This window comes from Flammeovirgaceae bacterium SG7u.111, from assembly GCA_034044135.1.
GTDB lineage: Bacteria > Bacteroidota > Bacteroidia > Cytophagales > Flammeovirgaceae.
On record CP139021.1, the window covers coordinates 5169091 to 5284433 of the forward strand.

General features: G+C 40.3%; 97 protein-coding genes (2 of these 97 only partly in view). 37 read left to right on the forward strand and 60 right to left on the reverse strand.

Going from position 1 to position 115343, the window contains the following annotated elements; translation table 11 throughout:
* The 3 genes from R9C00_20020 to R9C00_20030 all read left to right on the forward strand — a co-directional run.
* On the forward strand, positions 1 to 281 hold the 3' portion of the coding sequence (locus R9C00_20020) for a type IX secretion system membrane protein PorP/SprF (GenBank protein WPO33988.1). It extends 658 nt beyond the left edge of the window; the window shows 281 of its 939 coding nt (coding positions 659-939); the start codon falls outside the window, past its left edge; the stop codon is at positions 279 to 281.
* A gap of 95 nt (positions 282 to 376) precedes the next feature.
* Entirely contained in the window at positions 377 to 3514 is a 3138-nt protein-coding gene (locus R9C00_20025; GenBank protein ID WPO33989.1) for a hypothetical protein, read from the forward strand.
* Positions 3515 to 3656: 142 nt separating this feature from the next.
* On the forward strand, positions 3657 to 4148 hold the full coding sequence (locus R9C00_20030; GenBank protein ID WPO33990.1) for a dihydrofolate reductase: 492 nt from the start codon (positions 3657 to 3659) through the stop codon (positions 4146 to 4148).
* 26 nt (positions 4149 to 4174) lie between these two features.
* Here the strand turns inward: R9C00_20030 and R9C00_20035 are convergent, their stop codons facing one another.
* The 4 genes from R9C00_20035 to R9C00_20050 form a co-directional block, all read right to left on the reverse strand.
* On the reverse strand, positions 4175 to 5038 hold the full coding sequence (locus R9C00_20035) for a sigma-70 family RNA polymerase sigma factor (GenBank protein WPO33991.1): 864 nt from the start codon (positions 5036 to 5038) through the stop codon (positions 4175 to 4177).
* 292 nt (positions 5039 to 5330) lie between these two features.
* The gene (gene pnp, locus R9C00_20040) at positions 5331 to 7496 is read right to left on the reverse strand and encodes a polyribonucleotide nucleotidyltransferase (GenBank protein WPO33992.1); all 2166 of its coding nucleotides are present in this window, start codon (positions 7494 to 7496) and stop codon (positions 5331 to 5333) included.
* A gap of 806 nt (positions 7497 to 8302) precedes the next feature.
* Positions 8303 to 8578, reverse strand: a complete 276-nt coding sequence (gene rpsO / locus R9C00_20045) for a 30S ribosomal protein S15 (GenBank protein WPO33993.1) — start codon at positions 8576 to 8578, stop codon at positions 8303 to 8305.
* A 168-nt stretch (positions 8579 to 8746) separates the two neighbouring features.
* Entirely contained in the window at positions 8747 to 9331 is a 585-nt protein-coding gene (locus R9C00_20050; GenBank protein ID WPO33994.1) for a uracil-DNA glycosylase family protein, read from the reverse strand.
* Positions 9332 to 9552: 221 nt separating this feature from the next.
* Between R9C00_20050 and lysA the strand changes: the two genes are divergently transcribed.
* Together lysA and R9C00_20060 are read left to right on the forward strand one after the other, a co-directional pair.
* Positions 9553 to 10830 carry a diaminopimelate decarboxylase gene (gene lysA / locus R9C00_20055; GenBank protein WPO33995.1) on the forward strand — a complete coding sequence of 426 codons (1278 nt, stop codon included), beginning with the start codon at positions 9553 to 9555 and terminating at the stop codon, positions 10828 to 10830.
* 144 nt (positions 10831 to 10974) lie between these two features.
* Entirely contained in the window at positions 10975 to 11904 is a 930-nt protein-coding gene (locus tag R9C00_20060; protein ID WPO33996.1) for a universal stress protein, read from the forward strand.
* A gap of 84 nt (positions 11905 to 11988) precedes the next feature.
* Here R9C00_20060 and secG read toward each other — a convergent pair whose 3' ends face one another.
* From secG to R9C00_20100, 8 genes are all read right to left on the reverse strand, one after another.
* On the reverse strand, positions 11989 to 12417 hold the full coding sequence (gene secG, locus R9C00_20065; protein WPO33997.1) for a preprotein translocase subunit SecG: 429 nt from the start codon (positions 12415 to 12417) through the stop codon (positions 11989 to 11991).
* A gap of 6 nt (positions 12418 to 12423) precedes the next feature.
* A complete protein-coding gene (locus tag R9C00_20070; protein ID WPO33998.1) occupies positions 12424 to 12714 on the reverse strand; it encodes a tetratricopeptide repeat protein in 291 nt (96 codons plus the stop codon).
* On the reverse strand, positions 12711 to 13748 hold the full coding sequence (locus tag R9C00_20075; GenBank protein ID WPO33999.1) for a hypothetical protein: 1038 nt from the start codon (positions 13746 to 13748) through the stop codon (positions 12711 to 12713). Before R9C00_20075 ends, R9C00_20070 begins: the two co-directional genes overlap by 4 nt.
* A 141-nt stretch (positions 13749 to 13889) precedes the next feature.
* Positions 13890 to 14420: an LptE family protein gene (locus R9C00_20080; GenBank protein WPO34000.1), complete on the reverse strand. Its 531-nt coding sequence runs from the start codon at positions 14418 to 14420 to the stop codon at positions 13890 to 13892.
* Positions 14413 to 15708, reverse strand: coding sequence for a sigma-54 dependent transcriptional regulator (locus R9C00_20085; protein ID WPO34001.1), 1296 nt, complete (start codon positions 15706 to 15708; stop codon positions 14413 to 14415). The genes R9C00_20080 and R9C00_20085 overlap by 8 nt, the downstream gene beginning before the upstream one ends.
* Before the next feature lie 202 nt (positions 15709 to 15910).
* On the reverse strand, positions 15911 to 17971 hold the full coding sequence (locus R9C00_20090; GenBank protein WPO34002.1) for a tetratricopeptide repeat protein: 2061 nt from the start codon (positions 17969 to 17971) through the stop codon (positions 15911 to 15913).
* A gap of 309 nt (positions 17972 to 18280) precedes the next feature.
* Complete coding sequence (locus tag R9C00_20095) at positions 18281 to 18676, reverse strand: response regulator (protein ID WPO34003.1); 396 nt, start codon at positions 18674 to 18676, stop codon at positions 18281 to 18283.
* A gap of 342 nt (positions 18677 to 19018) precedes the next feature.
* A complete protein-coding gene (locus R9C00_20100) occupies positions 19019 to 20668 on the reverse strand; it encodes a glycerol-3-phosphate dehydrogenase/oxidase (GenBank protein WPO34004.1) in 1650 nt (549 codons plus the stop codon).
* A 169-nt stretch (positions 20669 to 20837) separates the two neighbouring features.
* Here R9C00_20100 and R9C00_20105 point away from each other — a divergent pair, with 169 nt between their 5' ends.
* Together R9C00_20105 and R9C00_20110 are read left to right on the forward strand one after the other, a co-directional pair.
* A complete protein-coding gene (locus tag R9C00_20105) occupies positions 20838 to 21341 on the forward strand; it encodes a sigma-70 family RNA polymerase sigma factor (GenBank protein WPO34005.1) in 504 nt (167 codons plus the stop codon).
* Complete coding sequence (locus R9C00_20110) at positions 21332 to 21931, forward strand: hypothetical protein (protein ID WPO34006.1); 600 nt, start codon at positions 21332 to 21334, stop codon at positions 21929 to 21931. The genes R9C00_20105 and R9C00_20110 overlap by 10 nt, the downstream gene beginning before the upstream one ends.
* Positions 21932 to 21998: 67 nt before the next feature.
* Here the strand turns inward: R9C00_20110 and R9C00_20115 are convergent, their stop codons facing one another.
* A complete protein-coding gene (locus tag R9C00_20115; GenBank protein ID WPO34007.1) occupies positions 21999 to 23297 on the reverse strand; it encodes an aminotransferase class V-fold PLP-dependent enzyme in 1299 nt (432 codons plus the stop codon).
* Positions 23298 to 23909: 612 nt separating this feature from the next.
* On the opposite strand from R9C00_20115, the gene R9C00_20120 reads away from it, so the two are divergent.
* A complete protein-coding gene (locus tag R9C00_20120; GenBank protein WPO34008.1) occupies positions 23910 to 24365 on the forward strand; it encodes a hypothetical protein in 456 nt (151 codons plus the stop codon).
* A gap of 32 nt (positions 24366 to 24397) precedes the next feature.
* On the opposite strand, the gene R9C00_20125 is transcribed toward R9C00_20120, so the two are convergent.
* Both R9C00_20125 and R9C00_20130 read right to left on the reverse strand, forming a co-directional pair.
* Complete coding sequence (locus R9C00_20125; protein ID WPO34009.1) at positions 24398 to 25372, reverse strand: transporter substrate-binding domain-containing protein; 975 nt, start codon at positions 25370 to 25372, stop codon at positions 24398 to 24400.
* 108 nt (positions 25373 to 25480) lie between these two features.
* Positions 25481 to 28066 (reverse strand): tetratricopeptide repeat protein, encoded by a 2586-nt coding sequence (locus R9C00_20130; GenBank protein ID WPO34010.1) that lies wholly within the window; start codon positions 28064 to 28066, stop codon positions 25481 to 25483.
* A 236-nt stretch (positions 28067 to 28302) separates the two neighbouring features.
* On the opposite strand from R9C00_20130, the gene R9C00_20135 reads away from it, so the two are divergent.
* On the forward strand, positions 28303 to 29085 hold the full coding sequence (locus R9C00_20135; GenBank protein ID WPO34011.1) for an IS5 family transposase: 783 nt from the start codon (positions 28303 to 28305) through the stop codon (positions 29083 to 29085).
* On the opposite strand, the gene R9C00_20140 is transcribed toward R9C00_20135, so the two are convergent.
* Both R9C00_20140 and R9C00_20145 read right to left on the reverse strand, forming a co-directional pair.
* Positions 29032 to 31104 (reverse strand): TonB-dependent receptor plug domain-containing protein, encoded by a 2073-nt coding sequence (locus tag R9C00_20140; GenBank protein WPO34012.1) that lies wholly within the window; start codon positions 31102 to 31104, stop codon positions 29032 to 29034. The genes R9C00_20135 and R9C00_20140 overlap by 54 nt on opposite strands.
* Before the next feature lie 78 nt (positions 31105 to 31182).
* A complete protein-coding gene (locus R9C00_20145; GenBank protein ID WPO34013.1) occupies positions 31183 to 33879 on the reverse strand; it encodes a LamG-like jellyroll fold domain-containing protein in 2697 nt (898 codons plus the stop codon).
* An 889-nt stretch (positions 33880 to 34768) separates the two neighbouring features.
* Between R9C00_20145 and R9C00_20150 the strand changes: the two genes are divergently transcribed.
* From R9C00_20150 to R9C00_20165, 4 genes are all read left to right on the forward strand, one after another.
* Positions 34769 to 35386 carry an ABC transporter permease gene (locus R9C00_20150; GenBank protein ID WPO34014.1) on the forward strand — a complete coding sequence of 206 codons (618 nt, stop codon included), beginning with the start codon at positions 34769 to 34771 and terminating at the stop codon, positions 35384 to 35386.
* A gap of 36 nt (positions 35387 to 35422) precedes the next feature.
* Positions 35423 to 36280: an FtsX-like permease family protein gene (locus R9C00_20155; protein WPO34015.1), complete on the forward strand. Its 858-nt coding sequence runs from the start codon at positions 35423 to 35425 to the stop codon at positions 36278 to 36280.
* 87 nt (positions 36281 to 36367) lie between these two features.
* Positions 36368 to 37141: an FtsX-like permease family protein gene (locus tag R9C00_20160; protein ID WPO34016.1), complete on the forward strand. Its 774-nt coding sequence runs from the start codon at positions 36368 to 36370 to the stop codon at positions 37139 to 37141.
* Positions 37142 to 37272: 131 nt separating this feature from the next.
* Complete coding sequence (locus R9C00_20165; GenBank protein WPO34017.1) at positions 37273 to 38160, forward strand: phosphatase; 888 nt, start codon at positions 37273 to 37275, stop codon at positions 38158 to 38160.
* Positions 38161 to 38243: 83 nt separating this feature from the next.
* Here R9C00_20165 and R9C00_20170 read toward each other — a convergent pair whose 3' ends face one another.
* Complete coding sequence (locus R9C00_20170) at positions 38244 to 40796, reverse strand: YfhO family protein (protein ID WPO34018.1); 2553 nt, start codon at positions 40794 to 40796, stop codon at positions 38244 to 38246.
* A gap of 255 nt (positions 40797 to 41051) precedes the next feature.
* On the opposite strand from R9C00_20170, the gene R9C00_20175 reads away from it, so the two are divergent.
* Positions 41052 to 42500: an MBOAT family O-acyltransferase gene (locus R9C00_20175; GenBank protein ID WPO34019.1), complete on the forward strand. Its 1449-nt coding sequence runs from the start codon at positions 41052 to 41054 to the stop codon at positions 42498 to 42500.
* An 8-nt stretch (positions 42501 to 42508) separates the two neighbouring features.
* Positions 42509 to 43336, forward strand: a complete 828-nt coding sequence (locus R9C00_20180) for a hypothetical protein (protein WPO34020.1) — start codon at positions 42509 to 42511, stop codon at positions 43334 to 43336.
* A gap of 63 nt (positions 43337 to 43399) precedes the next feature.
* Here R9C00_20180 and R9C00_20185 read toward each other — a convergent pair whose 3' ends face one another.
* From R9C00_20185 to R9C00_20205, 5 genes are all read right to left on the reverse strand, one after another.
* Positions 43400 to 44476 (reverse strand): VWA domain-containing protein, encoded by a 1077-nt coding sequence (locus tag R9C00_20185; GenBank protein ID WPO34021.1) that lies wholly within the window; start codon positions 44474 to 44476, stop codon positions 43400 to 43402.
* A 327-nt stretch (positions 44477 to 44803) separates the two neighbouring features.
* Positions 44804 to 46717 carry an OmpA family protein gene (locus R9C00_20190; GenBank protein WPO34022.1) on the reverse strand — a complete coding sequence of 638 codons (1914 nt, stop codon included), beginning with the start codon at positions 46715 to 46717 and terminating at the stop codon, positions 44804 to 44806.
* A gap of 251 nt (positions 46718 to 46968) precedes the next feature.
* Positions 46969 to 47496 (reverse strand): hypothetical protein, encoded by a 528-nt coding sequence (locus tag R9C00_20195; protein ID WPO34023.1) that lies wholly within the window; start codon positions 47494 to 47496, stop codon positions 46969 to 46971.
* Positions 47497 to 47580: 84 nt separating this feature from the next.
* Positions 47581 to 48561 carry an SDR family oxidoreductase gene (locus R9C00_20200; GenBank protein ID WPO34024.1) on the reverse strand — a complete coding sequence of 327 codons (981 nt, stop codon included), beginning with the start codon at positions 48559 to 48561 and terminating at the stop codon, positions 47581 to 47583.
* A gap of 217 nt (positions 48562 to 48778) precedes the next feature.
* Positions 48779 to 48943, reverse strand: a complete 165-nt coding sequence (locus tag R9C00_20205; protein WPO34025.1) for a YqaE/Pmp3 family membrane protein — start codon at positions 48941 to 48943, stop codon at positions 48779 to 48781.
* 263 nt (positions 48944 to 49206) lie between these two features.
* Here R9C00_20205 and R9C00_20210 point away from each other — a divergent pair, with 263 nt between their 5' ends.
* From R9C00_20210 to R9C00_20220, 3 genes are all read left to right on the forward strand, one after another.
* A complete protein-coding gene (locus tag R9C00_20210; protein ID WPO34026.1) occupies positions 49207 to 49869 on the forward strand; it encodes a YceI family protein in 663 nt (220 codons plus the stop codon).
* A 291-nt stretch (positions 49870 to 50160) separates the two neighbouring features.
* Complete coding sequence (locus tag R9C00_20215) at positions 50161 to 50778, forward strand: porin family protein (GenBank protein WPO34027.1); 618 nt, start codon at positions 50161 to 50163, stop codon at positions 50776 to 50778.
* 106 nt (positions 50779 to 50884) lie between these two features.
* Entirely contained in the window at positions 50885 to 51562 is a 678-nt protein-coding gene (locus R9C00_20220) for an OmpA family protein (protein WPO34028.1), read from the forward strand.
* Positions 51563 to 51636: 74 nt separating this feature from the next.
* Here R9C00_20220 and R9C00_20225 read toward each other — a convergent pair whose 3' ends face one another.
* The 11 genes from R9C00_20225 to R9C00_20275 all read right to left on the reverse strand — a co-directional run bounded on the left by R9C00_20225 (position 51637) and on the right by R9C00_20275 (position 63861).
* On the reverse strand, positions 51637 to 52065 hold the full coding sequence (locus R9C00_20225; GenBank protein WPO34029.1) for a VanZ family protein: 429 nt from the start codon (positions 52063 to 52065) through the stop codon (positions 51637 to 51639).
* A gap of 175 nt (positions 52066 to 52240) precedes the next feature.
* Positions 52241 to 52978, reverse strand: coding sequence for a WecB/TagA/CpsF family glycosyltransferase (locus tag R9C00_20230; GenBank protein ID WPO34030.1), 738 nt, complete (start codon positions 52976 to 52978; stop codon positions 52241 to 52243).
* Between the two features lie 85 nt (positions 52979 to 53063).
* The gene (locus R9C00_20235) at positions 53064 to 54107 is read right to left on the reverse strand and encodes a glycosyltransferase family 2 protein (GenBank protein WPO34031.1); all 1044 of its coding nucleotides are present in this window, start codon (positions 54105 to 54107) and stop codon (positions 53064 to 53066) included.
* Between the two features lie 119 nt (positions 54108 to 54226).
* Positions 54227 to 55483 (reverse strand): hypothetical protein, encoded by a 1257-nt coding sequence (locus R9C00_20240; GenBank protein ID WPO34032.1) that lies wholly within the window; start codon positions 55481 to 55483, stop codon positions 54227 to 54229.
* A gap of 49 nt (positions 55484 to 55532) precedes the next feature.
* On the reverse strand, positions 55533 to 56117 hold the full coding sequence (locus R9C00_20245; protein ID WPO34033.1) for a hypothetical protein: 585 nt from the start codon (positions 56115 to 56117) through the stop codon (positions 55533 to 55535).
* An 18-nt stretch (positions 56118 to 56135) separates the two neighbouring features.
* Positions 56136 to 57479: a flippase gene (locus R9C00_20250; GenBank protein ID WPO34034.1), complete on the reverse strand. Its 1344-nt coding sequence runs from the start codon at positions 57477 to 57479 to the stop codon at positions 56136 to 56138.
* A 3-nt stretch (positions 57480 to 57482) separates the two neighbouring features.
* A complete protein-coding gene (gene rfbB / locus R9C00_20255; protein WPO34035.1) occupies positions 57483 to 58520 on the reverse strand; it encodes a dTDP-glucose 4,6-dehydratase in 1038 nt (345 codons plus the stop codon).
* A 34-nt stretch (positions 58521 to 58554) separates the two neighbouring features.
* On the reverse strand, positions 58555 to 59427 hold the full coding sequence (gene rfbD, locus R9C00_20260; protein WPO34036.1) for a dTDP-4-dehydrorhamnose reductase: 873 nt from the start codon (positions 59425 to 59427) through the stop codon (positions 58555 to 58557).
* Positions 59428 to 59433: 6 nt separating this feature from the next.
* Positions 59434 to 60003 (reverse strand): dTDP-4-dehydrorhamnose 3,5-epimerase, encoded by a 570-nt coding sequence (gene rfbC / locus R9C00_20265; protein ID WPO34037.1) that lies wholly within the window; start codon positions 60001 to 60003, stop codon positions 59434 to 59436.
* A gap of 488 nt (positions 60004 to 60491) precedes the next feature.
* Positions 60492 to 63062: a polysaccharide biosynthesis tyrosine autokinase gene (locus R9C00_20270; protein ID WPO34038.1), complete on the reverse strand. Its 2571-nt coding sequence runs from the start codon at positions 63060 to 63062 to the stop codon at positions 60492 to 60494.
* A gap of 34 nt (positions 63063 to 63096) precedes the next feature.
* Positions 63097 to 63861, reverse strand: coding sequence for a polysaccharide biosynthesis/export family protein (locus R9C00_20275; GenBank protein ID WPO34039.1), 765 nt, complete (start codon positions 63859 to 63861; stop codon positions 63097 to 63099).
* Between the two features lie 435 nt (positions 63862 to 64296).
* Here R9C00_20275 and R9C00_20280 point away from each other — a divergent pair, with 435 nt between their 5' ends.
* From R9C00_20280 to R9C00_20295, 4 genes are all read left to right on the forward strand, one after another.
* Entirely contained in the window at positions 64297 to 64725 is a 429-nt protein-coding gene (locus R9C00_20280; GenBank protein WPO34040.1) for a nuclear transport factor 2 family protein, read from the forward strand.
* Between the two features lie 153 nt (positions 64726 to 64878).
* Positions 64879 to 65277 carry a hypothetical protein gene (locus R9C00_20285; GenBank protein WPO34041.1) on the forward strand — a complete coding sequence of 133 codons (399 nt, stop codon included), beginning with the start codon at positions 64879 to 64881 and terminating at the stop codon, positions 65275 to 65277.
* Positions 65278 to 65430: 153 nt separating this feature from the next.
* Positions 65431 to 66285, forward strand: coding sequence for a hypothetical protein (locus tag R9C00_20290; GenBank protein WPO34042.1), 855 nt, complete (start codon positions 65431 to 65433; stop codon positions 66283 to 66285).
* Positions 66282 to 66824 carry a hypothetical protein gene (locus R9C00_20295; protein WPO34043.1) on the forward strand — a complete coding sequence of 181 codons (543 nt, stop codon included), beginning with the start codon at positions 66282 to 66284 and terminating at the stop codon, positions 66822 to 66824. Before R9C00_20290 ends, R9C00_20295 begins: the two co-directional genes overlap by 4 nt.
* Positions 66825 to 66827: 3 nt before the next feature.
* Here the strand turns inward: R9C00_20295 and R9C00_20300 are convergent, their stop codons facing one another.
* On the reverse strand, positions 66828 to 67664 hold the full coding sequence (locus R9C00_20300) for a DUF4249 domain-containing protein (protein WPO34044.1): 837 nt from the start codon (positions 67662 to 67664) through the stop codon (positions 66828 to 66830).
* 70 nt (positions 67665 to 67734) lie between these two features.
* Positions 67735 to 69012, reverse strand: a complete 1278-nt coding sequence (locus R9C00_20305) for an FtsX-like permease family protein (GenBank protein ID WPO34045.1) — start codon at positions 69010 to 69012, stop codon at positions 67735 to 67737.
* A gap of 154 nt (positions 69013 to 69166) precedes the next feature.
* On the opposite strand from R9C00_20305, the gene R9C00_20310 reads away from it, so the two are divergent.
* On the forward strand, positions 69167 to 70153 hold the full coding sequence (locus R9C00_20310) for a 2-hydroxyacid dehydrogenase (GenBank protein WPO34046.1): 987 nt from the start codon (positions 69167 to 69169) through the stop codon (positions 70151 to 70153).
* A gap of 292 nt (positions 70154 to 70445) precedes the next feature.
* On the opposite strand, the gene R9C00_20315 is transcribed toward R9C00_20310, so the two are convergent.
* The gene (locus R9C00_20315; protein WPO34047.1) at positions 70446 to 70604 is read right to left on the reverse strand and encodes a hypothetical protein; all 159 of its coding nucleotides are present in this window, start codon (positions 70602 to 70604) and stop codon (positions 70446 to 70448) included.
* Positions 70605 to 70692: 88 nt separating this feature from the next.
* Between R9C00_20315 and R9C00_20320 the strand changes: the two genes are divergently transcribed.
* Positions 70693 to 71385 (forward strand): ABC transporter ATP-binding protein, encoded by a 693-nt coding sequence (locus R9C00_20320; GenBank protein WPO34048.1) that lies wholly within the window; start codon positions 70693 to 70695, stop codon positions 71383 to 71385.
* A 53-nt stretch (positions 71386 to 71438) separates the two neighbouring features.
* Complete coding sequence (locus R9C00_20325; protein WPO34049.1) at positions 71439 to 73982, forward strand: FtsX-like permease family protein; 2544 nt, start codon at positions 71439 to 71441, stop codon at positions 73980 to 73982.
* Positions 73983 to 74186: 204 nt separating this feature from the next.
* Here R9C00_20325 and R9C00_20330 read toward each other — a convergent pair whose 3' ends face one another.
* The 4 genes from R9C00_20330 to R9C00_20345 form a co-directional block, all read right to left on the reverse strand.
* Positions 74187 to 75365 carry a redoxin domain-containing protein gene (locus R9C00_20330; protein WPO34050.1) on the reverse strand — a complete coding sequence of 393 codons (1179 nt, stop codon included), beginning with the start codon at positions 75363 to 75365 and terminating at the stop codon, positions 74187 to 74189.
* Positions 75366 to 75474: 109 nt separating this feature from the next.
* The gene (locus tag R9C00_20335) at positions 75475 to 76338 is read right to left on the reverse strand and encodes an alpha/beta hydrolase (GenBank protein ID WPO34051.1); all 864 of its coding nucleotides are present in this window, start codon (positions 76336 to 76338) and stop codon (positions 75475 to 75477) included.
* A gap of 3 nt (positions 76339 to 76341) precedes the next feature.
* Entirely contained in the window at positions 76342 to 76743 is a 402-nt protein-coding gene (locus tag R9C00_20340) for a hypothetical protein (protein WPO34052.1), read from the reverse strand.
* A gap of 111 nt (positions 76744 to 76854) precedes the next feature.
* Positions 76855 to 77013 (reverse strand): hypothetical protein, encoded by a 159-nt coding sequence (locus tag R9C00_20345; GenBank protein WPO34053.1) that lies wholly within the window; start codon positions 77011 to 77013, stop codon positions 76855 to 76857.
* Between the two features lie 352 nt (positions 77014 to 77365).
* Between R9C00_20345 and R9C00_20350 the strand changes: the two genes are divergently transcribed.
* The 3 genes from R9C00_20350 (at position 77366) to R9C00_20360 (ending at position 80523) form a co-directional block, all read left to right on the forward strand.
* Positions 77366 to 78469, forward strand: coding sequence for a cytochrome c peroxidase (locus R9C00_20350; protein ID WPO34054.1), 1104 nt, complete (start codon positions 77366 to 77368; stop codon positions 78467 to 78469).
* Positions 78466 to 79260: an MbnP family protein gene (locus R9C00_20355; protein WPO34055.1), complete on the forward strand. Its 795-nt coding sequence runs from the start codon at positions 78466 to 78468 to the stop codon at positions 79258 to 79260. Before R9C00_20350 ends, R9C00_20355 begins: the two co-directional genes overlap by 4 nt.
* 75 nt (positions 79261 to 79335) lie before the next feature.
* On the forward strand, positions 79336 to 80523 hold the full coding sequence (locus R9C00_20360) for a DKNYY domain-containing protein (GenBank protein ID WPO34056.1): 1188 nt from the start codon (positions 79336 to 79338) through the stop codon (positions 80521 to 80523).
* Positions 80524 to 80738: 215 nt separating this feature from the next.
* Here R9C00_20360 and R9C00_20365 read toward each other — a convergent pair whose 3' ends face one another.
* From R9C00_20365 to R9C00_20375, 3 genes are all read right to left on the reverse strand, one after another.
* Entirely contained in the window at positions 80739 to 81836 is a 1098-nt protein-coding gene (locus R9C00_20365; GenBank protein ID WPO34057.1) for a Fic family protein, read from the reverse strand.
* A gap of 289 nt (positions 81837 to 82125) precedes the next feature.
* Positions 82126 to 83520: a hypothetical protein gene (locus tag R9C00_20370; protein WPO34058.1), complete on the reverse strand. Its 1395-nt coding sequence runs from the start codon at positions 83518 to 83520 to the stop codon at positions 82126 to 82128.
* Between the two features lie 213 nt (positions 83521 to 83733).
* The gene (locus tag R9C00_20375; protein WPO34059.1) at positions 83734 to 84237 is read right to left on the reverse strand and encodes a hypothetical protein; all 504 of its coding nucleotides are present in this window, start codon (positions 84235 to 84237) and stop codon (positions 83734 to 83736) included.
* Between the two features lie 101 nt (positions 84238 to 84338).
* On the opposite strand from R9C00_20375, the gene R9C00_20380 reads away from it, so the two are divergent.
* Positions 84339 to 85526 (forward strand): aspartate aminotransferase family protein, encoded by a 1188-nt coding sequence (locus R9C00_20380; GenBank protein ID WPO34060.1) that lies wholly within the window; start codon positions 84339 to 84341, stop codon positions 85524 to 85526.
* 32 nt (positions 85527 to 85558) lie between these two features.
* On the opposite strand, the gene R9C00_20385 is transcribed toward R9C00_20380, so the two are convergent.
* Entirely contained in the window at positions 85559 to 86497 is a 939-nt protein-coding gene (locus tag R9C00_20385; protein WPO34061.1) for a hypothetical protein, read from the reverse strand.
* Positions 86498 to 86841: 344 nt separating this feature from the next.
* Here R9C00_20385 and R9C00_20390 point away from each other — a divergent pair, with 344 nt between their 5' ends.
* A complete protein-coding gene (locus tag R9C00_20390; GenBank protein ID WPO34062.1) occupies positions 86842 to 88305 on the forward strand; it encodes a S41 family peptidase in 1464 nt (487 codons plus the stop codon).
* Positions 88306 to 88444: 139 nt separating this feature from the next.
* Here the strand turns inward: R9C00_20390 and R9C00_20395 are convergent, their stop codons facing one another.
* Positions 88445 to 89824 (reverse strand): SusD/RagB family nutrient-binding outer membrane lipoprotein, encoded by a 1380-nt coding sequence (locus R9C00_20395; protein WPO34063.1) that lies wholly within the window; start codon positions 89822 to 89824, stop codon positions 88445 to 88447.
* 11 nt (positions 89825 to 89835) lie between these two features.
* A complete protein-coding gene (locus R9C00_20400) occupies positions 89836 to 93243 on the reverse strand; it encodes a SusC/RagA family TonB-linked outer membrane protein (GenBank protein WPO34064.1) in 3408 nt (1135 codons plus the stop codon).
* 941 nt (positions 93244 to 94184) lie between these two features.
* On the opposite strand from R9C00_20400, the gene R9C00_20405 reads away from it, so the two are divergent.
* Complete coding sequence (locus R9C00_20405) at positions 94185 to 94874, forward strand: Lipl32 family lipoprotein (GenBank protein ID WPO34065.1); 690 nt, start codon at positions 94185 to 94187, stop codon at positions 94872 to 94874.
* A gap of 136 nt (positions 94875 to 95010) precedes the next feature.
* Here R9C00_20405 and R9C00_20410 read toward each other — a convergent pair whose 3' ends face one another.
* A complete protein-coding gene (locus R9C00_20410) occupies positions 95011 to 97425 on the reverse strand; it encodes an ABC transporter permease (GenBank protein WPO34066.1) in 2415 nt (804 codons plus the stop codon).
* A 307-nt stretch (positions 97426 to 97732) separates the two neighbouring features.
* Complete coding sequence (locus R9C00_20415; protein ID WPO34067.1) at positions 97733 to 98941, reverse strand: DUF6161 domain-containing protein; 1209 nt, start codon at positions 98939 to 98941, stop codon at positions 97733 to 97735.
* A 182-nt stretch (positions 98942 to 99123) separates the two neighbouring features.
* Between R9C00_20415 and R9C00_20420 the strand changes: the two genes are divergently transcribed.
* Positions 99124 to 99438, forward strand: a complete 315-nt coding sequence (locus R9C00_20420; protein ID WPO34068.1) for a metalloregulator ArsR/SmtB family transcription factor — start codon at positions 99124 to 99126, stop codon at positions 99436 to 99438.
* Between the two features lie 49 nt (positions 99439 to 99487).
* Positions 99488 to 99901, forward strand: coding sequence for a rhodanese-like domain-containing protein (locus R9C00_20425; GenBank protein ID WPO34069.1), 414 nt, complete (start codon positions 99488 to 99490; stop codon positions 99899 to 99901).
* A 109-nt stretch (positions 99902 to 100010) separates the two neighbouring features.
* Here R9C00_20425 and R9C00_20430 read toward each other — a convergent pair whose 3' ends face one another.
* From R9C00_20430 to R9C00_20440, 3 genes are all read right to left on the reverse strand, one after another.
* Positions 100011 to 100802, reverse strand: coding sequence for a class I SAM-dependent methyltransferase (locus R9C00_20430; GenBank protein WPO34070.1), 792 nt, complete (start codon positions 100800 to 100802; stop codon positions 100011 to 100013).
* Between the two features lie 335 nt (positions 100803 to 101137).
* Positions 101138 to 101812 (reverse strand): DUF2461 domain-containing protein, encoded by a 675-nt coding sequence (locus R9C00_20435; GenBank protein ID WPO34071.1) that lies wholly within the window; start codon positions 101810 to 101812, stop codon positions 101138 to 101140.
* 674 nt (positions 101813 to 102486) lie between these two features.
* On the reverse strand, positions 102487 to 102978 hold the full coding sequence (locus R9C00_20440) for a VOC family protein (GenBank protein ID WPO34072.1): 492 nt from the start codon (positions 102976 to 102978) through the stop codon (positions 102487 to 102489).
* Between the two features lie 150 nt (positions 102979 to 103128).
* Between R9C00_20440 and R9C00_20445 the strand changes: the two genes are divergently transcribed.
* Positions 103129 to 104568 (forward strand): hypothetical protein, encoded by a 1440-nt coding sequence (locus R9C00_20445; GenBank protein WPO34073.1) that lies wholly within the window; start codon positions 103129 to 103131, stop codon positions 104566 to 104568.
* Between the two features lie 66 nt (positions 104569 to 104634).
* On the opposite strand, the gene R9C00_20450 is transcribed toward R9C00_20445, so the two are convergent.
* Positions 104635 to 107415, reverse strand: a complete 2781-nt coding sequence (locus tag R9C00_20450; GenBank protein WPO34074.1) for a family 14 glycosylhydrolase — start codon at positions 107413 to 107415, stop codon at positions 104635 to 104637.
* Between the two features lie 163 nt (positions 107416 to 107578).
* On the opposite strand from R9C00_20450, the gene R9C00_20455 reads away from it, so the two are divergent.
* On the forward strand, positions 107579 to 108190 hold the full coding sequence (locus R9C00_20455; protein WPO34075.1) for a fumarylacetoacetate hydrolase family protein: 612 nt from the start codon (positions 107579 to 107581) through the stop codon (positions 108188 to 108190).
* 65 nt (positions 108191 to 108255) lie between these two features.
* Here R9C00_20455 and R9C00_20460 read toward each other — a convergent pair whose 3' ends face one another.
* The gene (locus R9C00_20460; protein ID WPO34076.1) at positions 108256 to 110163 is read right to left on the reverse strand and encodes a hypothetical protein; all 1908 of its coding nucleotides are present in this window, start codon (positions 110161 to 110163) and stop codon (positions 108256 to 108258) included.
* A gap of 340 nt (positions 110164 to 110503) precedes the next feature.
* Between R9C00_20460 and R9C00_20465 the strand changes: the two genes are divergently transcribed.
* A complete protein-coding gene (locus R9C00_20465) occupies positions 110504 to 111559 on the forward strand; it encodes a cytochrome c peroxidase (protein ID WPO34077.1) in 1056 nt (351 codons plus the stop codon).
* Between the two features lie 4 nt (positions 111560 to 111563).
* On the opposite strand, the gene R9C00_20470 is transcribed toward R9C00_20465, so the two are convergent.
* Genes R9C00_20470 through R9C00_20490 form a run of 5 tightly spaced genes read right to left on the reverse strand, consistent with a single transcriptional unit; the run spans position 111564 to position 113803 of the window.
* Positions 111564 to 111767, reverse strand: coding sequence for a HepT-like ribonuclease domain-containing protein (locus R9C00_20470; GenBank protein ID WPO38782.1), 204 nt, complete (start codon positions 111765 to 111767; stop codon positions 111564 to 111566).
* The gene (locus R9C00_20475) at positions 111761 to 111913 is read right to left on the reverse strand and encodes a hypothetical protein (protein ID WPO34078.1); all 153 of its coding nucleotides are present in this window, start codon (positions 111911 to 111913) and stop codon (positions 111761 to 111763) included. Before R9C00_20475 ends, R9C00_20470 begins: the two co-directional genes overlap by 7 nt.
* Before the next feature lies 1 nt (position 111914).
* On the reverse strand, positions 111915 to 112205 hold the full coding sequence (locus tag R9C00_20480) for a nucleotidyltransferase family protein (GenBank protein WPO34079.1): 291 nt from the start codon (positions 112203 to 112205) through the stop codon (positions 111915 to 111917).
* Positions 112206 to 112247: 42 nt separating this feature from the next.
* Complete coding sequence (locus R9C00_20485) at positions 112248 to 113150, reverse strand: TIGR01777 family oxidoreductase (protein WPO34080.1); 903 nt, start codon at positions 113148 to 113150, stop codon at positions 112248 to 112250.
* 26 nt (positions 113151 to 113176) lie between these two features.
* Positions 113177 to 113803 carry a hypothetical protein gene (locus tag R9C00_20490; GenBank protein WPO34081.1) on the reverse strand — a complete coding sequence of 209 codons (627 nt, stop codon included), beginning with the start codon at positions 113801 to 113803 and terminating at the stop codon, positions 113177 to 113179.
* Positions 113804 to 114061: 258 nt separating this feature from the next.
* Here R9C00_20490 and R9C00_20495 point away from each other — a divergent pair, with 258 nt between their 5' ends.
* Positions 114062 to 114823 (forward strand): PRC-barrel domain-containing protein, encoded by a 762-nt coding sequence (locus R9C00_20495; protein ID WPO34082.1) that lies wholly within the window; start codon positions 114062 to 114064, stop codon positions 114821 to 114823.
* A gap of 100 nt (positions 114824 to 114923) precedes the next feature.
* Here R9C00_20495 and R9C00_20500 read toward each other — a convergent pair whose 3' ends face one another.
* On the reverse strand, positions 114924 to 115343 hold the end of the coding sequence (locus R9C00_20500; protein ID WPO34083.1) for a sodium:solute symporter family protein. The gene runs 1371 nt beyond the window's last position; 420 of the gene's 1791 nt are visible here — the last part of the coding sequence; its start codon lies off the right edge, out of view; it ends in the stop codon at positions 114924 to 114926.

Here is a 115343-nt window from a genome sequence, read left to right on the forward strand (position 1 = left end):
ATGTATTGGTGAAGGCTGTAGAAGGGGCACCTGTTCAGCTTGACCTGAATGCCAATATGTATTACAAAGATATTTTCGGTGTAGGGCTGTCGTACCGTTCACTCGATGCTCTGGCACTTATTATGCAATACAATATTTCACCGAAACTTAGCTTCGGCTATTCGTATGATTTTGTAACCACTACCGAGCTCAGCCAAGTTCAGTACGGTTCACATGAATTTGTACTCAATTACAGATTTAGTTTCGATAAAAATATATTGTTGACCCCAAGGTATTTCTAATACCAAAAGGGATAGAATTTGTTACCAAATAAAGAAGAAGATAAAATAGGGCATCCTTCAGAGGATAGCCTTCTCATCAGCAATTTTGAACTGAAATGAAGATATACTTTATACGCTTAATGGTTTGTGTTGGGTTAATAGGCTTCCTATTAAGCCCTGCTCTTGCTCAAGATGTAAACTTGCGCCAAGAAGCCGATAGTCTATTTGAAGCTAAAGCTTTTAAGCAAGCAGCAGACCTCTACAAAAAGCTTTTAAAACAGCCTTCTGAAAAAGATCACGCCTATGAACACCTAGTAGCGAGTTACGATAGAATGGCTGAGCAATTGCTGAGCAATGATGAAACTACCAAAGAACAGTTTCAGGCAGCAGCTGTTTATTTCGACAAAGGCATAAAAATCCAAAAGAAATACGGAGAAGGTATACCCGAGTCGGAAATACTAAGCGAACAAGCAAGAAACTATACTAGAATAGGCAGAGGCCTGATGGATATAAGAGAATTTCAACCAGCAGGTAGATTTCTCAAAAAGGCTATTGCAATTTGTGATAAAAACGACATAGTTTATCCAACTACTTTTATGAATGAAAGGCTTGCTGGGTGCTACATAGAATTGGGCAACTTCGCGGCAGCAAAAAAATATGTTTATAAAATATACGAGCCACAAAACCTTGAAACAATAGCAGATAGCCTTTACTGCAAAGAAGGTGAATATGCCTTGGCGGCAAAAGTATATATGCTCATTAAACACGACGCTGATTTGGAAAAAGCGAAAGGATGTGACTTACAAATAGCCCGTTGTTACTGGTTTTTGAGAGATGTACAAAGAGCAATTGACTGGTACAGCAGAATTATCACCCCTGAAGATGTAAATAGCCTTGAAGGGGACATCGTAATTCGTTCGCGAACTGATGAGTGCCTTGACCTTCAGGCAGGTCAGCATATTGCAGATGACAATGAGCCTACAAAACTCGATATCTTACGCTTCGCACAAGCCTTGCTCAACGGCAGGGGGAAATACGCCGAGGCAAGAAGCTTTTTTGATAACATCTCCGTTGTGTTAGCAAACGATGATATCACCAAGGAATACAAGGCGATAAGAAATACCTACTATGTCAAAAAATTGGGAGGATATATCAACACGCCTAACCACGAATTTAGCCCTGCCTTCCACGCTAAGGATAGTTCTATCATTTTTGTGTCTGACCGCGACCCTAATAACGAGAAAAAAGACAAGGTAAATAATGAGGTAAGAAAAGTTTCAGACCTGTACAAAGTCAAATTGATGGAAGAAGACTTTGGAGGAATGTTTGTCTGGACCGATGAGTACATAAGAGAAACAAAAAGCACTTATTCGCCAGGAGGAAGTGATCCTGAACGAGCAGGAAATAATTTGAATTTAGCCCCTGCTGATAGTGTTGCAGGCGTGCCAGAGCGCTTTTTTGCTATAGAGAGGGAATTGCAGTACAACGAAGGTCCTATGACTTTTTACCCAAACGACCCTCACAAACTAATCTTTACTGGCAACGCTTATGATTCACTCAAATACCTTAAAAAAAGTGCCCCAGGAGAGAAATACAAGCTGAACACGTTAAGACTATTTCTAGCTGAGTGGAATGAAGCTGATAGTGCGTGGCAGACGTCACCCCTCCGCTTTTCAGGCGAAAATTCCGATATACTCAATAGTCCAAAATACAACACAGGCCACCCTTCATTCAATAAAAAAGGTGATAAATTATATTTTTCATCCGACGCACCTGTACCCGGAAGCATGGGCAACTCCGATATTTATGTAGCTCAATGGGATGAAGGATCTAAAACATGGAAGAACCCAATTAATTTAGATCAACCGATCAATTCGAATGGAAATGAAGTATTCCCTTTTTTACATACAAATAATACTGGGTCAGAATCACTCTACTTTTCTTCCAACAGATCTGGGAGTATGGGCGGGCTTGATATCTACAAATCATTTAAGCTTAGAGGTTCATTTACCGAACCTCTGAACCTTGCCGATACGGTGAACATGGCCTATTCGCTCAACTCCAAGAAAGACGATTTTGGCTTGATCCTCAATGAAAATGAAACGTATGGCTTCTTTACTTCGGACAGGGATAGTGCCATTATAGATGGAAAATACACTAATAATGATAACATCTATAAGTTCAAGATAGCAAAGCTAGAAGTATTCGTTTGTGACAAAAGAACCGGAGAACCGCTCGTAGATGCATCTATCATGCTCCACAGTGACGTGAATAGCACCTACTACAAAGACGAGCCATTTTACGAAGCCAAACCAACGAACCAGTATGGCAAAAATTTATTCCTGAATTTTAGGTTGAACGAAGATTTCAAGATTGTAGCAGAAGCGGAAGGGTATTTACCCGATTCGGTTTTCACAAATACCTACATCGAAAAAATCCCTAAAGATGGAATTATCAGAGCAATGATTTGCTTGGAAAAAAGACCAAAAGCAGAGCTGATCGTTTTAGCAAACATCAAAAGTGAGCAGCAAATATTTGTTACTTTTGACAGCGAGCCATTCAGCTTAGGCGAAGGAATAGGCCAAGGTGAGCTTTATGAACTTTTCTATCAAGATGGCATCAACTTTTTGGCAGAAATCAAGCCTTCAGGCTCTAACCTATTTATCAACTTAAATTCACCTTTTGAGGTTGATAGCATGGAAAATCCTGAAAGAATCAAACGCCTAAAAGATTTATTATACGACAAAAAGATTGATGTGGAGAAGGTAACTATTATCCGAAATATCCGCTACAATTTTGCCGTACCAGATCCGCGTTTCCCAAATAGACCAGTATTTGAAAACAAATTGGTGAAACCAGAAACCGAGCTAGCCAAAATCACGGAAATCATGAAACGCTTTCCCGATTTGGACTTGAAAATGAGCTCTCATACAGACGCTTGCCCTCTCAATAATGAGAACCACCGCATCTATGACAACCTAGCTCTTTCAAACAGAAGAAATGCAAAGGCTACATCTTTCTTGCTCGAAAATGACTTAAAACCATCGAGAATAAAAAGGTGTGCTTACGAATACGAATATCCCGTTGACCTAGAAAGTACGTACGACAACTGTAAAAATGATTATAACCGACGTACTGAATTCAAATTTGTATACAGAGGCAGGGATGGGTATGTAATGGACTGCAACTGCTCCGATTCTATGTTGCACTACATTAAGCCAAGTACCGCCGAAGCAAAAGGCAACAAGAAATAACTATTAGTACAAAATCATCAAAAAGCTAACTAAAATAACCATTTAATGACAAGTAGAAAAGCCCTTGCCTAAGGTGCTAGGCACTTTTTAAAAGATATCCTTACCTTTACTTCATATTCCTAAACCTTTCAATTTATTCCCTATGCTTTTGACTATCATAGTTGCTGTTGCCAAAAATGGCGTTATCGGTGTAAACAATACGTTACCTTGGCGCTTATCTGCCGACCTCAAATTTTTTAAGCAGACAACCACAGGACACCATATCATTATGGGAAGAAAAACCTACGAGTCTATAGGCAAGCCACTGCCCAACCGAACCACAGTGATTGTGACCCGTCAGAAAGCCTATTCGGCAGAGGGTTGTTTAGTAGCACACTCGTTAGAAGAAGGGGTTGAAATAGCAAAAAAGAATGGAGACGCAGAGGCTTTCCTGATTGGTGGTGGAGAGCTTTACCAGCAAGGGGTAACGCTTTGTGATAAGATACACCTCACCAAAGTGGACGCCAGTCCTGAGGGTGATGCATTCTTTCCTGAGCTTGATCCGAAAGAATGGCTAATAGTAAATGAAGAACAGCATAAAGCTGATGAGAAAAACCAGTTTGACTTTACCTTTGTAGAAATGAAAAAAGCCTGATAATTTCGGGTTTTTCTTTTTAGAACTTACCCTAAATAGGGTTTTAAGGTTTTGCTGCGAGAGGTATGTCGCAATCTCCTTATTGCTTTTTCCTTAATTTGCCTAACTCGTTCTCGGGTTAGATTAAAAGCCTCCCCTATTTCTTCCAACGTCATGGAAGTTTCCCCATTTAAGCCGAAGTAGAGTGTAATCACATCGCCTTCTCTCTTACTGAGCGTAGAAAGGGCACGTTGAACTTCTCTTCGCAGCGAGTCGTTCATAAGCTCGGTATCGGGCTTTTTCCCTGTTTCGCTCTCCATTACATCGTACAAATTATTTTCTTCTCCCGACTTGAATGGTGCATCCATAGAAACATGGCGACCAGATATTTTCATAGTATCTACCACCTCATTGATGGTAACTTCCAATACTTCGGCGATTTCATCAGGCGATGGTTCACGCTCAAAGCGTTGTTCCAGTTCCGAAAACTTTTTAGAAATCTTATTGAGAGAGCCAACTCTATTGAGTGGCAAACGCACTATCCGTGATTGCTCTGCAAGTGCTTGAAGAATCGATTGTCTTATCCACCAAACTGCATAAGAAATAAACTTAAAGCCGCGGGTCTCGTCGAAGCGTTGGGCTGCTTTTATCAAACCAAGGTTTCCCTCATTTATCAAGTCTCCTAATGAAAGGCCTTGATTTTGGTATTGTTTGGCAACAGACACCACAAATCGCAGATTGGCTTTGGTTAGTTTTTCTAGTGCTAACTGATCTCCTTCCCTTATCCGCATGGCCAACTCCACTTCCTCATCGGGAGATAGTAAATCTACTTTGCCGATTTCTTGTAAGTACTTGTCAAGTGATTGACTTTCACGGTTGGTGATCTGTTTACTTATTTTTAATTGTCTCATTCCGCTACCTAAAACTTTAAAGTGAATGTTCGTACAAAAACATCAACAACACTTCATCATAAGCTTTTAGAGGAAACTTACAGATGCCTAACCCCGAAGAGCATTAAATCCCTAGTATTTTATAAACGCATGGCGCTTTAAAAACAAAGAAACTCGTACTCTATTTATAAGTAATTGATTTAATACAAGACAAGTTTCAATTATACTGGAAATTGTACAAAAAGTACAATTTCCAGCTTATTTTTTTGGTGCTTGCGGCAATCAAGCACCGAATGGTATTTTATATAAAATATTAGTTGCGAGGAGGCCTTCTCCTTCCGCCACCACCTTGAGGAGCTTTGTAACCCTCTGGTTTTGGCAGCAATACTTTTCTTGACAATCTGTATTTACCAGATTTTTTATCAACTTCTACCAACTTCACTTTTATTTCCTCACCTTCTTCCATCACACCATCCATAGTTTCTAGCCTTTCCCAAGTAATCTCAGAAATGTGCAACAACCCTTCTTTGCCCTTCATAAATTCTACGAATGCTCCAAATGGTGTTATAGACTTAACGATTCCATCATACACAGTATCTACTTCAGGAATAGCAATAATTGCTCTAATTCTGCCTAAGGCATCGTCCATAGAGTCGCCGTCAGTAGCAAATACATTTACTACACCACACTTTTCAGTTTCTTCGATCACAACCGTAGCCCCAGATTCCTTTTGGATCTCTTGGACGACTTTACCACCAGGCCCAATCAAAGCACCGATCATGTCTTTTTCGATCTCAACAATTACCGACCTTGGAGCGTGAGCTTTATAATCTTCTCTAGGCTCGCTGATCACCTTGTTCATTTCGCCCAAGATATGCGCGCGACCTTCTTTTGCTTGCAACAATGCTTCTTTCAGCACATCATAAGACAAACCATCAATTTTGATGTCCATTTGGCAAGCTGTGATCCCTTTTGCAGTACCAGTCACTTTGAAGTCCATGTCTCCTAAATGGTCCTCGTCTCCCAAAATATCTGAAAGGATAGCATACTTTCCAGTTTCAGGATCTGATATCATACCCATAGCAATACCCGATACAGGAGCTTTAACTTTTAAGCCACTATCCATCATTGCCAAAGAACCAGCGCAAACAGTAGCCATTGAAGACGATCCGTTTGATTCCAAAATATCAGAAACTACACGAATTGTGTAAGGGTTATCCTCTGGCAACATACCTACAAGTGCTCTGTACGCTAAGTTACCATGACCAACTTCCCTACGTCCTGGTCCACGGTTAGGTCTTACCTCACCAGTAGAAAAACCTGGGAAATTATAATGAAGGATAAATTTGTTATATCCCTTGCGCATTGCGCTATCAATCATTTGCTCGTCAAGCTTGGTGCCCAAAGTAACAGAAGTTAGCGATTGGGTTTCACCACGAGTAAATACCGCTGAACCGTGTGCAGAAGGCAAGTAATCTACTTCCCCCCAGATAGGACGGATCTCGTTAAGAGCACGACCATCTAGCCTTCCACCTGTATTCAATACCAAATCACGACAAGCTTTCTTCTCAATAGACTTAAGGTAACGACCTATCAAGTCCATATCCAATGTATCATCGTCTTCTGGCAAAGATTCTAGGTACGCATCTTTTACCTCCGAAAATGCTTTCTTACGCAAGTCTTTGTTATTGATTTGCTTAAGAGCAACTTCGTAAAACTTATCGAAAAGCTCGTCCATCATTTTGGCTTTAAGCTCAGCATCTTCCTTATCGCCTGCATATTCACGCTTTTTGGTAGAGCCTACTTCTTCAGAGAGTTCTATCTGTACTTGGCACTGTGTTTTGATAGCATCATGTGCTACTTGCAGTGCCTCAAGAATATCTTCCTCGCTAGATTCATCCATCTCACCTTCTACCATGGTAATGTTATCAATGGTAGCAGCCACTATCAGGTTGAGGCTAGATTCTTCTATTACCGCAGGAGTTGGGTTTACCACGTACTCATCGCCGTGTTTCACTACCCTTACTTCTGAAATAGGACCGTTGAACGGAATATCTGAAACTGCCAAAGCAGCAGAAGCAGCAAGTGCCGCCAACTGGTCTGGAAGTGAATTTTCATCTGCCGAGATCATTGAAATAAAGATCTGGGTTTCGCAGTGGTAGTCGTCTGGGAACATAGGCCTACAAGCCCTATCTACCAAGCGTGAAATCAATATCTCATAATCGCTCAGCCTGCCCTCACGCTTCAAAAAGCCACCAGGAATCTTACCTGCTGCTGCAAATTTTTCTTGATAGTCTACAGACATCGGCAAGAAATCAACTCCTTCTCTAGCTTCTTCATTTGCCACTACTGTTGCCAATAGCATGGTGTTACCCATTCTCACTACTACTGATCCGTCTGCTTGTTTGGCAAGTTTACCTGTCTCAATTGAAATTACCCGTCCATCAGGCAACTCAAAACTTTTGTTTACTACTTTCATGTTTAATTAAAATAATCTTGATAATCAATATGATTTTTTGATGTGTTATTTATTTCCACCTATTAAAATATAAATTCGTTTATGATTTTCTTGTTGGAGAGTTTTCTCTTGTAAACAACTAAGTATATTGTTACTTATGATGTCCTATAAAAAATCAACACCATTTACAAGAGAGTTACTTGGGCAAAACACCCATAAATATCGTTTCCAACGTATGATACTACCAGGTTGCTGACCGATTTTGTCCTTCCTTAAGTTGTCTGTTTAGCTCGATCTAGGCGATTACGCCTTTACACTGGTGGTTTTTAATGAATTGCGGGGCTTTTACTGGTCAATTAGGAAGGTTGATTTCCCCCATTTTCTTAGAGGGAGCCGCTTTTTTTCAATACCCAAACATATGGGTCATTTCTTCATCTTTTTTGTCGTTTTCTTTTTTCTTCTTTTCTTAAACATCTCAACAATTGGGAAGTCGTTTATCCCAATCTTTTTTATAGAAAGGCTTTTTTATTTTTCTCTAACTATCATCAGTTTTGCCTTTATACCTCCAAATATATTTTTTTTATACTCAAACTAAAATGGTTTAGGGAAATTTCTCTTTCATTCTCCACAAAAAACGAGTAAAAAGTGCCAATAACTTTGTGGGAATTCCAATTGCCTTGCTGAGGGAAGGTGGGTGGGCAGGCTAAAAAAAGGAACAGGGAACTCCTAAAGAAGAATCCCCTGCTGGATTATTTTGGGAGTGTGTTTATAAAAGAACACACATTAGAATATTTTTTTAGTCCTCAGGAATACTCCAAAGGGAAAAATTACTTTCTGATACCTAATTCTTTGATGATAGCTCTGTAACGAGTAATATCTTTCTTGATCAAGTAATCCAACAATTTTCTTCTCTTACCAACAAGCATCAAAAGACCTCTACGAGTAGAAGCATCTTTCTTGTTTTCTTTCAAATGCTCAGTCAAGTGACTGATTCTGTGTGTAAAAAGAGCAATTTGAGCCTCAGGTGAACCTGTATCCGCTGCCGATTTATTAAAACCGTGCTTCTCGAAAATCTCTGCCTTCGTTTCTTTTTCTAGGTACATATCAACAAAATCCTTATAAATGATTAATTCCTTGCCTTAAATAAAATTATCCGCAAAAGTAGCTTATATATAGAAATAAACAAACAGCTGTGCTATTAAATTAATGATTTCCTTCCAGAAAATGGCAATGTTTAGTTGCATAAAGCCGCAAATGATATAAAAAAAGCACTATTGCCCTTTGCCTGTCGTAATTGCTTCCACTTCTTGCTTGAGCCGAGGCAGTATTTCTAGTTCGAACCACGGATTATTTTTTAACCAAAACCTATTGCGGGGAGAAGGATGTGGCAAAACGAAGAAAGTAGGCAAATACTCTTCATAGTTACGCACCGTTTCCGTTAGGTTTTTCTTCCGCTTGGCTTGTAGATAATAAGCTTGAGCATATTGCCCTATGAGCAAAGTGAGCCTAAGCTGCGGCATCTGGCTGAACAATGGCTCATGCCACAAGGAAGCGCACTCTGGCCTGGGTGGCAAATCGCCAGATTTTCCTTTGCCGGGGTAGCAAAACCCCATAGGCACTATAGCAACATGCTCTTTATCATAAAATAATTCATCGGTCATGCCTAACCATTTCCGCAACTGCCTACCGCTTGGGTCGTTCCAAGGAATACCTGTCTGGTGCACTTTTGTTCCAGGTGCTTGCCCAATGATGACCAGCTTTGCCTCTGGATGGGCAACCACTACTGGATTTGTGCCTAAAGGCAATTCAGCCTTACATATTTCACATTTTTTTATTTCAGAAAGCAATTTTTCCATCGTACAATCCTCTTCAAACTAATACAACTTATTACTGACTATCAACTATTTACACACAAATAAGATTTTTACTGCTGCTTCAACCGCATTTCTTGATAGGTTTTAATAATAAACCACCTAGTTTTGTGGTAATTTCATAAAATCTATAATCAAAAAAATCCTTCTAACACGAACAAGAAGGTAGTAAAACTTGGCCGCTTGGCCACTGTTAATTGTAAATCATGGAACTTAACGGAAACCAGTATCAAATCCAAGGGGTAAACCTCCTTGACATCGCCGAGGAGTTTGGAACTCCTGTCTATGTGTATGACGCGGAAAAAATCACTTCCCAAGTTGAAAAGCTCAAGAAGTCTTTTGACAAGAGTACATTAAAGATAAAGTATGCGATGAAATCTCTCTCTAACATCAGTATTTTGCAACTGATGCGAAAGGCGGGAACTGGGCTAGACGTAGTTTCCATCCAAGAAGCACAAATTGGCTTGAAAGCTGGCTACAAAGCTAGCGATATACTTTTCACGCCCAATTGCGTAGGGTTTGAGGAAATAGAGGAAGCAGTTGAATTGGGCTTAGCGATCAACATTGACAATATCTCTATCTTAGAGCAATTTGGACACAAATACCATGGGACTGTTCCGTGTTGCATTAGGCTCAACCCGCACATTATGGCAGGTGGAAATGCTAAAATCTCCGTAGGACATTTGGACTCGAAATTTGGTATTTCCATTTTCCAACTCCGCCATATTCTCCGAGTTGTAAAAACATACGGGATAAAAGTAAATGGTCTACACATGCACACTGGCTCGGATATTTTGAATAGCGAAGTTTTTTTACAAGGTGCAGAAATCTTATTTGATGCGGCTAAGGAGTTTAAAGACCTAGAGTTCATAGACTTTGGTAGCGGGTTCAAAGTGGCCTACAAAGAAGACGACGTGACCACAGATATGGAAGAGCTCGGCAAAAAAATACAAACTGCTTTCAAAAGCTTCTGCAAAGAATACGGAAGGGAGTTGGAAATTTGGTTTGAGCCAGGGAAATTCTTGGTGAGCGAATCAGGCTTTTTCCTTACCAAAGCCAATGTAATCAAACACACTCCCTCAGCTGTATTTGTGGGGGTCGATTCGGGCTTGAACCACCTTATACGCCCAATGATGTACGACTCGTACCATGAAATAATGAATGTGAGCAACCCCCATGGGAAAAGCAGGATCTACGCAGTGGTTGGCTATATCTGCGAAACTGACACTTTCGGTTGGGACAGAAAGCTTAACGAAGTAAGGGAAAATGACATCATTGCCATCAAAAATGCGGGTGCCTATGGCTACAGCATGAGCTCTAATTATAATTCTAGGTTTAGACCTGCAGAAATATTAATTCATGAAGGCAAAGCTCATCTGATTAGGAAAAGAGAAAACATGGATGATTTAATGCGCAATCAGGTAGATATTTTTGCCAATAAGGAGGTGGAATTAGCACCGGTAGAGGATTCTGCAAAGTCATAAAGAAAACAAGCATTCTGTTAAGAGCCATTTCCTTTTTGTTGGAAATGGCTTTTTTGGTATATTGAGCACAAGAATACGTGCCTGTCCCAAAAACAGGTGCTATAAAAAAAATAACCATCAGGATCAGATAAACACAACAAACCTATGTATGATATCTCAAGACTATTAGTCATTTTAGACAAAGATAAAGATGACGCCCAGCTGATAAAAAGTGTGGGAAATTTTTGTAAAAGAGCTCCTGTGCTGCAAGTTTATTTTTTGCATGTAGCAAAATCACTCGAAATCCCTGATGACTTGAAGGAAAAATACCCCAACCTTTTAGCCCCTGTTGATGAAAGCATTCGGAAAGAAATAGAAACAGAGGTTGAAAAAAGCTTTATTGACAGCCCCGATGTAGCCATCGAAGTATTGGTAGAAGAAGGGAATGAGGTCAAAACTATCTTGAAAAAGATAAAGATCAAAGAAATAGACCTGACCATTATAAACCTTGACAAAGAAAATAAGAAGAGCACTCACTTAGTTGAAAAAGTGGTTCAACTTGCGAAATGTAGCGTGGTGGTAGTTCCGAAAGATCGGGTGATTCACGATAGGGAAATCAATAAGATGTTGGTACCAATCGATTTTTCTGAGACTTCAAAAATGGCCGTGCAGATGGCATTAGCCTTCCAAAAAGGATTAGACAATGCTGAAATCATTTTCCAGCACGTGTATTCTGTCCCAGCTGGCTACCATACATCAGGCAAGTCTTACGAGGAGTTTGCTAAGGTAATGGAAGAGAATGCTAAGAAGATGCATAAAAAATTCACTGCAAACATTGAAATGGGTGAAGTCAAATCTAAATGTATTTACACGCTAGATGAAAATGAAGAGCCTTCAGATAAAATCCATTTGGCAGCTTTGGAAGAAAAGGTGAATGCTATAGCCATAGGTTCTAAGGGACGCTCAGGGGCAGCCTCTTTTTTACTTGGCAGTACTACAGAAAGGCTTCTTCGCTACCATGCAGACCTTCCTATTTTTGTGGTAAAAGACAAAAAAGAACAGTTTGATATATTTGATGCACTAAAGGCAATTTAGTTTGAGTACTTGCCCAGCAAATTAAAAATCCCCGAACATGTAACATGTTCGGGGATTTTTTTGAATTCTTTGAAAGACTAAATCTTAGTTACCTCCATCTTCAGTTTCTTCAGTAATAGTAGCATCACCGTCTTCAGCAGGCTCGGTAAGTTCTAAAATAGCGTCGTCAGACCCCTCACCTTCTTCAGGAAGAGGAACTTCCAAATCCTCAGGAATAACACTTCCACCTACAGCACCACCATCGGTAGCACGCTCAATGTTTGGAGAGTTTATCCCTTGGCTATTACCACTTCTATCGATAAAAACCTGAGAACCAAGAGCCAATACAAACAATGCAACTGCAAGAGTCCATGTCGCTTTTTCTATCCAATCAGTAGTGCGGCGAGTACCCATAAGCTGGCTAGCACCACCCATATTACCTGTCAATCCTCCGCCCTTCGAATCTTGCGCAAGGACTACCAACACCAAAAGGGTTGCAATTACCAGAATCAATACTATTATAAAAACTAACATTTTTTTCTACTCTTTTCTTAGATTTTCAATAAGGTTTGCAAAGTAACTGCTTTTTTGGGGATATTTCAATATCAACTGCTCATAAATATTAATAGCTTTCTCATTTTTCCCCTGCTTAGCCAAAATCCTTGCATAAGTTTCGGTTGCTTTGAAACCTTCCGTCGCTACACTTTTTTCATACAGATCAAGGGCTAGATCCACCGAAACCTCCTCTTTTACATTTGGTCTTATGCTTGGCAGCTTGTGCATAAAGTTGTCTATAATCTCTTTTTGCCGCTCACTAGTAATATCAATCATTTTTTTTTTTCGTCTTTATTCGAATCCTCGTCTTCGTCAATCATTGTGTTCAAATCAAAAAACGAAGAATCTATATCCACATCATCATCGTCGTCATCCAATACTTCAAAGGCATCATCTTCTAGTTTTTCATCACTAGGAAAGATAATGGCATCGTCCTCTTTCGTATCCAATTCTTTAAGCTCGCCCAAGTCATCACCTAGACCAAGATCTTCCATATCTTCAAAGTCTTCTTCTTTAGGAATTGGAATGGGTTCTGGAACAACTGGGTCTGGAATAGGAGTATCCTCCACTACCCTCGCAGATTCATCTTCAGCCACCTGCTCTCTTGTCCTTTTTAAGTCTTCCAAGCTCTTCATCAACTCAGACCTAAACACATCCTCGTCTTCTAAATTCAGTTCTTTTGAAATAGGCTCTACAGCCGGAACTTCTTCCACTTCATTTGTCACTGTTTCGGTTTCATCTTCACTATCCTCAACAGAGTGTTCTTCTTGCTCTAATTTACCATAATCAGCAGGCAAATCATACTCAGGAGCATCAAACTCCACAGACTTCTCTTCTATTTCAGCTTTATATTCTTGGTAGCCCTCATCCACCGCTTCTTCTTCAAATGTTTCTTTTTCAAAGGGTTCATCGACAGGCATAGTTTCTTGACCATACTCCACAGAAGAAAACTCTTCTTCTACTATTGGCACAGAAACCTCAGGCTCTTCTGTAACCTGCGTTTCTGCCTCATCGCCCGAAAGGCTAGAAAAAGCATTTACAGCACCATCTTCTACATTTATATGGTCGATATTAGGCAAGTTGATGTCTTTATCGAAACTGCTATTGATCAGTTTCATAAGCAAGACCCTATCGGAGGTAAGCACTGCCGCAGACTTGATTGCCTCCGAGGTTTTTAATGCTTTGGCCCTCAACAACTTTACCGCTTGGAAATAGGGATATTCCTCTGCCAAACTATCGAGCATCGCTACATCCGACTCACTTACAGCATCGGGCTCTTTTATCAATACGGCTAGCCTATCTAATTCCACTTTTATGAAGGGTTTATTGGTGTTCTAAAAGAATAATGTTAAAGATACAAGATTTTGAAAAATAACCCATTGCATTTGGCAGAAATACTTCTATTAAATATGCTGCTTTTCAAATAACATTGGGAATAATTCCATTGGAAACTACCAATCTGCCACTGTCTTGTTATAGATATCAAAAATTATCTGTTCAAAAATCTCGTCAATCAGACCCTGCTCCACATCGGAAATATTTTCATCTGCAGGAAAGTCCGCCCAAAATTGGAAACTTTGATTTTCGAAACTTGTCTCCTCGTCAAAAAGATTGATATAGTTAACAGATACAGAGATAGTTAAACGCTGCAATTGCGCTCCTTGGAACTCTCCCGCCCCAGCTGCCACCGGGTTGATTCTATATCCTGTAATCCGACCTGAAAACTGTAAATCGCCATTTCCAATTTTCTGTTCCAAAGGCGAATTTCGTTGGTAATACTCTCGCATTTCCTCGGTAAACCTAATGGCCAAGTCAGCAGGCCCATCGAATGCCTCAAAGGCAAAGTTATCTACTGAAAATGTCTTTACTTCAGGAGGCAGATTAAAGCCTGTGAACGTAGCATTTGGCAACCTCCTACAAGAAGCCAAGACAATGAGCAAGGGCAATCCTACCCTCAACAAAAACATATATTTTCTATTCATCAATGTCATAAAGCTTAATTTTCCTATACAGCGTCCTCTCCGAAATACCCAAATCTCTCGCCGCATCTTTTCGTTTCTTACTGTTCTTTTTCAAGGCTTTCACTATCATCTCTTTCTCATTTTTTTGCAAAGAAAAAGACTCATCTTCCATCTCGTGGGTAATATCGTCAATAGTGTCGATATTCAATGTTTTTTTAGAAGCCCTGCCTTCGTTACCAACATAGGACAAGTAACCATCGTCATCGGACTCATCATCTGTGTGAGTATCGTGCGCATGAGGCACAGTAGGCATTAGTGAATCGGGTTTGGCATACACGGGACTCTGCCGTTCTACGCCCGGGCCAGCGCCCATTCCCAACACTATTTTTTTCAACTCCGCAACATCTCTTTTGAGTTCAAAAAGAACTTTATAAAGCAGATCCCGCTCGGAAAAACTATCAGATGTGTTTGCGTTGATTCTATCTTGTTGATTTACCAATGCAGGGAGATAGTTTGATTGGTTGGCAGGCAAGTACCTGCGCAAGGTTTCCGCAGAAATGAATCTATCGGACTCCATCACAGACATTTGCTCTGCAATATTTTTAAGTTGGCGGATGTTCCCTGGAAACCTAAACCCCATCAATAAATGTTGGGCCTGTTCGTCAAGCACCAATGGTTTCGCACGGTTTATTTCTGCAAAATCGGAAGAAAACTTCCTAAAAAGCAAAAGGATATCATCGCCTCGCTCCCTCAATGGGGGCACATAAATGGGGATAGTACTGAGTCTGTAGTACAAGTCTTTTCTAAACTTTCCATCTTCTACATGCTTCCACAAATCCACATTGGTAGCTGCAACCACCCTCACATCGGTCTTTCTTATTTTTGAAGAACCAACCTTTATAAACTCTCTGTTTTCAAGTAGCCTCAATAGTCTAGCTTGAGTTTCCAAAGGCATTTCGGCAATTTCATCTAGGAAAATAGTACCCTTATCAGTTACCTCAAAATAACCTTTTCTGGCCTCTGTAGCACCTGTAAAAGCTCCTTTTTCATGTCCAAAAAGTTCAGAATCAATGGTTCCTTCTGGCAACGCACCACAGTTAAGGGCAATAAACTCACCGTGTTTTCTATGGCTGAGCTGATGGATGATTTTGGAAAAAGACTCTTTACCACTACCACTCTCTCCCGTTATGAGCACCGTAGAATCCTTAGGTGCAACCAGCATAGCCACCTCTATAGCTCTATTGAGCGAGGGGGCGTTTCCAATGATACCAAAGCGTTGTTTAACCGATTGAATGTCTTCTATATCCATAAAGCAAATCCTGCCTTTCTCTTCCTAAAAATCTATAAAAACAATAGCTAGGCGATTAGTTAGGGATTCCGAAGTTGGAAAACCCTACCGAATTAAAGCCCAAAGTTAAGTGAAAAAAGAAAGCCCTTGCAATTGTTTCCAATTAAAATGCAAGAGCTTTAAAGCTATAACAAAAAAAGAAGGGTTTGGTTACCCAAAATACCTACTGGCGCTGACTACTTGCTCCACAAAGATCGAGGTAGCGCTTATCAATGGTCATTCCCATAGCTCTTGCTTTTTGAAATTCGTTGCAAGCCGCCAATTGATTGCCCGTATTGGCTATCACCCTACCCTTCTGATAATGCAAACTTCCTTTTAAGAAGTTGTATTGAGTAACTATTTCTGGCTGGCCTTTGTACCTCTCTATCTGAGCCAAAGCCAAATCTATATCTCTCAAACTACTTCTAAAATCCCTAATATTATAAAAAGCAATAGCTCTTCCGTCCAAGGCTTTCAACATGTCCAACGACCTGTTTGTACCTTCCTTGAAGCCATTTATAAATACATTGTAATAAGAAATAGCTTGTGGAAACTCACCGCTTTCAGAGTAGATATCACCAATGATTCGGTAAATACCCAAATCTAGTTGAGAAGGGTTTTTCTGGGCAATTTCCAAGTATTTTTGAGCTAACTGCAAACCTTTTTGGTTAGTGTTTTCTTCTCCTGGCAAAAGCTTTTCAGAATACATAAATGCCAGCTCTTTCATTGCCCCTATGTGATTGCTTTTTGCTGCCATGTAGTACCACGAAGCCGCTTCTCTTGCATCTACCACCACTTTACACTTACCATAAAGGTAAATATCTCCCAGAAGTTTTTGTGCCTCTGCATTATTCAGCTCGGCAGCCATCCTAAACCAATCTATTGCCTTTGCATTTCCCTCGGAAAGATAATATTGACCCAATCTCATCTGAGCCGAAACATTCCCTTTCAAACCCAAATAACTGATATAATCTAAATCGTTCTGATCAACATATTGTAAAATATTGTACCTGCTAAGTTTGTACATCGCCCTTGCGGAAAGTTCTCCTCTTGAAGAAGTTGCTACCTTGAGGTTGTACCTCACTGACTTGGCAACATCTATTTCCGTTCCTCTTCCTGTTGCATACATATCGGCCAGGGCAAACAAGGCCGTATCGCTTTTGAGACGAGCAGCTTCTTTGTACCAAACAAAAGCATTCCTTAGATTTTTTTCGAGCATCATGCCTTTTTCATACATATCGGCCAAAGCCAAAGCAGCATCAGCATTCCCCGAAAGAGCAGCCATTTGACAATATTCCAACGCTTTTTTCTCATCCTTGGGAACACCATTGCCATTCAGGTACCTCAAGTACAATTGATATTGCTTATTCTCGCTTCCTCCTCCACCTTTGCGGGCTTCGTAGATCTGGTAATCTTTATCATCTACAGAAAGAAAATTCCTAACTGTATAGTTTTCAAGCTCTTTGTCTGCTGCAGCTACACCTTTGTTAGCAGCCCTTACATAATTCACCACCGCAAGCCTTACGCTCGGTGGCTGCACATATTCCTCGTTCACCTTCAAGCCCTTTGCATAGATTTTACCCAACTCATACTGCGCTGGTCCATATTCTTTCCTTGCAGCCAACCTAAATAGTTCAAATGATTTCTTAGTATTTTTTTCAACGCCTGCTCCGTTGGCATAAGCCAAGCCGAGTTTGTACATGCTTTCAGGATCGCCTTTTTCAGCCATATACATAATGTAAGAAGGGCGATTTTTATTAGCCAATTGCGCTACAGGAAGCGTTTCTAACTTTGAACCAGCTTCGGCATAACCTCGGGTAAAGGCAGTCAGATAATAATCAATCGCCAATTCCTGATTTTTCTCACGTTCATAGATCTGAGCCAACCGAAATGCCGCTTTAGCATGGTTCTGATCTGCAGCTCCTTTGTAGTAATTCTTTGCATTTTGTAGGTCCATGTTGGTGCCTGTACCCGATTCTGACAACCGCCCCACTTCATACTGAGCCGAATCATAACTATAATTAGCTGATTCTAGGTACAAGGAGTAAATCCGCTTAGAATTCACCCGATCACCAGATTTCCCCTCTTCATAAATTTTTGCCAACTGGTAAATCGCCTCAGGCTTGCCTTGCCTTGCTTGTGATTTTATTTCGTTCAGGCGTATGACATTTTGTCCAAAACCTGCAGAGCAAAAGCATAGGTTAGTAAAAAACAGAATTGTGATTTTTTGAAGATAATTCCCCATTTTCCTCGGATTAAAGATAAAGAAAAAGATTTCGGACCATTGGCAAGATTTACATATTTCGCAAAACATGCCGCAAAAGTTGTTATTGGTTCAATCGCACAGGTTGGTTACTGCTAAAAACAATACATGCAATAGCAACGCAGGTTATATGGAATAAGTACTGCATTTGCATGAAATTAAAAAAAGTACTTTCGTTAAAATACGAGTTTGTAATCTATTTTCAAAGTATATCATTTTTTTTCCATAAAACATAAAAGGGGAAGCCTCACGACAAGGCTTCCCCTTTTTAGCTCTACAAAAGCTGTTTATCTATAACAAGTTTTTTACATTGTCCAAAGCCTCTTCAGTAAGCGGCTTGGTAATAAACTTGATCACATAATCGTTGTTCACTATCTTATCGATATCTCTTTTGTTGTCGCTGCTCGACAAGATGACAATCTTGCATTTTTTCTTGATTGCCTCAGGGAAACTTTCAAATTCGTATAGGAAAACAAAGCCATCAACTATTGGCATATTGATGTCGAGAAAAATCAGATCTGGCAAATTTTCCTCGTCGTCCTTCACGCTATTCAAATATTCCAAGGCACTTTTCCCAGAATTTTTTATCTCTATCCGATAGGCAAAGCTCGTAAGCTCAATTATACGTTTATTAATAAAATTGTCGGTATCATTATCATCCACCAACATTACTAAATCTATTGCCATATTTCTTACACTTAAAAGTATTTATATCCTTTCTTTATAGCCCTGTGTTGAAAGCCAAAATTTAATAGATGAGAAAACGTGCCAAAAAAGTGATGCGTTTCTTTCTTTACCTTTGTCTAAAAGATCAAAAAAATGCCGCAACAAGAATTGAAGACTTTTCACCCATTGCAAGTTGCATTGCGAAAGTAAACTATTTTTTGTTAATACTACAAGCTATTCATAAAGATTTTGAATTAAACTTAAGACTAACATCGCCCCTTTACAATTAAAAAACAACAAGTATGCAACCTTCCTTCCAATACAAGCCCTTTCCATACTCCATCAGCTAAGCAATGGATTCATTTACCTTAAAACTACCGTAGCATCAAACATGGCTTTTTTCAAGGTGTCAAGCTCTTTTCTTTTCCTAGCCTCATCCCATGCAAAGTGCTCCGCCATGAATCTCAATACGATAGGCATATCCTTCTTAATTTCTGATATATGAAAAAATAATTTGCCCGTACGTTGATTAAAGAAATCGACCATTTTAAGCAGCATTTCCTCTTTTAGGGCATAACCTAAGGTTGCCTGCACAAGTGCTTCTTCTTTCATTAATCCGCCTTCTACTCCTCGAATATACTCTTCTACAATACCCGAAGATCTCGTTCCATAACAAAACACGAGTTCCCGCACATCCCCTCTTACTAAGCCGAAGGGCTTTGCTCGGGCACAAAGCTCCACAAAGAATTTTTCCACTTCATGATAACTTCTAAACTCTCCTCCAAAAAGCTTCAAAGATTTCGTTTTCGCTTTACCTAGCTCCTCTTTTTTATTTATAAAAAACTTATTTATCACTCCATCTACCACCATTTCGGCCATTTTCCTGAACCCTGTCAACTTCCCGCCTGCTATGGTCACCAGCCCCGAACTATCAAAATACAACTCGTCTTTCCTAGACATCTCAGAAGCTTTTTTCCCTTCCTCAAATATCAACGGGCGCAGCCCAGCCCACGATGATTCAACACCTTTTATACTAAGGTTCAAGGTTGGGAAAACCTGATTTACAGCGCTGATCAAATACTCAACATCTTCAACTGCAACCTTTACTTCGTCGGGCGAACCAGCGTGCGGAGTATCGGTTGTGCCTATATACGTCGCCCTGCCCCTCGGGATCAAAAAGATCATTCTTCCATCGGAATGGTTGAAATAGATAGCTTGCTTGATGGGCACCAACTCATGTGCCAGCACTATGTGCACCCCTTTGGTAAGGAATAACTTCTTAGACTGGGGCAAATTTTTCAGCTTTTCTGCCCAAGGACCCGTAGCATTTACCACCACTTGCGCATCAATCTGAAACTCATCTCCTACCAACCCGTCTTTACATGCTAGACCAGCCACCTTACCCGCAGAATCGTACACTACTGATTGTGCCTGGACATAGTTTATGCACCGGGCATCAAAAGTTGCCGCTGTTTTTAATGTTTCGAGCGTAAGGCGAGCATCATCGGTGCGGTACTCTGCATAGTAGCCTGCCCCTATAATAGGAATCCCGCTCAGAAGCGGTTCGAGCAACTCTCCTTCGCTTGGCTTTAGCATTTGGTAGCGGTCGCGTGCAGGAACTCCCGCCAACCTATCGTACAAAAACAGCCCAACAGAAAGGATGAACTTGGAAAATATATTTCCAGAAAATAACGGAAGCAACATCTTTTCGGGGCGAACCAAATGCGGCGCCATCTTGTGTACAATTGCCCGCTCTTTACCAACTTTGGCAACAAGGGCCAATTCGAGCTGCTTTAGGTAGCGCAAGCCTCCGTGGATAAGCTTGGTAGACCGACTGCTCGTCCCCGAGGCAAAATCCCCTTTTTCGACCAAGGCAACGTTTAGCCCACGAGATGCCGCATCGAGTGCGATTCCCGCACCTGTTATCCCCCCTCCTACTATCACTAGGTCAAAAGTTTTTTTCTTGAGTTCGCTTATTAGAAGATGCCTGTTTTGAGAGTTGAAAAAATTCATAGAAACATGAGGGTTAGCGTGTACTATTTCGGTTTTTATACATCAACACGAAAATGAAGGAAGGTGTTACAAAAGGGTACACTGGTAAGGGAATTTCTATTTTTTTTACCTCAAGATGTGATTTTTTGCAAGGTCTTCTTACTAACGTAGTGTAATCAATTTGAAAAATGTGAAAAACAGAGATGACTTTATAAAAGTGGTTCAGGCAAACGAGGCGATCATTTATAAAATCACCAAGGTATATACCACAGACTCGGAAGATCAGAAAGACCTTTACCAAGAGGTAGTCTTTCAGCTATGGAAGTCTTTTGAATCTTTCCGAGGAGAATCGGGCATAGGGACGTGGATTTACCGTGTCGCTTTGAATACTGCCATTTCCCACCTCAACAAAGAAAAAAAGAAGGGCAACCATTTTTCGATGGACGATGGCATATTGGAAAAATTTGAGCCCCAAGACCAAACCCTCGAAGAGCAAACAAAAGTACTTTATGCCCATATAAAAGAGCTGGGCATAGTGGAAAAAGGACTCGTACTGCTCTATTTGGAAGGGAAAAGCTATGACGAAATTGCAGAAATAACGGGGTTTTCCATATCGAATGTGGGCACTCGCCTATCGAGAATAAAGCAAAAATTGAAAACACAGGTCAGTAAAAAACAAGAGCTATGGAACTAGATGAAATGAAAGCCCTGTGGGAAAACATGGGCAAAGAAATGGAAAAACAAAAAGTATTAACCCATAAACTTATAGTAGACATGACGAAGGAAAAATACCAGAACAGATTACAAAAAATTATCCGCATTGAAGGCGCTGGCACTATTATATGCATAATATACGCTGGCGTAATCTTATTCAACTTTGGCAAACTGGAGGCTTGGTACTTGGAAGCCCTTGGGATATTTTCCATTTTGGTGTTCCTGCTGTTGCCCTATTTCTCTCTAAAAACGATAGTTAACCTCAAAAAGCTAGACATAGGAATAGCGACATACAAACAACTGCTTTCTCAGTTTGCCATCAGACGAAAACGCTTTTTCTATGTTCAAAAAATGGGAGTGGTTCTCGGCTTTTTGTTGGGGGTGGCTATTCTCCCCGTAGTTTCCAAAATAACGAGTAACAAGGATTTCCTTGCCGAAAGCCAATATTGGATGTTTCTATACATTCCTTTTCTAGTCATCTCCTTGTTCTTTTTTAGCCGCTGGACATTGGGTAAATATGCCCGGATAGCCGACTCTGCAGAGAACTTATTAAAAGACCTTGAGGAATAAACCCAAAACAACCCGAACTATTTCCCTCTTTAGTTTCCTAAAGGGGAAATAGTTTGCTAAATTTTAGCTACTGCACTTTAGCCAAATCTTTAATACCCTCAACCAACCTATCCATTTCTTTGGTATTGGTGTACACATGCGGGGTTACCCTCATTCCTGTATACTTCCCGTTTTTATCAGATTTATAGGTCAGGTGAACGTGATAATCTTTGTATAATCTGTCAACCACATCTCTTTCATCCATATTTTTTAGAGAAAAAGAACCTAATGCACAGGCATACTCGGGTTTTAAAGAAGTTTTAACTTCTACATTAGGAATATCGGCTACTCGTGTAATCCAATAATCCTTCAGATAGCGCAACCTTGCTTCTTTGCGCTCGCCCCCAATGGTGTTGTGAAAATAAATAGCCCTGGCTATGGAAAGCTCGGCCGGCAGGTTGCGAGTGCCAAATGTTGAAAACTTGTTTATATCATCGCTCTGAGGATCTTCATGGGTAAAGAGTGGCCAAAGTTTTTTGATCTCCTTCTTTTTCACATACAACATCCCCGTGCCAAAAGGAGCACAAAGCCACTTATGTAGGCTTGTCCCATAAAAATCACAGCCGAGATCTGAAATCTTAAAATTAAGGTGGGCAAATGCATGGGCTCCATCTACCAACACTTTTATTTCCGGATTGATTTTCTTTACCGCAGCGGTGATTTTCTTCACGGGCATGATATTTCCGTTCAGGTTATTTACATGGGTGATGGTAACTACTTTGGTTTTCTCAGTAACAGCATTTGTGTAAGCATTTACTATTGTATCATCATCTTCAATAGGGAGGTCGAACGAAACCCACTTCAACACTATACCGTACCTCGCTTCTGCCTCTTCCCATGTGTTCATTACCGAAGTATAATCTTGCTCACACAAAACCACTTCGTCACCCTTGGCGTAATCCATTCCCCAAATCACCGTATTAATCGCTTCAGTCGTATTTCTGTTGACAGCAATCTCTTCAGGACTACACCCAGCCAAGACAGCAAGTTGTTCCCTTACCGAATCCGAAATAGAACCTTTGCTCCACATATGCATAGAAGGGATAGTATTGAACTCCTTTGTATAATGTTCAAATACTTCCTGAACCACTTTGGGTTGTGGGCTCACACCTCCATTATTGAGGTTGGCAATGGTGGTAGAAACTGAATATTCATTTCGCACCCAATCCCAAATAAATTCATCTTCTGCAAATTGGGGAAGCCCCCTCCAAACTTGCTGTTCTTCCAATGAGGCATTTGCCAAATGGGGAAAGCCGATACTGGCTGTAGTTGCTAAAGCTGTAGCCGCTTTGCATCCTTTTTTCAAGAATTTTCTTCTACTACTCATAGTGATTTTAGGTCAATAATGTGATAAATACTCGTGTTCCCGATAGTTGTTGGTAGTAAATAACATTGGCTTTGGTAAATAAATACCTTGGGGAGGGATAGGGTGCGGTTAATACCTAAAGGATAGTTATTCCTAAATTTAATAATTAAGCGGTCATTATGGGCATGCAAAAACACTTTTCTCATGAAAAAGAAACCAACATATATTGATTTGAAGAGTCAAATTCATTGAGTTTGGTTTGTTAAAAACAAGCAAGTTTTTTTTACAACAAGAGACATCGATCCGTATCTTAGTCAAAGACTTCAACCAAACATAAAATGGAAAGCTCCTATTTTTTACTCGTATTCATCATAGGGATAATTCTTTACATTAGGGTTTTTAGCGATTTAACAAAAGCCGAGTTCAAAAGCGATCAACCAAAACACTGATGGCATTATGCATCATTTGTTCTCCAATTTTAGGGGCAATTCTTTATTTCAGTTCAAGGAACAGGCTGCATGCTTCAAAACCAAGGGAATTTAACCCCCTCTTCAGGAAGACAAGTTTTTAAATGCTTGCTTCTGAGTGGTAAAAAGGTTATATTGATGTATCTCATACACAAAACCAATAGCCATGTCAACTAATGAAAACTTAGGAGGTATATATGCCCTCAAAGCCTTGTTCTTAGCCGAGTTCATCATAGCATTTTTAATCACTTCTTTTGTCGCACTAGCCACTCACTCCTTTATTTATCTCGACACCGTATTTAATGGAATAGGAATACTAAATATTGCCACATTTGTAGTGCTATCGGCTATTTTAGCTTATTTGGTAGGAAAACAAGCAAAAAAAATAAGGATAGAGAAAACGGGGAAAAGAATCCTGATCAGCTTTACCGCCGCTCTGTTCATTACCCTGCTAGCCACATTACTGACAAGCGTACTTGCCCTGATCTTTAGCCAAACCCCACACAGCTTTGCACAAACCCTACAATTACTTGCCCGCAACATATTATGGATGGCTGTTTTGAGCATTTTTCCCCTAACCGTTGCCAGTATCTGGTTTGCCTATAAGTTGGGAAGAAAGTAAAAAAAAGTACTGTGCTACATAAAAGTAAAAGCCTAAAAATTAAAATTCAGGATTTTTACTTTGCCCATATCCTCTTGCGATACTTGTGGCTGTTTGTACTGTTGGGGCACGTTGTCCCAATTTTTGTATTTATTTCCTCCTACGTAATAGCCTCCACTTGAAGAGAGGGTGGAAGGTGTGTTCTGAAGATATACATTGTAGCTGCTTGTGGGCGCCGAGTTGCCCGCTTTCCCGTTGAGCACCATTTCCAATTTCCCATCACCATCTATATCGACATTTATCCAGTTGAGCTTTAGAATACGGTTATAACTTCCATCAACCACCATTTTCATGATTTCTTCATTGAACCCATCAATAATTTTTTGGGCATCGGGCAAATCTTTGCGAAGGGCAAAATGTAATGATCGAACCACTAGTGGAACAGCACCTACTTCAAGGTATGTGGCAACCTCTTCTTGCTGATAAAGCAACATATTTTGAATCAATAGCGCATCTACTAACATGTATTCTACTTCACTCTTAAGCAAACTTTCTAGGTTCGCTTGGTCACTTTCTCCTGGCACAAATTCTATATCGATAGCAGACTCTACCTGCTCTCCATAAGCATACGAGCCTACTACCGCCACTTTTTTACCTTTCAAGTCGGAAAGTGAACTTGCACTTACATCCGAGCCTTTTCGCCCGACCAAAATCAACTGATTTTGTAAATAAGGCATTGAAAACAAGAGAAACTCTTCACGCTCAGGGCTTTTCCAAAGCGCCGCACTTCCATCATACGTTCCATCTTTGAGACTTGACAATACATCTTCAAAAGCAAGAATTTCAGTAGATGTTTTATTACCCTTTCTGTTCAAGGCATTTTCTACCAAATCGCTGGCGAAAGCCTTTTCGCCTTCTACATTGGTAAAAGGAGGCCATACATCGGAGGCTAATTTGAGTTGGACAGACTGGGCAAAAGCGCCGAACGTACACAAAAAGAATAGAATAGGTAAGAGAAGAGGTCTCATACAGCTTTAGTTAAATGTTAAGAGCTGTAATATAAGTTGAATTTTGGATAAGAAAAGAAAATATATAGATGGAAATAAAAAAAGCAGCGGTATCCCGCTGCTTTCTTCCTACGCTTTTAGTGCTATTACCGTAATATCATCTCGCTGCTCGGTAAACTCTTGATGTTTGTCCAAAGCCTCCTCAAACTCGCCTTGCTGTTTCTCCATAGAAAAACTGTTATTGGCTTCTATCAGGTCTTTAAATTTCTTAGAGCCAAACCTTCTCCTGTTAACATCATTCTGATCAATATATCCATCAGTGGTAAGGTACAACAAATCACCTTTGTGAATTAAAAGCTCTCTCGTATTAAAACTCTTGAGCTCTCCTACACTTTTCCTTCCTCCAATGGAAAGACGATCACTTTTGAGCTGAACTAGCTCTCCTCCTGTTATCACAAACAGAACATGCTTAGCGCCTGCGTACTTTAGCTTCACAGTTTCATGCTCTCCATATTCCAATATACAAAAACCTACATCCATCCCATCGTTAATGCTCTGGTCATTACTACTCAGTCTTTCTATTAGGTTTTTGTTCAAATAATTTAATATGTCGGCAGGATCGTCAAGTTTTTGACGTACAATAGCTTCCGTCAGAATACTATTGCCCATTATAGACATCAAAGCGCCAGGAACACCGTGCCCTGTACAATCTACCACAGCAATAAACTTGAAATTGTCCCTTTCAGAAGCCCAATAGAAATCTCCCGAAACAATATCCTTTGGTTTATAGATCAAAAAGCTTTCGGGTAGGATATTGTGAAACTTATCTCCAGAAGGTAAAATGCTATTTTGAATTCGCTTTGCATACGCAATACTTTCCATTGTTTTTTGATTTTCAACTTCAAGTATTTCCTTTTGCTGAGCTATCATCTCCTGGTTTACCTGTAGCTCTTCGTTGGTCTCATTAATGATAGCATTTTTCTCTTCCAGCTTTTTACGAGATTTCCTGTTATGAATTAAGCCAAAAACAGCCATCAAGATAATGATTAACGCCAGACCAATAATACCAATTCCATATTTCTTAATCCTTTCTGCTTCTTTAAGGGCTATATCTTGTAGTTCCTTGTCTTTTTGTAAAAGTGAAATAGCATTTTCTTTCTTCTTCTTCTCTGCCTCTTGCAACTCCTTATTCTTCTCCAAAAGGGCAATTTGCTGATCTTGCTGCTGTGCTTGAAACTGTTGCTCGGTAAGCATAAGCAATTGCTTCACCCTATCTTTTTCAAGCTGCTGATTTTTGAGCTCAATAGCTTGCAGTTCTTGATTCCTTTTGGCAAGATCCAATTCTTTCGCTTGCATCGCCATTTGGTTTTCTCTTCTTTCCGCTTCCAAAGCAAGCTTCTTTAGCTCTTTAGATTTCCTCTCATTTTCCTGGATTAGCTCTCTAATTTCCTCCTCTAGCTGATTAGCATCTGCCTGTTGTTTCAGCATATCTTCCTGCCTTTCCTTCTCTAAGGCTTTTAACTCCTCATCTAAATCACTGTACTTTTTGCCATACTCCTTCGCTTTTTTTTGCATATCTTCCTTGAGATATATCAAGGAAAGTAGTTTATAACTAGTTAGCAATGTCTTTTTTGACTCGATACTTTCACCTATTCTAATAGCAGAAAGAACATCTTTCATTGCTTGGATATTATTTCCGCTTATGTAGTAATTAGCTGCTAAATAGTTGAGTGTTTCAGCTTTGCCTTTTTCGTTTTCATTGGTTTTATAAAGATCAAGTGCCTGATTGAAATAGAATTTAGCCTTGGCAAATGCTTTCAAATTAGTGTGAGCAACGCCAACATTATTAAGTATTGTTGCTTTTTGCTCTAAAGCCAAGTCTTCTATACTATTTGCTAAGTCAATAGACTTTTGAAAATACTCGAAAGACTTTTTTTCTTTTTCAAGCCTTTTATAATTAAAGCCCAAATTATTATAAGTTGTACTTAGTTCTGAAACGTATGCAGGTTCTGTTTCAAGAATCTCAGCAACTTTTTCAGTATATGTCATCGATTTTTCAAAGTCATTTGAAAGCTTTGCCAATGTCGATAAGTAATTGAGTGTATTGATACTTCCATTGATGTTTTTCTCTTTTTGAAAAATAAGAAGGATGCGAGAATAAACAGTGAATGCCTTATCATAGTTACGAGACTCTACTTCACAAGCTGCCCAATTTTGTAGAGAGTTCATCTTCATTTCCTTCTCTAGTCTCCCTTCTTTGCTATTAACACAGCTTTTATAATACTCTACTGCTTTTGGGTAATTTTTTTGAGATTGGTAAAGAAGGGCTATTTGATAGTGCAAGCTCCTGATTTCATTCTCTTTATCGGGAAGTTCTAATAAATATTTCTCCGCTCTTAAATAGAAAAACATGGCTTCGTCATACTTCTCCAAACGATAGTTACACTGCCCTTGAAGGATTGTACTATTAACCTTACCGTCGAAATAGATGATACTATCCGCCAGGTTAAAAGCTGTTTCAGCATAATCTAGCGATAGCTCAAATTGCTGTCTATAAAAAGCCTTTTTAGAATATGCTAAGAGCTCATCAATCTTCAACGTATCAGACGACGACTCTATATTATTGAATGACAATGCTTCCACTTCATTTGGCTTAGCTAGTAAACCTACTAAAAGTAAAATAACCAAGGTGTTATATATTAAAATGATCTTCATATCAAATCAGTCATTTTCAGTTAGTAAGAATAATTTAAGCCTAGTAAATAAATCGGCCTTACCCTATCTGAGTAAATAAATTCAGGGTTGTCACTTGACAATAAATTTTTAGCATTTACAAAAACACTAAACCTTTCAAAAATATTATTGTACGAAACCTTTATATTAAGAGCATGTTTAAATTTTGAAAAGAGCCGGGCAGGCTAAAACTTTGTAGTGACGAAACAACAAAGTTTATGGAAACAGGATATACCCGCTTGACCTCCCGGCAATGGCAATATATAAAAGAATATCTTCCCGTGGAAAGGAAACGCAAATATGACCTCAGGGACGTGGTGGACTCGATCTTGTACTGCATGCGCAGCGGACAGCAGTGGCGCAGCCTCTCGGGCGAGGGACGCCCTCCTTGGAATGTGGTATACTATTATTTCCGCAAGTGGCAGGGGGACAACACGCTTTTTCGGCTGAACGCGGCACTCAACCAACTAGAGCGCAAGAGGAAGGGCAAGAAGGCGACCCCGAGCATGCTTTCCATTGATAGCCAGTCGGTAAAGTGCGCGCCTTTTATCGGGCAGGACACGGGGCTGGACGGCAACAAGAAGGTGAACGGGAGAAAAAGGCACGTCATCACCGATACGCTCGGGCTGGTATGGGGAGTGGTCGCCACTGGCGCCAACGAGCATGACGGCACGATAGGGCAACGGGTGGTGGAGCCCCTCTTGGGCTACCTGCACAGGATGGAAAAGATCCTGGCAGACCAGGCCTATAAAAAGAAGTTCACCGGATGGGTAGAGGACAACATAAGGGGCGTAGAGGTCGAGATATCCTCTTGTCCCCCAACCCCCAGGGGCTTTGTGCCCATCAAGTGGAGATGGGTCACCGAGAGGACATTCGGCACGTTCAATTTCTTCCGGAGGCTGTCCAAAGACTATGAAAAAACTACCAAAAGCCAAGAAGCTTGGGTTTTATGGCAAAACTGCCAAATAATACTTAATAGGATCAAAAAAATGCCTATTTAAAATTTTTAAACATGATCTAAGGCTGAATGATCCATTCATAGGTCTTTCTGTATTTCGGTCCATTAAGGAATGCCCACTGAAGTAATACATATTAGCAAAAGTGCTAAGGTTTTTTAGCGGACTATATTCTAAATAAGCACCCCCATAAAACTGAGGCGTAGGAGTATAACTTACTACGGTAGAATCAAAGTTGTTATTAAATATCACATTAGTTCCTACTTGGTTCAAGTTTGTAAATTGAGTGCTTTGAAGAGTGATAAAAGTACCAAGTTGAACTCTTGAGAATAAGGCTATAATAGCCTTGGCAGTTACACCAAATTGCTTGGTTTCCAAAGAAGAATTTTCCTTTTTTCTATAAAACAACAGACTATCTTGAGATTGGGCTTCTTCTAGGTAATTATTTGAGTTATTAAAAAAGAACTCAAGGTCAAATTCAGTATTTTGAATTGCCTTTGTTCTCAACCCAACCTGTATCGAGTTCTTGGAAACTGATTTCAAGCCTTTATTGGCCTGCAGAATCAAAACATTCTCCTCTTCTACATTAGCTATTTGGTTTTGAGGGTAGTTCCGCAAAAAAGGGGAAGCATTCATAGACGTTATGCCAGCTCTAAATATAAAATCATTAGTAACCTTATAAGTACCTGTAAGAGCACCATTGAAAACAAAGGACTCCGCAATGTTATAAGTCTCCAATCGAGTAACCCCTAATAGCCTCAGTTTATCATTAACCTTTAAATCTCCATTGAGGTAAAATGATGTGTTTTGGTAAGAAAGGTCTAATGGCGGTCCGAGATTACTTCCTCCCCCTTGGTTTTCAGGGTTAAAACTCGTCACCTCACTTATATTTGAATATTTGCCTGTCTGGTAACTTATTCCAGGAATAACAACTAGCTTGTTAAACTTAAAGTTATAACTAACATTGACAAACGTTTGGCTAAAGTTATAATCACTATTAGGGTAATCAACAGAGTAATTACGCTCCCCATTCGTTAACCCTACTTGGATGTTTAGCCCATGAATATTGCCATTCACTTTGAAAAAATTACTCTTTGAGCGCCGCATAACCATCGCCATAAGGGTGTCGATACCCATAGATGTTGTTTGTGCAAGTGAGTTTTGAAGGCCTAATTGCGCATCAAAACTAATTCCCTCACTTAGCTTGAGCGTTAAGAAACCATTTGCCCCATATTTTTGGAGTGCCGCATCTGAATAGGTATTAGTTTCAAATGCATTAGGATTATAAAACAAAAGAGAATCACTTTGTATATATTGATCTTTTACCAATGAGTAATAATCGGTGAACGGGCGGTTTAGTGTATGATAATAACCTGATAACCGAGCCTGCAGCTTATTTTCGATACCATAATTAATAGCTCCATTATATTGGTAATTGTTATCAGTGCCAGCTGAAGCCATTGCCTCACCACTTAACCCATTTTTTCTCTTGCTTTTTGTTACAATATTAATTGACCCTGCTACAGCATTATTCCCATAAACGGGATTTCCGCCTCTCACCACCTCAATTCTTTCAATATCGTTCATATCTACTGGAAGTGCCTCCCATAGTATATCTCCCCATAAGTAATCTATCATAGGGATGCCATCGATCATGACCAACAGTTGCGAAGTCTGGTCGTAGCCAGAAAGGACATCTCCACCGGGAAAATAACCTGCACCACGTATTTGCACATCATAATTACCATTCGACTTTTGTCTAACTATTACACCTGGGCATAATTTTAAAACTTCGGGAACGGAGTTAGCACCAGAAAGCTCAATTTGCCTTTTCCCGATTACCGAAAGGTCAAAAGGAGAATCGAAAGCTCTCTCAAGCTTATTGGAAGCACCATAAACTTTCAGTCCTTGAATACCTTCTACTGGTAGGTTTAAAATATCTTCCTCTACAGTAAGCTTAAAACCCTTTTCACTTACAAGCGTGTCAGGTTGGGAAAGAACAGGCTTAACAAAGCCTGTAACTAGCAGCAATAAAATTAGTGTTTTCAGTAAGTGGTTCATCATATTTCGATACAATCTGTATATCATAACTGACAATTAGTAGATATCATATTGAGAAATGCTTTTTTAGTTTAACTAATGCTAAATATCTGTGTGAATCGATTGGACTACTGAATTGCTAGATATAGACGTACCCTGAATAGCTCTTACCCTTGTATAATAAGTAGTATTAGGCTGTAGACCTTCAACAATAATGTTATTAGAGTCTACGAACTTGGCATCGTATGCTGTCAAGATATTACTGAAACTTGCATCAGTTGCAACGTCTATCAAATAGCCATCTATATTAGAAATAGCATCCCATCCGATTTCATAAGAAAATACAGCTTTCTCTCCTTCGGTCAGTGTACTGCCATAGGTCATAATAGCCTTTATCTGATCTCGGGTTATTGGAGTATTATAAATCCTTAAATCATCTACCATACCGTGTAGGTATTCACTCCCCAAACTTGAAATGATTACCGCTCCATTGGCTCCCCCCATTCCAGGTTGACCACCATGATAACTTATTTCACCTTTTAGAAAATCGGTGTTAGCACTTACAGCATCCCCTCCATCGATATGCAAACGTATTTCACCATTGTCATAAATGGCTGTGATATGATACCAAATATCTGGGCTAAGACTTACAGATGTAACATAGTCATATTCATCATCGTCCCCTGCCGTTACAATTATTTGGTTGTTCACTAGCCCTATGGCCATGCCATTTGTTGCCCCTCCTTCTTCATAAATCAACCCCGACTCATTTATCCCAAAAAATTTGACCCATAATGCTATGGTTCTTTCTCTAAAAGATGCCTTAAGAAAAGCGGCATCATCAGTAAGGTTTATCCTATCATCAATTCCATCAAAACTCAAAGCACCATCAACAGCACCCGTAACCCAGCAAGTCGAAAGATCCATGTCTTTCAGTATGCCTGACTGAGTACCTAACTCATTATATACATACTCTCCAGAAGCTTCATCAAATTTGAAGTGTACATCTAAGTCTTGGGAAGATGTCGGAGGGTAGACATCTGTGATTGCATCTAGATCTGGTATAGGAAGAGCCGCCAGCGAAGTAGCTATTGTCTCCGAGTAGCCAGATGTATAACCTTTAGCAGAGGTCCTCACTCTGTAGTAATAGGTATTCCCTGCATATACCCCATGATTTGTACTATTTAATTCGAAGGAAGTAGCCGTACCGACTACCTTGCCATCAAAGTCTGGTAACATTTGTGTAAATTCAGCATCTCTCGATACGTCAAGAATATAGTTATCAGCATCTCCTACCGACTCCCATCTGGCACTGAACTTATAATAAGATGAACTACCATCATCTACGGCTAAAGGAGCCTCTAGTTCTTGGGTTATGGCACTATGTGTATCTGAATAAACGGAATAAGAATTATCCCTTTTTGCCTTTATCCTAAAGTAATATTCCTTTTGGGGCTCTAGCTCGGTAACTGTTTCCGAAGTACTTGCCAATTCTTTCGCCTCATAGCCATCTACAAAATCACTGAAACTAGAATCTGTAGCTACATCCAATAAATAAACCGTTGCACCTTCCTCCTCTGCCCAAGTGACCTTGAAGGAAACCAGCCCAACGTCAGACGTGCCCAAGATCAATGGCTTCCCAAAGCCTTGCGTGCCGGCCTCCACAATATTGGAATATCCAGAAACAGAGCTATTCCTTTTCGCCCTGATCCTGTAATAATACGTATGGTCCACCTCAAGCCCTTCTACCAAAGCAGTGGTCCCAACTATCTCCTTTTCTGTATAGTTTTCCAGCTTCTGAGAAAAACCCTTGTCCAGCGCCACGTCGAGCAGATACGTGGAGGCACCTTCCACAGCCTCCCAGTTTGCATGGAAGTCCAACAGGCCCCCATCGCTCGCGGCAAGCGCCCTAGGCGCTTCAAAGGCTTCCGTTTTGGTCCCGACCACATTTGAGTACGGGGAAACGCTTTTGCCATTCACGCCCCTTACCCTATAGAAATACCCTTGCCCCACCTCTAGGTTCTTCACCTCTAGCAAGGTATCGCCCAGCGATAACCCGGAATAATCGGGAAGGATATTTTCGAAAGCTTCGTCTGTAGCTATATCCAGCAAATAAGACTTTGCACCTTCTAACTGATGCCAAACAGCCACAAAACCGGTAAGGCTATATTCTGTGGGATGGAGAGCAACAGGCCTATCGAATGCCGGCATTTCTATTACTGTCACTCCAGAGTAACCCGAAAACTCAACGGCACCTTTGCCCCGCGCCCTAAAGTAGTAGGTTTCCCCGGGCTGTAAGTCGCTTAGTAGTAATTCAAGCGCTTCCACCTTTACGCTTGAATAACTGCTCAACAGGTTCTCGAAACCCTCATCTGTGGCTATATCGATGTAATAGCTCGTAGAGCCCTCCAGCTCATGCCATTCTATTGTTGCCTCGGTATTGGAAATGAAATCCACCGATTTGAACTGTGGGACGCTCAATGCCTCGGTACGAAGTCCAATTACATTCGAATGCCCCTGACCCGCCTTCCACGCGCTCACCCTGTAATAATACGATTGGTTCACATCTAGGCCCTCGACCAGAATTGTAGTATCGGCTACTTCCTTGTTGCTGTATTCATCAACTATGTTTGAGAAGCTCTCGTCGGTAGCAACTTCCAGCCAATACGTCTCATATCCTATGATCTTGCTCCATTTCGCCTCAAAGGTAGTAGAGGTCACTTGCCCAGGTTCGTAGGCTATCGGACGGGGAACAATGTATTCTGTCTCTTCTAGCTTACAGCCAAATAAAAGAAACAATAATAAAAAGTTAATTAGAGTGGTAGTTCTTAGCATTAGTTATCTTGAAATTGTTTTTTTACTGTTAACCAACATCAGCCTAACGCCCACTCTAAAAATGTTAGTACTTACTATTTTTTTAAAACTTACATCTGTAAAATCGGGTTTTGAAAATATTATTGGATAGTTTATATCAATCTCACTATTCGAATCTTTTTTATTTTTCTACAACAACACCTATCATTTATACTAGTCCGAAAGAGTTCTTCATTTAATAAGTTATAATTAACAAATCGGGCTTTTTTCTGCTTACATAAAAAGGTAATCCCATAACCACCACTGATTCACCCACTAACAAGCATATTCGAAAAGCTCAAAACACCATAAAACAAGCATAGTATAACATGCGCTTAGAATAGCTATAAGTTATTCACTTGTTAATAACAATTCAAATATTTAACAACAAGCAAAAACCCCTTCTTTAGATAATACAATCAATCCAATTTATGAGACCAATAGATTTTTTATCATTTATCCTCTACTTGTACAAATCTTCTCATTGTTAGTTTACAACACATAGCTTATAATTTCTTTCATAAAACCAATTTTCCTACATCTGACTATTCGGCTTTTTAACAATCGTTCACCAAGCTTTTACAAACAAAAATAACGCTCAAGTCACTCATAGGCAATTTACCTAGCTTTTCCCAAAAAAAGCTACAGACCAAAGCAGGGAGAAATTATAATTAATATAAGTAGTCATTACCCCTATTTAAAACCGCTCTTCAAATAGACTTACCGACAAAACTCAATTGCCATTGATTCAGGTAAAATCTCTTGAGCACTCAAGCTATTTACCCTAAATTGATTGTTCATTTCAATTTGTCACTGTCACCTATCTACCGCACTTATGCTAAAGCACCATATTCTCATCTCGTATAGAAACTTGGTAAGAAATAAGCTTTTTTCCACTATCAACATCCTTGGGTTGGCTCTTGGGCTTGCCTGTGCGCTTCTCATTTTACTTTGGGTAAATGACGAACTGAAAACCAATCGCTTCCACGAGAAAAACGACAGGCTCTTTCAAGTAATCTCTGAAGTAGAATTTACCAATGGAAAAGTGGAATATGGACACACCGTGGCAAGCCCTTTAGCAGAAGCCCTAAAAGCAAAAATCCCTGAAATAGAAGATGTGATACGGATGGACTGGGGCTCTCGTAATTTGCTTTTGGTTGAAGGAAATGGTATTCAAGAGCTCGGTCTCCATGCCGATGCCAGTTTTTTCAAAGTATTCAGCTTCGAATTAAAACAAGGAAACCCTGCAACGGTACTTGAAGACATGTATTCCATTGTTATTTCCCAAAACTTGGCAGACAAGTTTTTCCCAAACTCCCCTAACCTCCTCGGAAAGATCATCAACGTAAGAAACTGGGATGGCGATACCCCTTTCAAGGTCACAGGAGTATTTGACAAAGTCCCAGTACATTCATCTCTAAAATTCGACTATGTTCTTCCTTATAACTTCTAGCTTAGCAAGCGTGATTGGCTGAACAAATGGGGAAATATGTCGATCAAAATGAATGTTCTCCTAAAAGAAGGAACTGATTATGAAAAGGTAAATAAAAAGCTTAGCGGATTTATCGCACACCATATTGATGAAGAAAAAAGTACTGAAGTATTTCTGCAACCTTATAAGGACGTACACCTCTACCAACAGTTTTCCAAAGGAAGAAAAGCTAGGGGAAGGATTGCTTATGTTCGCCTTTTTAGCATTGTAGCCATATTTATATTGATAATAGGCTGCATCAACTTCATGAACCTTTCTACGGCAAAAGCTGGAAATAGAGCAAAGGAGGTGGGGATAAGAAAAGTAGTTGGGGCAAAAAAGCGATCACTTATGGGACAGTTTTTGGGGGAGTCGATGTTTATCACGTTCATAGCCATGCTGCTGGCAGTAGCCTTTGTAGAAGTATTCCGACCTACTTTCAACCAACTTACCAATAAGGAAATAGAAATCCCCTATTTCAACTCGGAATTTCTACTTTTTGTACTCATAATTAGCCTTATCACAAGTACCCTTTCGGGAAGTTACCCAGCAGTTTTCCTTTCTTCGTTTGTTCCCGTAAAAGTCCTTAAAGGGACATTTAAGCTCGGTGCTGGTGGCGACTGGGTACGTCGTTCTTTGGTTGTTTTCCAATTTGTACTTTCGTCCACGCTCATTACCTGCACGCTGCTTATCCACGATCAGATTTCCTTTATCCAAACCAAGAACTTGGGAATGGACAGGGAAAATGTATTGTACTTTGGCATCAATGAAGGCATTAGCAAACATGATGTTGCCTTTATGAATGAGTTTAAGCAGTTACCCGGAATTACGCAAGCCGCTTATGCAGGAGAAATCCCCCTCTCGGTTGGGAACTGAACCACGGATCCTAGGTGGGAGGGGAAAAAGGAGGGCGAAGAAATAGCTTTCCACGTCATCAGCTGCGATTATGGTTTTTTGGAAACCATGAAAATGGAGCTTGCCGAAGGGAGAAGTTTCGATGTAAAAATGTCCACTGATAGCCTCAACTACATTGTAAATGAAGAAGCGATAAAACAGATGGGCATTGAAAACCCGATAGGCAAAAGTTTGAGATTTTGGAGAGACGAACCAGGAACCATCATTGGCGTAGTGAAAAACTTTCATCACCAATCCCTCCACTCGCCCATCGAGCCAATCATCATCCGCCTAGACCCTAACCAGACCTGGAATGTATTTGCCAAGTTAGACAACAACCACCTTTCAAAAACCTTAGGGGAGATAGAAGAACTATACAAAAAATACGAACCAGCATACCCTTTCCAATACACCTTTATGGATGATAAATTCAAACAAATGTACAGCAAAGAGCTGCTTGTAGGCACACTTTCAAACTACGCTGCAGGTCTGGCAATTTTCATTTCCTGTTTAGGTTTATTTGGGCTCACGGTTTACACTACCAGCCAGCGTACCAAGGAAATCGGCATCCGCAAAGTGATGGGAGCATCCATCCCTCGCCTTGTACTGATGCTCACCTCAAAGTTCACTGTACTGATTCTCCTTTCCCTGCTCATCGCCTTTCCAGCCTCCTATTTTATTATGGACAACTGGATGGAAGATTTTACCTTTAGGGCAGGAATAAGTCTTGAAAAATTCCTGATAGCGGGCGGATTAGCCCTTACCATAGCATGGCTCACCATTGGCTACCAAGCCATTAAAGTTTCTGTAAGAAACCCTATCGATGCATTGAAGTATGAATAGGGAAAGGAGGTAACACTGCTACGTTGCTAAACTATTCTAAAAGAGAATGTCAAAAAAACTTTGAATTAACCTTATTTTTTGTTTAATGAGAGCAGAAAAAAGAACCTATATAAACATAAGGACAACAAACTATGAGAATAGCCGCAATTGACATCGGATCAAATGCCATTAGATTTAGAGTAGTAGATGTTTTTGAAACAAAATCGGGAGCTGTATTTAGAAGTCTCGAAAATGTTCGCTTTCCCCTCAGGTTGGGTACAGAAGTTTTTACCAACTCCTTTATTAGCCCTGAAACTGAAGATAAGTTCATCAAACTTATTCAAGCCTACCGGGTACTGATTGACCTCTACGAGGTGGAACATTACCTGGCTTATGCTACTTCTGCTATGCGAGAAGCTGAAAATGGTGAAGCATTGGCTAAAAAATGTGGAAAAATATGCGACATGGACATTACGCTGATTGACGGTAAAAAAGAATCTGCAGTATTGAGTATGGCTATAGAAGAGTTCTTAGGAGAAAGTTGTTACATACATGTGGATGTAGGTGGAGGGAGCACCGAAATCAATCTTTACAAAAACAAAGCAAACGTGGACAGCAGATCTTTTACAATTGGTGCAGTGAGAGGTCTGGGGAAAGGGCTGGACAAAGAAACGCTATTCAATGAAATGGGCGAGTGGATTTCTAGCACACTTGGTGAGTGTGTACAAGTACCTGTTGCCATTGGAACAGGAGGAAATATAAATGCGCTTATGGAACATTCAGGAAATGACAACCTCAAATTTCTATCCTTGGAAGACCTTATTTCTACCAGAGATAAAATCAACCAACTAGATGTCCTCCAGCGAGTGAGAGTACTAAACATGCCAAAAGACCGAGCCGATGTGATAGTTCCCGGTGCAGATATTTACATAAAAGCAATGCAAAAAGCAGGTGCTGAAAGCATAATTGCCCCAGGAACAGGGTTGATAGATGGCATCATCAGGGAAGCGTATATCCAACATACTGAGCAAGGAGTTTAGCACTTCTGTTTCATATAAAAGCAAAAAGGCTGATAGGTATCGTGCTATCAGCCTTTTTGTATTGAAATAAGTAGTACCAAAGCCTATTCCTCTTTCCCTCCTTTTACTTCCTTCACTACCATAAACCCACAAGCGCCAATTACAATAAGTAGTACCAAATAGCTACTTATATTCGTAATGGTCGCCCCATTTTCAAATGATTTGGGGTGGAACTCCATCGTGATTTCATGTTCTCCTGCCGGAACTTCCAACCCCCTCAATACATAGTTTACACTTACAAGTTCTGCGGGATTCCCATCTATTTTCACTTCCCAACCTTTGGGGTAATATATCTCAGAAAATACAGCCAGTCCAGGGTTTGAATTAGATGATTTGAATGCCAATCGCCTTGGGCTGTATTTTGTTAATTCAATACTTGCCGCACTATCCACTTGGAAATTCGTAGCCGAAACCTCGAATCGAGAGGCATCTATCACTGCCTCTTTTGTAGGATTAAGCCTAGCTAATGCATCCATTTCTTCATCGGGGCTGGTCACCGTCTTCACTGATTCCACAAACCAAGCATTACCCGCTGCTTCTGGGTTTTGCAAAACAGCACGAGCTTCGTTTCCAAACTTTATATACTTTACATTCAGCATGTTGCTCACAGGAACTTGACTAAAATCTGGTCGCTTTCCTTCTTTCAACGAAGCAATCATTTTGTTCTGCTCAGGAAAAAGTTGACGGTCTATAAGGTCACGATAACGAAGCATTTTTGCTGCAAAATACCCCCCTACCGACTTGTGGTAATAAGAAGTTTGGGCTTCTCGGTCGAACTGGCCCAATGAGAACACGCGGTAATGCATGTCTTTGTCTTTTAAAATAGCCTTATCTGCCTCGGTAATTTGGTGTGAGCGCTGCACAGCATTTTTTTGGAATTTCTCAGAGTTCAAATAACGTTTCCCCACTAGCCACAAATCCCCGACCATGATCACGCCCGTTACCATAATGGCTACCTGTGGTTTTACCTTGCCTTGCAGGGTAAAATACAGTAATCCAGCTACTATCAAGATCAAAATGGCGGTACGAATAGAATCACTAATCAATACGGACTGCCTGTCGTCATGAAGAGCATCTATCAGTCTATTAGCGGTAGCTTGATCTTGTACCCCCAACCTTTGCGGAAACGATTGATCCACGTTGATCACCTGCCCTTGTTGCTCTATGTAGCGGGTATAATCGGGTATTCCTGAAAGCAAAATTGCCAGCACCGCTACTCCAGCCGTAGCCCCAACAGCAATAAAAAACTGTTTCTGCAATTCTTTATTCCATTTAGAGTCCAATAATTTTTGCAAGGCAAGCATGCCTGCCAAAGGCATCAGTAAAACTGCTAAACTCAGCGCCATTGCCACAGTTCGAAACTTGTTGAAACCAGGGAAATAATCGAACAAGAAGTAATTGAATGTAGAGAAATTCCTGCCCCAAGCAAAGAACATCATCAACACAAAACCTCCTAATATCCACCAACGATACCGGTTATCAAGAATCAGCATTGCAAGTACAAACAAGAAACAGACAATTGCCCCGGCATAAGCAGGTCCGCCAGTAAACGGCTGATCGCCACGATACAAAGGAATCCCACCCGATTGCACAATCTGCTCGGCTTGCTTCGCTCCATAGCTTGCAGCAAGAGCTTCATACATATTGCTATTAATTGAAAGTTTTTCACCACTTGCTCCTCCATAAAAATAAGGGATGAGCAAGGTCAAACTCTCCCATTTTCCCTCGCTCCAACTGTAAGCATATTCTTTGTCCAAGCCTCCATCAGCCTGAATCTCTTGCTTTGCACCTTCAACCGGTTTTAGCTGGGCTTCTCCTCGTATCGAATATGGAGTGTATTCCATCGTCATCCAAATTCGGGCTACACTTGTCCCTGAAGCCAATACTATCGCTAATAGTATCACTGCCGATTGCTTGGCAAAAGCAGGAATCTCCTTGTTTTTCACTGCAAAAACCAACTCGCTTATTGCATATATTATGCATATAAATATGAGATAGAATGTGATTTGAAAATGACTTGGCTCTAGCTCCAAAGCGAGTCCCATAGCAAAAATGGCAAAGCCCATGAGGTATTTCTTAGAGAAGATCAAATGCATACCGCCAATCACCAATGCAGCATAGGCAATAGCCCACATTTTGGTAGTATGTCCCGCTTCTATGCTCATCACATTAAAAGTGGTGAGGGCAAAGGCGATAGCCCCAAACATAGCCAAATAGGGTTTTACCCTAAAGCAGAGTGCCATTATCGAAAATGAAAACATTAAGGTGAAAAGCAGATGGGCTGTAGTTTCTTTCCCAATAAAACCTCTGGTGATGGTTTTCAAAATCAAAATTCCTCTGACCGGAACGCCCGTAGCAATCAAATAATTGGGCAGACCCGAAAACATAGCATCGTTCCAAAGTGCTTGTTCTCCCGTCTTTTTATTGTAATCGACAGCAGCTTTAGACATACCCGCAAATTGGATCACGTCCGTTTGATGCAAGGTCTCTTTTTTTACCAACTCAGGGTAGAAATAAGACAAGGTAACCAAATAAAAAGCAGCTATACCTACTATATAAGGTGTTAAATGTTTCAGAGATAACTTCTGTTTGCTCATGCTAAGTTGGTGTATAAAACTCAGGATTTATTTATTTCGGCTTAAATATAGCACGACTTAAGCATACAGCTAAAATTCTGAGAAGTTTCTTTAAGAAACCTTGTCTACGAAATAGGGCTTTCGGAAATACACCAACAAATCCTCAATATTTTTTTACCTTTGGAGCTGCGCTTAACGGTCCATCCTATAAAAAAACAAGTAGCTTGTTCAAAAGCCATTTTTGATTCTAAAAACCAACAATTTTAAAAAGGCAACATGCTTTTTAATTCACTAGACTTCGCTATCTTCCTTCCTGTTGTCTTCCTTTTGTACTGGTTGGTTACCAATAAAAATCTTCGCTTACAAAACCTATTGATAGTTGTTGCCAGTTATGTGTTTTATGGTTGGTGGGACTGGCGCTTTCTTTCGCTCATTTTCTTCAGTTCTGTTGTAGATTATTCAGTTGGGCTGGCTCTTCACAAGCAAAAAAATGAACACTTCCGAAGGATACTTCTCTGGACTAGTATAACTGTCAACCTCGGTTTTTTGGGCTTTTTCAAATACTATAACTTTTTTTTAGAGAATGTTGAAAGTGCATTTTCCCTCATGGGAACGCCCATACAAGGCAGTTCTTTACACATCATTTTGCCTGTGGGCATCAGTTTTTATACCTTCCAAACTCTTAGCTATACCTTAGATATTTACAAGAAAAAGCTGAGCCCCACAAAGGACTTTATCTCATTTTTAGCTTTTGTAAGTTTTTTTCCACAACTAGTAGCTGGTCCCATAGAACGGGCTTCCCACCTCCTTCCCCAGTTTTATAAAAAAAGAGAATTTGAATACGCCAAAGCTGTTGATGGGCTAAGACAAGTCCTTTGGGGACTGTTCAAAAAAATGGTGATAGCAGACAATGCCGCTGAGCTGGCAAACCTCATTTTCAACAATTCCAGCTCCTACTCGGGAAGCACGCTGATGCTAGGAGCAGTCTTTTTTGCCTTTCAGATTTACGGAGACTTTTCGGGATATTCTGACATTGCCATAGGTACCTCCAGACTGTTTGGCTTTGACCTGATGCAAAACTTTGCTTTCCCTTATTTCTCCAGAGACATTGCAGAATTTTGGAGGCGCTGGCACATTTCTCTTTCTACTTGGTTCAGAGATTATCTCTACATCCCCTTGGGCGGAAGCCGTGGAAATATCTTAAAAAAAGTCAGAAACACATTTGTGGTTTTTATCGTGAGCGGATTTTGGCATGGGGCAAATTGGACCTATATTGTTTGGGGAACACTCAATGCAATTTACTTCTTGCCGCTGCTCCTCTTCAACATAAATAGGAAAAACACAGACGTGGTAGCTGAAGGAAAGATTTTCCCGACCATTCGGGAATTTGCAGGGATTCTCGCAACCTTTTTACTGAGCACTTTGGCTTGGATATTTTTTAGGGCTGAAAATATCGACCACGCCACAAAGTACATAGCAACTATTTTTTCAAAATCATCACTAATTGCGCCAAATTTTATAGGTATGCGGCATGCTTTGGTCACATTAGCCCTAATCTTTCTCTTTTGCATTATTGAATGGACTGGCAGGGAAAATAAATTTGCACTTGAGAAAATAGGACTCAAATGGAGCACCCCTGCCCGATGGGTTTTCTATCTTATTATCGCATTTTTCATCTTCTATTTCCAAGGAGACCAACAGGAATTCATCTATTTCCAGTTTTAATTGAGAGCATGAAAAAATTTCTTTCCAGAACGGGTTTATATATCATTCTTTCTTTGTTATTCATTGAACTGATGTCCTTTTTGGTATTAAAATCAGGACTTTACACCTATGATTACCCTGGTCATGAAATCTACGATGCCATTGCGAAAAGCAAAAAAAAGAACCCTGCTAAAAAAGTACTGATAGGAGACAGCGTGGGAATGCAGCTTTTTCCTAACCATGCAAAAAACGATTCTGTCAATTACCTCACAAGCAACCAGTCTATCAGCATGGTAGGGCAATATATTTTATTGAAAAATCACTTAGAAGCTGGAAATGAAATAGATACTCTTTTTATGCTTTTCAGTCCTCTTGTTTTTGACAACAACCTCGACCAGAACTTTACCTACCACTATTTCCTAAAACCGTTTGACAAACCCCAGTACCAGCCATTGTTCACAGAAACGGTAAAACAACAAATCGCAAAAATCCCTTATAGTAACTTTTCCCAAGTACCTCATATTTTGGTCACCTCATGGGCACCCAATTTTACTTCTACAGACTCGCTCGACTTCACCTTCTTATCTCCTATTTCTGTAGAATATCTCTCAAAAATAAAAGAGCTTTCAGAGAAAAATGGGTTTGATATCGTAATACTTCCTGCTCCTGTTTCTAATGCCAAAAAGGGCTTGGTGGAACAGCTAGACAAGAGCGAGGCTATCGAATGTGGAATGGAAACAGAGTTCAACAGCTATTTCGACGAACTCTTTTATTTGGATAGCACGCTGTTTTCTGATGGGACACATTTGATAAAGCCTGAGGAGTACAGCGAGTATTATTTGAAAAACTACTTCTAGTCACAAAAAAGCCAGCATTGCTTTCGCAACACTGGCCTGATAGTTAATATTCTTCTATTCGGACTACTTTCCTTCTACTACACAACCGCCAGAAAACCCGTTGGCAGAAAAACAGGTAGTTAGCGAGCCACTTTGGTCACCATAATCTACTTTTATTTGTAACTCATGGCTTCCTGCACGCTTTGGTGAGCAATATTGGAACAGATAAGTACTGTTCACTTCAGCCCTGATTATTCCTGCTGCCTCTTTAAATTTAGGACCAAGCTCGTTCACATCTTGGGCAAAAAAGAAGCCGTCTGGTCCGTATGCTTCCAGATTGGTTTCATTGATAGAGCCTCCCAAACCAATCGTGTTCATGATGATTCCTTTTGATTGCGCCTGAGCCACAGATTTCAATGCATCAGTTTTTGTTCTCCTTCCTGCTTGGTCAGAACCATCGGTAAACACCGCAATAGATCCCATTCTAATGATGCTTCCGCCCTGTCCTAATACATTTTCCATAATACTTACACCCTCTATCACCGCACCATTGAGGTTGGTCGAGTTATCGTTGCTTAGGTCTTCTGTAATATTTTCAACACCAGCTATCAGCTTAGAGCGCTCTTGAGTAAAAGCGACCAATGTGTTGAGTTTTGCCCCACCGTCAAACCACATAATCTGCATTTCTACCTCACCAAATTCATCGCTGTCTGTCGTAGGGACGATCTCTTGGATAAAACTAACCGTTGCCGCTTTTAGCTCCGTAAGCGAAGTTGAGGTTACACTACCACTCAAATCGAGCACCAAAAGCGTATGTGACTTAAAAATATTAGGCTTTGGCAAAATCCCAAAATCACTTTCGAAAGGGGAAATAGGATCGCCATTCTCAAATACACTAATATTAGCTACTTTCAAGTCTTTTACAGGTACTGTATCATTTCCTACACGCTGGTGTGCATTAAATAACACAGAAACATTTGCCGGATTAGCCGATCCGCTGGTGCGGAAAGTCAAGAAAACCCCATTTTCTTCGGTAGTAGTCGGCGTATTGCAACTATTTACATCTACAGGGTCAGGATCATTGCCTCCGCAAGAAAAGAAAAACAAAGGAGCTGTTACCAAAGTGATAAAAAATAAGAATACTTTTAAATTAGCCTTCATAAGATATTTGGTTGATACAAGTACGTTTATACGGAGCTTTGCAAAAAATGTGCGCAAAAAATCAGGATTTCTTACATAAAGGTTTGTACCCTACTGGCTATCAACTCACTAAATAGGATGAAAAAATATTCTCTTTAACCGCACCATCTTTACTTTTAGAGAAAGGAAGAAGTATTTGTTCAAGATATTTTTTTCTAAAAAAAACTGGTAAAAAGCACGCCTAAAAAAAAGGAAGTCCACAAAAAGAAAACAAGCTTAATAAAACACAAAAAGAGCCGTTACACCAACATGTAACAACTCTTTTGCCATTTAAACTTTGCAAAAAAACTAGATGATTTTAAATTCAATTCTACGGTTTTGAGCTTTCCCTTCATCTGTTTCATTACTAGCTACAGGTTCGGTTTCTCCGTATCCTTTATAAGTCATTCTTTTTTCGGGAACACCCGCACTTTCAAGATACTGCACCACTGACCTTGCCCGATTGAGCGAAAGAACTTTATTGTCCGTATCGCTGCCCACATCATCTGTATGACCACCAATCTCTATTTTCATGTCCTCATTTTCCTTTAGGAACTGGATCAACTTGAGTAACTCTGTCTTTGATTTTGGCAGCAACTCATAAGAACCAGATTCGAAGAAAATATTGCTAAGCGTTACTGTTGAGCCTTCTTTTATCGGATCCAAATATATATCTAGCTCTATTCCATTCTGATGCTTTTCACTGTAATTGAAACTCAAACTTTTGTATAGATACCCTTTCTTTTGCACATGCAAGGCATATTCCGAACCTTCGGTAAGTACTATGAGGTAATCGCCATCTTTTGGATCGGAAACTACATTACTAATCACATCTCGAGATACGATGTCCGTAAGGTCGATATTAGCACCGAGCGGCTCTTTCGTTTCTGCATCAAATACTTTTCCCTTCACATAATCGCTAATATTTTTGATTCGGATTTCTTCGGGTACATCAAAACTTGTAAGCACGCTACTGATTACCCTTCCATCTTGGATGTCCTCATGCGAGTAAAATCCTTTTAGCCCATCAGCCGAAATGAACAAAGAAACCTGAGCATTATGATCGTTTATTGGATAGCCTAGGTTAGAAGGCTCAGCCCAAGTCTCATTTTCCAATTCTGTTTGAAACAAATCTAGCTTTCCATAGCCCATTAAGCCATCTGAAGAAAAAAACAAAGTTTTTCCATTTGCATGAATAAAAGGAGAAACCTCATCACCAGGCGTATTGATAGGATTGCCAAGGTTAGTTGGATGTGTCCATTGGTCATCACTATTCATCCTCGTAACCCAAATATCATTTCCACCTAATGTCCCGCTCCTGTCCGATACAAAATATAGCGTTCTTCCATCGGCAGACAACGAAGGCTGCGATTCCCACGACCTTCCATTCACCACATTGCCCATGTTTTCTGGCTTACTCCAAACCCCACCTACTTTTCTGGAAATAAACAAATCACAAGCACCTATTACTTGCCTTTCCCTAGAGCCTTCACAAGCTGTGAAAATCAAGGTTTTACCATCGGCAGAAATACTGCAAGTACCTTCATTGAAATGTGTATTCAGTTCCTCCATGTAGACAGGCTCTTGCCAAGCACTATCTACAAACTGGCTTTCATACATGTTCTCGTCGTTGTGACCTACCCTTGCGGTGAATATCAATGTTTTCTGATCGGCAGTGAGTACAGGAAAGTACTGTTGAGAATACCTATTCACTATTTTTGAGAGAGGTGTAGGGTTAAAATTCAGAGGGTTTTTCATGCCCTCTAGCGCATAATCAGCAGTGGCAATAATCTTTTTTGCAAGGTTGATATCTCTTTGGTAACGAGTACTGGGGTTAAAAGACAGAAACTTCTCTGCGTTCACCTTTGCCGAGCTGTACAGCCCATCACCAATGTGGAACTGAGCCACCATGATATACGGAATAATATAATCCTTATTATCTGGAGCAAGCTCTGCAGCTTTTTCATAATGAACCCGCGACTTTTTCACCTCACGGAGAACCAAATAAAAATAACCCAGCTCACGGTGAGCATCGGCAAAGTTTGGATCAATACGTACCGACTTTTCAAGTTCTTCTATTGCCTTATCGAAGTTGCGGGACTGCTTGTACTTCTGAGCACTTTCGTAGAGCTTCAGTGCTTTTTTGGACTCCGTGCCTTGGGCAAATACGCTTAATACAGGAAACAATATAAGCGCAAAAAACAATAGCTTCTTTGGATTCATAAGTGTTCTCTCAAAATACCCCATAGCAATAGCGCTATAAGTAATTAGTTTTCACGATCTAATACCTTATTACCTAAGAGTAGTATCCATGGCAATACAAATATTACTTTATTAATATTTATCTGTCCTTTTATAAGAAAACTAACGACTCAGCCTATTTGTTAATATCAGTCTATTCACAAAAGTTTGGTAAAATCATTTAAAAAACAGCAAATATTATACATTATCACCTATCATTTGTAAAATGATGGTTATTTACACTTACTTTCTTCCACTTCTAAGCCAGTACAAGTCCACGCTTCTCCGTAAATAGATTCAAAACAAACTTCATAACCAAAGCCCTTTTGCAGCATGTAATAATTGACTTTTTCTGCCCATATCTTATCCGTAACTTTGAGCAACCTTATACTTTTTCCTGCTGGCAACACCCTATTCTCTACCCTTCCCGTAAGGTGAGGGAACTTCGTCGTGCCAACCAAACCTACAAACATCGAATCCATATTTTCATACACTTTGCCTTCTAACAATATTTTCGTCGACTTGATGAGAGCAGGCCCTATCCCATTATTGCTCACTTCCACAGATAACCCATCGTTTTGGTTATAAACCACCTGCCATTCTAAATAAGGCCATGCAGAAACCTCTTGTTGGGTTTGCATGATCCTAGCTTCGTACACATAGATCGATACGGTGGTAAGGTTTATCAAAATAGCGACCAAGCCAATAACCACTCCTGCCTCAATTTTACGTTTCCCTTTTTTTTCAGTGCTTTCTTCCATAAAAATGCTAATAGGTTTGCATAAAAAAAGCCCTTTTTGACATCATCTCAAAAGGGCTTAGAAAGTATCTTTTTCGGAAAATAGTTATTTCTGGTAAGCGGCTATCACTTTATCCATAAACTGGTTATTTTCTTCTATTATTTTCATGCGAGAAGATTCTTGTTCAAACCATTTTACAGTCCTTTTTATACCAACTTTAAAAGGGATAGTCGCCTTGAATTCTGGTACAAATGACTTTATTTTCGTATTGTCAAAAACCACGCTTACAGCCTTGTCCCCTAATAAGTTTCCTTTTTGGAAATCGTCGAATTTAGCTATAAAATCAGATGGGATATATACTACTTTGGGCGTTACACCTGCTGCTGCACCTACCGCATCGTAAATCTGGTTCCAGGTCAAAATCTCGTCTGAAGTGATATGAAAGCTATGCCCAATAGCCTGCTGATGCCCCAAAAGCCCTACAAAGCCTATGGCAAAGTCATCGGAATGCGTAATGGTCCAGAGCGATGAACCATCCCCGTGGATGATTATTGGCTTTCCTTTCCGAATCCTATCGATAATGGTAAAATCTTCCCAACTCCCAATGGCCACGGGAATCACGGTATCATAGGTAAGCGAAGGACGGACAATTGTCATGGGGAAATCTTCTTCTCTATACACTTTATTGAGCAAGTCTTCGCAAGCAATTTTATCCCTCGAATATTGCCAATATGGATTTTTGAGCGGGGTACTCTCGGTTATAACCGGATGGGAGGCAGGCTTTTCGTATGCCGAAGCCGAACTGATAAATATGTACTGATCGGTCTTGCCCTTAAATAATTCAATATCGCGCTGTACATCTTCAGGTGTAAAGGCAATGAAATTTGCAACCACATCAAAATAATGATCTTTGAGAAGCGCTTTCGTTCCTTCAAGGTCTGTTATATCCCCCACCAAAGACTTAGCCCCTTCAGGAACTGGTCTATTTCCCCTATTGAACAAATACACCTCATACCCTTTCTCAATGGCAAGGCGAGTAGAAGCAGCAGATATATTCCCGGTGCCGCCGATAAACAAGATTTTCATTTTCTATTATTTATGAAGTTAGAAATAAAAGCTTGTTTAAACTTCAGGTTTCCAAGCGAAAAGATCACTGCGGCGGCAAACCGCTTTAAGGTTTTCACGAAAGAAGATTTTTCGAAGTGAAGTTCTTGAAATGATCATTTGCAGCGAAACAGATAAAATTTATATAAGCTTTAAAGCAATAGCGAAACGATTGCCACATCCCAAACTTACAAATATTCTACTCATCATGCTTGGCTATTACCCATACCGCATGGATTATCCCTGGGATAAAACCTAAAAGCGTGAGTAAAATATTCAACCAAAAAGCGCCTCGGATTCCTACGGTAAAAAATACGCCCAAAGGGGGTAATAAAATTGCTAAAACCATCCTGATGATACTCATATACTATAATAGTTTAGGTTTACTGAATGCTCTCCAATGATAACCTTTTGTACGTAAATAGGGAAATTATTTTTGACGAACGGTATTTTTTCCAGCTCTCCAACCCAACTTACACCCTGACTAACAACCTATTACATAACAGGTATGATTATTTCGAGAAATATTTTAAGGATTTTAATAACCATTTTAAAAGTCATTAGTTATCCAGTTGAAAATGGAAATAACCTCAATTTTTGATTGTAAAACTAAAACTTAGAAAAAAAATGAAACTTGTTAAATTGAGTAATCTCTTGCTTATTGGGTTGATCGTATCACTTATTTCATGTAGTGGTGCAAAGAAAACAGAAGAAGTTGCAGAAACTGAAGAAGTAGCTGTAGTCGAAGAAACCCCTGCTGGTAGCTTAGAAGATGGCACGTACACTTATTCTGCTGAAGATAGCAAAATCAAATGGCACGCATCCAAAATGACTGGCGATCACAACGGTACTGTTGACTTGGCTAGCGGCAGCTTTACGGTAGAAGGTGGTGAAGTAAAAGGCGGAAGCTTTGATATCGACCTTAACACTATCGTATCTGAAGACTTAGCGGGAAAAGATGAAATGAAAGCTAAACTTGAAGGACACTTGAAGTCAGCTGATTTCTTTGATGTAGAAACTAGCCCAATGGCAACTTTCGAAATTTCTGAAGTTACTGCTGATTCTGTAAAAGGAAACTTGACCATCAAGAATATTTCTAATGAAATTGCATTTCCAGCTACTATTGCTGCTGATAGCACTGGAATTAGCACAAAAGCTTCTTTCAAATTGGATAGAACAAAGTGGGATATGATGTTCCACTCTGGGTTAGAGCAGTGGGGAGACAAAACCATCAAAGATGAGTTCACTGTAGAGTTTGACTTAGTAGCAACTAAAGACGCTGTTCAATAAAAAAAAATCTACTATACTAATCTGGCCCTACGCTTAGTGCGTGGGGCTTTTTTTGTTCTATACTTTCTATTTTTTCACGATTTTGTAGAATCAAACAACACGTTTGTAGAATTAAATTCACACCCCTTCCGCTCTACACCAAATACAAAACGCTAGACTTAAATACCACAAAAAACTGGTTTACAGGTGAATAAAACAAAAAGAACACCTCACGTCCCAAAAACAGGAATGCTTTTTTTGTAAGGATAAGGAAAATACAAAATTAATTTATCCACAAAAAAACAAACTGAAATGAGACAACTTAAAGCATTCTCCATACTAGCCACTTTAGGGTTATTATTCATCGGCAACCTCAGTAAAACTTATGCACAAGGAACTTACCTAGGCCTAAAAGGCGGGGTTAACTTCTCAGAATTCAAAGGTGCTGAATCAGATGTAAAGATGACTCCAGGAGCTGCATTTGGTGCTTTTATTCGCCAAGAGTCCGCGGGAAACTTTGCCGTTACGGGTGAGGTAAACTATATGGGAAAAGGCACGGAATACAAAGACGGACTGTTAGAGTCGAGCACGGTCAACTACTTGGAAATACCTGTTCTCTTCGAATTTATGCTTCCCGGTGAGAGGATTAGACCAAGACTTTTTGCAGGACCCTATGCAGGCTTTATCATGGGCGCAGAAGACAATGCTGAAGTTGGAGGGGTTTCGGTAGATACAGAGGAGAATTATTCCTCAATTGATGCTGGGGCAATTTTGGGAGCAGGCGTAAACATGAAAGTATCTGAAGAAAATTGGTTATTGCTCGATGTAAGATACGGGCTAGGTATGAAAGACATCACTACCGACGATGATCTGGACATCAGAAACCGAGGGTTTAATGTCAACCTAGGTTTTATTTTCCCCATCTATTAAGACCTATAAAAGCAGTGCGAGGAACTAACTCAATCTAGCCCTCCTTAAACCGCTAGTTTTTTTCTAACCAATAACATTACAAATTCTCAAACCAAAAGAAGATATCATGAAAAACATAATTAGTTTAATAGCTATAGGACTTACCTCAATTTTTATCTACAGCAGTTGCTCTTCATGGAGCAATACCGCCAAAGGGGGTTCAGTAGGCGCAGGTGCAGGTGGTGCAATTGGCGGAGTATTAGGCAACAAATCTGGAAATACAACCCAAGGGGCAATTTTAGGAGCTGCCATTGGTGGCGTGACCGGAGCGGCTATTGGCAGGTACATGGATAAACAAAAAGAAGACTTGGAAGAAGAACTTGGAGAAGTAGCGGAAGTAGAACGTGTGGGAGAAGGCATAAAAGTCACTTTTGGTTCAGGTATTTTGTTTGATTTTGACTCTGATGGCCTAAAACCAACAGCCAAGTCAAGTATCCAAAAAATGGTAGAAACCTTAGAAGAATATCCTGACACTGAAATAATGGTAACCGGCCATACAGATAGTGAAGGTTCTGAAAAATATAACCTTAGGCTTTCAGAAGAAAGGGCTAAAGCTGTAGTAGAATACGCTAAGCTTTTAGGATTAAATAGCGACAGGTTAATACCTTTAGGATTAGGCGAAACACAGCCAGTTGCCAAAAATGACTCGGAAATTGGTAGAGCTCAAAACAGGCGAGTTGAAATTGCCATTTATGCCAATGAAGAATTGAAACAAAAAGTAAAAGATGGCGAAGTAGGTAAATAATACCACTTCCTGATAAACTGAACAGCCCCTAGGAACTATGTTCCTAGGGGCTGTTCGTATCGTTATGTATCAATTTAAGCCACTTTGTAGTAAAGCAATCGGTAAACCAACAAACCCAGATAGCCTCCACAAGTGTTGAGGATCACATCATCAATATCAAAATTCCCTACGCTCAATGAAATTTGGAGGGACTCGATCAGTAAACTTAAGCCACAACAGATTAGCAAAACCCACCCTGTTTTCTCACTCCCCCAACGCATAAATGGTAATAAAAAGCCAAGAGGCATAAACAAGAGCATATTCCCGAATACATTCACGGCAAACTCAACATATTCATCTTCGCCAGATTCTTCCCAAGTGCATTTGTCAATGTAATGCCCTATCATCACAAAGGGAATCGCATTTACATCTCTTTTGAGGGTGTAATCATTACGATTTGGTATCAATCTGTTTCCTGTATAGAAAAATAAAAACCAAACCAGCACCACCAAATAGATGGGCATAAGGATTTTTGATAGGGTTGATAACCGGTGGAGCAACATATGGTCAGATGCTAGTAAGTTAATGGATAGTTATTATTTCAAAACGTTCACGCTTGTAACCAAAAAAAGTGAGCTAGGTTCAAAACCAACGCCCACTTTCAAAGTCTTATACAAATATTCTATTGGAGAGTGTTATTTATTTCCCAGCAGCCAATACTCGGAACATAAACTTAAAATTGCCAACCAAATATCGTTTCCACATTCTTTGAGGCTCTAGGTAAAGTCTGTAAAGCCATTCAAACTTTACTTTTCTGATCCACATTGGAGCTCGTGTAACCGCTCCAGCAGTGAAATCAAAAAAAGCACCAACACCCATCGCCAATTTTACTTTAAGCGCAGACCTATTTTCATAAATCCACATTTCTTGTTTTGGGTTACCCATCGCTACAATCAACACATCCGCACCAGACTCATTTATTTCTTCTACTATGGAAGGCGTATCTTCATTGGTAAAAAAGCCATTGCGGTAACCTGCAATATTGAGATTTGGAAATTTAGCTTTTATATTTTTAACCGTTACCTCCAATATCTCTTGCTTGGTACCAAACAAGAAAACTTTGTATCCTTTCTTTTCGCACAAGCCTAATACCTCTGGGGTAAAATCAGTACCGTTGAGGTTTTCAGAAAACTTTTCTCCTTTATAAGAAGCAGCCAAATCAAGACCGATTCCATCATTTAAGACGAAATCAGAAGAAGTGATTGCTTCTTTAGCTTCGGGCTGTTCGCATACAATGTTTACTGTATGAGCATTTACAAAAGTTAGACTATGGGCTTTCTTAAAAGGCGCACTTAGAAGCACATCCAAATCCTCTAACAATTCGGAAGTAGTAGAGCTAAGCACGTCTATTCCCAGAATGTCAATTGTTTTCATCATTATCAAAAAAACTAGGTTCAGATAAATAAAACAAAAGGCAAAGTACTCCTATTCAGCTAGGAACAATTTGCCTTTTCTAATTAAGTTAAGCTACTATTTTTTTTTTAGCCTTGTATGTAAAACCTTCATACAGCCCTTTAATAGTATAGCGCAAGTTCTTCTTCTTTTGAGTGATACGCATAGTATTAAGGAAAGCAGGAACTACCGATACCACATTATAGAACATTCCATAGTGCTTCTTCAGGAAGATCATGTGGTTCTTGTTCAACTGATAGTAATAGAACTCCTTGATGTCTTTTGTACTTGAGCTATCTTTATGGAACACTTTGCTATCCAAAGCTACAGACAGTTTCCAGCCTTCTTTTTTCATGCGGTGCATCCAATCCATTTCCTCTACATACACAAAATACTCTTCGTCTATCAAACCAACTTCATCAAGTACTTCCTTACGAACCAATACGGATGCTCCCATAAGGAAATCAAGCTTTTCTACTGCCTCTTCCTTTGTAACATTGTCAAGCTCAGAAATGTGCATATTCTTATACTGAAGCTTTGTAGCTGACAATAGTGGATAGAACTTCCCTCCACCTATGGTCTGAATTTTCTCTTTTTCACCGTGATAAATCAAGACAGAGCCTACCATACCTATTTTCTCATCAGACTCTATCTCAGTCACCATAGTAGATAAAGAATCTGGCACTACTTCCGTATCGTTGTTAAGCATCCAAGCATACGAATAATCTCCTTGCTCCATTATGTACTTAAAACAAGCGTTTTGCCCACCTGCAAAACCAGCATTTTGTAACTTGTTAACTACAAGCACAGGGTGCTGAAAAGGATTGCTTTCTCTAGAGGTTTTATGCTCAAACTGAATAGTGTGATCTTCGTTAAGAACAGTAATATCTACATCACCTATTTTCTCTTTAAGGTAGTCAGTGTACTCCTGCTCCTTACACTCTCCTGTCATTAAATCTTTGAATACTTCAACTGAGCCATTTGAAGAGCCATTGTCTACTATCAAAATTTGAAAGTTTGGATCTTGAAGCTTTGTTAGGCTAGCGATACATTCTACAGTATCATTATAATTGTTCCAGTTAACTAGTGTGATGTAAACTTTAGATTCTGCCATAATTTCAGTAGATTGTTTTTCAATAAACAAATTCTTAACCTTCTATTTAAATAAATTTAAATTACTAAATATCAATTTGTTATAAAGATAAGGAATTCATTAAAACGAGGTTGTTAGCATTAGTTAATGATCCTCATTTTTACTAATTTCTCTTTGCCTAAGAGGTGGCTTACATAGACAAGAATAGCCAGTATGGACATAAAAATCCCTGATTGAAATACAATTTTCAATGCCATTACTGAATAAATAATTGAAAAGATTATGTAATCTTTAATCGCTAGCATCATAAGAGGAGCTTCATTATCCTTCATACTAGTTGCCGCTCTAAAAACGGAAAGGTACAAAAACACAAATACCAACACACCTACAAAACCCAGTTCGAAAGTGATACCAAGCCATCCAATATCTGCCGGCCAAAAGTTAATCCCGTAAATATCTTGAACTGTCTTATCAAACAACAGTGGATTGAGGAAGCCCGACCCGAAAAGAAAATTAAGAGGATTGTCAAGTAGGAATTCAGTCGCTTGTCCAATCGTATTCATACGCACATTCAACGAATCACTTTTTCCACTGGAAGTATCAAGCATTACGCTGAAATACTCAAACTGAGTAAAGAGATAAACAAACGAAAACGAGAACAAAGAAATAAACGCTATCTTTTTAGGGAGAGAAACCTTTTGTAAGGCCAATAACCCCAATATTAACAACAAAGTCAACAACTCAACTCGTTGCTTTTGGTAAATAGCATGATAAACGATGAAAAGCAATACTGGAATAATGTAAAGCGGCTTTTTCTCCATTAAATATTTACGGAAAAAATAAAAAGTTACGATAATTCCTGGTACTATATCGAATAGAAACCTAAAACCCTTTTCAAAACTAAAATAGACCAGTTGGCTATCGAAATTAGCTTCAAAAATAGGTCTTGGATCTACAAAAAGATTCACATATAAGTACGACAATGTTGTAAGCGACCCAAACCACAATAAAGACTGAGTGATATCTTTCAGGTCTGCCTTGAGCACTCGCAAAGCTGCGTATGTCAAGAAAAAGAAGAAAAATGGGAAGATTTTAGCTTGTGCTATTAGCCCATATGACAATGGCTGCCCATAGTGAATTGCAGCAGTAAATGCAGAAAGCACCATCAAGCCTATGGCAGACCAAAATACCTGCATAGAATATTTAGGCTTTTCCTTCCAAACAAACAAGACAATGAAGGTTACCATAAAACCTAGCATAGGCACCCCTCCTTTGGAAATCGCATAAAGAATGGGAAGATCTTTTATATAAAAGAAAATTTGAAAGGTAAATACATAGAGTATTATCAGTGAGATCACTGTCACATTTACTCGTAAAAGACCTATTCTAAACTTCATCAACTCTTTTCTTTATAGAACAAATTTATTTTCAGTGCTAATAACCTCACTATCGAGCACTCACCCACTCTTTCTTAGCGTGATCGTATTTTTTAAGCACTTTGGCAGGGACTCCCCCAGCAATGCAATAATCGGGAATATCTTTGGTAACTACTGCATTTGCACCAACTATACTATACTTTCCTACATTAGCCCCAATCACACATACATTTTCTCCTAACCAAGCCCCCTCGCCAATGGTCACATCGCCTTTTAGCTCCAATGGTTGGTCTATGATAGGCGTACCTACATCTTTGTAACCATGAAAGTTATCTGTAATGAACACTTTATCGGCCATAATGACCTTACGCTCTATAGTCACATTTCCCAAGGCTACTGCATGAAACAAATGACCAATATACGTTCCGTCACCTATGCTTAGACTTGGATTCTCACTGAGTAAAGTGTCTGTATAAAGCCATGCTTTTTCTCTGATATATACACCCGAACCTATTGAAATATTTTTCATCCCATCTATTCGCAATGGAGCGCCAATAACAGAACCTGCGCCGAAAGACTTAAACCCACCTTTCCACAATAACACCCATAACCTAGCCTTCACAAACCCGATGATCTTACTCAATTTTTCGTACATGATGTATGTTGTTTAGTTTTATTTCAACTTAGAGATAAAGGGGATGTACAGAATAAAAATCCCTAACTTCTTTTTCACTAAAAAGAGGACCAATACATTCCATGAAATCATAGCGATGGCATTTGACATTGCAGCCCCCATCACTCCAAACTCAGGTATAAGCAAGTAATTCAATGCAACATTGAGTGCCGTAGAAGCCACAAGTACATTTCGTACAATTCGCTGGTTTTCGGTCATCTGCAATACCGAAGCTGCTAAGCCCAATCCTGCAAATACAAACTTGCCTAATGAAAGTACCCAAAGTGGATATACACTTACTTTAAATTCTTCACCAAACATTCCTAAGATAAACTCTGGTAAAATGATGATGGCAATGATGATTGGAGCAGTGAGTCCCATAATAAGCTTGCCAGCTTGCAATGCAGACTTCTCCATTTTATCCATATCGTTTTTAGCAAAGAACTCGGAAAACTTAGGAATTACAATCGCATTTACTACCATCAAAGGTAAGAATACAAGTGCAGTGATTTTTTCCATCGCACTGAATACCCCCACTTCATTTTCCGTGGCCAATGATCCCAGCATTAAAATACCAATGTACCTTGACAAAGCATCCATTAGGTAAATAACCATAATTGGTAAAGCAAAATCAGTAATAGTTTTATAACTGATCTCATCCGATGCTTTATGCCCCATTATACCGGTTTGCTTATACCACAAGATGGCTCCTATTATAAATGTGAGCATCACGCCCAACATGTAAGCTACTTCTGGTATATAATCACTCTTATAGAAATAGTGCATAATGACCAAAATTGCTGTTGCAAAGATGAAGTGTGCGCATTCTTGTAAGAATGCAAATGACTTTATTTTTCTCAACCCTTTGAGGCTTTCTGAAAAAATAAATACAAAAGTGAAAGGACCTACTACATAAGATGTAAGCTGGAAATAAGATGTAAGATGCGGCTTGTTGAACACATATTCTGCCAAGTAAGGCGAAACAAAATAAAGGATTGCCGTAACCAACAAACTTGACCCTAAAGCGAACTTAAAGATCTTTATGTTTATTTCTTTCACTATATCCATCCGCCCAAGTGCTGAGTATTGGGAGTTATACTTCATCACTGCCTGGTCTAGCCCAGCCTTGCCAAACATAGCCGACAACTGAAGTACTACCACGCACAATGAAAATACACCCATACCCTCAGCCCCATACATACGGGAGACAAGAACTTGGAGCAGGAAAGTAAATCCCACCCCTAAGATTTTGAACATAAAGTTGACGGCACTGCCAGTCAACATATCTTTAAGATCAGCATCTTTGCCAAGCTTATCCTTGAGCTTTTGGATCATGACAGTCATCTACTATTGAGCAGTTGGGGTTAGAATTGATTCTTTATTATTAAGGTACCAATCAATCGTTTTCACAATACCTGTATCGAAACTCTCATCGGCTTTCCAACCCAGCTCATTTTCGAGCCTAGTAGCATCAATAGCATACCTCCTGTCATGTCCAGGACGATCTTTCACAAATGTGATCAAATCTTTATAAGACTTTCCATCTTCCCTTGGCTGGCTAGCATCTAGGGCGCGGCAAATAGTATCGCAGATCTCAAGGTTATTTCTCTCGTTACGGCCACCTATGTTGTACGTTTCACCACTCTGACCTGTATGGTAAACCAAGTCGATTCCTTTGCAGTGATCAAGTACATACAACCAATCACGGATATTTTTTCCATCTCCATAAATTGGAATAGGCTCTAGAGCCAAAGCCTTACGGATAATGGTAGGAATCAATTTTTCTTTATGCTGCTTAGGTCCGTAGTTATTAGAACAGTTGGTTGTTACCACATCCATTCCATACGTATGAAAATAACTTCTTACAATCAAATCACTCGCTGCTTTCGAAGCGCTATAAGGACTGTTTGGGGCATATGGAGTAGTTTCGGTAAACAAACCCGTTTCGCCTAAAGTACCATATACTTCATCAGTTGAAATATGGTGGAAGCGGCAATCTTCGTACCCTTCTTTGAAGGCAAAAGGGGCATCCATCCAGTAGTTCCTAGCTACATCTATCAACGTAAATGTTCCATTCACATTCGTTCTTACAAACGCTTCTGGACCAGTAATAGAATTATCTACATGAGACTCTGCGGCAAAATGGACAACGCCTCTAATATCGTATTCTCTAAATAAAAACTCGATTAGATCTCTGTTACAAATATCTCCTTCTACAAACTTGTAGCGATCACCCTCCTCTATCTCTTTAAGGTTTGCCAAATCACCCGCATAGGTAAGTTTGTCAAGGTTTATAACTCTGTAATCAGAATATTTTTCAACAAAATAAGGAACGAAGTTAGCTCCAATAAATCCTGCTCCTCCAGTTACTAATATCGATTTCATTTATATCTATTTTTTTAAGTTCTTGATTATAAAATTACTTTTCCAACTCAGCCATGCACGCTTTCAAGCTATCCCTCCAGTGTGGGATTTGAATACCAAACGTATCCTTTATTTTTTGCTTTTTCATCACGCTATAGTGTGGCCTTTCAGCTGGGGTGGGGTATTCTGTAGTAGGGATTGCCTCCAATTTTGCCGTTGCTCCTGATAGCTCAAATATTGCATGGGCAAAATCGTACCAAGAAGCGACACCTTCATTGCTAAAGTGGTAAATCCCATCATACTCTGCTCCCTTTTCAGGATTTTGGATTTTCTCTATGATGGCAAGTATTGCCGAAGCAAGGTCTCTTGCGTAAGTAGGAGTTCCTACTTGGTCAGAAATAACCCTCAACAACTCCCTTTCCTTTCCGAAGCGGATCATTGTTTTTACAAAGTTCGCCCCAAATGTGGAGTATAACCATGAGGTACGAACTATCACCGTTTTTGGGTTATTTTCCAATGCAGCTTCTTCACCGGCTAGTTTACTTTTTCCATAAACCGATATCGGGTTTGTCACATGGCTTTCAGATATTGGCATAAAGTCATCACCCTTAAACACAAAATCTGTTGAAACCTGAATAAATGCCGCTCCATTTTGAGCAGCTCCTTTTGCTAAATTCTCAGCGCCAAGTTCATTTATCTTATACGCCATAGCTTCATCCACCTCAGCTTTATCTACATTAGTATAAGCCGCACAATTGATACAAAATTCAACTTTTTTATCAGCAAACGCCTTAAGAACAGCTTCTAAATTAGTAATATCAAGGGTATCAACATCTGAAAACACCCATGTATCTTTGTTGCTTTTTGAAAGAAGCTGCAACTCACTCCCTAACTGACCGTTAGCTCCTGTTACTAAAATTACAGACATATTAAATTAAGCTTGAGGGGTTAGTGTGAAATCATTTGTAGCATTCTCCAAAAGGGGAAGTTTTTTGTCTTTATCAGACACCAAAAGCTTATCAGCTGGCACTCCCCAGTCAATGTTCAGGTTAGGGTCATTATAAATAATGCCACCTTCATGCCCTGGTGCATAAAAATTATCACACTTGTAGAAAAACTCAGCCGTCTCACTAAGCACGACAAAACCATGAGCAAAGCCTCTTGGTACAAAAAGTTGTCTTTTATTTTCTTCGCTTAGCTCTACAGCTACATGCTGCCCGTAGGTAGGTGACCCTTTTCGAATATCAACAGCTACGTCTATCACAGTGCCTTTAAGCACTCTAACAAGTTTTGCCTGGGCATACTCACCTTTTTGATAATGAAGGCCTCTTAGCACACCATAACTCGAATAAGATTGATTGTCTTGAACAAACACGGGTCTTTGCCCTGTAAGATTTTCAAATAGGTCTAGGTTAAAACTCTCAAAAAAGTAACCCCGAGAGTCCCCAAAAACCCTAGGCTCAAGAATGACTGCCCCAGATAGTTTTGTTTCGATTAATTTCATGATGGATTGATTAGATAAAATTCCAATTTATTCTCCTGTATCAATGGAAAACTTTTTTAAATAATGCAGAGAATCCACAATGGATCGCCCATTTATATTCTTTACATTTTCAAAAAAAACAATTTGAAAGAAGAAAAATCTTCTTTGCCAGTATAGTTTAATATTATGAGTGCAAATCCCTAGAAATTAGCTTTAATTTTCATCAAAACATTACAACTAGAAATCTGCTTCAGGCAGGGCTCATTCTGCTGTTAGGTTTAATACCTTACACAAAGAAATGAATAATATAATTGCACAACAATTTAAGATGCTAAATATATGTTAAGCCTGTTAAGACATTCACATAAGTTAAAACTTGACGATTCTTACAGATTTATTACATCTATCTTGACGCATAAAAAAAGTAAAACAAACGATTTGTGAACACGGGAATACTCCCATAAAAAAAGAGGCCGAAGCCTCTTTTCAATTATCATGAATAAACTATTTTATTCTGCTACACCTGAGCGTGAACGTTTTTTCTTAGCCCTTGGCTTTTTGGCAGAACTCTTAGAACTGCTAAACAAACTAGAAAGACTTGATTTCTTTCCTACCACATTGTGTTTTTTCCTTCTAACGTTCCTCCTTTTCGAACCTTTCTTATAGTAGTTATTATAGTTGTAGCCATATCCATAACCATATCCATAATAACCTCCTGTAGAAGAAGTTGACACCCCATTGAGTACCAATGAAATATCATCGAATTTCTTAGCCTTGAATGCTTTGTCAAGATCTTGCAAGAATTTGATTCTTGAATAACCATGTCTCACAACATAAAGCGTAACATCAACCAATTCCTTGATGATGAAATAGTCACTTACCAAGCCAACAGGAGGAGTATCAATAATCACATAATCAAACTCAGCCTTTAATTGAGCGATAAGCTCAGTAAAGTTAGTTGAGCTTAATAACTCAGCAGGGTTCATAGGTGGTTCTACACCACTATTTATCACACTTAGGTTTTCCGAAACTTGAGGTTGTGGTCTAAGAACTTCGTTCAACGTTGCATCACCAATCAAAAACTCAGTCACACCTTTTTCATCACCGAGCTCAAAGTGCTCAAATAACCTTGGCTTACGTAAATCTGCACCGACTAAAGCAACTTTTTTATCTGACAAAGCCAGCATAGTAGCCAAGTTGGCCGAACAGAAAGTCTTACCCTCAGCACTGATAGTCGAGGTAAAAGCCATTACCCGCTTCTCTTTGCCTGGGGCAATAAATTGCAAATTCACACGCATTGCCCTAAATGCCTCGGCAATGTTAGACGTCCTATCATCCTTAAGGTCTTTGTCTTTGCTGCGTTTCTTACCAACTACACCTACTATCGGAATATTGGTCAACCTTTCTATTTGCTCTTGCTCATCTATTTTATCGTGCAAGAAATCCTGAATCAATACTACACCTATTGGAAGCAACAACGCTAACAAAAATGCTGCACCAAAGATAATTGGTTTTTGAGGAGAAATTGGCTTGTCGCCAACTTGCCTCGCATCATCCAAAACTTTGTTATCAGGAGCATTAGAAGCTTTGGCAATGCCAGCTTCAGCTCTTTTTTGCATAAGGTAGTTGAAAAGTTCTTCGTTCAGGTTAAAGTCACGCTGTATCTGCCCTAATGTTCTTTCCGTAGAAGGAAGCTGGCTCAATCTACCTTGTTTACCCGCTATTTGGTTCCTCACTTCAGTCAACTGTAACTGAGAAGCATTAATACTGCTTTTCACATTTTCCTTCAATGACTTTTTGAGCTGCCCTACTTCCCCCTTCACTCTTCTCAGCTCCATATTACTCTCACCCGCTACGCCATCTAACCTTGCCAAGTCATTCAACGATGATTGAAGCTGAATTACAAGCTCATTAAGAACAGTGTTTTTCACATCCATAGATGTTGGAGGTACCAACACATCATTAGCACCCGAATTTTCATTCAAATACTTTTCTAAGTACTTATAGTATTTGTATTTAGAATCAATCTCACGCATTTTGTTTTCCAAGTCGCTGATCTCCTTAGATGTCTGCTCTGCTTCAAAGCTCGCATTCATCAACCCTCCTTGCCCCTTCACATTTACCATATTATCTTCAGCCCCTTCAAGTGAACTTGAAACCTGTGCTAATTGCCTATCGATAAAGTTGATCGATTTCTCTGCTGTATTATTTTTCTGCTCTATTTCATTTTCAATATACTGATCGGTCAGCATGTTCAAGAACTCCACTTCTTTATTAGGAATAGCTCCATCAAGCGACAATTCCAAAATAGTAGCATCTTTATTAATAGGGGATACTTTTAGTCTTTTCACATATTCTTGTGAAAACAAATCTAGGTTTCTAATAACAAAAGTATAAACTGCTTCTTCAGAAAGATCTCCATAATTTGGCTCATACAATGGATTAGCCTCTATCCTAAAATTAAGGTAAGGATGCTCACTCGCCTCTCCAATAATAAGCGTATCGGCATATTCAAAACGAGCTATCGTTTTATGGTCTAATTTATTTTCGATTGGATTATAAAGCCTAAAATTCTCAGCTTCAATTTTCACCTCTACAGTATCTTTCCCTAAGAACCTTACTTCAAAAGGCTTCTCAGCTATTTGGCTACTGAAAGAGTCTATTTTCACCAAGAACGGAGAGTACTTGTAAATTTCTTGCTGACCTATCATTCGCTTTTCGAAATACGAAACCCCAAAATCTAAATGACCTAAGGTTCGAGTGATAAGAAAGTTTGACTTCAAGATCCCTATCTCATTATCTATGTTATCGTTTGATGCTGAAAATGATGCACTATTGATAAAGTCTTTTGGGTCAATTTGATTGGACTTATCCTTTTCACTTATAAACAAGGTTGTCTTTACCTTATACATAGGTGTGGCAAACCTTACAAAAACAAAAGCGAAGGCTAAAAAAAGCGGAATACTAACCGCAAAATAATGCCACTTGCGAACAAACTTCATTAGAAGACCTTTGATGTCCACCTTTTCCTCATCAAAAGCCTTATTCTCGTTTTCGGCTATATTAGTCAAATTGTTCATATCCAGATTGTTTGGATTAAGTTTTTGTTATTAATTACTTTGTTTGGTTCAGCACAGTACTAACTACAAGCACTGCAACAGAAAGCGCTGAAACAAATAGACTAATGGTTGCTACGTTTACATTAAACGCCTTTTGTTTGAGCGGCTCAACATAAACAACATCATTAGGCTGAAGGAAATAATATTCACTAGCTAGTAGGTCTGGCTTAGTAAAGTCAATTACGGTAGTTTTGGTTTTACCTCCAATATCCCTTACCAACTTCACTTTTGTACGGTTAGAGTAGTAGGTAAAATCTCCCGCCATACTCAAGGCTTGTAACAGGCTTATTTTATTGTCATATATATAAAAGCTACCTGGCATATTTACTTCGCCCATTACAGCTATCCTAAAATTAGCCAACTTCACCGTTACGGATTTTTGCTTCAAATAAGGGGTTAAGGCCTCGTCCACTTGTTCACGAATTTGCTCTACAGTTTTACCAGCCACATCCATTTCCCCCACTACTGGCAATTTGATTTTGCCTTCGCTATCTACCAAATAGCCGTTTAAGTAAAGATATGATTCATTGTTGATCATGCCACCTCCAGAAAGACCGCCCGAAGCATCGTTAAAGAGTGCTACGGTAGTTTCCTCTGAGCTGTTCACCTTTACATGAAGAATGTCGTTGGCCTTCACGTGGTAATTGGGTAAGCCTTTTTGTGTGTGTTCGTAAATCTTTTGGTCTTGTAAACTCACTATATCCTTATGAGAGACGCAAGAAGCCAAGAAGAGTAGTAATAAAAAGCAAATTCTTTTCACGTAATTCCTTGTTTAGATTCTATTAAATAGGTTCAAAGAGGTATTCTTTATAAAATTCAATTTCAGTTAGTTTTTATAAGGCTTTGGCATTTTTATCTTTGCTCAGCACAAAAATACAAGCGATATTAGGTAATATTCTAATCGGGTTAAGGAAAATAAATCAAATATATGTTAAAAGACCCTCATAACTTACATCCATTTCTAGCTACATAGGTCAACCGCTGCACCTAAAAAGCTTGATTATTTGTACGGTATTCAACTTTTGGAAGAAGAAGGGCGTACAAAAAAAAATTATGTACCAGTAATTTTATTACATTCGTACAAATATACAGAAACAATAAGTGGTTTGGAAACTACTCATCCTCCTAAAACTTAGGTTTTGCCATTGCAAAAACAAACATTAACGGTTTCAAACTTTTTTAATATACAAGCAACATGAAACATACCCTTCTTTACGCAATCTTCTTCCTACTTTCTTTACAATCCTATTCTCAGGCTGATGCCGATGTACTAAAAGTAAGAGCTATTTTGGAAAGGCAAAATGAAGATTGGAACAGAGGAGATGTGGATGCTTTTATGAAAGGCTATTGGGAATCTGAACAATTGCAGTTTATAGGCAAAACGGGTGTGACCTATGGCTTCCAAGCAACGTTGGCAAGGTATAAGAAAAGATATCCTGATCCCGAAGCCATGGGACAACTTACTTTTGATGTAATTTCGGCGGATAAAATAGCGGAGGAGGTAATCATGGTAATTGGCAAATGGCACCTTGACCGCAAGGCTGGCGAACTGGAAGGTCATTTTTCACTTATCTGGAAAAATATCAACGGAGAGTGGGTAATCATTGCCGACCATTCCAGCTAGGGCTCACCATTATATTTTGATGAATTTTGTTTTTTGTAAAAAATTTTCATCCTCTTTTCTCCAAAAAAAGAAATTATTTTAAGGTTTTTATTGCTTTTATGCAAATAAACTATAATATTGAATCCATCTAGCACTAAACAACATTGAGTAATTATGCCAAATACAGAAGAACCCAATATGTTCAACAAGTTCGTCAACAACGTTGAAAATGCTATTAGTAATCTCACTACGCTAGAGATCAAAACAATAGTGGGGGATTACCAAGTAGATCCTGACGAAAATATAACGGCCAACAAAGACGGCGACTTTCAGATAATCCAGACGCGTATCAACTTAATGTTGGGCGATATGGTGACCAACATGAGCAATGAGCTGGTTACCGATAAATATGCTTGGCTTAGGGATTTCCACGCTAGGAAAGAAGAGCGAGGCTACGAGATTGTTGATAATAATGTAAAAGCCATTATGTCGATATTTGAGCTTTATCGCAAGACGAAAAGCGTGAATTTGAACGAGGAAAATATAGACGGAGGAGACGACAGCGACCTCTAGAGCTATATCTCTTTACTTTATAAACAGGGGGTGCAAATTGATCTTTCCGGGTCTGTTGGTACTCCCTTTTAAGCTACATAGTTTTTCAAACCTAAAAAGCACTGGAAAGCAAGTAGTTTTTTTATCACGATTATTTTAATCGCCCCTATCCCGATGGCAAATTTCCTACAAAATCTAGCCTCTGACCTCCTTACGCTAGAAGTAAATACTATTGTTAAAGAAAACCTATCAGGTGCAAAAATGCCTCCCAAGAAACGTATGGCTTTTTTGGACATAGCCAATAGGTACCGAAGCATCCTCGTGGAATTTGGAATCTGCGTAAAGGCAGACGGAAACCCAATCCCCAAAACCAAAGGGCAGGAACCTTTGCTGCTAAGATGGAGATTTGGCGGTGAGTTTTCATTTGTAGAAATAAAAGACATGGCAGCCAAAGGGCAAGCTTATTTTGCTGCAAAGCTCAAAAAAGCGAAGAGCCAAAACGAGATAGATGACCTAGAAGGAAAACTAAAACTCCTGACCAGAATAGAGCGCCAAAGCTCAAATGTAGTCGGGCTTTTTAAGATAAGAAGGCAGGAATACAACGTAGATACCAGCAATACCAAAAAAGGATTTGACGGCACTTGCAATATGGATGGAATGACCTCTGATCTAGAACCGTTCTCCTCTCAAATGGCATCGGAAGGGTGGAACAACGACCTGAGTATCCAAGACATAAATAAAGTGGAAGACATGGAGCTGGATCCGGATCAGGTTACTTTACTAAGAAAAGTATGGGAACTTGGGACGCAGAAAGTACTGCTACAGACGGTGATCCAAATAGATGGGGACATGACCAACTACCTTACCAACCAATTTGTGTACCTCCCTCCTGAGCTACGAAAAGTCGTACTCGACCTCCATAACGATGCTACTTCTTCTGGAACAAAAATTTGGAGCACACTTTTTACCACCATCACCCAACTTGCCGGCAAAGGGCTAAACCAACTTTTTAGCAAGAAAAATAAGTGAACCTAAACTCTACCATATCAAACATTAAAAACCTTCCTAAGGAACTGATACTCGCCATTCAGCTTCCTTTTAGAGTATATGCGTTTATCCGAAACCTTTTTAAGACGGGCTATGTGGAAATAACCACCGTGGTGGAAAACGAGGCCAAGGACAAATCGTATTTCCTTCAAACGCTCATCCAAGCCGATGGCGACATTATTCATTACATCCCCGAGCCAAAGTCCATTAAAAAAGACAAGGAAACAAAGGCTTTGCTGGCAAAATGCAAAGAAGAGCACCAAGAAAAAATAAATGATTTGATAATAGTGGCAGGCAGCAATGCTTCCATCGCTTCCAAATTTATTGACACGGCTCTTATAGCAACCAACGCCTACCCTATCTACGAAGCATTCATGAGCCCCGATGAGCGTACGGCAATTGTAAGCGGAAGCATAGCCGCACTCTCCGTGGCTTTCCGCAAATACGCCAAACCTTTCGTCGTAGACTTTACCTTAAAAGGAGCTTTCAAAGTTATCCGCTTCTTTGTTGTAGGAAAATAATCATCACAGCGACTCTTTCACACTTACTGTATCTGTATTGATTGCACTGGCATTAAAAAAGCCTAATGCACCACCAACGATATTAGTTGGAGGATTTTCAGGCACTGCTTGCGCAGGGCTCCCCGCCTCTATCAAAAACTCTAAACCGCTGTAATATTCGTAAGCATTAGCCGACAAAGCGAAGAGGTTCACCCCCAAAACATCCGCAGAATCTACATCTTCCAAGGGAATATTATAGTCCAACTCAAAATTAAGATAGCCCCCATTTACTTGCTCATCCGAATTGATCAGCAACTTATCTTGGTTTACTACCTCTCCATTTTTCAATACCTGCCAGAAATAATAATTGCGGGATGAAGCCGGCTCCTGAAAATGCGCTACCATATAAAAACCATCGTCAAAAAACACATCATCTTCTCTGAGTTTGTAGCTGACCGAATCGAGCGTAGGGGCTAAAGGCATACGGATAGAAGCCGTATAACTCGTTTCCTCTACATTCACTGTGAGCGTATATCGCTTGCCCGGCTGCCCCACAAAATCCTGTTGGAGGGGCACATATTTCCCCTCTCCAATATGCTGAAAGGAATAGGACTTGCCCTCATTATTATTTACGATAACCTGACCATTAGTAAGCTTCGGAACAGTTTCACTCTGATTGAAAGGAGCTGATTTGGAAAGGATTATGTAGCTACCAGGCTCTCCATCCGTTATCCAGCCATCAATAACCACAATAGGGGCTTCGGCAATCAGATCGGGAGTTACCACTTCTTCACAGGCAAAAAGCCCACTTGCAAAAAGAGGATAAAGTAAAAAGTAATAATATCTTTTGAGAAGTTTCATTCGAAATCTGCAATCATTTAAGTGGTTCAAGCTTCCCCAAAAAGACCCTCTCAAGTACCCAAGAGTTGGGCTACACATGTTCGTTTACCTGAGTTTGCGAAGCATTTTTGGCAGGAACATATGATGCGACCATAGTAATAACCACCACAATCCCTGCTGTAAGGGCGAAATCAGTCCACTTCATTTTTACAGGATAAGCGTCTACTATCGAACTACTTACGCCCAAAGAAACCAAACCAAATTTTTCTTGTACAAAGACGATGATAAAACCTAATACCAAGCCGAAAACTACTCCCGTAAAAGCTACGATAGCTCCTTCTAGCATAAATATTTTTCTTACAAACTGCCTAGTAGCACCCACCGAAAACAAAATGGCAATATCCCTTTTCTTTTCTATTACCAGCATGGCCAAGGCAAAAAACACATTCAAAGAAGCAATGCCAAGCACCACCACAAAGGTGACAAATACAAAAAGGCGCTCCCATTTTACGGCTTTCAGCACCGAGGCCTGTTGTTCTTCCGAGGTTTTTACATCAAACTTCTCCCCTATCAATTCCTTTATATCGGACTGAACCGAGGAAAGACTTGCCCCTTCAGCCAAGCGAATTTCCAAGCTGCTCCTTTGCTCTTCATACTGCATCAGCTCTTGGGCAAATTCTAGTGGAACAAGAACGTAACTAAGATCAAACTGCTGCTCAATGGCAAATACACCACCTGGTAATATCGCATTCCTTTTGAATGCCTTATCCATATTGGTAGTCACTCGCTCACCTCGTCTTGGGTAATAGAAAACCATCGCCTTCGTATCGTCGGACATCTGTACCGAAAGCTGATGTTGAACCCCCATGCCTAGCAAAGCCCTGTACTGCTCTCCATTTTTTAGCTCAGCACCGCCAGAAACTACTGCTTTTTTCAAATCATATTGCTCCAAATAGTTATCACTTACCCCCTTCACCGTCACCAAAACTTCCACTTTCCCATACCTCACCATTGCCCCATCTTCTATCACTTCGGTAACAGCTTTCACTCCATCCAGGTCCTTCAGTTGTCCATATATTTCGGGCGGAAGCTCAAAAGTTTTCCCAAGCTTAGGTGTGATCTTCAATTCAGGATTATAGGTATTATACAAGCTGATGGTCAGCTCTTCCAGTCCATTGAACACCGAAAGGATTACGATGAGCGCCGCCGTGCCCACTCCAAGTCCCACCATAGCAATATTGCTCAATATCTTGATAAAGCTTTGCCCAATAAGCGCCTCTGCAGCACTTTGAGTTGTTTTTTTGTTCTTTCCCCGGTGAGAGGAAAAATATCTTTTTGCTATAAAAAAAGGGATATTGTTTTTGCTCATCTGCAACGTCTATTGATACTATTCTATCAACTATGGTCGAAAGGTTGAAAATAAGAAAAAAAATCTACAGATAAGAAATTACCGCTCATTTGGGTTTTGAAACCGCTAGCTGAGAAGTATATTTGACTACTATCACAACCAACCTGTTTTTTATATGAGACTCGCTTTTTTTAGTACCAAACCCTACGACAAAATCTATTTCCAACAGCTCAACGAGACCTATGGCCACGACATTACCTTTTTCAATTCAGCCCTAGTTGAAAGAACTGCCGACCTCACTAAAGGTTTTGAAGCTGTCTGCGTATTTGTGAATGATACCTTAGATAAGCCCACCATCGAAAAACTTGCTGCAAATAAGGTCAAGCTCATTGCCCTGCGATGTGCCGGCTTCAATAATGTAGACCTTTCCGAGGCAAAAAAACACCAGATAAAAGTAGTGAGAGTCCCAGCATATTCGCCCCAATCCGTTGCAGAGCATGCCCTAGCCCTCATCATGACCCTAAACCGCAAAACCCACAAGGCATATAACCGGGTCAGAGAGTGCAACTTTTCCCTCGACAACCTCACAGGTTTCAATATTTTTGGAAAAACCGTTGGGGTAATAGGCACAGGCCAAATCGGTGCCGCTTTTTGCAAGATCATGCTTGGGCTAGGCTGTAAAGTACTTGCCTACGATGTACATCAGTCGGGAGAGCTACAAAAACTTGGTGTCACCTACCAGCCCATAGAAACTCTTTATGCCCAATCCGATATAATTTCGTTGCACTGCCCTCTCCTCCCCGATACAAAACACCTCATCAACAGCGAGTCCATTTCCTCCATGAAAAATGGCGTAATGATCATAAACACCAGCAGGGGCGCACTCATCAATACTAAAGACATCATTACAGCACTGAAAAAACGAAAAATAGGATATTTGGGAATTGACGTGTACGAACAAGAAGAAAACCTTTTTTTCGAAGACCTTTCAGAAAGAATAATTGAAGACGACCTCATCCTTAGGCTCATCAGTTTCCCCAATGTACTCATCACTTCCCACCAAGCATTCCTAACAGATGAAGCCCTTTTCCAAATTGCCCAAACCGTAATGAGCAACATCGAAAACTTTGAAAAAGGCGAGGAACTCAGGAATGAGGTTTAGATAAAAGACGATAAGGCATTACACCTTCTTGAAGTGTTAAAAAGCTTGCGTTACGTAAAAACTCAACAACTTACGAACTCTAAAATCCATCTTATCAGTGAATTGAAAGAAGCTGTGGAGGAAATGAAGCTCATCAAGGCAGGAAAAAAAAGAAGCTAGAGCCGCAGAAGTTTTTTTTAAATGAGCTATAAAGTAAAATCCATTGGGGTTTTTGAGCGCAATAAAGATTATACCTCATGTTACATAATACCACCCGCTTTAACCCCGTGAGGGGTTTCATAATTGTAGCCGCTCAAGAAAGGAAGAAAACAACGCCGTAGGTGTTGCACAGAAGCACAAAATCAGGATTTCTGCTCCCACAAACCACCATTCCCCCGTTCATCGGATTATCTGCCCGATTGTGAAGTTTCAGCTTTAATTTGCCAACTGACCAAACTAATTTATCTTGCAAGAGTTTAGTTATCGATGACTTTTTGAGCAGGACAAATTGTTTTGCTCTTACTCCAAACCCCAATTCCAAACTCCTTTTTTGAATACTAATGGCTGATATTTTAAAAGTAGAAAACCTGACTAAGACTTATAAAAGTGGAAGCAGGGAGCTTACCGTATTGCATTCTGTGAATTTTTCGATAGAAGAAGGTGCGTCCTTTTCCATTGTAGGTCCTTCGGGCAGTGGCAAAACCACACTCTTGGGCTTGTGCGCCGGCCTCGATAGGGCAAGTTCTGGCTCGGTTACGCTCAACAATGTTTCCCTCGACCAAATGAGCGAAGACGAACGGGCGTGGGTGCGCAACCAATATGTGGGTTTCATTTTCCAAAATTTCCAGTTAATTCCGACACTTACAGCGCTGGAAAACGTGATGGTGCCCTTAGAGCTTCGTGGAGAAAGAAATGTAAAATCTCGTTCACAAGACTTGCTCGATAAGGTAGGGTTGAATGAGCGTTCGAGCCATTATCCTACTCAACTGTCGGGTGGAGAGCAGCAACGGGTTTCCCTTGCAAGGGCTTTTTCCAACAGCCCCAAAATCCTCTTTGCCGATGAGCCCACAGGCAACCTCGATGAAGAAACAGGCACAAAAGTGGAAAAATTGATTTTCGATCTTAACAGAGAGGCAGGAACTACACTGGTGCTGGTCACTCATGACCTGGAACTAGCCGCCAAAACAGACAGGATCATCCGAATAAAAGGTGGAAAAGTCGTATCTGACGAGCCTAATTTGGTGCAAAAATAATTTATCGTAGAGCCAACGCATGCGTTGGCTAGGCATTTCTGCAAAAACAAACCATGAATACAAAGAATAAATTTGACATACGCTGGCTGGCAACCATGGCATGGCGCGATAGCCGAAAAAATCGCGGTAGGCTTTTGCTTTTCACCTCGTCCATCATTTTGGGTATAGCCGCCTTGGTAGCCATCAATTCCTTTGGCGATAACCTCAGCGAGAACATCGAAGGCGAGGCAAAAGGCTTGATAGGGGCAGATTTCGTCCTTACCGATAGGCAAGCTCTCAGCGATTCGGTGAGCGAAATAATCGACTCGGTGATGATAGAGCACGCCTCGGAAATCAGCTTTGCCTCCATGGCGCAGTTCAGTAGCACAGGTGGTACAAGGTTGGTGCAAATTAGAGCACTGGAAGGTGATTTCCCCTTTTATGGTCAGATTGAAACAAACCCTGCAACGGCTTCTAGGTCGTTCCGCACAGGAAAAAGTGCCTTGGTGGACAATACCTTGCTTGTGCAGTTTGGTGCAAAAGTGGGGGAAACAGTGAAAGTTGGGGGAATTGAGTTTGTGATAGAAGGTGCGCTGGTAAAAGCTCCTGGGGAAGCGGGAATTACCGCCACAGTAGCCCCGTCGGTGTATATCCCCATGGAATATTTGGACGAAACAGAGTTGATACAAAAAGGCAGCCGCATTACTTATAAGAATTACTACAAATTCCCAGCAAACTACGATGTAGAAGCCTATGCCGAAGCCCGAGAAGATATTTTCAAGAAAGAAGGAGTCCGCTACGAGACAGTAGAAAAGCGGAAAAAAAGCGTAGGAAGAGCATTTTCCAACCTCACCCAATTCTTGAATCTCGTGGGGTTTGTCGCCTTGCTATTGGGGTGCGTGGGAGTGGCTAGTGCCGTCCATATTTACATAAAAGAAAAACTAACTACCGTTGCCGTGTTGCGCTGCATGGGCGTACAAGGCATGCAAGCCTTCTTTATCTTCATGATCCAGATTGTGAGCATGGGCTTCTTGGGTTCCATAGTGGGGGCGCTGCTCGGAAGCGTGGTGCAGCTTGCCCTACCCGCCGTGCTGCAAAGCTTTTTGCCCTTCGAGGTAGAGTTTAGTATTTCCATCACAGCCATATTGGGCGGAGTACTTACAGGGCTGCTAGTCTCTATTTTATTCGCTTTGCCTCCTTCCCTCAAGATCAGAACAGTTTCCCCGCTCAGAGCCTTGCGGAGCTCCTACGACGAAAACACCAAAACCGATTGGATAAAAATAGGCGTATATGCCGCCATCGTACTCTTCATTATCGGTTTCTCCTACTTACAAATTGGCGATGTGCAAGACGCCTTTTTCTTCACCCTTTTCCTTGCCCTTGCCTTTGGTTTGCTCACGGGAGTTGCCCAACTGCTTATGTGGGCAGTGAAGAGATATTTCCCCGTTTCTTGGAGCTACATATGGCGACAAGGCATCGCCAATCTTTTCCGCCCCAACAACCAGACAATCATCCTTATTGTGTCGGTAGGGTTGGGAACGGCGCTGATTTCCACACTCTTTTTTGTACAGGGAATGCTGCTCGACCAGCTCAACTTTGCCGGAAGCGGAGGGCAGCCCAACATGGTGCTGTTCGACATCCAAACACCCCAAAAAGAGGAACTTAAAGAGCTAACCAAATCCCATGATTTGCCCATAATCTCCGAAGTACCCATCGTGACCATGCGACTAAGCACTATCAATGGGATTACCAAAGAACAAAACATGGCGGATAGCACTTCTGAGTACAAAGACTGGGCTTTTGGAAGAGAATTTAGAAACACCTACCGCGATTCGCTCATCGAATCGGAAACGACCGTAGAGGGAACTTGGCGCAGCGAAGTATCACCTTCCTCCGATTCCATCTATGTTTCGTTCGAAGAGCGCTTTGCTAAAAGAATGGGAGTAAAAATGGGCGATGAACTGGTGTTCGATGTACAGGGAACACCCGTAAAAACCTATGTAGGGCACATGCGAGAGGTAGATTGGAACAGGGTATCTACCAATTTCCTAGTGGTATTTCCCAAAGGCGTGTTGGAATATGCCCCACAGTTCCACGTGCTCATCACCAAAGTCCCATCCGATGAGGCTTCCGCTTCCTTCCAACAAGAAGTCGTAAGCAAGTTCCCCAACGTCTCCATCATCGACCTCAACCTTATCCTCAAGACCGTGGACGAAGTACTGGGACAAGTGTCCTTTGTGATCCGCTTTATGGCGCTATTTAGTATTGTGACAGGGTTGCTAGTTCTTACTGGCTCAGTCATTATCAGCAAGTTTCAGCGCATACAAGAAAGCGTGCTGCTCCGCACCTTGGGGGCAAACCGCAAGCAAGTACTCCGCATCAATGCCCTAGAGTATTTGTTCTTGGGAGGCTTGGCCGCACTTTCAGGCATTGTGCTTGCCCTGGGTAGCAGCTGGGCCTTGGCCGTCTTCAACTTCGACGCACCCTTTAGCCCAGACATCGGCACCGCCCTTTTGGTCTTTATCAGTATCACCCTACTCACCATGGGCATCGGTATGCTCAATAGCCGTGGCGTGTTGAATAAGCCACCGTTAGAAGTGTTGAGGTCGGAAGTGTAAAGCTGAGTTACAAGTTTCACGTTGCGTGTTGCAAGGTTAAAAAAACAGTAGCTCGACCTTTGAGAGGTTGAGCTACTGTTTTACCTGATAAATCTGAGGTCCGCTCCGCTGGAGCTTTATTTTACTACAAACAGATCGCCTCTCACGAGGCTAAAAGATGGAACAAATACAAACGGTATTCCTTTTTACTGACACTACAGAAGTTTATTTATCTGAAATCACTAATAATTCTATTTCCTTTTCCTCCTCAACCAACTCCAACCCTAATATTTCCAACTCTTTATGGATATTACCTGGGTCTTCTTCATACCATTTCAATTCTATATCGTATAACCCTTCCAGCCCTGTTCCATCACAGACAATTTCACTGAGCTGTGATTGTAAAAAATCTGAAATAGTACTGCTAGGAGCATTTATCATCGACAATCCTTGACTACTTGAACTACTTACACTTTCTACTCTATCAGCCTTTTTCAATGCAACCGTTCGTCCTTCAATTACCTTAAGTACTTTTACTTTCATCATTTCCTTTTTTACCTCTGCTTTGTACTCATCAAAGTAAATCGCCAATTGCTGTTTCATAATCTCAAATCGTCGGTCAGACAATTCCGCAGGAATTATCATTTCAAAACAATACCTATTATGCTTTTCCCAAGTCATAGCGGTAGTATCCGCTATTTCTATTACAGTTCTAATTTGACTAGGAAAACCATAGGCGATTTCATAAAACTTTTGAGGCAAAGAATTTGTCACTACAATTCTACCCGCTCCGGTGGAGTGAAAGCCGGGAATACCTTGTTGGTAAGGAAGAAAAGTGACCTGAAAATTAACATTCTCACTTCCAGAGAGTGGTTTTGAAGGGTTAAACCCTATAACTTCTTTCTTTTCTTCTAAGGATATAACTTCTCCTGAAACCAGCTTGTTTATCACTTCTTTGGTAATGTTATTAGGAAAAGTAACCGCTCTAACTACGCCTTTTTTATCTATAAGTACCGTGTGAGGAATTACCCTATGTGGAAATGACTTGCCGAGCTGCCTGCTGCTATCCAAGGCTATCGGTAAGCTAATTGAAAAATTTTCAATGAACCTATTAATTCTTTCTTCTTTTTCATCGGTTACTGTTATCACCTGTAGCTCTTCTACAAATTCTTTTTGCAGTTCTTCCAAATGGGTAAACCCTTTGATACAGGGCGAACACCATGTTGCCCAAAAATCTATAATGACGACTTTTCCGCTAAAGTCCGAGAGTTTAGCAGAGACATTGCTATAATTCAGCATTTTGGCAAAATCCAATTCAGGCGATTTTTTGCCTATTAGCGATGAATCTTGCCCAAAAAGGTTCAATGATGTGAGCACGAGGAGGAGAGTTACTAGTTTTTTCATGTTATCTTCTTCTAATTTAAACAATGTAAGTAAGTTTAAAACAAAGAATAGGCCATTCGTTCTCAACTCACAACTTTAGCTCAAGATTAGTCTTAAAAACAACAGCTTGTTACTCCCCCTCCATCAACAACAGCAGCTCTTTCTTCACCAGCCCATAGTTTTTCCACGGAATAAAATGCGTCATTTCGGGGTCTTCCACTAGTTTTAGCATTTTGGGTTTGATGTATTTTTTGCTCCAAGCCACATTTCCCTCAAAGGGTGCTAAAAAATCCTTTCCCCCATGCAAATGCACCACGGGAACAGTTATTTTTCCCCAATCTTCTTTTAGCAGGGCAAGCTCGGCTTTGTGGGCAAATTTCTCGTCCGTTGCCACCCTCAGCGGTTTTGAGGCCATCCAGCGGGTAAGCTTCCACTTTCCCAAATGCGCTATCCAGTAGATCGGTTCCGACTCCGGATCGTTCACCGGGGCAAGCATCATAATTCCATCCACGGCATACATCGTCGCCATTTTCCCAACTATCGGACCTCCGTACGAATGCCCTATCAGGTAGATATGATCTTCCTTCGCCTCTTCCAATACCTTCCCAATTATGATCGCCTGCTCTTGAATAGAAGTCACCGATTTGCCATAGCCCGAATGCCCATAGCCGGGCCTGTCCACTGTTACTATCCGGGCTTTTTCCAGCAAAACGCTATCGGTCAAAAAGCCAAAGAAGTCATCGCCGGCACCGGGAGCGCCATGCACAAACACCAGCAAATTCTCCTTGTTCCTTTCCGCTCCTGTTTCCACATAGCGCAGCTCGTTGGCATCGTGCGCCATTTTTTGCACCGAAGCCGCTACACCTTGCTCCTCAAAGTGCGCCAGTATTTTTTTGTCAGAAGTCTTGAGTCTCATACAGCCGTTGGTCAGTAGGGCAAGAAAAAGAGGGGAAAGCAGGGCAAAGCGAAGGATTTTCAACAGTTTTTGGGTCATAAATCACTGAGATTTGAGCAAGTTGAGCTTTGTGAAAAACTTGGAATCGAGTGCATACGAAAAAGCATGCTGGGCAATGATAAAGTTTTCCCCGCTATAAATCGACACGCTCTTCTCCGAGACTTCCAAGCTCAATTTTGCATAGGGCAGCACCCAAGCAAAGGTCTCCAGCCTTGAGCGAAACCGAATGATCACGCCCTTGCCTCGAAGCTCTATGTTGCAAGTATTACGGTATTTGTCCAGTTTCAAAAGCCCCTCTAGCTCGGGGCTGCATTGGGTAATCAGCAATTGTTGCGAGCCGGTCCCCTTCATTTTTATCGCTTCCCAAAAGCTAAAAGCCCGCCCCACCGCAAGGTCGATTTCCTTCGTCACCTCTTTGTCTTTGTACGTCACATTTCTGATCATGCCAGCTGTTTTTTTTACCCATTAACACCATTTCCGAGCCTGTTGTTTGGGAATGGGTTGGTTTAAGAGGATTACTAGGGCGCACTCACGCAAAAAGCCTGACCCGGGTGGTCAAGCCGCCCCACGCACCAGCCTCTTCGGTCTTGCCCTACCCTCTTTCCCCAGTGCGCAAAAATCGTTTTCTTCTTTATTACCTCCTTCTATTTCGAAATATCGTTTTATCGCCTTAGCCGCAATGCATTGCAGTATTAGCTTCGATTCATCGTCCATTCAATTCCTAGCCAAGGCGTGCCTTGGCTCTACGGTTTTACATATCATTTTCTTCTTTATTACCTCCTTCTATTTCGAAATATCGTTTTATCGTCTTAGCCGCAATGCATTGCGGCTCTACAGTTTTTCATTTGCAAAAAAATCATTGAATCATCTCGAAATATTAAATCATCAATCCCCTTCCAACCCTCTCACTCTCTTGCAGGTCTTAGTTCTGCACCCCTTGTAACTTTCATCACCAACTTTCTTTTAAAGAAATTCTATTTTCACAATCAATTACCACATAAAGGTAGTTTACTAAAAAAACAATCAGCACCTGAAAAAACTCATCATTCATATAGTCCTCGTTCCCTTGTTGTTTTCCTGCGAAAGCTGGTTTGGTTCAAAAGAAGAGCCTACCAAGGAAAATGCTCCTTACGATCTGGCGGCGGATATCCCTTCCTACTTCAGCCAGAACTACGAAATTCCGGCTGACAACCCACTTACAGTGGAAGGAATCGCCTTGGGGCGAATGCTTTTTTACGAAACAAAACTTTCGGGTGACAATTCGCAATCTTGCGCAAGCTGCCACAAACAGGAAAACGGGTTTTCCGACCCCAACCGCTTTAGCGAGGGAATTGATGGTGAAGATGGGACAAAAAATGCGATGGCACTCGCTAATTTGCTCTGGCAGCGAAAATTCTTTTGGGATGGACGAGCCAGCAGCCTCGAAGAGCAAGCTCTATTGCCCATTCAAGACCCTATTGAAATGCACCAAAGTTTGGAAGCTTCCGTGGCGAAACTTGAAGCAGAGCAGCAATACCTCGACCAGTTTGAGCTTGCCTTTGGGGAAAAGGGTATTTCTGCCGAAAAAATAGGCAAAGCCCTTGCCCAGTTTGAGCGGACGATGATCTCGGCTAATTCCAAATACGACCAATATTTGCGAGGGGAATACGAACCTACGGCAAAGGAACTCTTGGGCATCGAGCTGTTTTTCATTCACCCTATTTCCGAAATTGGACTGCGGGGCGGAAACTGCGGGGACTGCCACCTCGGTCCTATGACCCATGGCGACCTCAACGATTTCCAAGGCTTCCACAACAATGGGCTGGACGAAGACGGGAACCTCAACATCGGCTTGAAAAAAACAACGGGAAAGGAAGAAGACTTGGGGAAATTCAAAGCTCCTTCACTCAGAAATATCGCCCTTACCGCGCCCTACATGCACGACGGAAGATTTCAGACCTTGGAAGAAGTACTCGACCACTATAACGAACACGTGAACCAAAGCGCAACGCTCGACCCGCTCATCATTGAAGCCAGCAACGAGAAGGTTTTCCCCAACGAACCTATCAAGCTACACCTAGCCCAAGAAGAGAAAGAAGCAATTTTGGCATTTTTGCACATGCTCACCGATGAAACCTTCATTACCAACGAACGATTTTCCAATCCTTTTGAAACCACTGAAACGAAATGAAACCTTTTATAAAAAACACAAACACCCGTCATGCCGTGCTCCGACACGGTATCTCCTTCCTATTGATACTTGGGGCTTTACTTTCCATCAGCTCTTGCAGCAACAACGACGAAGTGCCCGGCGAGGGAATGCTTACGCTGGAAATAGCTAACCTTTTTGACGGCGATCCGCTAGAACTGGACAGCAAAACCTATCAGAATGAGCTAGGGCAAGAATTTTCCATCCAAGAGTTTAAGTTTTACCTCAGCAATGTGAAGCTGCGCAACTCCGCTACGGGGGCAGTTTATACCGAGCCAGAAAGCTACCATTTGGTAAGCCGAAAAGATGCTACCCACCTGTTTGAAATTGAAATAGAAGAAGTGACAGCAGGGCAATACGACCAGCTAGAATTTTCCATAGGCGTTGACCCGACCCGCAACCTTTCCCTCGACAACATCGGCGACCTCGACCCTTCCAACAACATGGCTTGGGACTGGAACACGGGCTACAAATTTTTGCTGCTGGAGGGCAAATATTCCCCCAAAGACGGCTCGGATGATAAAGGCTTGATCTTCCACGTAGGTTCGGATGCCAACTATCGCACCGTTACCCTGCCCATCAGCTCAGGCAGCGATGCTAAGTTCGAACTCAAAGGTGGGCAATCCAACGCCATCAAGCTTGATATTGAAGTATCTGAAATCTTCAAAAACCCTACTTCAGTCGATTTCGATACCGACAACGTGGTGATGTTCGAAGGGATTTCTGGAAAAGTGGCGGATAATTATAGTAAGATGGTGAGTGTGGGGGAGTGAAAAACTAACCACGTTAGTGTAGGTTCTTCGGAGAATTGCACCTGCGCTTTACATCGGTTTACGGTATATTTGCCCATGCATTTATATTATCAATATCCTTACACAACCGTCATTGTTTCTATAGTTCTGCTGAACTTGATCATTAAAGCAGTAGCCAATATGGAGCAATCACCTTTAGCATTTTTGCTCCTAGGGATGATTTCGCTCATTGGGCGGGCTTTCAGTCCCTTTGCAGGGGCGGTGGACAAGGAGCTTTCGGACAACTATTATTTTTCCCGGAATAAACAAGCTATACGTTATAGCCCAATGGGAAATTGGTTTGAACTTGGCAACGCCAAAATGGATGCTGACCCAAATTCCTTCAAGGTGCTGGCACGCAACTTTGCCAAGGACAAAGACCATCTGTATTACAAATCATCTATTATAGACCAAGAAGCAGACAAAGAATCGCTGAGGGTGGTAGACGATTATTATTGCTTAGACAAAAACCATGTGTATGTCCCTGCCGAGTATGTTTACAGCCCGTTTGATGAACCGGATGAAAACCCAGATCCAAAGGCGAAACTGCACCGAATTGAAAAAGCCAACCCTACTACTTACGAACCAATAAATGATGATTGGGCAAAGGACGATCGTCATTTTTTTTACCGTCACAAATTTGTCGATGTGGAGTATGAAAGCTTTGAGATAATCAACAAGAACTTTTGCAAAGACAGCAAATGTGTTTGGATGCAAAACGATAACGACCTGATTGCTTCTGACATAGATCCCTCTGCTACCCGAAAACTGAATAAAAGCCTAATTGCAGACCAATTGCATATCTATGACTTTAAGATGTACGTGGAAAACGAGCTGGCAAATAAGTTGTTTGCATACGCTTATGAGGACCTTTCCTCCTTTGAGGACTTGGATGAAGACTATTTTATATTTGACGACAAAGTGGTTTATCAAAACAACTACTTGGAGGGTGCGCATGCCGCTACGTTTGAAGTGATGGACCCAACGTATTATGCGAGGGACAAAAACCATATTTACTACGCTGGCCTGCCCATGGAGCATGTTGATATTGAAAGCTTTGAATTATTTGAGTACGCCTGTTATGCAAAAGACAAAAATCATATTTATGCCGAAGGCAAGATATTAAAAGAAGCTGACCTCGCCACCTTTGGTCCGCTCAACGATGATTCCCTAATTTATAAAGACAAAAACCATCAGTATCGGGGAAATGAAATCCTTGCGAAGGAAGAGGAAGTAAAAGGTTGAGGATGATTTATCTTGTTATAGGATTAGTTTCATTTTTCTAACTCTTAGGATAATCTAGAAGCAAGAGCCTCTGCCATTTTTGGCAAGCCTAATCCCCATCGGTTTTGAGGCAGGCAACTAACGCTGTTAGTACACCACTCTTCAAATTTTTTCTTCGAATCAGGAAGAAGTCAGGGGTTATTCGGTGGCTGGCACATCTTATGATAGGACTTTCTTTATTCCAATACTAGTTCATAATTTGTGCTTCGTCCCCCAGATTCTTCTTGTTTCAGAATTCCTTTATCTATTAAATCTTTTATATCTCGAAGAGCAGTATCTGCTGAACATTTGGTGATCTTAGCCCATTTGGACGATTTCAATTTACCATCAAATCCATCCAATAGTTTATTCAACATCAACCTCTGTCGGCTATTTAGTACTGTTTCTTTGTGACCATCCCAAAAATCTGCCTTTTGGAGAACACGTTTTAGCGTTTCCTCTGTGTTCAATAATGCTTTATACAAACAGTTTAAGAACCAATCCAACCATTCGGTAATGTCACCAGAACTATGTTGTACATTTTGCAAGACAGCATAGTATTTCTTTTTTTCTGATAAAATTTGATTAGAAAAGCTATAAAACCTTTGAGACGTTTCTTCGGCACGAGCAAGCAGCATGTCAGAAATTGCTCTGGCAATTCGCCCATTGCCATCATCAAACGGGTGGATGATGATAAACCAAAAATGGGCAATTGCAGCTTTTAAAACCCCATCGGTTTCAGGGTTTTGGTCAAACCAGTCCAAGAATGCATCCATTTCTTTTTTTACAACTTGTGGAGATGGAGCTTGAAAATGAATTCTCTCCCTTCCCATTGGACCAGATACTACTTGCATTTCACCATCACGATAGCAACCAGTGGCAATTCTATGTATCCCACTCCATCCTGTCGGAAATAAAGCTGCATGCCAGCCAAATATCCGTTCATGGTCAAGCGGTTTGTCATATCTCTGCGTAGCATCAAGCACCATTTCAACTACTCCCTCCACATTTCTGTCCACATGAACCATTCCCGCATATGCTAGCCCAAGCCTTCTAGCAATTGACGAACGTACTTGTTCGTAGTTCAATATTTCACCTTCAATTTCAGATGATTTCAATACATCTAAGGTCAACGTAGAAAGCATTGTTTCTTCCTTAATTGAAAAACCAAGCCCCCTCATTTGTCCATAAATCACTCCTTGAAGGTGCCTGACTTTACCAAGAATTACGCTTAGCTGTTTATCATCCCAAGTAAATTTAGGCCATTGGTCGTATTCATATATGTACTTTGCCATAACTAGTAATTTGCGATAAATATAGAGGTTATTCTCCGCAAATTTAAGGAGAATAGAGGTGTTTTTCTCCGCAAGTGTTTTGGAGATTAGCTAGCACATCTCTTTCATAAGATTGGGGCGGTTTTCGGTTGGCTTATTTTGTATTTATAATGTTCAAGGCGGGAAATCTGCGAACAGGGCGACTATTTAAAGTGAAGTTGATAATTAAAAACATGTCTTGTTTTGCTTTAAACAAAGCTTTTCAACAGTTGTCAAATGGCTAAAGTCGAGCTTGGGGCCTGTTTAAAGTTTAAACAGGCTTTGAGTAGTTATATTCTTTCCAATTTTTGAATAAGTCTTTTAGAATTTTGCCGGATGATGAACCGTCTTCCTCATTCAATAAAAAAAACTTATCTGTCCTTGGGTATTTAATTTGACCTTTTTCATCCCAAGAAGCAAATGAGAAAAAGTACTTTGTATCATTGAAACAAAACCCATGTACACCTGGGGTTTTAGTGTAAGAATATAAATTTATGTTGACATTTTTCGTGTTTAAGATTTTTTGGTTTTCCTCTTTAAACCCATTTATAATATCAATATTAGTATCTATGGATTTTTTCCAACTAGAATTAATTGAACTACTCTTTTCAGCGAAACTTGGATCAATATAGAAAAGGTTCATTTCAACATTATTAAGAAAGTCTTGGTCTAACCAACCTTCTATTTGTGTTACAACTGAAAATAAGGTGTAACCAAGGATATCTATTTTTAATATATCATTAAAGTTAGTTCTATGGTTAAATTCTTGTTCTACAACTTTGTAAATAGCGTCTGTGCCATTTATAATCTTCCATGATAATGTTTTTTCCTCTAAGACCCGAATAATTCCATTTGAATTGGGGTCGTGTTTAGACTTCAGGCTTACTAAGTACTTATAGATTTTCTTTGCTGTCTCAAGGTTATCATCTGTTGTTTTAAATTTACTTCTATCTATAAAAAGAGACATTTTTTCATCTGCCAATTTTACTATTTGCTCTTTAATATCAGCAGATAATTTTAAGTTACGGTAAATAAAAACTGATGGTCCTGCAATAGTATTTTTGTTTAACCCAAAGGATTTGAATATTGGGATTGATATTTTTACTGCATTTTTTTTAGAATTATCCGGATCAAATACACAAGTACTTGTAATGTGTTTTCCTTCATCTAATAAAACGTAAAATTTAAAATTTGGATAATAAGATATTAATTGAGCCATTTTTTCTGCCCAATATTCACTGATATCTTTTGTAGCTTGGATTCTAACAACAGTTACTCCTTTTTTTAAGGATTGGTTTAGGTTATCATAGAACCTATCAGCAATTTCCTTTTCTTTCTTATCAACACATGCTAAACCTCTTCCAACTATGTAGATATTACGTTTAGAATTGCTAATTTCATTAAAGAATCGATCATAAAAATGGTTATTATATTCGTTTTCTGGTGGAGAAGGTATCGCTTTTATCTCTTGTTTGTTTATTAACTTTATTATTTTAGATGTAATTAATCTTTTAAAGATTAAGACTATATTTATTATGATAGATATAATTATTAAAAACAATAGAACGTACTCAGTAGAGCTGTTTGTAGAGAAAGTGGTCGCCAAGATTGCAATTGTATTTATTATTACTGCAATTGAATTGACCTTTGTAGATGTGATTTTCATCTTATGTATGTATCTGGTTTTAGAATTTTTGACCTTTAAATTGATTAAAGGATATTGTTTTTAATAAAAAAATAAATATACACCATATCTTACTCTATAGACGGAAGCACTATAATAAAATCTCTCCCTTTGCCACATGGATAATGCAAAAGGCATCTTCTTCCAACACCTTGCCTACTTGAGTGAGATACTCCTTGCATTTAAATTCTTTTTTCACCTTTTGAAACTACGGTAAAAGAAACCAGTTGAGTCAAATTCCAGTTTTTGGATTAGTTGAGCATTGGAATTAGTCCATGTGATATGCCCATTAAATATTAGTTCTCTAAATGCCATCAGTCCAAATTCCTTATTGAAATAAATATTAAGTTCTTCGTCAATAGCATTGGGATCGTCGTAAAGGAAATTATGAATAATATAACTTTTGTCGTTGAAAATAAAAGCTTTTGAATCAATAGGTTTACAATCGATATCAAAGAATACTAGTGATTTTTCTGACGGATTAAATTTAAACTCATAGCTGATATTATAGCTGCCATCATCCAAGAATAGGCCATATTGGTAATTTTCATCTTTAATATTCAAGAGTAATTCTGTAGTCCTTTGAATTTCACCAAAGTTGTATGAGCGCTCAATTACTTTCTTGTGTTTGGTTCCACAGGCATCTAGCCCCAATGAAAAAAATAAAATAAATAATTTTGTTTGTAATCTGATTGTCATCTTTATGCAATTAGCTATTTCAGACTAATGTACAAAACCCCATAAAAAATCAGAAACGGCCTCCATTATTCCTTTACCAATTTCCTTCCTAAATTTGCCGCATGGACAATGCGAAAGACATCTTCTTCCAACACCTCGCGCAGACTAGCGAGATGCCTGTTGGCTTAGAAATAGAGCGGACAGAGGGCATTTACCTCTACGACAAATCGGGCAGGGCGTATATGGACCTGATCTCGGGGATAGGCGTGAGCCATTTGGGGCATGGCAACCCGAAAGTAAAAAAAGCGATCCACGATCAGGTGGAGAAACATACGTTTGTGATGGTGTATGGGGAATACCTACAAGCGCCACAGCTTGCCCTCGTCCAAAAGCTAGCCGAAGTGCTGCCCAAACAATTGGAAACTACCTACATTGTCAATTCGGGTACGGAAGCCAATGAAGCTGCGCTCAAGCTTGCCAAACGGGCAACTGGGCGCACCGAGCTTATTTCTTGCTACCGTTCTTACCACGGCAATACTCATGGCTCGCTCAGCGTTTCGGGCAATGAGGTCAAAAAACAAGCTTTTCGTCCCTTGTTACCCGATGTAAAGTTTATCCATTTTAATGTAGAAGAAGATTTAACCCAAATCACTACCAAAACCGCAGCCGTCATCATCGAGCCTGTGCAAGGTGATGCTGGGGTGCGAATCCCCGATAAAAGTTACCTAAAAGCGCTCCGCAAACGCTGCGATGAAACGGGTACGCTGCTCATTTTCGATGAAATCCAAACGGGTTTCGGTCGGACGGGTAGCCTCTTCGCCTTTGAGCAATTTGATGTCGTTCCCGATATCCTCACCATGGGCAAGGCGCTTGGCGGAGGAATGCCGATCGGCGCTTTTTCCGCTTCCCATGAGCTGATGAAATCCTTTACTAATAACCCTCCGCTTGGACATATCACTACGTTTGGTGGGCATCCAGTATGCTGTGCGGCGGCACATGCCGCTTTGGAAGTGCTCTTGGAAGAAAATATTCTCGATCACGTCCATCAGAAGGGGCAGCTCTTCCGAGAATTGTTACAGCATCCATTGGTGAAGGAAATCCGCTCCATCGGTTTGATGTTCGCCATTGAGCTAGACTCGTTCGAGGTTGTGAACAAGGTGGTTGAAAAATGCATTGAGCGAGGCGTGATCGGCTATTGGTTTCTTTCCACCAAAAACAGCTTCCGAATTGCCCCGCCGCTGATCATTATAGAAGAGGAAATCCGCAAAGCTGCTGCCATTATTAGGGAGTGCATGGATGAGTGTTTGTAAATGCAAAAGAGACGCAAATTATTGCGTCTCTACTAATTTGGCCACACAAGCTTTACCTTGCAAAAAGACTTGCTTCCCTTTGCAAGATCGACTAATTCAAAAATATAATTACCATCTTGCAAAGCTCTCTTTTTGCTTAGCTTATTTACCACCTGTGTTAAAGGGATATTCTCCTCTTTTTCGTTGCCACGAACCTTTAGCAGTTTTTCATTATTAGGGGTCTCGATAAAAATATCAACACCATTTGAGAGAACGACTTCCTCTCTGCTTGAAAGCTCTTCTACACCCACAAAATCATCTTTTGACAAATCATATCCAATTACTTCGATGTTCATTTTTTGGGACTTACCATTGGCTGCTAACATTTCCAATTCATACTCCCAGAATCCCGATTCAAAGCTGACCTCCAGTTCTACGAGCAACTCAGATCTGTGCTCCATAAAAATCCGCCCATCTGGAACTATCAGGTGACTGTCTTTTGAGAGTAGTTGGAAATAATTATTTTGAGGTAGGTCATTACTCAATAATAGCTTAAGCGTTTTTTTCTTGCCTTTTTTTCCCTCTATCAACTTTACCGTTTCCCCAAAAACTATATCCGCTTTAGCATATTCTAATTTCGAAAATGATGATGCGCTATCCACTTCTTTCCCACTTAATAACCGCTCTCCTATCAGCTCCCACTGTTCATCGTAGATAAACTCTCTCACACTGTCAAGCCCAATAAAACTTGTTACTTTTGTCTCAATTATATTCTGCTTTTTGAACGTAACTCCTTCTCTTAAACCTTTATAATATGTTTTTTTATAAAGTACCCCAGGTTCGTCTTGTAGATAATAGCTTAATGAATAATAAAGGGTGTCTGGGGTGAGTTTGATCGTGTCTTTTACGGTTGGAGAGTTGAAAAAAATAATGCTTTGCGAAAATGAGCTGATCGCAGGAAACAAGAAGCATACAAACAGAAGTCTTTTCATGGCTTTTTATTGAGAGGCAAGTGAATTTTAATAAACATTACCAGCAATATAACAAAAAACAAATCAATAACAATTATTCCTCCGTCAAGTAATTTCACTGAATCAGCAAGATTATCTTCTCTCATCTAAATTTCATCAACCACCATTTTTGCTCGTAATCAAAACCCTTCCATTCATTTAGAAAACCTTAAGGTTGGTTGATTTCTCTTCCTTGCTTCCAAACCTAAAGCTAACTATGCATGTCTTTTAACAACTGAAAGGGCACTAAGCATAAACTAACAACACTTCCAACCACAGAAACGCGCTAGGGAAGTGTCTTTTAAACACTCTTAGGTTTAAGAACTATGATCATCAATTTAAAAAAGAAACTATTATTGGTAGCACTATTTGCCCCAATCATGCTTTTATCGTCTTGTTCTGAGGAAGAGGCACTTGCACCAACAACCACAACTGGCTCAACTATTGAAACAGATTCGACCACAACCAATGAATACGCCTATGTGAATAATTGGATTTTGGCGAATATGGATTATTACTATTACTGGACCGAGGAAATTCCCGAAGAAACCGACCTAACACTCGAACCGAGTGCCTACTTCGAATCACTTTTGAATACTTACGACGAATCTACCAATCCTCAAGGAGACCGGTTTTCTTTCATCAGCGAAGATGCGGATGAGCTGACTTCTTCCCTTTCTGGTGAAACTACATCTACTGGGATGGAATATAGGCTATTCTATGTTTCCAGCACTGGAAATGAAGTGCTCGCCCAAATTATTTACACCATTCCGGGCTCGCCGGCAGCTGATGCTGGCTTGCAACGGGGGGATATGTTTACCAAGGTAAACGGGACTACTATTACCGATGAAAACTATGTCGACCTCTTGTTTTATACCACCGACATGGCTATTACTTTGGTGGAACAAGAAAATACAGGCTTAGTAGAAACAGGCGAGGTGGTTGACTTGAGCGCAACGGTGCTTCAGGAAGATCCTATTTTCCTAGATACGGTTTACCAAGTTGACGGGATGACCGTTGGCTACCTTGTGTATAACCAGTTCATTCCTGCTCCAAACAACTCCACAGGAACTGAATATGACGACAAATTGAACGAAATATTCACCGAATTCAAAACGCAAGGAGTTAACGAACTTATTGTGGATTTGCGCTATAACCCAGGAGGATACGTGACCTCAGCTGTTACCTTGGCAAGTTTGATAGGCACTGGCGTGAGCTCCAATTTATTGTTTTTCAAGGAAGAATATAATGATGCTTTGCAGGAAGAAATAGAAAATTACTATGGAGTGTCTTATTTCAATCAATATTTTAGCGATTTGAGCGGAAATATTGGGGGACAGATCAGTAGTGTTTATTTCATTGTGACAGGTAGCTCTGCTTCATCTAGTGAATTGGTAATCAATGGCTTGAAGCCTTATATGAATGTCTACCTAGTGGGAGAAACTACTTATGGAAAAAATGTGGGTTCTATCACTATCACCGATGATGACAACAGCGAAAACAACTGGGCTTTGCAACCAATTGTGATGAAAGCTTATAACAGCATTGGTAATTCGGATTACACAGCAGGATTCGATCCTGACATTGCCGTATCCGAAAACTCAGAACTTGTTCCTTTTGGCGATACAAATGACCCTATGTTGGGTGCAGCATTAGCCGCCATAAGCGGTTCGGTTCGGTTTGCTGCCCCTTCGGAGCAAGATGCGCCCAAGGTAATAGGTTCTTCTATTTCCAAAAAGAAAGTTACGCTTAAGAAAATTTCTTCTGAGGTACTGATAGAAGGGATGTAAATTAAGCTCTAAACTAAGATCAAAAGAGAATGCCAAGGTACAATCGCTAACTACCTGCTTTTACTATCAAAAAAGAAGGGGCCTGCAAAAAAGACCCCTTCAATTATTTGACTAAGAAGAACAAGTTAAATAGCATTGCTTACTTGAACAAATCTGTTGGCTCAAATAGAGCTGGGATTGGATTTGGCGCATTGTCGTTAGTATTTAACTCATCCTGTGGATAGAGGAATCGCTGTGGAAACTGAGTTCCTGCTGTAGGCGTAAGACCTAACATATTCTTCGTCCTTCTCAAATCGTTAAACACTTCCATTTGAGCCGCCAAGCTCACGTAGCGCTCTTCTATAATTTCCATTAGCAAAGATTCTTCTGCTGTTTTTCCAGCTATGTTGGCAATGCCACCATCCTCAAAGTCTGCCAACACATAGGCGTCGTAAGTAGTGCTATACTTGGTTGCCAAATACCCTCTTAGCGTATTCAAATCTTCCAGCGCCCCAGCCATATCGGAGGTTCTAAGTTTAGCCTCTGCCATTATCAATAGGTTTTCTTCATAGGTTACCAGTGGATAAGGCGATGTAGGGGTAAACATGCCGTCGTCAATGTTTATATCGTAGCTACTTCCATCGACAGGTACATCTCCGAAAATAAACTGGAACCTAGCCGTTTCGTCGGTTTTAGCATTTCCCCTATAAACTGCCTTATTGTCGTCAAGAAGCTGAGGAAGATACGCATCGGTAGCCGTCATATCTCCAGGTCTATCTTGCACTTGAAATGAATACCAAATATTCATGTCCCCATTATAAGCACCTCCGGCATGGACCGCATTATAGCTATCTTCTGCGTCAAGGATACCGTTTTCTGCAGCACTGATGGCACTTGCATATTCTCCAGTGTGCAAAAACATCCTAGCTTTCAGAGTATTGGCTACTTGTATCCATTTCTCCGCATCTCCATCGAAAACAAAATCGCCAGCAGTGATTCCTATACCACTTTCTAGGTTAGCAATAGCTTCGTCTAGCAATGATTTCACTCCTGAATAAACAGACATCTGATCCTCATAAACAGGATCGGGGAATTCCAAAAACTTATTAGCTTCTGAAAAAGGAATATCGCCATAGCCAGTGGCCAGCATACCGAACGTATGTGCTTTTACCACCTGCATTATTCCTATCACTAATCTGTTATTTACAGACTCCGCTTTTTCTATAGCGAGCTCTGCGTTTTGGATAGTACCATAGTACTTATTATCCCAGTCAAAATCCTGCGCTGTAATATTGTAAATATTATATCCATTGTATTGCAACGCTTCTCCGGTAAATTGCTGAGCCCAGATACAGCCTAAGCGGGTATCTTCTCCTTCGTGTGCGATAATAGATACAGCAAGAGCTGTTCTTACAAATCCGTTCAATGGTCCATCTGAGGCATTGTTTGGATCTTCTAAAAACCCATCTACATAATTGGAGCAGGATGGTGCGATACATACGATCAGGAAAACCGATAAAATATATTTAAGTTTTTTCATAATGATTCTGATTAATAAGTTGCTGAAAGTTTAAAGATGAATGAACGGGTTGCTGGGTTGTTGAAATAATCCAGCCCTATTGCATTTCTACCACCACCAGTCAAGTTGGTATCAGGGTCTACACCAGAATAATCTGTCCATAAAGCAAGGTTTCTACCTGTAAATGAAAGGGTTACGTTCTGAAGTTTGGTCTTGCTTCTGAAAGCGGCCGAATTGAACGTGTAGGCAAGTGTAAGCTCCCTCAAACGTGTCCATGAAGCATCTTCCACACTGCTTTCATCTGGCCCTGTGAAAGATGAACCTAATCCATCTACATACCAATTCTCATCTAAGAGCACATCTCCTCCTCCAAAATCTTTCACCTCTCCCCTTACGGTATAGGAGCCATCGCCATTTTGTACGTGTGGGTAATAATCAGCTACGGTTGACCCACCATACACCTCTAGGTTATTAGCTTCCGCTTCTGAGAGCGTTACTGTATTGGTAGTGAAGCCTGCTCTACCAAACCAAGTAAGAGCACCTAATGTACCATTCCACATATCACCACCTTGGCTGGTTTCGAACAAGACATTTAATGAGAAGTTTTTCCAACCAACTCTTGTACCTAAGCCTCCTCTCCAATCTGGGTTGGGATCACCAATTACTCCCGGAGTATTGGACTGGGTAGGGAAACCTTGCTCGTCCAACACATATGCGCCATTATCATCCCTTTCAAAGGTTGCTCCCCAGAGCACGCCCAATTGTTGATTAAGCACAGCTCTTGAACTTGTACCAGAAAAACCACCTAATGAGATACTTTCCACACCTGCCATATCTGTGACTTCGTTGCGGTTTTTAGTCCAGTTAGCATAGGCTGTCCAGTTAAAGTCTCCTTTGTCTATAAGCTGCAATGATGCCTCCAGCTCAACTCCTTTGTTTTCAATAGTAGCAGCATTGGCTACTTGAGAAACAAAGCCCGTAGCTGGTGGTTGGTCTACTTGGATGATGGCGTTGTCTACCTTATTGGTATACGCATTGGCAGTTAAGGAGAACTTGTTTTTGAAGAATTGTAAATCTAAGCCAACTTCTGTTTCTGTCTTTATTTCAGGTTCTATAGTCGGATTTCCAGCAACATTGCTCCTTGCTACACCTCCACCATACGAAGCAGGGTCAATAGCTCCTCCCCATCCCTCTCCATAACCTCTAAAAGCGGGGTCAGGAATGATGATATCAGTAGTGGTTATGTATGGATCAGGAGACCTTCCCACTTGACCATAACTGCCTCGTACTTTACCAAAGGTAAGTATGTTGTTTTGTGGTATTAGCTCATGGAACTGCCATGCCACATCTACTGCGCCAAAGAGAAATACATTATCCTGCTCTGGCAATGTAGAGAAAGCATCCGCACGCAAACTACCAGTTATATACACTTGACTGAGTAAGCCAACGGTAGCTGAACCATACACACTTTGAGAACGAATTTCTTCAAAACGGCTCAGGCCTTGGTAATTGCCAGAAGAAGCATTGTTCAATACTGGAGGAGAATCTGGATTGGTAAATGAAAGAATGGTTAATCCATGGTCATCGAAAACCCGTTGGTTCAACGAGGTACCAATCAACCCAGTTATTTCAAAATTATCTGAGAAACGATGTTGCATATTTGCGATCAAATCTAAGTTCATCTGACGCTCATTAATGGTTTCTTTGGTATAGCGACCGCCCGAATTTTCCCCCGCTGATATGGCTGGGAAATAATCTTCACGACCATCTGTATAGGTATCAATCCCCCACCTTGCGGTCAAATCCAACCATTCGAAAGGATTAACCCCTAATTCAAGCTTTCCTATGAACCTATCCACAGAAGCCGTACTCGTGATGTTGTTCATCATCCAAAGCGGGTTATCGTAAATGGCAGACGAATACAGTTCCCCATTGGCTCCTGTCACAAACTTAGAGCCCCATGGGTTTCTAAAATGCCTTTGTGCATTTGGGAATTGGTTACCATCGGCATCGGTATAGGTGCCTATATAATCACTAGGGTCAAAATCTGAGGGTGTTCTTAACCCACCTAAAAATAATCCACTTAAGTTGGAACCCATCTGAATCCTATCCGACATGGTATTGGAATAAGCCGCACTGGCTGAAACCGTAACACTTTTTCCAATATACCGAGTAGCATTTATCCTAGCGGTAGTCCTTTCATAGGTACTGTTTTCCTTTATTATTCCATTCTGATTTATATTAGACAAACTGAAATATATATTGCCCCTATCATCTCCAGAGCTTAACGAAATAGAGTTGTTGAATGCTACTCCTGTTTTAAACAAGTAATCTTGAGGATCGCCTGTATAACGTGAGTTTTTACCTCCATTCAAATCAGTTGCAGTTCCATCAGGAACTCTGTAAATCCTGTTACCGTTCGCAGATTCAAAATATCCTATGTATCCATCTGCATTTGGATCTGTTATACGCTCATCTTCCCCACCTGGCCTATCGGCTATTCTATCTCCCCAAGAGAAGCGTTGAAAATAGCCAGAAGACTCATTAAACATCATACTATACCCTTGGCCATAGGTCTCGTTCAATGGGATTTTCTTGTTAATCTGATCTAAAGAAACAGAAGAATTCAATTGAATAGAGAATGGCTTACCTCCATTAGATTTACCCTTTTTGGTAGTAATGACAATTACGCCATTGGCAGCCCTCGCACCCCAAAGGGCAGCTGCTGATGCACCTTTCAAAATCTCCATCGACTCTATATCGTTGGGGTTGATATCGTTCAGCCTTGACTGCTGCGTAACTCCACCACCACTACCAACAGAACCACTATTGGAATTGGCACCACCCCAGCCTTCGCCAAAGTGGGTCTCGTTGTTGACCGGGATACCGTCGATTACAATAAGAGGTTGAATATTTCCCGTAATAGAAGTCGCTCCCCTTACTACAATTCTAGAACCAGCACCAGGGTCGCCACTATTCTGAACTATGTTAACGCCAGATGCTTTACCAGCAATACTGTTGAGCAAATTAGGCTCACCTGAGTTTATTAACTTTCCTCCGTCCACTTGAGAGAAGGAACTACCCGATTTGCTTTTTTCTACCTCAAAACCTAATGCGTTTACCACTACCTCTTGCAGTACTTCATTATCTATCTTCATAGAAACATCGATAGTACTACTTGCTCCTACGGTTATTTCTGTTTGTTGAAAACCAATATAAGAGAAAACGAGTATGGAATTATCGGAAGGTACTTGAAGGCGGAATTTACCATCAATATCGGTTACAGTACCATTACTTGTGCCTTTAATGATAACATTTACACCTGGCAGCGGTGTGTTATCGTCCCCAGAAATTACTTGCCCGGATACTGATCTACCCTGAGCAAAGACCGTACTCATACCGCATAGCATGAGCAGGCAACATAGTAAAACTTGCTTCATAATTGTTAAAATTTAAATTGACACTAATTGAGTTGTATATTGATAATCTTATCTTAAAAGCCGTTGCTAGTACTTGTTCAATAAGGTGAAATACTGAACCCTAAGGCAGGTAAAAAAATAGCCTTGGAACAATAGCTTCCTCTGGAAGAAACTGACATAGGTCTCCTTCCTAAAGAATAAATGAATACGTAGTAGTGTAATTTAAATATTGATTTGAGTGGTATTTATTGCACGCTATGTGTGTAGTAATAAGGTTGAAAACTGACCATGTATCAACATGTTTTACATGGGAATCACAGTTGTTAGTTAGCGACAATAAATAATATAAGTGCGTTACGGTTTCCCGTCTGTACTATTGAAAATAAAAGTAAATATTTTAATTGTCTTTCCAAATTTATTCATCCTAATTGTAGTACTACATAATCGGTGAATAGGAAGAATCCCGTAAACTAGGGGATGGGAAACACTATTTTGACTTGATTTTCTACTTACAATGGCATTGTTAGGTTAGTGCTAGAAATCATAAACCAATATTCCCTTTTTTACCTTTGTCTTCCAACACCTACTTCATCTGGTCCATTTATTCCATCCACTGCCGCATTTAAAATGAAGATAACATTTGACTTCTAACCAAACAACTGTTCTTTACAGGCTAAGTAACTCACAGTATAGCAGGTAAGTAAATGAGTTTCTGTCTTTTTATATTTCGGTTTTTATTTTGTTATTGAACTAGATTTATCAAACATGCCATCTATTGTATAATAACAAATTGTTAATTGTTAAAGTTACAATTATCATTATATTCAAAATAAAATATCACTACTGATACACAGTACGATATAAAGTTTTATAAATATTTACTTTATTTTGATGCAATATCAGAATACAACAATGGTTAGGTTTGTGTAATTTATAATTCAATAAACACTTAAAAATTAAACATGAAAAATTTTTTGAATTCAACATTATTAATGGCATTGTTCCTAGGCTTTATCAGTTCTGCACAAGCTCAAAAGTTAGGTAGCTTTGGTAGCTCTGTCACCAAAAAAGTAGGACCAAAAACTATCGCAGTTCCTTACACTGATGTAGTTACTTATTTGGGACATGCTGCTCCAGGTAACGAAGACGAGGTAAAAGACGGAAAGAAATTTTATTACATTTATGTATGGGTACCTGCAGTAGCTCCTGAGCTAGGTATCAGAATGATGTCTCCAGTTGGTAAAACAAAAATCAAAAACCCTATTGAGTCTGAAGGCTATTTGGCTAACAAAGATTCAAAAGATTATTTTGATACATATATCACCCTAGAGCGTTCTACCATTGTTTCAAAAGATGGTATTACTGAAGAAGGTGTGGCTAACGCTACATGGTATACACTTGCTAGAAATGACGACAGCAGTGAAATGCCTAAAAACCCAGGTGGAAGCAGCTACAACTCTTTGCTTAGATACGAAAGTGAAGTTAGTGATCCTACTAAGGCATTAACTGTTGGCCTGTACCGTATAGGTTTTACTACTTACAAAAAAGGTGAAGTAAACGGAACCTTTTTAGCTGAAGTAGCTGCCCCTATCAAACTTCCAGGTGTAGGTGTTGCCAAAACCCTTGACGAGTTGTTGAAACAAATCAAGTAACTAGAAAATATTCCCTGATTATTTTGCTCCTCAATAGCTATTGAGGAGCATCTTTTTTTATAGACAGCAGTGAGCCGATAAATATGATTTGATACTATTTTCCTATGTTATGGTGACCCACTCTTTCTTACCATACTCAATCGGCGTGGAGTGCATCCACAGGGTTTTGCAATGCTGACCTGATGGACTGGTAGCTTACGGTAGCTAATGCAATGAGCATAGATACTACCAAGGTAATCGCAAATATGTCCCAAGTTAAATCAATTTTGTAGGCATAATCTTCCAACCAGTTCGTCATGATGTAATAACCCGCTGGCCCTGCTAGTACAAGTGCCGTAAGCACAAGAATGATGAATTCTTTGGAAAAGAGATATACGATTTGCTTCACCGAAGCACCCAGTACTTTTCTGATGCCAATTTCTTTTGTTCTTTGCAAGCTAATAAACGAAATAAGACCGTACAGCCCCAAGCAACTTATAAATATGGCTATGCCGGCAAATAGGTTGAACAAGCGGTAAGTCTGCTCTTCGTTTTTGTACATTTTATAAATATCATCTTCCAGAAAGCCATAGTTAAAGGTTTGATCTGGATATACCTCTTTCCACTTGCTTTCCAAAGCGGCAAGTGTTTCTTTCTGCGTTAGGGGGTTGACTTTGATATTGGCTACATACAAACTATTCTTGTCCATCCCCATCATCAAAGGTTTTATCTCTTCTTTAAAAGAGTTGAGGTGGAAATCGGAAACTACTCCAGTTATAGTTAAAGGATAATCTTCATCATAAAACACCTGTTTACCTATTGCCTCATAAGGATCTTCAAGCCCCATCAAGGATAAAAACTGTTGGTTGACAATGATTTCTTCCAGCGAATCGCTTTCATGGTAGGGTTTGCCAGCCAGAAAATTAAATTTATAAAGACCAAAATAGTTTGGGTCAGCTTCTATCAAGTTTGTTTGCTTTTCTTCACTGGTGCTATCGTTTTCCAATGTAATGGTGGTCGCGCTCCAGCCATTCATCATAGGAGCTTGGGAAGAAAAACTAATATCAGAAATGCCACTTATATTTCCCCATTCGTTTTGCAAAACGTCTCTTTTGTCTTGTTCTTCCCATGGGAGATGAACATTGACAATATGATCACGATCGAAACCAAGGTCGTTTGTGCGGGCAAATTCCAATTGTTGCATTACTACAATGGTTCCGAAAATGAATATTTGGCAAAGACCAAATTGCAACAAAACCAGAGCTCTTCGCATAGAAAAACCTCTCGTTCCTTTTGCGCTAATTTTGTTTTTAATTGCATCAATTGGGTTAAATGAGGAAGCTAAAATTGCAGGATAAATACCAGAAAGCAGCGTCAATAGCAGTATAAGGGCTGGGATAAAAAGATAAAGTAGCCAATCTGTTTTTAAAGCATTCCTGAACAAGTTCTGGTCAATTCCCCAGTCGATGAAGAAATGCATATTGCTGAGCATTAGCTCCGTTAGGCAGAAAGAAATCACCAAAGCTAAGCTAATCAGTACAAATGTTTCGCTTAAGAACTGGAACACGAGCAGCCTTTTGCTACTGCCCAACACTTTTCTCACTCCTATTTCCGAGGAACGCAGCGTGGCAAATGCAGTTGACAAATTGATATAATTGATACATACCGAAAGGATCAGCACTACGGCTATCGCAAAAAGTGCCCAAAGTACATCTAAACTTGCACTTCGACCCGTATTGGGATACATTACTGGGTTAAAATGCATTGCTTTCAGCGGCTGCATTTTTATCTCCCAACTCAAGTCTTTATTAGGCTTTTTACTTTGGTACAAATCATAAATCTTCTGCTCCAGTTCATTTACACTTGCCTGAAGCTCCTCACCTTCACCAGCTACCACTATATAATTCTGGTAGCTACTTGCTACATTGCTCCAATGTGCATTTTCTCTTGAACTTCCATCAATCAGTGCAATAGGCACAAAAGCACCAAACTCAAAATTGCTGGGAGCAGGTGGGTTTTTAAGTAATCCGGTCACCGTTACCGAATGCTCCTTATTTAATTGAAAATCTTTGCCTACCACATCCAACGTCCCGAAAAATTTCAAGGCTGTCTTTTCCGTAAGGATGACCGATTCTTTATTAGCCAGCGATAATTCAGGATTTCCTGCTATCCATTCCCAATCAAATATTTTAAAATAACTGGTATCAACCCCAGCTAATTTACCTAGTTCTATAGCTTCTTTTTCTTTGTTAAGCTGAACAGTTGCGCCTCCTGCCGTCAGTAGTTCCCCGAGTATTTTTACCTCTGGCAGCTCTTCCTCAATAGCCTCGTGCACTGGATAGGGTACTCCTTGGTTAAAACTCTGGTTTTCTCCAAAATGCATCTCTGTATAGAGATGGTAAATGTTATCAATTTTTGAATGGTATTTATCAAAATTGTTTTCATGACTGATAATCAGGTAGATGATCAGTGCACAGGTGATGCCTATCGAAAGCCCCAACACATTGATAGTGGTGAGCATTTTGTTTTTCAGCAAGTTTCTGAAAGAGGTTTTAAACAGAAGTTCCAGCATATTGACCGTATTTAAGATTACACGTAATTATTCTTGATTTGCCAAACATAACCTTTGCTAAAGGAAGAATGATAAGGTGTCTGCTAAAGGTAAGGAGTGTTATTTGGCTGGAATAATAAAGATAAAATTTGACTTGCCCAACCAATTCACCCACCTTGGGCGAGATAGTGTGACAAATGGTATAATAACTTGATGAAACAACTGCTTCTGCTCATTATTAATTATACCGCGAACCACTTTTTGAGGTGGTTAGGCTGTGAGAGACAGGCCATCGAGGATAAACATGAAACACTTTGGAGTTTAGTAACTATTGGGTAAATTTTTTAGTGATTACATTTAATGGTGTATTCGGTTGGGAATCATCTTTTATAATTCCATTAGAAGAAACTCGAAAAATTGCAGGTAGAATTAAGTCTCTATCAGTGTCTTTCAAAGTATTTTCTTCTCTTTCAAATGCTAAATATGTTTGAATCATAGTTTCTCGTTCTTTTGCATCTGATAATAAATGTAGATTACTTAAAAACACTTTCACTAAAAGTCTAACAATCCAAATAAAGAGAGTCATAGAAATAACAAAAAAACCATAAACCCATAATTGAAGCGCTCCTGTTTCTGTTAATAATTTTCGTCCAATTCCATTCTTATCGGATAAATCTAGTCCAACTAAATATTTCCCAATATGAAACATAATAACAATAGCTGTTATCATTAAAACTCCTGAAATAGAGCCAAAAATAATGGAGTTGATTTTATGTCCCGATGCTTTTTTTGACCAATATGTAACTGCATTTTTAACTGCTAGTTTTTTTTCATAAAACTCTTCAGCTTCATTCATTTTAGTTTGATGGCGCATGTATTCATCATCAAATTTTTTGGCAACTTCCGCTTTCTGATCAGTAAAACTCTTTTCCCAATCCTTGTTTTGATTTTGAATTATTTGATTTAAACTTTTATTTTCTTCTTTTATCTCTAAAAGTTCACTCAGAATCTCATCTTTTTCTTTTAATATACTAGAGTAAAAGTCTTTATATACTTCTTCCTCCATGTCAAAATTAGGTACAGCACCTGCATCAAAGAGAAAAGCAGCAAATTCTCCACTTCTCTGAAATATTTGGTCATTTTCTTTTCCTTTGACCTTACTTGAAAAGTAATTAAAAGATCCTATTGTTAAAGAAGGTTTTGATTTATGTTGTTTTAATAACCATTTCCCTGCTTTGCTTTTTGACGAAATCAAACCATAAGTTTTAAAATTTATTTCAATACGTTTTTTTAACTGTTCGAAAAAATCTGTTCTATTATTTCCAACATGCTTAAGTTCATCTTCAATAGCTTTAATTATATAAGCATTAAAAACGTTGTCCATATTATTTGGATTACCCAGTTTTTCGTAAAAAGCCAATTCATTTTTACTCCATTCAATGATTTTTTTATAATTTCGAAAGGTATGTTTAGAGCCAACATCAATGGATAACGGTTTAGGGAAGTCTTCAGAAAGATAATTAGGTCTATTTGACATAAATAAGGTGTGTGTTTTTACGATTTCCTACATTTTCTTAATTCATATTTCTAATATAACAACTCCCCAACTAAAATACACATACAAACCCTATACACGTATATAAACTTCCTCCTCTCTCTGAACTATTTACCTTATAAAAACACTTCTATACATGTATATATATTCATATGTTTGAAGTTATGAAAGAAGAAACCATAGTTGACCCGCATTCGGAACACATAGAAAAAGTCGCTTTTATCTTGAAAACAGTCGCTCACCCGCTAAGGCTAAGTGTAGTAGATCTGCTTGGGAGGAATGAAAAGCTTTCGGTAAACGAGATTTGCGAGCAACTGCAAACAGAGCAATCGCTCACTTCCCATCACCTCAACATCATGAAGATGAACGGAATAATAACTGGAAAAAGGGAAGGGAAAAATGTATATTACCAACTAAAGGAAAAAGACGTTCTCAAGGTCATCAATTGCCTAGAAAACTGCGAGTGTAACTTTCAGTAGAGAGCAATCATAACCATAAATTACGAACATCAACCAATTGAATAACAGAATGAAAATTACACAAACGCTACTAAGCCTTTCGTTGGCGCTACTAGTATTTGCCGCCTGTGAAAGTACTGCCCAAAACATCTCCGATGAACGGGTTTTTAAGGCACTAGATGCAGAATCGTTCGCCAAAAAGCTGCACAGCACGCCCGACGCCCAACTGGTGGACTTGCGCACCCCTGGCGAAGTAGCCCAAGGCACGCTCAAAAACTGCGAGGTGATCGACTACACCCAGCCCGACTTTAGGGAAAACCTTAAGATGCTTGATAAAGATAAGCCCGTATTCATTTACTGTGCTGTGGGCGGAAGAAGCAACCAATCCATGAGTATTTTCCATGAAATGGGCTTCAAAGAAGTCTATGACCTGAAAGGAGGAATAAAGGCATGGGCAAGATTAGGCTACCAAATAGTGAGGTAAGTCCAAAGAAATTAACCACAACAATCACCAACCGTTGTCGCTCAGCCTTGAGTTGCAACGGTTTTTATTTTCCCAAAAAATGCTTTTCTTGTGCATACAATCAAAATGCCTACAAAAACTCTTTCGGATACCCAATCAAATAAATAACCTTTCCGAAAGGGTGTGATGCCTTGCCCGTTTCCCAATGGAAATCGTTTTCAGGCAACTCGGAAATCAACTGCTGCATCATTTCGGGGTCGTAGAGCCGCAGCACGGACACGATGCCATCCCAAAGGGTGCAGAGCGGGATGAGGGGAATGAGGTAGGTGAACACCAAGCGCTGCCAGCGAAAGGGCCTAATGAACGGCGTAGTGAGCAACATCAGCACTGTGAGGGCAAAAATATTGGCGATGATCTGCCACGCAGAGCGGTCGATAGGCTCGAAAATTCCGATAGGCATTTTCCTGTCCACTGCCTTTTGGAGGATAGCCTTCGCCTGCGCTGGCTCAAAATGATGAAACCCATTGAAAATGGTAAAAAAACCTGTCTCAATCTCAGGTCCTTGCACCGCATCTACCGATTGGGGCAAGTAACCAATCTCCCCAGCAGACTCTTTTTTGATGTACTCGTAAGCAGAAATATTGGGGTACAGATCGGTCAGTGTTGCCTTGAAAGGCTTCCCAGTTGCCTCTTTGAGTTGCTTCCGCAAAAGCAACATGGAGCCTCCTCCTCCCGAGCACATATCCACTATTTCCTGCTGCCCAGTCTTTTCCATCACCTCCCGCACCAGCGGAACTATGGCTTGGAACACGTTGAACAACTGGGTAAGAAAGCGGAGGTAATCCGTCTGCCCTTCCCGAATGAAATTTGGATACCAAGGAAAATCTTCTACTTCGAAAAGGTGTAATCGTTTTTTAGGCATGTCAGTCTAAATACATTGTAAAGTGAGGTTTCACCAATAAAAAGCCTTTTGTTAATTTATTACTATCGCTGATTGTTGCTAGTTACCCGTTACTGGCGATCCGCCGCTGCGGTTGCTAGTTTTAAATAAAAAGAGAGAAATATTTTTCCTTTACAAAAGAAATAGAAAGTAAACCAGCAACTCTTTAACTAATTGAAAAACAATATATTAATTTATTAAAACAACATAGTCGTAGTGGCGAATGGTTAGTAACGAGCAACTAGAAACTAGCAACCGTCAGCCATGCCTAACAAACTGGACAAATGAGTGTAATTAAACATAGTTAACGTACTAAATCAATCCTCACCAATTTCCACTGCTCGTTTCAAAAACTGGTTGACTTTGTAGCCCTCCCCAAAATATTCCAACACCGTTTCCATCAACTTGTCGCTGGTAATCAGTCCGGCATCCAGCTCGGTCATAAAATAAAATTGCTTGTTGGCTATGAGCGGAACTTCTTCTTTCATCTCTTTGAACTCAGCTGGCAATACCTTGTTTTTCTCACCCTTTAGCTCTCCAAAGTATTTCTTGAACTCGGCACTTTCCACCAGCTGGGTAAACTCTTCGGTTTCGTACATGATTTCTGATCGCACCCTTTTGAGCGCATCTTTGTCGAGGTTATAAAGTCCACCGCCCAGCCAAACAGTCTTGTGGTTGAATTGGAGGTAATACCCTGGGGACATCGCCTTTTTCCCACCCTTGGCTATGGCGCAAGAAGCATGAACTTTGTAAGGGGTTTTGTCTTTGGAAAAACGGATATCTCGGTTGATCCTGAAAATTGCATCTTTGGGCAGCAAGGCAATCTCTGGCTCACGTTCGCTCACTGCATCTATCAGCTTTTGGACAAATGCTTTGAAAGGCTCTTTTACCTGTTTTTCATATGTTTTGCGGTTTTCATCAAACCATTCTTTCCGGTTATTGGCTTCCAAGCCCGCAAAAAAATCAATGAATTCTTGAGAGAAGTACGACATGTTTTATAGCTATTTTTTTAGTTTTTTCGATAGGCCTACTAGCGAGGGAATTAAGAGCGTTGAAAACATTACAAATAATAAAGTTAACCACGCATGAAGTTTATCGCAACTTAAACTACAACCCAATTTGTTTGACGTTGTTCTAAAGACTCATACCGCTAAAGCAGCAGGAAACCCACAGCTGTTAATGAAAACTCACTAAACGGGGCTTTATTAAGATTGACTAACCGTCATTTTTGTAAAGATGTTTAGAGAAAAAACCCTGTAGGAGTTTCACAATTGTAGTAATTAGCATAAACATTCTATCAACCCCGTGAGGGGTTGCAGAATCCTACATTTCACACAAATTCTGCAACACCTACGGCGTTGTTTTCATCTGCTTCACCAAATCTACAATAATGGAACCTCTACGAGGTTCTTTTGCATCTAATAAAATCTCCAGACGGGACAGTTTGCAATGTTGCAGATGGGTTACAGGCTACTATTAGACATGATAATTATGTCGCTTAAAAAGTCAATCTTAATAAAGCCCCGTCTAGTGAGATTTTTATCACGAGCAACGGACTATTGTGCAATTCCTTCGGTATTAACCTCTTGAAAATCAACAAAACACATTCGGATAAAAAGAAACCAGACTCCCGTCTGGCTTCTGCATCTTGTGTCCAAATAACTCCTTAGCCAGCCGAATGGAACGCCAACTTGTTTCCCTCGGTGTCGAGGAAAATAGCCATGTAGCCAATTTCGTCGGAAATCTTAGTTTTGGGCATCACCACTTTACCTCCAGCACTTTCCACCTTGCTCAGTGGCTCAGACAAATCACTCCCGCCATTTAGGTAAATCATTGCCCCTTCGGCAGAGGGCTTGTAATCATCTCCGGAACATACAGCACCGCCTACGCCTTCACCGTCCATGGGCAAAAAGCCCATTTCTATTCCGCCTATCTCTTGTTTGTGGAGCTCCCCTCCAAGTACCTTAGCATAAAACTCGACAGCTCTTGAAAAGTTTGTTGCAGGGATTTCGAACCAGTTAATCGCATTTGCCATAATTGAATCAGTTTTAGGGTTAAAATGTGTTTTAAGGTTTATGTTCCAGTTCACCCTGTGCACAAGCTGGTGAAGAAAAGGATGCCTCAGCCGGTATTTGTACAAATAGCTTTCTGAACTCATAAATTAATATAGGTTTATTGAACGGTTCAAAAGTATAGGAAAGGAAAGGTCTTCGCTAGTTAAAAATCATAAAAACGTAGTATCCTAATTTGCTTAAAAGGTGTATTCAATTTATCTTTTCAGATATTTTGGCTATTAACAACTTGTTGGATGAAGAAAAAAGGCAACTTATATTTTTTGATAAAATCGCTTAGCCCTTCGGAGAAAAGGTATTTCAAAATAGTTGCCGCCTCGGGCTCGGGGAACAAGAACCCTATCCGCCTTTTTGATTTTATAGATAAAGCTGAAAACCCAACTAATGAATCGGTAAAAGCTTTTTTTGCTGGGGAAAAATTTTTGAACCAATTGCACGTCACCAAAATCTATTTGCACAAGCTGGTGATGCGCAGCCTGCGAAATTTCCACCACCAAAGCAATAAGGAAACAGAGCTGATCCAATTGCTCCAAGACATTGAAATCCTTTTCAAGAAAGACCTTTTCGACCATTGCCAACTGGAAATAGAACGGGGCTTGAAGCTTGCCCGAACGTATGAAAAAGACCACCATTTGCTTGCCCTTTTGGCTTGGAAACGGCAGTTTTTACTTTCGAAACAAGGACCGGTAAAGGCAAAAAAAGAGTTGCAAAAAGTATTTGAAGAAGTGAGGAAATGTATTGCTCGACAAGAAAATTTGTACCAATATTGGCAGCTCATTATCGAGGCATTTCCCCCTAGCAAAGAAAGCAGAAGCGCAGTGGACGACGAATTGCTTCACGCTGAAGAACAAGCCCAATCGCTACAGGCAAAAACACTTTTTTATTATGCAAAACAAAGTTCGTCGTTTATAAACAGGAATTTTGCAGAAGCTTTTAGGACAGCTAACCTCTTGGTAGAATTATTGGAAAAACACCCAAAACGTATCCAAGAAGATCCTCGGTCGTACATCACCGCGCTCAACAATTTGATAGGGATAGGCATCCAGCTGAAACAAACGGATGACTTGCCCCAACACATTGAAAAAATCAGGCTGCTCTCCGAGAAAGATAAAAATTCTTTTTCCATCAAAGCCATGTTGCATACGTACAATATAGAGCTGGAGCTTTACCGAGATTTGGGCGAATACGACAAGGGCTTGGCACTTTTTGAACCTGCCACCGCATTCATCAAAAAAAACGATCGGCATGTGGCGGTCGATTACAAATTGCTTATCTACTATCAGTTTGCCTACTTGCACTTCAAAAAAGGCTTGCATTCCGAAGCATTGAAATGCCTCAACGAGCTTATCTACAACACGTTTGAAAATATGCGGCAAGACATCCAGACCTACGGTAGGATGCTCAACCTCATTATCCATTTCGAATTGGGGAACATTATGGTGCTGAAATACGCCGTGGCTTCTACCCGACGGTACTTGCAGAAAAAGCGGAAAATGGAAGCGTTTGAAAAGCGCTTGCTCAGCTTTTTTTCAAAAATTAGCACTTCTCCCAAAAGCGATTACCCCCAACTATTTCGTAAACTTCAAACAGAACTTTTTGAGGGGTATTCTATCGAGCAAAAAAACGATATACTCGATTATTTGGATTTTGAAGGATGGATAAAAGAAAGAGTTTGAGACAAGGGCATGAATAAAAGTCATCGGGGCCCTTGGTAAAGCCCTCGACAGTCTGTTAGCTCATTCTCATACAGGCAAATTGTTTATTTTTTGGATAAGAAGCCTGAAGCAATTGAGGGCAAAATCGTTACCTTCTACCAAATTCTGCATCCGCAAGATGGTAAGCCCAGAGTAAGGATGTTCTCGCGTGAGCGCTTTTTCCATCTGATCCCACGCCTCTTTAGAGCTAATTTCCCAAGCCGTGGCATTTTCTCCTTTTACATCTAGCCCCACCTCATGGCAGGCATCTGCCATCCAGTTCACCAAGTCCTCGGCACGGGAGTAGCCCTCGTAGTCCCTGTTGAACTTTTCGAGGCAGGTAAAATGCAAAGTAAGCTTCGATTGGAGATCGTGGTTCAATATCTTTTTAAGCATTGCCACATATTCGCCTTGGTCGCTCATATTTAAATCTTGGTGCGGACAAATCAGCCCGGCTGTTACCTCGGCTACCCTAGGCATATTCGGATCGCTAATTTTCCAATGTACGCCCGGTATTTTGAAGCCCAGTTCCACATTGGCAAAAGCCCCCTCACTAAACACTTTATACGCCGCTTTCATCACCCGCCTGCCATGCATCATGAGCGAGTTGTGGTACCATTCCATCACATCCAAACCATATTCGGCCTGGAAATAGCCTTTACCTGAAAAAATGTCATTTTTCTGATTATCGGGCGGATTAATCTCTCCAAAATCCTCGTAATCTGTCCCCCAAGCCTTGTTTATTTTCTCCAGCGTGCCATAGCGCTCCTTCACAAACTCTCGCAAATCAGCCTTTGCCAAGTCGGAATAGCATTGCAAAGTCCCTCGGTTTGGGTAACTGCCCCAGTCGTGTCCGTTGAAAGATGGGTAGCGCAACTCGCCCGCAGGACCAAGGCTAATATTTACCTCCTCCGTGACAGAAGCATAATCTGCATAATGCTTTTTGAACGCTTCCATAAAAGCCACATAATGCGGCAATATAAACTCATCAGCCCAGAGGGAAACGTATTCGATACTGGCATCTCCCGTTTCGCTTACATATTGTAAATCACTGATTTTGTTAATCTTATTAAAAGCCATAAGCTTTCCCCACAGCCAAACGGGAATCATCTGGTTGTAATCATCATTCACATTTCCCCCCGCTTGATGGAAGGACATGATCGGTCCCCAGTTCAATCCATTGGAACGGATCATTCGCACCACTTTATCGTAATACGACCAATCGTACAAGCCCTCACCTTCCCGGGCAACAATTCCCCACCATACATCTATGGTCACCGCCGTCACCCCTATTTTTTTAATTGCCTTGAGATGAGCGTCAAAATCGAACCAATCTACTTCTTCCAGCAGTTGGCTATCGTTGCTCACCTTTACGTGCAAAGGTCCCATTACTCGGAAAGTTTTCTTTTGGAGAATTGGCTTCGGAGCTTCGCTTTTTCCCGCCAATAGTAAGTTTTTTAGGCGAAAATAGCCAAGTTCATTCCCTTGCAAAATGTGCCTGATACTTCGAATATTCAGCCCGTTATACGGCTTATTCCTATGAAGCGCTTTTTCCAGCTGATCCCAGCCTTGGTGGGAATACAATCCTCCATACATCGCATTTTCGGCAATGATTTCTATACCCAAATCATTGGCCGCATCACCTAGCCAACGGGTAAGATCCTCGGCTCGGGAGTAGCCCTTTTCATCTTTATTTACCTTTTCTACACAAGTAAAATGCAACACCGTCTTTTTCCTCAAGTCTTCGTCCACTATTTGGGCAAGGGACTCCTTGTACTCGCCATGATCGGTATAATCCATGTTTTCATGCGATTTGATTATACCCGAAGTAACTTCAGAAACCCTCGGCATATCTGGATTGCTAATGTTCCAGTGCACCCCCGACAGCCGAAAGCCAAGTTTTGTCTCTTCAAATGCTGTTCCTTTGGTCATATTATCGAGACTTCTTAACATCCTATTGCCGTGCTGGAGCAAAGCTTGGTTGTACCACTCGCTCACATCTCTGCCATAAGGCGTGGTGATGTATTTTTTTCCTTGGAAAATATCGTTTTCAGCCGTAGGCGGCCCTACTTCCTTTAGTTCGGCAAAAGCCGTTCCCCAAGCATGGTTTATCCCTTTGAGGTCTATATATTTTTTTAGGAGAAATTTCATAAAATCATCTTTTGCAGGTTTTGAATAACACTGCAACGTGCCTCTATTTGGGTAGCCTCCCCAGTCGTGTAAATTAAAGGAGGGGTAACGAAGCTCACCGCTAGGGCCCATGCTCAACATTAGCTTTGCGGTGTATTCGGCATAGTCCTCGTAGTGTTTCAAAAATGCCTTGAAAAAATCTTCGTAATACGGCAGCACATAATCATCTGCCCAAAGCGAGAGGTATTCAAAAGATTTTTCACCCGTCTCGCTCACATATTTCAGGTCACTGATCTTTTTTATCTTGTCATTTTCAAGCAATAATTTCCCCCAAATCCAATCTGGAATATGTTGCAGGTAGTTTTCGGCAAGATCACCAGCCATGTGGAGGGAAAAGGAAGGTGACCAATTAAGTTTATTTTTTAAGATAAGTTCAAGAACCCGGTCAAAATACGCCCAATCGAATAAAATCTCCCCTTCTTTATCTTCGAAAAGCGCATCGCCCTCGCTTTCTACCATCCCCCAAAAAATAGATACTGAAATAGCATCTATCCCTATGTTTTTTAGCTCTTTGAGCCATCGGTCAAACTGCGACCAATCTTCTTTTGCCAAGAGCTTGTTTTTGTTGTAGAGCTTGACATTCATAGGCGCCATTACCTCAAAAGTTTTGGAAGTTCGGCTATTTGGAGTGGGTTCCATAAGGATAATATTTTGCATGTTGGTTATGGCATAAATTTACATGTAATATTAAGTTATGAGGATAAAAAATTAGATATTTATGACAAAATAGCAGCTTTTCTAAAAAGGAATTATATTTGATAGCATACTGTTTTACATCATTAAACTTACCAGCAAAACAAGGATGAAAATATTAGCAATAGGCCGCAATTATGCAGCCCATATAGAAGAATTGAAAAACGAGAAACCTGACGAACCTGTCATCTTTTCGATGCCAGACACAGCTCTTCTCAAAAACAACGATCCCTTTTACCACCCTGAGTATACCAAGGACATTCACCATGAAATAGAGATTGTTCTGAAAATCTCGAAAGAGGGTAAAAGTATAGAAAGTAGGTATGCACATAACTATTACCAAGAGATTGGATTGGGGATCGATTTTACGGCGAGGGACTTGCAGTCAAAAGCCAAGTCGAAGGGCTTACCATGGACACTTGCCAAGGGCTTCAATGGCTCTGCCCCTATCTCGGAGTTTATACCAAAAAGTGAGTTTGAAGATCTTTCAGATATCGACTTTAGCCTAAAGGTGAACGGGGAGACTCGTCAAGAAGGGAATACTGACAAAATGCTCTTTAACTTCGCCGAGATCATTTCATACATTTCTCAGTTTATCACGCTGAAACAAGGCGATTTGATCTTTACCGGCACTCCCAAAGGTGTTGGTCCTGTAAAAATTGGAGACAGACTTGAAGGCTTTATCCAAGATAAAAAAATGTTGGATTTTGAAGTGAAATAAGTCTATTCGAAATGTTGACATTATAAATAACCCCGGATAGCCTAGTGCCATTCGGGGTTATTTGTTTAAGAAACAAGACTGGGTTTTGTTGACTCTATCCCACCATTCCCATTTTTCAAATACTCCTCAGTAAAGTATTTTTTAAGGAACATCTCTGAATTATCCCAAAGCATTTTTTTGATGTAATAGCTTGGCTTCTTGCCAAAAAGATAATCTTTATACATCTGAAATTCAGGGTATTTTTCACTAAGTCTAATGGCTTTATACCAGAATATCTCCAACTTATTTTCCAGCCCTTGGAGGTCATGGGCATAATAGAAAACATCCAATGGGTTGATCACCCCTTCGTAGTCCGAGCCTATACAAATGTGATCCCATGCTTTGCCTCCTTTCAGCCCTTCCTTATCCGAATTCTCCACTGTTTTCACAATGTACAAGACTTGGTTCATAAAAAGCGACAGGAAACAATGTTCCAAACGCATACGAAGGTAATTGACCTTTCCTTCAAACCTGTCTATTTTGTTTTTCAATCGACGAATTTTTCTCTGGCTTGGCGACTCTTCTTTCTTTTCTAGTGCAAGCTCGCATTTAAGCTTCACTAGCTTGGAAAGGCTTTGCTTAAATTCCCCTTTGTTATACTCAAACTTCTTTTGCGGGTCATTTTGTAACTCTTGAAACTTAGGGGCAACAGGCCTAGCCTCAAGCTCTTGCGCCAAAGTCAACGTTTGTTTGGGAAGCCTTTTGCCCATAGTCCGCTTTTCGTCCAGCATAATCCCCATCAGCCCGTCCGATTCTACAATATCCACTATCTCATCATCAAACAAGTTGATAGATATGGTGAAAAACTCACTCTTTTTATCTGTTTTAGCTAATTTCTTTGGGTTTTCCCCAATACCGTCAGCCATGGAAGCCCTTCCGCTCACTGCCGTATGAGTTTGCACTATTGGGATAAAATCTCCCTGTTCTCGTTGCTCCTTCACATACTTATGGTATTCAAGCCGGGCTTTTGCGCTCAAATGCTTGGTATCTATCAATACCCTCCTGCCTACCTTCCTATTGAGCAATAACTCCAATATATCGAAGCCCAATGGCGTAAAGCCCAAATCGAAGTAGCTCACTTCTTTTCCATCTAGCCCCTTTGCCGAGCCGCTTTGGTCAAAAAAAGTATCGGCTATGCCCACAAAACTGGGAGCATGCCCTGAAAGGAAATTGTACTGATGGTGGGCAAATGTAAGCACAAATGGCGGATACGCATACGTTTTAAATTCTGTTACATTTTCGGTGTAAATCTTCCTCAGCTCAGCCGTATCTCCTGCTTTTTCTGCAGCAAGATGTTTCTCAAAATTTGTACTCTCATCCAAAAACATGTTCATCCCCTCGGCAGAGAGCAAAAATGCTATTTTATCATCATCTATTATCTTTTTGTACTCCTCGTAATTGTTAGCTATTTCATAAGCAGTTAGCCCATAATCAGGAAGCTTATTTTGATGGGAGATCAAGTAATCTCGCTCCAGCTTCGCTTGATTGAAATAATGGTATTCGGTTCCTTTGCTCTTCTCTCCTCTATTTACCCTATCTATCACATCGGCATCGTAGCCCGTCAAAGTCGCTACCATTTTGAAAAAACCTTCCTTCAGCTCTTCTTCTACTATCTCATTTCCAGGAATGATATTGAGGATTTTTTCTAGTGGCGAATTCTTATACCCTTCCAATGCTATAGTAAACACTCGCTCCAGCGGATAAATACTCACGCACATGCCTTTGATTCTCCCCTGAGCCATAGAGTTGAGGTGGATTTGTGAAGTATAATTCACTTCTTTTTCCAACATACGGGGCAAAATGTGGGTACTTCCTTTGGGCCGGAAACGCTCTTTCCACAATTCGGGATCGGGCAAAGGCTGGTCGCTTAAATGATGAATACACCTCGAGTTGAAAGGTTTGAAAGAAGGGTGTGCATGAAAGTCGAAAATCATGATTGGGCTAGATTAAATTGATGGATGAAAAAAAGTTTTGTTAGTGTTGGCAAAGTTTGCGTTAGCCTCCCAGATTTGTCAGGAGTAAAAAATGTAGATAATGTGAGATGAGGTATGTACTGTAAAAAAGGTTTATGTCAGAAATTAAATATAAGGTTTCCTTTATTAAAATGGCACGAATCTATGTGCATGTTTAAATTTTATCTGCTTTGCTGCAAAGCAGGGTTGTTTTATAGACATGCTACATATAAAATTGAGTTGATAGCAAGAATGTAAACCTACAGCACTAATTTTATTTGAGAAAACTTTGAACACAACTTCTATCAGAAAAAGTAATAAAATGGGTAAACACACAAGGCTATCGTTAATTGTAAAAATCAGTCAGGTGATTTTCATCCTACTATTACCAGCACTTTACCAGAGCGGGTGTACACCAAAAAAAACTGCTACAATTGTCCCTCCCCCTTACTTCGCCGACTCCATTCCTTACCCTGCCCGCAACCCGTTTAGCCCAGAAGGAATTACTTTGGGCAAGCAGTTGTTTTTCGACCCAGCCCTTTCTGCTAACGGAAGAATTTCTTGTGCCACTTGCCACCAACCCCAGCGCGCTTTTTCCGACGGGCTACCCCTTTCCAACTTGGGCAGTTCTCAAGAAACACTAGCTAGGCATACCCCTGCTCTCATCAATTTGGCTTGGAACAAAGGACTCTTTTGGGACGGTGGCGTAAAAAACTTGGAATCGGTATTATTCGCCCCCCTTTCTCATCCTGATGAGATGGCGTTGCCCCTGAAAGAACTAGTCACCAAACTCAAAAATGACCCGACCTATCCAGAGCAATTCAGGGAAGTTTTTGGAAATAGTATTCAAGTTGCCTACGTGGCGAGGGCACTGGCTCAATACCAGCGATCATTAATTTCGGCAAATGCCAAATACGATCAGGTTGTTTTGGGGAAAGAAGGAGTTGAATTTTTAGCATTGGAAAAAAAAGGATTGGCTCTTTTTGAGGAAAAATGTATTTCTTGCCACCCAGCACCATTTTTTACAGACCACGGTTTCCACAACATTGGGCTGGATTCCTTATACCCAACCGAACGTGAAAATCCCTTGCAAGGACGCTACCGCATCACGCTAGACTCCGCTGACTTGGGCAAATTCAAAACCCCGACCCTCAGGAACATTACCCTTACAGCCCCTTACATGCACGATGGGCGGTTCGCTACGCTGGAAGAAGTACTAGATCATTATTCTGAGGAAATGAAGCAGTCAAAAACATTGGATTCTACCTTTTTAGATAAAAATGGGAAAATTGGAATTGGGCTGGATGAGAAGGAGAAAGAAGCCCTGCTCAGCTTTTTACACACACTGACGGATAGTGGGTTTGTGAATCAGTATTGAAAATTCATTTCAGGTCGTCTAACACCTGTTGGATTTGCTTTTTGTTTTCAGGCAAGTGATTTATTGCTACATCCCAGATTATTTCATGGTCAATCCCAAAGTACTCGTGGGAAACCTTATTCCGCATCAAATACATTTCAGCCCAAGGAATTTCTGAATATCGCTCTTTAACTTCTTTAGGAATGTTTTTGGAGGCTTCTCCTATAATTTCAAAGTTCGGATTACGGCATCTACAGTTTTATGGTCTCTTTCGAACTGCTCATACGTATAACCCTCAATATACTCGGCTATCCTTTCAGTTGCCAGTAGCAAATCTTCGAGATACATTTTGAATGTCCTGTCCTTCTTTTTCACATCAAACAAATTTAACCTCGTCCAAAATCCGCTCCTTCAATTGAGCCTTTAAGGCATTTTTAGTCACCAAATCTATCTTTTTGTTAAAAATTTTCTCAAGATATAATTCAAGTGAAAAAAACTTCCATCCAATTGGTTTCTCAAGCTCCACCAAAATATCAATGTCACTTTCTTCGGTGGAAAGACCCGTAGAAAATGACCCAAAAACCCCTATCTCTTTAACTGAAAACTCTTTGTTAAGAATAGGCTTCAACTCCTTGAGTTTGGCTAATATATCTTGGCTTGTAATCATCGTATCAAAGATAACTTTTTTTAAACAAGATTGATTCCCGCCTCACACCAAATCATCCAAAGCCTCCTTCAATGTAGGAAATTTGAATTGGAAGCCTTCTTTTCCCAATCTGGTAGGTTTTACATACCTCCCGCTAAGCACTAGTTCGGGGTCAGTTTTGAAAAGGAGGTACGAACCCAGACGAACCATGAGCGCTGGAGCAGGGAGTCCAATTGGCATTCGCATTTTTTTTCTTAATTCTCCCATAAATACTTTGTTGGAAACGGGATGGGGGGCAGAGCTTATGTAATAGCCGTTATAACTTTCATTGGTGATGGCTTCGAGCATGATTGCGTTCATGTCGTCTTCGTGAAGCCAGCTTATGCCTTGGTTGCCATGCCCAGCTTTTCCGCCTAGCCCTAGCCTTACAATCTGCTTGAGGCTAGCCAAAGCACCGCCGTTTTTCCCAATTACAAAGCTGGTACGGAGCCTAACTTCCCGCACGCCCTTTGGCAATACTTCCAAAAATGTCTTTTCCCAAGCTTCGCCTACAAAGGGAGCAAGTCCGTAGCCATGAGTTGAACCTTCAGAGCAAACCTGAGTGGGCGGATCGCCATAAATATGCGCCGTGGACATTTGCACCCACACTTTGGGCGGTTTTTGTAAGGTTTCAAATGCTTTGCCTACCGCTTTGGTAGAATCGACCCTTGAGCGCAAAATCTGGTCAGCATTGCCGGGGGTTTTGATACAATCGACCGATCTGCCAGCTAAGTTCACCACCGCAGTCGCCCCTTCCAAAGTTTTTGCCCAATCCCCTACCGTCACGGCATCCCATTGGGCAAACTCGAAGTCTTCCTTGGGCTTGCTTCGGGCTACCAAAACGGGGGAATACCCCTTCTCTTTCAAGTACTTGGCAAAGCTCAAACCGATAAATCCTGTTCCTCCTGTGATGACTATTTTTTGCATGTATTGCTGTTTTTTCGTTGTAATAATTATAAATTAGTTCCATGCTCTTCAGCCACCATTTTATTCACTTTTGGCTGGATAATCCAAATACCTACGTAGAAAAACCAAATCATAAAAAACTCACCTGCAAAATCTGAAAACTTTACTTCACGTTGAAGCTCTACGGCTTTAAATACTTTCGCTGCTTGATAAATAGTATGAAATATACAAAACATAGAGAACAGGTGTAGTGGCATAATTATCCCGAAATAGGCAAAAATAAGTGATGGATCGAAGGGAGGCTCAGAAGCTCCTTCAACAATACCACTTATATTAAAAAACATTATAGAAAATGATGTTGTAAAAAACAGGATATAAATGATAGGGATGAAAAAGAAGACTTTAAACCTTGTCATTTTTATAGTTACTCCCTCTGGCAAGTATTTTTGAAGCCCAATTACTACCGACCAAAACCATCCAAACAACACCCCCATCATTAATATCATAAGAATGGGCATGATACTTAGAAAATTGAATATGAATAATAGGGGTTCGCTTGTATCATTTCCAATCTGAGAAAAAATTGAGCCCATCATTAAAACTTGAAAAATGAATGGAACTCCAAAAAATAACAAAAACAATTGCCAATGCTTGGCTTTTAAAAATCGGTTCATAATAATGCTTTTTTATTAAAACTTTGATCAAAAAACCTTTTGATTTGTATAAAAACAACGTATTATACCATGCTATATATTTGACCAGGCAAGTTTTTTTAAACAGCAAGCCACATCCTCCTCCCTCCTGTTTCAAAATTTCCGCACCGTGGAATCGAATCCACAAGTTCTTAACTTGTAAACCAAGCTAAAGCATATAATAAGCCGTGGCATTCTTTTTTCGAACCTATATAAGTAGAACCAAACTTGATAAACGATATGAAACGATCAGTAAAAGAACTTATAGGATATTCAATTTTTGCAAAAGACGGTATAAAAGGGGATGTTTCCGACTTCCTGTTTGACGAGGACACTTGGACCGTGCGATACTTGGAGGCTGACTTAGGCAACTGGTTCAAGGGCAGGCGAGTACTCGTTCCAAGGGTATTTTTGGGTGAGCCTGAGTGGAACAATAGCCAGTTTAAAATACACCTTACCAAAGATGCACTGAAGGATTGCCCAGACAGGGATGACCACAAACCTGTTTCACGAAAATACGAGGAACTTCTAAACAAGCACTTCTCCATTAGCAACTACTGGGGAGTGACGGGCATGACTGCTCCTGCCGCATACCCTTTGCCTTGGTCAATTGGGCGAGAACATATTCCTAGTAGTATAAAAACAGATGCAGAACAGGAAAGTAAACTTCGCAGCTTCAAAGAGCTGAAAGGCTACAGAGTGGAATGCTCCGACAAGAAAAAAGGACATGTCAAAGATTTTGTCATTGACGATAATACATGGCAAATCTTATTTCTTATAGTAGATGTTGGACAATGGACTTCCAACAAAGATAAATTGGTGGCGCTGCCAATAAGTCAAATAGAGTCGATAAACTTTATAGAGAAAAGCATGGGGATTTATATGGACTCTGTAACGCTGGAAGAATCTCCAGAATTCCAACCCGATCAGCCTATCAATATTGAGTATGAAAAGAATCTCTACGATTTTTACGGCAGGAAAGTAGAGCAACGCCAATACTAGTTGAAAAACTCAAAGACACTCAATTAGTCTATATAAAAAGTCCCCCTATGGCATTAATCCAAAGGGGGACTTTCATTTGTGTCTCATCTTATCTCAAACCTTAAGAAGCATTTAGTTTATTCCACCCGTTCATAAGCAAGAACCCTCCTACTATAGCTCCCGCCGAAGTGATGGAAGCTGAAGTGTATTCTCCATAAATCCACAAGCCTGTGGCAAAAAGAGCTGCATAAATAGTAAGGCTACCGATGATCATCAGGCTTATTTCTCTTGGTACGCTCCATTTTCCCATTCCTTCCATCCACGTTTCCCCTCGGTCTTTGGCCTTGGCGGTAACCCTTGCCCAGCCTGGTCCACCTGCTTTTACTTTCTTACAGAAATTAATTAACACTTCGTCGTCATCTGGCTTGGTGAACAGCGCAACAGACACCCATGAAATTGTGGTTACTATGATGCCTATTATTAGTTGGTAATGATTGGGAAGAGGCTCAAACCCTAAGCCTGTATGGATAAGCTGGAGATA

Excerpts from the sequence above, each read along its gene's own strand:
- R9C00_20455 (WPO34075.1), top strand. The coding sequence starts at position 107,579 with ATGAAAATATTAGCAATAGGCCGCAATTATGCAGCCCATATAGAAGAA.
- R9C00_20120 (WPO34008.1), top strand. The coding sequence starts at position 23,910 with ATGTCAACTAATGAAAACTTAGGAGGTATATATGCCCTCAAAGCCTTG.
- R9C00_20480 (WPO34079.1), bottom strand. The coding sequence starts at position 112,205 with ATGATTACAAGCCAAGATATATTAGCCAAACTCAAGGAGTTGAAGCCT.
- R9C00_20250 (WPO34034.1), bottom strand. The coding sequence starts at position 57,479 with ATGACTGTCATGATCCAAAAGCTCAAGGATAAGCTTGGCAAAGATGCT.
- R9C00_20270 (WPO34038.1), bottom strand. The coding sequence starts at position 63,062 with ATGAACAATTTGACTAATATAGCCGAAAACGAGAATAAGGCTTTTGAT.
- R9C00_20210 (WPO34026.1), top strand. The coding sequence starts at position 49,207 with ATGAAACTTGTTAAATTGAGTAATCTCTTGCTTATTGGGTTGATCGTA.
- R9C00_20175 (WPO34019.1), top strand. The coding sequence starts at position 41,052 with ATGCTTTTTAATTCACTAGACTTCGCTATCTTCCTTCCTGTTGTCTTC.
- R9C00_20415 (WPO34067.1), bottom strand. The coding sequence starts at position 98,941 with ATGTCAAATAGACCTAATTATCTTTCTGAAGACTTCCCTAAACCGTTA.
- R9C00_20325 (WPO34049.1), top strand. The coding sequence starts at position 71,439 with ATGAATACAAAGAATAAATTTGACATACGCTGGCTGGCAACCATGGCA.
- R9C00_20025 (WPO33989.1), top strand. The coding sequence starts at position 377 with ATGAAGATATACTTTATACGCTTAATGGTTTGTGTTGGGTTAATAGGC.
- R9C00_20215 (WPO34027.1), top strand. The coding sequence starts at position 50,161 with ATGAGACAACTTAAAGCATTCTCCATACTAGCCACTTTAGGGTTATTA.
- R9C00_20345 (WPO34053.1), bottom strand. The coding sequence starts at position 77,013 with ATGGACGATGAATCGAAGCTAATACTGCAATGCATTGCGGCTAAGGCG.
- R9C00_20170 (WPO34018.1), bottom strand. The coding sequence starts at position 40,796 with ATGAGCAAACAGAAGTTATCTCTGAAACATTTAACACCTTATATAGTA.
- R9C00_20050 (WPO33994.1), bottom strand. The coding sequence starts at position 9,331 with ATGGAAAAATTGCTTTCTGAAATAAAAAAATGTGAAATATGTAAGGCT.
- R9C00_20390 (WPO34062.1), top strand. The coding sequence starts at position 86,842 with ATGATCATCAATTTAAAAAAGAAACTATTATTGGTAGCACTATTTGCC.
- R9C00_20310 (WPO34046.1), top strand. The coding sequence starts at position 69,167 with ATGAGACTCGCTTTTTTTAGTACCAAACCCTACGACAAAATCTATTTC.
- R9C00_20095 (WPO34003.1), bottom strand. The coding sequence starts at position 18,676 with ATGGCAATAGATTTAGTAATGTTGGTGGATGATAATGATACCGACAAT.
- R9C00_20490 (WPO34081.1), bottom strand. The coding sequence starts at position 113,803 with ATGAACCGATTTTTAAAAGCCAAGCATTGGCAATTGTTTTTGTTATTT.
- R9C00_20125 (WPO34009.1), bottom strand. The coding sequence starts at position 25,372 with ATGAGACCTCTTCTCTTACCTATTCTATTCTTTTTGTGTACGTTCGGC.
- R9C00_20405 (WPO34065.1), top strand. The coding sequence starts at position 94,185 with ATGAAAAATTTTTTGAATTCAACATTATTAATGGCATTGTTCCTAGGC.
- R9C00_20035 (WPO33991.1), bottom strand. The coding sequence starts at position 5,038 with ATGAGACAATTAAAAATAAGTAAACAGATCACCAACCGTGAAAGTCAA.
- R9C00_20385 (WPO34061.1), bottom strand. The coding sequence starts at position 86,497 with ATGAAAAGACTTCTGTTTGTATGCTTCTTGTTTCCTGCGATCAGCTCA.
- secG (WPO33997.1), bottom strand. The coding sequence starts at position 12,417 with ATGTTAGTTTTTATAATAGTATTGATTCTGGTAATTGCAACCCTTTTG.
- R9C00_20090 (WPO34002.1), bottom strand. The coding sequence starts at position 17,971 with ATGGGGAATTATCTTCAAAAAATCACAATTCTGTTTTTTACTAACCTA.
- R9C00_20205 (WPO34025.1), bottom strand. The coding sequence starts at position 48,943 with ATGAGTATCATCAGGATGGTTTTAGCAATTTTATTACCCCCTTTGGGC.
- R9C00_20410 (WPO34066.1), bottom strand. The coding sequence starts at position 97,425 with ATGCTGGAACTTCTGTTTAAAACCTCTTTCAGAAACTTGCTGAAAAAC.
- R9C00_20240 (WPO34032.1), bottom strand. The coding sequence starts at position 55,483 with ATGAAGTTTAGAATAGGTCTTTTACGAGTAAATGTGACAGTGATCTCA.
- R9C00_20280 (WPO34040.1), top strand. The coding sequence starts at position 64,297 with ATGAAACATACCCTTCTTTACGCAATCTTCTTCCTACTTTCTTTACAA.
- R9C00_20495 (WPO34082.1), top strand. The coding sequence starts at position 114,062 with ATGAAACGATCAGTAAAAGAACTTATAGGATATTCAATTTTTGCAAAA.
- R9C00_20365 (WPO34057.1), bottom strand. The coding sequence starts at position 81,836 with ATGGCAAAGTACATATATGAATACGACCAATGGCCTAAATTTACTTGG.
- rfbD (WPO34036.1), bottom strand. The coding sequence starts at position 59,427 with ATGTCTGTAATTTTAGTAACAGGAGCTAACGGTCAGTTAGGGAGTGAG.
- R9C00_20130 (WPO34010.1), bottom strand. The coding sequence starts at position 28,066 with ATGAAGATCATTTTAATATATAACACCTTGGTTATTTTACTTTTAGTA.
- R9C00_20070 (WPO33998.1), bottom strand. The coding sequence starts at position 12,714 with ATGATTGATATTACTAGTGAGCGGCAAAAAGAGATTATAGACAACTTT.
- R9C00_20150 (WPO34014.1), top strand. The coding sequence starts at position 34,769 with ATGCTAAAGCACCATATTCTCATCTCGTATAGAAACTTGGTAAGAAAT.
- R9C00_20200 (WPO34024.1), bottom strand. The coding sequence starts at position 48,561 with ATGAAAATCTTGTTTATCGGCGGCACCGGGAATATATCTGCTGCTTCT.
- R9C00_20080 (WPO34000.1), bottom strand. The coding sequence starts at position 14,420 with ATGAATAGAAAATATATGTTTTTGTTGAGGGTAGGATTGCCCTTGCTC.
- pnp (WPO33992.1), bottom strand. The coding sequence starts at position 7,496 with ATGAAAGTAGTAAACAAAAGTTTTGAGTTGCCTGATGGACGGGTAATT.
- R9C00_20355 (WPO34055.1), top strand. The coding sequence starts at position 78,466 with ATGAAACCTTTTATAAAAAACACAAACACCCGTCATGCCGTGCTCCGA.
- R9C00_20110 (WPO34006.1), top strand. The coding sequence starts at position 21,332 with ATGGAACTAGATGAAATGAAAGCCCTGTGGGAAAACATGGGCAAAGAA.
- R9C00_20160 (WPO34016.1), top strand. The coding sequence starts at position 36,368 with ATGAAAATGGAGCTTGCCGAAGGGAGAAGTTTCGATGTAAAAATGTCC.
- R9C00_20230 (WPO34030.1), bottom strand. The coding sequence starts at position 52,978 with ATGATGAAAACAATTGACATTCTGGGAATAGACGTGCTTAGCTCTACT.
- R9C00_20445 (WPO34073.1), top strand. The coding sequence starts at position 103,129 with ATGAAGAAAAAAGGCAACTTATATTTTTTGATAAAATCGCTTAGCCCT.
- rpsO (WPO33993.1), bottom strand. The coding sequence starts at position 8,578 with ATGTACCTAGAAAAAGAAACGAAGGCAGAGATTTTCGAGAAGCACGGT.
- R9C00_20220 (WPO34028.1), top strand. The coding sequence starts at position 50,885 with ATGAAAAACATAATTAGTTTAATAGCTATAGGACTTACCTCAATTTTT.
- R9C00_20330 (WPO34050.1), bottom strand. The coding sequence starts at position 75,365 with ATGAAAAAACTAGTAACTCTCCTCCTCGTGCTCACATCATTGAACCTT.
- rfbC (WPO34037.1), bottom strand. The coding sequence starts at position 60,003 with ATGAAATTAATCGAAACAAAACTATCTGGGGCAGTCATTCTTGAGCCT.
- R9C00_20190 (WPO34022.1), bottom strand. The coding sequence starts at position 46,717 with ATGAATCCAAAGAAGCTATTGTTTTTTGCGCTTATATTGTTTCCTGTA.
- R9C00_20425 (WPO34069.1), top strand. The coding sequence starts at position 99,488 with ATGAAAATTACACAAACGCTACTAAGCCTTTCGTTGGCGCTACTAGTA.
- R9C00_20465 (WPO34077.1), top strand. The coding sequence starts at position 110,504 with ATGGGTAAACACACAAGGCTATCGTTAATTGTAAAAATCAGTCAGGTG.
- R9C00_20115 (WPO34007.1), bottom strand. The coding sequence starts at position 23,297 with ATGAGTAGTAGAAGAAAATTCTTGAAAAAAGGATGCAAAGCGGCTACA.
- lysA (WPO33995.1), top strand. The coding sequence starts at position 9,553 with ATGGAACTTAACGGAAACCAGTATCAAATCCAAGGGGTAAACCTCCTT.
- R9C00_20155 (WPO34015.1), top strand. The coding sequence starts at position 35,423 with ATGTCGATCAAAATGAATGTTCTCCTAAAAGAAGGAACTGATTATGAA.
- R9C00_20290 (WPO34042.1), top strand. The coding sequence starts at position 65,431 with ATGGCAAATTTCCTACAAAATCTAGCCTCTGACCTCCTTACGCTAGAA.
- R9C00_20165 (WPO34017.1), top strand. The coding sequence starts at position 37,273 with ATGAGAATAGCCGCAATTGACATCGGATCAAATGCCATTAGATTTAGA.
- R9C00_20340 (WPO34052.1), bottom strand. The coding sequence starts at position 76,743 with ATGATCAGAAATGTGACGTACAAAGACAAAGAGGTGACGAAGGAAATC.
- R9C00_20360 (WPO34056.1), top strand. The coding sequence starts at position 79,336 with ATGCATTTATATTATCAATATCCTTACACAACCGTCATTGTTTCTATA.
- R9C00_20235 (WPO34031.1), bottom strand. The coding sequence starts at position 54,107 with ATGGCAGAATCTAAAGTTTACATCACACTAGTTAACTGGAACAATTAT.
- R9C00_20460 (WPO34076.1), bottom strand. The coding sequence starts at position 110,163 with ATGATTTTCGACTTTCATGCACACCCTTCTTTCAAACCTTTCAACTCG.
- R9C00_20305 (WPO34045.1), bottom strand. The coding sequence starts at position 69,012 with ATGAGCAAAAACAATATCCCTTTTTTTATAGCAAAAAGATATTTTTCC.
- R9C00_20195 (WPO34023.1), bottom strand. The coding sequence starts at position 47,496 with ATGGAAGAAAGCACTGAAAAAAAAGGGAAACGTAAAATTGAGGCAGGA.
- R9C00_20135 (WPO34011.1), top strand. The coding sequence starts at position 28,303 with ATGGAAACAGGATATACCCGCTTGACCTCCCGGCAATGGCAATATATA.
- R9C00_20440 (WPO34072.1), bottom strand. The coding sequence starts at position 102,978 with ATGAGTTCAGAAAGCTATTTGTACAAATACCGGCTGAGGCATCCTTTT.
- R9C00_20435 (WPO34071.1), bottom strand. The coding sequence starts at position 101,812 with ATGTCGTACTTCTCTCAAGAATTCATTGATTTTTTTGCGGGCTTGGAA.
- R9C00_20140 (WPO34012.1), bottom strand. The coding sequence starts at position 31,104 with ATGATGAACCACTTACTGAAAACACTAATTTTATTGCTGCTAGTTACA.
- R9C00_20085 (WPO34001.1), bottom strand. The coding sequence starts at position 15,708 with ATGGATATAGAAGACATTCAATCGGTTAAACAACGCTTTGGTATCATT.
- R9C00_20060 (WPO33996.1), top strand. The coding sequence starts at position 10,975 with ATGTATGATATCTCAAGACTATTAGTCATTTTAGACAAAGATAAAGAT.
- R9C00_20430 (WPO34070.1), bottom strand. The coding sequence starts at position 100,802 with ATGCCTAAAAAACGATTACACCTTTTCGAAGTAGAAGATTTTCCTTGG.
- R9C00_20335 (WPO34051.1), bottom strand. The coding sequence starts at position 76,338 with ATGACCCAAAAACTGTTGAAAATCCTTCGCTTTGCCCTGCTTTCCCCT.
- R9C00_20185 (WPO34021.1), bottom strand. The coding sequence starts at position 44,476 with ATGAAGGCTAATTTAAAAGTATTCTTATTTTTTATCACTTTGGTAACA.
- R9C00_20285 (WPO34041.1), top strand. The coding sequence starts at position 64,879 with ATGCCAAATACAGAAGAACCCAATATGTTCAACAAGTTCGTCAACAAC.
- R9C00_20030 (WPO33990.1), top strand. The coding sequence starts at position 3,657 with ATGCTTTTGACTATCATAGTTGCTGTTGCCAAAAATGGCGTTATCGGT.
- R9C00_20450 (WPO34074.1), bottom strand. The coding sequence starts at position 107,415 with ATGGAACCCACTCCAAATAGCCGAACTTCCAAAACTTTTGAGGTAATG.
- R9C00_20300 (WPO34044.1), bottom strand. The coding sequence starts at position 67,664 with ATGAAACTTCTCAAAAGATATTATTACTTTTTACTTTATCCTCTTTTT.
- R9C00_20180 (WPO34020.1), top strand. The coding sequence starts at position 42,509 with ATGAAAAAATTTCTTTCCAGAACGGGTTTATATATCATTCTTTCTTTG.
- R9C00_20225 (WPO34029.1), bottom strand. The coding sequence starts at position 52,065 with ATGCCCATCTATTTGGTGGTGCTGGTTTGGTTTTTATTTTTCTATACA.
- R9C00_20245 (WPO34033.1), bottom strand. The coding sequence starts at position 56,117 with ATGTACGAAAAATTGAGTAAGATCATCGGGTTTGTGAAGGCTAGGTTA.
- R9C00_20400 (WPO34064.1), bottom strand. The coding sequence starts at position 93,243 with ATGAAGCAAGTTTTACTATGTTGCCTGCTCATGCTATGCGGTATGAGT.
- rfbB (WPO34035.1), bottom strand. The coding sequence starts at position 58,520 with ATGAAATCGATATTAGTAACTGGAGGAGCAGGATTTATTGGAGCTAAC.
- R9C00_20320 (WPO34048.1), top strand. The coding sequence starts at position 70,693 with ATGGCTGATATTTTAAAAGTAGAAAACCTGACTAAGACTTATAAAAGT.
- R9C00_20380 (WPO34060.1), top strand. The coding sequence starts at position 84,339 with ATGGACAATGCGAAAGACATCTTCTTCCAACACCTCGCGCAGACTAGC.
- R9C00_20370 (WPO34058.1), bottom strand. The coding sequence starts at position 83,520 with ATGAAAATCACATCTACAAAGGTCAATTCAATTGCAGTAATAATAAAT.
- R9C00_20485 (WPO34080.1), bottom strand. The coding sequence starts at position 113,150 with ATGCAAAAAATAGTCATCACAGGAGGAACAGGATTTATCGGTTTGAGC.
- R9C00_20375 (WPO34059.1), bottom strand. The coding sequence starts at position 84,237 with ATGACAATCAGATTACAAACAAAATTATTTATTTTATTTTTTTCATTG.
- R9C00_20100 (WPO34004.1), bottom strand. The coding sequence starts at position 20,668 with ATGAATTTTTTCAACTCTCAAAACAGGCATCTTCTAATAAGCGAACTC.
- R9C00_20420 (WPO34068.1), top strand. The coding sequence starts at position 99,124 with ATGAAAGAAGAAACCATAGTTGACCCGCATTCGGAACACATAGAAAAA.
- R9C00_20395 (WPO34063.1), bottom strand. The coding sequence starts at position 89,824 with ATGAAAAAACTTAAATATATTTTATCGGTTTTCCTGATCGTATGTATC.